This is a genomic window from Desulfovibrio desulfopostgatei, from assembly GCF_053570645.1.
The window spans coordinates 3,205,933-3,320,712 of record NZ_JBRBQS010000002.1 but is presented as its reverse complement, the minus strand read 5'-3'; the positions used below and the strand labels follow the sequence as shown (position 1 = coordinate 3,320,712).

The 114,780-nt window shown below is 57.5% G+C and carries 95 protein-coding genes (2 of these 95 cut by a window edge); 40 read left to right on the top strand and 55 right to left on the bottom strand.

Annotated elements, in window-relative coordinates:
* From ACUZ9Q_RS14410 to ACUZ9Q_RS14400, 3 genes are all read left to right on the top strand, one after another.
* Positions 1-4,350 carry the 3' portion of a response regulator gene (locus ACUZ9Q_RS14410; RefSeq protein WP_449248096.1) on the top strand. It extends 546 nt beyond the left edge of the window, so the window shows 4,350 of its 4,896 coding nt (coding positions 547-4,896); its start codon lies off the left edge, out of view; it ends in the stop codon at positions 4,348-4,350.
* 58 nt (positions 4,351-4,408) lie between these two features.
* Positions 4,409-4,831, top strand: a complete 423-nt coding sequence (locus ACUZ9Q_RS14405; RefSeq protein WP_192113163.1) for a universal stress protein — start codon at positions 4,409-4,411, stop codon at positions 4,829-4,831.
* Between the two features lie 141 nt (positions 4,832-4,972).
* Positions 4,973-6,388 carry a phospholipase D-like domain-containing protein gene (locus tag ACUZ9Q_RS14400; RefSeq protein ID WP_215647521.1) on the top strand — a complete coding sequence of 472 codons (1,416 nt, stop codon included), beginning with the start codon at positions 4,973-4,975 and terminating at the stop codon, positions 6,386-6,388.
* Between the two features lie 241 nt (positions 6,389-6,629).
* Here the strand turns inward: ACUZ9Q_RS14400 and ACUZ9Q_RS14395 are convergent, their stop codons facing one another.
* The 11 genes from ACUZ9Q_RS14395 to ACUZ9Q_RS14345 form a co-directional block, all read right to left on the bottom strand.
* Positions 6,630-7,337: a cytidylyltransferase domain-containing protein gene (locus ACUZ9Q_RS14395; protein ID WP_225530015.1), complete on the bottom strand. Its 708-nt coding sequence runs from the start codon at positions 7,335-7,337 to the stop codon at positions 6,630-6,632.
* 1 nt (position 7,338) lies between these two features.
* A complete protein-coding gene (locus ACUZ9Q_RS14390) occupies positions 7,339-9,027 on the bottom strand; it encodes a cytidine 5'-phosphate N-acetylneuraminic acid synthetase (RefSeq protein ID WP_192113160.1) in 1,689 nt (562 codons plus the stop codon).
* A 94-nt stretch (positions 9,028-9,121) separates the two neighbouring features.
* Positions 9,122-10,309, bottom strand: coding sequence for a DegT/DnrJ/EryC1/StrS family aminotransferase (locus tag ACUZ9Q_RS14385; RefSeq protein WP_192113159.1), 1,188 nt, complete (start codon positions 10,307-10,309; stop codon positions 9,122-9,124).
* A 96-nt stretch (positions 10,310-10,405) separates the two neighbouring features.
* Positions 10,406-11,485, bottom strand: a complete 1,080-nt coding sequence (locus ACUZ9Q_RS14380) for an iron-containing alcohol dehydrogenase family protein (RefSeq protein WP_411329959.1) — start codon at positions 11,483-11,485, stop codon at positions 10,406-10,408.
* Between the two features lie 140 nt (positions 11,486-11,625).
* Complete coding sequence (locus ACUZ9Q_RS14375) at positions 11,626-12,066, bottom strand: DUF805 domain-containing protein (protein WP_449248095.1); 441 nt, start codon at positions 12,064-12,066, stop codon at positions 11,626-11,628.
* 24 nt (positions 12,067-12,090) lie between these two features.
* Positions 12,091-12,948, bottom strand: coding sequence for a bifunctional methylenetetrahydrofolate dehydrogenase/methenyltetrahydrofolate cyclohydrolase FolD (gene folD, locus ACUZ9Q_RS14370; protein ID WP_449248094.1), 858 nt, complete (start codon positions 12,946-12,948; stop codon positions 12,091-12,093).
* A 189-nt stretch (positions 12,949-13,137) separates the two neighbouring features.
* Positions 13,138-14,439 carry a phosphopyruvate hydratase gene (eno, locus tag ACUZ9Q_RS14365; protein ID WP_192113155.1) on the bottom strand — a complete coding sequence of 434 codons (1,302 nt, stop codon included), beginning with the start codon at positions 14,437-14,439 and terminating at the stop codon, positions 13,138-13,140.
* A gap of 132 nt (positions 14,440-14,571) precedes the next feature.
* Positions 14,572-15,366 (bottom strand): type III pantothenate kinase, encoded by a 795-nt coding sequence (locus tag ACUZ9Q_RS14360; protein ID WP_022659053.1) that lies wholly within the window; start codon positions 15,364-15,366, stop codon positions 14,572-14,574.
* Between the two features lie 256 nt (positions 15,367-15,622).
* Entirely contained in the window at positions 15,623-17,452 is a 1,830-nt protein-coding gene (gene glmS / locus ACUZ9Q_RS14355) for a glutamine--fructose-6-phosphate transaminase (isomerizing) (protein WP_449248093.1), read from the bottom strand.
* 221 nt (positions 17,453-17,673) lie between these two features.
* Positions 17,674-19,593 (bottom strand): SurA N-terminal domain-containing protein, encoded by a 1,920-nt coding sequence (locus tag ACUZ9Q_RS14350; protein ID WP_449248092.1) that lies wholly within the window; start codon positions 19,591-19,593, stop codon positions 17,674-17,676.
* Between the two features lie 139 nt (positions 19,594-19,732).
* Positions 19,733-21,370, bottom strand: a complete 1,638-nt coding sequence (locus ACUZ9Q_RS14345; RefSeq protein WP_192113151.1) for a sigma-54-dependent Fis family transcriptional regulator — start codon at positions 21,368-21,370, stop codon at positions 19,733-19,735.
* A 333-nt stretch (positions 21,371-21,703) separates the two neighbouring features.
* Between ACUZ9Q_RS14345 and ACUZ9Q_RS14340 the strand changes: the two genes are divergently transcribed.
* The 7 genes from ACUZ9Q_RS14340 (at position 21,704) to ACUZ9Q_RS14310 (ending at position 28,144) form a co-directional block, all read left to right on the top strand.
* On the top strand, positions 21,704-21,988 hold the full coding sequence (locus ACUZ9Q_RS14340; protein WP_192113150.1) for a UxaA family hydrolase: 285 nt from the start codon (positions 21,704-21,706) through the stop codon (positions 21,986-21,988).
* 4 nt (positions 21,989-21,992) lie between these two features.
* Positions 21,993-23,153: a UxaA family hydrolase gene (locus ACUZ9Q_RS14335; RefSeq protein ID WP_022659048.1), complete on the top strand. Its 1,161-nt coding sequence runs from the start codon at positions 21,993-21,995 to the stop codon at positions 23,151-23,153.
* An 89-nt stretch (positions 23,154-23,242) separates the two neighbouring features.
* Positions 23,243-24,205, top strand: coding sequence for a tripartite tricarboxylate transporter substrate binding protein (locus ACUZ9Q_RS14330; RefSeq protein ID WP_449248091.1), 963 nt, complete (start codon positions 23,243-23,245; stop codon positions 24,203-24,205).
* Positions 24,206-24,259: 54 nt separating this feature from the next.
* Positions 24,260-25,813, top strand: a complete 1,554-nt coding sequence (locus ACUZ9Q_RS14325; protein WP_227118179.1) for a tripartite tricarboxylate transporter permease — start codon at positions 24,260-24,262, stop codon at positions 25,811-25,813.
* Entirely contained in the window at positions 25,761-26,264 is a 504-nt protein-coding gene (locus tag ACUZ9Q_RS14320) for a tripartite tricarboxylate transporter TctB family protein (protein ID WP_225530014.1), read from the top strand. The genes ACUZ9Q_RS14325 and ACUZ9Q_RS14320 overlap by 53 nt, the downstream gene beginning before the upstream one ends.
* Positions 26,265-26,330: 66 nt before the next feature.
* Positions 26,331-27,422, top strand: a complete 1,092-nt coding sequence (locus ACUZ9Q_RS14315; protein WP_449248090.1) for a mandelate racemase/muconate lactonizing enzyme family protein — start codon at positions 26,331-26,333, stop codon at positions 27,420-27,422.
* Between the two features lie 50 nt (positions 27,423-27,472).
* Entirely contained in the window at positions 27,473-28,144 is a 672-nt protein-coding gene (locus tag ACUZ9Q_RS14310) for an RraA family protein (RefSeq protein ID WP_449248089.1), read from the top strand.
* Between the two features lie 157 nt (positions 28,145-28,301).
* Here the strand turns inward: ACUZ9Q_RS14310 and ACUZ9Q_RS14305 are convergent, their stop codons facing one another.
* From ACUZ9Q_RS14305 to ACUZ9Q_RS14295, 3 genes are all read right to left on the bottom strand, one after another.
* Positions 28,302-29,798: a sigma-54-dependent transcriptional regulator gene (locus tag ACUZ9Q_RS14305; protein WP_192113145.1), complete on the bottom strand. Its 1,497-nt coding sequence runs from the start codon at positions 29,796-29,798 to the stop codon at positions 28,302-28,304.
* A gap of 237 nt (positions 29,799-30,035) precedes the next feature.
* Entirely contained in the window at positions 30,036-30,260 is a 225-nt protein-coding gene (locus ACUZ9Q_RS14300; RefSeq protein ID WP_027180870.1) for a hypothetical protein, read from the bottom strand.
* A gap of 96 nt (positions 30,261-30,356) precedes the next feature.
* Positions 30,357-31,853: a M23 family metallopeptidase gene (locus tag ACUZ9Q_RS14295; RefSeq protein WP_449248088.1), complete on the bottom strand. Its 1,497-nt coding sequence runs from the start codon at positions 31,851-31,853 to the stop codon at positions 30,357-30,359.
* A 371-nt stretch (positions 31,854-32,224) separates the two neighbouring features.
* On the opposite strand from ACUZ9Q_RS14295, the gene ACUZ9Q_RS14290 reads away from it, so the two are divergent.
* The 12 genes from ACUZ9Q_RS14290 (at position 32,225) to ACUZ9Q_RS14235 (ending at position 49,350) form a co-directional block, all read left to right on the top strand.
* Entirely contained in the window at positions 32,225-33,562 is a 1,338-nt protein-coding gene (locus tag ACUZ9Q_RS14290) for a DnaA/Hda family protein (protein ID WP_300553703.1), read from the top strand.
* A gap of 150 nt (positions 33,563-33,712) precedes the next feature.
* Complete coding sequence (dnaN, locus tag ACUZ9Q_RS14285; protein ID WP_192113142.1) at positions 33,713-34,867, top strand: DNA polymerase III subunit beta; 1,155 nt, start codon at positions 33,713-33,715, stop codon at positions 34,865-34,867.
* Positions 34,867-37,272, top strand: a complete 2,406-nt coding sequence (gene gyrB / locus ACUZ9Q_RS14280; protein ID WP_227118187.1) for a DNA topoisomerase (ATP-hydrolyzing) subunit B — start codon at positions 34,867-34,869, stop codon at positions 37,270-37,272. Before dnaN ends, gyrB begins: the two co-directional genes overlap by 1 nt.
* A 214-nt stretch (positions 37,273-37,486) precedes the next feature.
* Positions 37,487-40,033, top strand: coding sequence for a DNA gyrase subunit A (gene gyrA, locus ACUZ9Q_RS14275; protein WP_192113231.1), 2,547 nt, complete (start codon positions 37,487-37,489; stop codon positions 40,031-40,033).
* Between the two features lie 9 nt (positions 40,034-40,042).
* Positions 40,043-40,855 (top strand): tetratricopeptide repeat protein, encoded by an 813-nt coding sequence (locus tag ACUZ9Q_RS14270; protein WP_022659035.1) that lies wholly within the window; start codon positions 40,043-40,045, stop codon positions 40,853-40,855.
* A 5-nt stretch (positions 40,856-40,860) separates the two neighbouring features.
* The gene (purF, locus tag ACUZ9Q_RS14265; RefSeq protein WP_192113140.1) at positions 40,861-42,264 is read left to right on the top strand and encodes an amidophosphoribosyltransferase; all 1,404 of its coding nucleotides are present in this window, start codon (positions 40,861-40,863) and stop codon (positions 42,262-42,264) included.
* 57 nt (positions 42,265-42,321) lie between these two features.
* Positions 42,322-43,578, top strand: coding sequence for a histidine--tRNA ligase (gene hisS / locus ACUZ9Q_RS14260; protein WP_449248087.1), 1,257 nt, complete (start codon positions 42,322-42,324; stop codon positions 43,576-43,578).
* Positions 43,571-45,445, top strand: coding sequence for an aspartate--tRNA ligase (gene aspS, locus ACUZ9Q_RS14255; protein WP_192113138.1), 1,875 nt, complete (start codon positions 43,571-43,573; stop codon positions 45,443-45,445). The genes hisS and aspS overlap by 8 nt, the downstream gene beginning before the upstream one ends.
* A gap of 15 nt (positions 45,446-45,460) precedes the next feature.
* Positions 45,461-45,979, top strand: a complete 519-nt coding sequence (def, locus tag ACUZ9Q_RS14250) for a peptide deformylase (RefSeq protein ID WP_449248086.1) — start codon at positions 45,461-45,463, stop codon at positions 45,977-45,979.
* Positions 45,952-46,965, top strand: coding sequence for a methionyl-tRNA formyltransferase (gene fmt / locus ACUZ9Q_RS14245; RefSeq protein ID WP_449248085.1), 1,014 nt, complete (start codon positions 45,952-45,954; stop codon positions 46,963-46,965). Before def ends, fmt begins: the two co-directional genes overlap by 28 nt.
* A 167-nt stretch (positions 46,966-47,132) precedes the next feature.
* Entirely contained in the window at positions 47,133-47,951 is an 819-nt protein-coding gene (locus tag ACUZ9Q_RS14240) for a DUF116 domain-containing protein (protein ID WP_449248084.1), read from the top strand.
* A 1-nt stretch (position 47,952) separates the two neighbouring features.
* Positions 47,953-49,350 carry a transcription antitermination factor NusB gene (locus ACUZ9Q_RS14235; protein ID WP_449248083.1) on the top strand — a complete coding sequence of 466 codons (1,398 nt, stop codon included), beginning with the start codon at positions 47,953-47,955 and terminating at the stop codon, positions 49,348-49,350.
* 97 nt (positions 49,351-49,447) lie between these two features.
* Here the strand turns inward: ACUZ9Q_RS14235 and ACUZ9Q_RS14230 are convergent, their stop codons facing one another.
* On the bottom strand, positions 49,448-50,392 hold the full coding sequence (locus ACUZ9Q_RS14230; RefSeq protein ID WP_449248082.1) for a ParB/RepB/Spo0J family partition protein: 945 nt from the start codon (positions 50,390-50,392) through the stop codon (positions 49,448-49,450).
* A gap of 394 nt (positions 50,393-50,786) precedes the next feature.
* Here ACUZ9Q_RS14230 and ACUZ9Q_RS14225 point away from each other — a divergent pair, with 394 nt between their 5' ends.
* Positions 50,787-51,191 (top strand): hypothetical protein, encoded by a 405-nt coding sequence (locus ACUZ9Q_RS14225; protein WP_215647504.1) that lies wholly within the window; start codon positions 50,787-50,789, stop codon positions 51,189-51,191.
* 6 nt (positions 51,192-51,197) lie between these two features.
* Here ACUZ9Q_RS14225 and ACUZ9Q_RS14220 read toward each other — a convergent pair whose 3' ends face one another.
* Complete coding sequence (locus tag ACUZ9Q_RS14220; RefSeq protein ID WP_022659024.1) at positions 51,198-51,986, bottom strand: ParA family protein; 789 nt, start codon at positions 51,984-51,986, stop codon at positions 51,198-51,200.
* 305 nt (positions 51,987-52,291) lie between these two features.
* Here ACUZ9Q_RS14220 and ACUZ9Q_RS14215 point away from each other — a divergent pair, with 305 nt between their 5' ends.
* The 3 genes from ACUZ9Q_RS14215 to ACUZ9Q_RS14205 all read left to right on the top strand — a co-directional run bounded on the left by ACUZ9Q_RS14215 (position 52,292) and on the right by ACUZ9Q_RS14205 (position 53,984).
* Positions 52,292-52,681: a response regulator gene (locus ACUZ9Q_RS14215; protein WP_192113131.1), complete on the top strand. Its 390-nt coding sequence runs from the start codon at positions 52,292-52,294 to the stop codon at positions 52,679-52,681.
* 97 nt (positions 52,682-52,778) lie between these two features.
* Positions 52,779-53,516 carry a DsbA family protein gene (locus tag ACUZ9Q_RS14210; protein ID WP_449248081.1) on the top strand — a complete coding sequence of 246 codons (738 nt, stop codon included), beginning with the start codon at positions 52,779-52,781 and terminating at the stop codon, positions 53,514-53,516.
* A gap of 3 nt (positions 53,517-53,519) precedes the next feature.
* Positions 53,520-53,984, top strand: a complete 465-nt coding sequence (locus ACUZ9Q_RS14205; RefSeq protein WP_297145533.1) for a GNAT family N-acetyltransferase — start codon at positions 53,520-53,522, stop codon at positions 53,982-53,984.
* Between the two features lie 187 nt (positions 53,985-54,171).
* Here the strand turns inward: ACUZ9Q_RS14205 and ACUZ9Q_RS14200 are convergent, their stop codons facing one another.
* The 4 genes from ACUZ9Q_RS14200 to ACUZ9Q_RS14185 all read right to left on the bottom strand — a co-directional run bounded on the left by ACUZ9Q_RS14200 (position 54,172) and on the right by ACUZ9Q_RS14185 (position 57,820).
* Entirely contained in the window at positions 54,172-54,756 is a 585-nt protein-coding gene (locus ACUZ9Q_RS14200) for a MerR family transcriptional regulator (RefSeq protein WP_192113128.1), read from the bottom strand.
* A gap of 248 nt (positions 54,757-55,004) precedes the next feature.
* Positions 55,005-55,343 carry a C40 family peptidase gene (locus ACUZ9Q_RS14195; RefSeq protein ID WP_225530012.1) on the bottom strand — a complete coding sequence of 113 codons (339 nt, stop codon included), beginning with the start codon at positions 55,341-55,343 and terminating at the stop codon, positions 55,005-55,007.
* A 433-nt stretch (positions 55,344-55,776) separates the two neighbouring features.
* Positions 55,777-57,360: an ammonia-forming cytochrome c nitrite reductase subunit c552 gene (locus ACUZ9Q_RS14190; protein WP_449248080.1), complete on the bottom strand. Its 1,584-nt coding sequence runs from the start codon at positions 57,358-57,360 to the stop codon at positions 55,777-55,779.
* Positions 57,353-57,820, bottom strand: coding sequence for a cytochrome c3 family protein (locus ACUZ9Q_RS14185; RefSeq protein ID WP_215647502.1), 468 nt, complete (start codon positions 57,818-57,820; stop codon positions 57,353-57,355). The genes ACUZ9Q_RS14190 and ACUZ9Q_RS14185 overlap by 8 nt, the downstream gene beginning before the upstream one ends.
* A gap of 222 nt (positions 57,821-58,042) precedes the next feature.
* On the opposite strand from ACUZ9Q_RS14185, the gene ACUZ9Q_RS14180 reads away from it, so the two are divergent.
* From ACUZ9Q_RS14180 to ACUZ9Q_RS14165, 4 genes are all read left to right on the top strand, one after another.
* Positions 58,043-58,291 carry a hypothetical protein gene (locus ACUZ9Q_RS14180; RefSeq protein ID WP_449248079.1) on the top strand — a complete coding sequence of 83 codons (249 nt, stop codon included), beginning with the start codon at positions 58,043-58,045 and terminating at the stop codon, positions 58,289-58,291.
* 21 nt (positions 58,292-58,312) lie between these two features.
* On the top strand, positions 58,313-60,397 hold the full coding sequence (locus ACUZ9Q_RS14175) for an ATP-binding protein (protein WP_449248078.1): 2,085 nt from the start codon (positions 58,313-58,315) through the stop codon (positions 60,395-60,397).
* A 97-nt stretch (positions 60,398-60,494) separates the two neighbouring features.
* Positions 60,495-61,934, top strand: a complete 1,440-nt coding sequence (locus ACUZ9Q_RS14170) for a sigma-54-dependent transcriptional regulator (RefSeq protein ID WP_192113123.1) — start codon at positions 60,495-60,497, stop codon at positions 61,932-61,934.
* Positions 61,935-62,063: 129 nt separating this feature from the next.
* The gene (locus ACUZ9Q_RS14165; protein ID WP_027180864.1) at positions 62,064-62,321 is read left to right on the top strand and encodes a hypothetical protein; all 258 of its coding nucleotides are present in this window, start codon (positions 62,064-62,066) and stop codon (positions 62,319-62,321) included.
* A gap of 267 nt (positions 62,322-62,588) precedes the next feature.
* Here the strand turns inward: ACUZ9Q_RS14165 and ACUZ9Q_RS14160 are convergent, their stop codons facing one another.
* The 4 genes from ACUZ9Q_RS14160 to ACUZ9Q_RS14145 all read right to left on the bottom strand — a co-directional run bounded on the left by ACUZ9Q_RS14160 (position 62,589) and on the right by ACUZ9Q_RS14145 (position 70,190).
* The gene (locus ACUZ9Q_RS14160) at positions 62,589-65,900 is read right to left on the bottom strand and encodes a UvrD-helicase domain-containing protein (protein WP_449248077.1); all 3,312 of its coding nucleotides are present in this window, start codon (positions 65,898-65,900) and stop codon (positions 62,589-62,591) included.
* 54 nt (positions 65,901-65,954) lie between these two features.
* Positions 65,955-66,809 (bottom strand): tRNA1(Val) (adenine(37)-N6)-methyltransferase, encoded by an 855-nt coding sequence (locus ACUZ9Q_RS14155; RefSeq protein WP_449248076.1) that lies wholly within the window; start codon positions 66,807-66,809, stop codon positions 65,955-65,957.
* 121 nt (positions 66,810-66,930) lie between these two features.
* On the bottom strand, positions 66,931-69,177 hold the full coding sequence (locus tag ACUZ9Q_RS14150) for a peptidase U32 family protein (RefSeq protein WP_227118797.1): 2,247 nt from the start codon (positions 69,175-69,177) through the stop codon (positions 66,931-66,933).
* Positions 69,174-70,190 (bottom strand): NAD-dependent epimerase, encoded by a 1,017-nt coding sequence (locus tag ACUZ9Q_RS14145; protein WP_192113119.1) that lies wholly within the window; start codon positions 70,188-70,190, stop codon positions 69,174-69,176. The genes ACUZ9Q_RS14150 and ACUZ9Q_RS14145 overlap by 4 nt, the downstream gene beginning before the upstream one ends.
* A gap of 147 nt (positions 70,191-70,337) precedes the next feature.
* Here ACUZ9Q_RS14145 and ACUZ9Q_RS14140 point away from each other — a divergent pair, with 147 nt between their 5' ends.
* Positions 70,338-71,351: a hypothetical protein gene (locus tag ACUZ9Q_RS14140; protein WP_449248075.1), complete on the top strand. Its 1,014-nt coding sequence runs from the start codon at positions 70,338-70,340 to the stop codon at positions 71,349-71,351.
* Positions 71,352-71,396: 45 nt separating this feature from the next.
* Positions 71,397-71,771 (top strand): winged helix-turn-helix transcriptional regulator, encoded by a 375-nt coding sequence (locus ACUZ9Q_RS14135; RefSeq protein ID WP_215647497.1) that lies wholly within the window; start codon positions 71,397-71,399, stop codon positions 71,769-71,771.
* 39 nt (positions 71,772-71,810) lie between these two features.
* Here ACUZ9Q_RS14135 and ACUZ9Q_RS14130 read toward each other — a convergent pair whose 3' ends face one another.
* From ACUZ9Q_RS14130 to ACUZ9Q_RS14045, 18 genes are all read right to left on the bottom strand, one after another.
* Positions 71,811-72,008 carry a tautomerase family protein gene (locus ACUZ9Q_RS14130; protein WP_227118795.1) on the bottom strand — a complete coding sequence of 66 codons (198 nt, stop codon included), beginning with the start codon at positions 72,006-72,008 and terminating at the stop codon, positions 71,811-71,813.
* 305 nt (positions 72,009-72,313) lie between these two features.
* A complete protein-coding gene (locus tag ACUZ9Q_RS14125) occupies positions 72,314-73,006 on the bottom strand; it encodes a precorrin-8X methylmutase (RefSeq protein WP_215647496.1) in 693 nt (230 codons plus the stop codon).
* Between the two features lie 7 nt (positions 73,007-73,013).
* The gene (locus ACUZ9Q_RS14120; RefSeq protein ID WP_449248074.1) at positions 73,014-74,666 is read right to left on the bottom strand and encodes a cobyrinate a,c-diamide synthase; all 1,653 of its coding nucleotides are present in this window, start codon (positions 74,664-74,666) and stop codon (positions 73,014-73,016) included.
* A gap of 49 nt (positions 74,667-74,715) precedes the next feature.
* The gene (locus ACUZ9Q_RS14115) at positions 74,716-74,952 is read right to left on the bottom strand and encodes a hypothetical protein (RefSeq protein ID WP_022659006.1); all 237 of its coding nucleotides are present in this window, start codon (positions 74,950-74,952) and stop codon (positions 74,716-74,718) included.
* Positions 74,953-74,962: 10 nt separating this feature from the next.
* Positions 74,963-76,033, bottom strand: coding sequence for an endolytic transglycosylase MltG (gene mltG, locus ACUZ9Q_RS14110; protein WP_192113114.1), 1,071 nt, complete (start codon positions 76,031-76,033; stop codon positions 74,963-74,965).
* Entirely contained in the window at positions 76,030-76,467 is a 438-nt protein-coding gene (gene ruvX / locus ACUZ9Q_RS14105; RefSeq protein ID WP_022659004.1) for a Holliday junction resolvase RuvX, read from the bottom strand. Before ruvX ends, mltG begins: the two co-directional genes overlap by 4 nt.
* An 80-nt stretch (positions 76,468-76,547) precedes the next feature.
* A complete protein-coding gene (locus ACUZ9Q_RS14100; RefSeq protein ID WP_022659003.1) occupies positions 76,548-77,222 on the bottom strand; it encodes a site-2 protease family protein in 675 nt (224 codons plus the stop codon).
* A gap of 43 nt (positions 77,223-77,265) precedes the next feature.
* Entirely contained in the window at positions 77,266-77,574 is a 309-nt protein-coding gene (locus tag ACUZ9Q_RS14095) for a hypothetical protein (RefSeq protein WP_449248073.1), read from the bottom strand.
* A gap of 9 nt (positions 77,575-77,583) precedes the next feature.
* Positions 77,584-78,024: a C-GCAxxG-C-C family protein gene (locus ACUZ9Q_RS14090; protein WP_192113112.1), complete on the bottom strand. Its 441-nt coding sequence runs from the start codon at positions 78,022-78,024 to the stop codon at positions 77,584-77,586.
* A gap of 9 nt (positions 78,025-78,033) precedes the next feature.
* Positions 78,034-79,014, bottom strand: a complete 981-nt coding sequence (locus tag ACUZ9Q_RS14085; protein ID WP_192113111.1) for a hypothetical protein — start codon at positions 79,012-79,014, stop codon at positions 78,034-78,036.
* Between the two features lie 103 nt (positions 79,015-79,117).
* Entirely contained in the window at positions 79,118-79,588 is a 471-nt protein-coding gene (rnhA, locus tag ACUZ9Q_RS14080; RefSeq protein WP_192113110.1) for a ribonuclease HI, read from the bottom strand.
* Positions 79,589-79,800: 212 nt separating this feature from the next.
* Complete coding sequence (locus ACUZ9Q_RS14075) at positions 79,801-81,036, bottom strand: M20 family metallo-hydrolase (RefSeq protein ID WP_449248072.1); 1,236 nt, start codon at positions 81,034-81,036, stop codon at positions 79,801-79,803.
* A gap of 93 nt (positions 81,037-81,129) precedes the next feature.
* Positions 81,130-82,122 carry a ketol-acid reductoisomerase gene (gene ilvC / locus ACUZ9Q_RS14070; RefSeq protein WP_233483461.1) on the bottom strand — a complete coding sequence of 331 codons (993 nt, stop codon included), beginning with the start codon at positions 82,120-82,122 and terminating at the stop codon, positions 81,130-81,132.
* 28 nt (positions 82,123-82,150) lie between these two features.
* Positions 82,151-82,921 (bottom strand): (S)-ureidoglycine aminohydrolase, encoded by a 771-nt coding sequence (gene allE, locus ACUZ9Q_RS14065; protein ID WP_308585582.1) that lies wholly within the window; start codon positions 82,919-82,921, stop codon positions 82,151-82,153.
* 120 nt (positions 82,922-83,041) lie between these two features.
* Entirely contained in the window at positions 83,042-83,770 is a 729-nt protein-coding gene (locus ACUZ9Q_RS14060) for an amino acid ABC transporter ATP-binding protein (RefSeq protein WP_449248071.1), read from the bottom strand.
* The gene (locus ACUZ9Q_RS14055) at positions 83,751-84,407 is read right to left on the bottom strand and encodes an amino acid ABC transporter permease (RefSeq protein ID WP_192113105.1); all 657 of its coding nucleotides are present in this window, start codon (positions 84,405-84,407) and stop codon (positions 83,751-83,753) included. Before ACUZ9Q_RS14055 ends, ACUZ9Q_RS14060 begins: the two co-directional genes overlap by 20 nt.
* Positions 84,404-85,072, bottom strand: coding sequence for an amino acid ABC transporter permease (locus tag ACUZ9Q_RS14050; RefSeq protein WP_215647489.1), 669 nt, complete (start codon positions 85,070-85,072; stop codon positions 84,404-84,406). Before ACUZ9Q_RS14050 ends, ACUZ9Q_RS14055 begins: the two co-directional genes overlap by 4 nt.
* Positions 85,073-85,269: 197 nt before the next feature.
* Positions 85,270-86,073, bottom strand: coding sequence for a transporter substrate-binding domain-containing protein (locus ACUZ9Q_RS14045; protein WP_225530008.1), 804 nt, complete (start codon positions 86,071-86,073; stop codon positions 85,270-85,272).
* 151 nt (positions 86,074-86,224) lie between these two features.
* Here ACUZ9Q_RS14045 and ACUZ9Q_RS14040 point away from each other — a divergent pair, with 151 nt between their 5' ends.
* Positions 86,225-86,962 (top strand): FadR/GntR family transcriptional regulator, encoded by a 738-nt coding sequence (locus ACUZ9Q_RS14040; RefSeq protein WP_276571479.1) that lies wholly within the window; start codon positions 86,225-86,227, stop codon positions 86,960-86,962.
* A 133-nt stretch (positions 86,963-87,095) separates the two neighbouring features.
* On the opposite strand, the gene ACUZ9Q_RS14035 is transcribed toward ACUZ9Q_RS14040, so the two are convergent.
* From ACUZ9Q_RS14035 to ACUZ9Q_RS14025, 3 genes are all read right to left on the bottom strand, one after another.
* Positions 87,096-88,838, bottom strand: coding sequence for a HAMP domain-containing methyl-accepting chemotaxis protein (locus tag ACUZ9Q_RS14035; protein ID WP_449248070.1), 1,743 nt, complete (start codon positions 88,836-88,838; stop codon positions 87,096-87,098).
* 526 nt (positions 88,839-89,364) lie between these two features.
* The gene (gene ahcY / locus ACUZ9Q_RS14030) at positions 89,365-90,786 is read right to left on the bottom strand and encodes an adenosylhomocysteinase (RefSeq protein ID WP_227118788.1); all 1,422 of its coding nucleotides are present in this window, start codon (positions 90,784-90,786) and stop codon (positions 89,365-89,367) included.
* A gap of 71 nt (positions 90,787-90,857) precedes the next feature.
* The gene (locus tag ACUZ9Q_RS14025; protein WP_192113100.1) at positions 90,858-91,781 is read right to left on the bottom strand and encodes an ArsR/SmtB family transcription factor; all 924 of its coding nucleotides are present in this window, start codon (positions 91,779-91,781) and stop codon (positions 90,858-90,860) included.
* Positions 91,782-91,940: 159 nt separating this feature from the next.
* Here ACUZ9Q_RS14025 and ACUZ9Q_RS14020 point away from each other — a divergent pair, with 159 nt between their 5' ends.
* Both ACUZ9Q_RS14020 and ACUZ9Q_RS14015 read left to right on the top strand, forming a co-directional pair.
* Positions 91,941-92,453: a DUF721 domain-containing protein gene (locus ACUZ9Q_RS14020; protein WP_192113099.1), complete on the top strand. Its 513-nt coding sequence runs from the start codon at positions 91,941-91,943 to the stop codon at positions 92,451-92,453.
* A gap of 350 nt (positions 92,454-92,803) precedes the next feature.
* Positions 92,804-93,181: a hypothetical protein gene (locus ACUZ9Q_RS14015; RefSeq protein WP_022658986.1), complete on the top strand. Its 378-nt coding sequence runs from the start codon at positions 92,804-92,806 to the stop codon at positions 93,179-93,181.
* 257 nt (positions 93,182-93,438) lie between these two features.
* Here ACUZ9Q_RS14015 and ACUZ9Q_RS14010 read toward each other — a convergent pair whose 3' ends face one another.
* The 3 genes from ACUZ9Q_RS14010 to ACUZ9Q_RS14000 are packed head-to-tail and all read right to left on the bottom strand — an operon-like array spanning position 93,439 to position 96,377.
* Positions 93,439-94,734: a TRAP transporter large permease gene (locus tag ACUZ9Q_RS14010; RefSeq protein WP_252209450.1), complete on the bottom strand. Its 1,296-nt coding sequence runs from the start codon at positions 94,732-94,734 to the stop codon at positions 93,439-93,441.
* 11 nt (positions 94,735-94,745) lie between these two features.
* A complete protein-coding gene (locus ACUZ9Q_RS14005) occupies positions 94,746-95,228 on the bottom strand; it encodes a TRAP transporter small permease (protein ID WP_225530006.1) in 483 nt (160 codons plus the stop codon).
* Between the two features lie 54 nt (positions 95,229-95,282).
* Positions 95,283-96,377, bottom strand: coding sequence for a DctP family TRAP transporter solute-binding subunit (locus tag ACUZ9Q_RS14000; RefSeq protein WP_449248069.1), 1,095 nt, complete (start codon positions 96,375-96,377; stop codon positions 95,283-95,285).
* 431 nt (positions 96,378-96,808) lie between these two features.
* On the opposite strand from ACUZ9Q_RS14000, the gene ACUZ9Q_RS13995 reads away from it, so the two are divergent.
* The 3 genes from ACUZ9Q_RS13995 to ACUZ9Q_RS13985 all read left to right on the top strand — a co-directional run bounded on the left by ACUZ9Q_RS13995 (position 96,809) and on the right by ACUZ9Q_RS13985 (position 98,552).
* Entirely contained in the window at positions 96,809-97,213 is a 405-nt protein-coding gene (locus ACUZ9Q_RS13995; RefSeq protein WP_449248068.1) for a thioesterase family protein, read from the top strand.
* A gap of 101 nt (positions 97,214-97,314) precedes the next feature.
* On the top strand, positions 97,315-97,857 hold the full coding sequence (locus ACUZ9Q_RS13990) for an NADPH-dependent FMN reductase (RefSeq protein ID WP_192113095.1): 543 nt from the start codon (positions 97,315-97,317) through the stop codon (positions 97,855-97,857).
* Between the two features lie 80 nt (positions 97,858-97,937).
* On the top strand, positions 97,938-98,552 hold the full coding sequence (locus ACUZ9Q_RS13985; protein WP_192113094.1) for a YkgJ family cysteine cluster protein: 615 nt from the start codon (positions 97,938-97,940) through the stop codon (positions 98,550-98,552).
* 63 nt (positions 98,553-98,615) lie between these two features.
* On the opposite strand, the gene ACUZ9Q_RS13980 is transcribed toward ACUZ9Q_RS13985, so the two are convergent.
* Together ACUZ9Q_RS13980 and ACUZ9Q_RS13975 are read right to left on the bottom strand one after the other, a co-directional pair.
* Positions 98,616-100,760 (bottom strand): hypothetical protein, encoded by a 2,145-nt coding sequence (locus ACUZ9Q_RS13980; RefSeq protein WP_449248066.1) that lies wholly within the window; start codon positions 100,758-100,760, stop codon positions 98,616-98,618.
* Positions 100,761-100,895: 135 nt separating this feature from the next.
* Entirely contained in the window at positions 100,896-104,447 is a 3,552-nt protein-coding gene (locus ACUZ9Q_RS13975) for an FAD-binding and (Fe-S)-binding domain-containing protein (RefSeq protein WP_233483449.1), read from the bottom strand.
* 451 nt (positions 104,448-104,898) lie between these two features.
* Between ACUZ9Q_RS13975 and ACUZ9Q_RS13970 the strand changes: the two genes are divergently transcribed.
* Positions 104,899-105,789: a hypothetical protein gene (locus ACUZ9Q_RS13970; protein ID WP_215647482.1), complete on the top strand. Its 891-nt coding sequence runs from the start codon at positions 104,899-104,901 to the stop codon at positions 105,787-105,789.
* Between the two features lie 235 nt (positions 105,790-106,024).
* Here the strand turns inward: ACUZ9Q_RS13970 and cydB are convergent, their stop codons facing one another.
* Together cydB and ACUZ9Q_RS13960 are read right to left on the bottom strand one after the other, a co-directional pair.
* Positions 106,025-107,050 carry a cytochrome d ubiquinol oxidase subunit II gene (gene cydB / locus ACUZ9Q_RS13965; RefSeq protein WP_449248064.1) on the bottom strand — a complete coding sequence of 342 codons (1,026 nt, stop codon included), beginning with the start codon at positions 107,048-107,050 and terminating at the stop codon, positions 106,025-106,027.
* A gap of 2 nt (positions 107,051-107,052) precedes the next feature.
* Positions 107,053-108,369 carry a cytochrome ubiquinol oxidase subunit I gene (locus ACUZ9Q_RS13960; RefSeq protein WP_449248063.1) on the bottom strand — a complete coding sequence of 439 codons (1,317 nt, stop codon included), beginning with the start codon at positions 108,367-108,369 and terminating at the stop codon, positions 107,053-107,055.
* A 310-nt stretch (positions 108,370-108,679) separates the two neighbouring features.
* Between ACUZ9Q_RS13960 and htpG the strand changes: the two genes are divergently transcribed.
* A complete protein-coding gene (gene htpG, locus ACUZ9Q_RS13955; protein ID WP_449248062.1) occupies positions 108,680-110,656 on the top strand; it encodes a molecular chaperone HtpG in 1,977 nt (658 codons plus the stop codon).
* A 108-nt stretch (positions 110,657-110,764) separates the two neighbouring features.
* On the opposite strand, the gene ACUZ9Q_RS13950 is transcribed toward htpG, so the two are convergent.
* The 3 genes from ACUZ9Q_RS13950 to ACUZ9Q_RS13940 all read right to left on the bottom strand — a co-directional run.
* Positions 110,765-111,475 carry an OmpA/MotB family protein gene (locus ACUZ9Q_RS13950; protein ID WP_192113087.1) on the bottom strand — a complete coding sequence of 237 codons (711 nt, stop codon included), beginning with the start codon at positions 111,473-111,475 and terminating at the stop codon, positions 110,765-110,767.
* A gap of 170 nt (positions 111,476-111,645) precedes the next feature.
* Entirely contained in the window at positions 111,646-112,494 is an 849-nt protein-coding gene (gene motA, locus ACUZ9Q_RS13945) for a flagellar motor stator protein MotA (protein ID WP_192113086.1), read from the bottom strand.
* A 275-nt stretch (positions 112,495-112,769) separates the two neighbouring features.
* Positions 112,770-114,780, bottom strand: the 3' portion of a protein-coding gene (locus ACUZ9Q_RS13940) for an AsmA family protein (RefSeq protein WP_449248061.1). The gene runs 32 nt beyond the window's last position; 2,011 of the gene's 2,043 nt are visible here — the last part of the coding sequence; its start codon lies beyond the right edge, outside the window — the gene reads right to left on this strand; it ends in the stop codon at positions 112,770-112,772.

Below are 114,780 nucleotides of genomic sequence, written 5' to 3'. Positions count from 1 at the left end.
GCAGCCTCCAACTGGGGTAGCCTTGCGGGCACTGCCGCCTTGCTGGCTCTTGCCGTGGTCATGCTGCTGTGCCTTTTGCGCGGGCTCTCCGAAAGGGGCCAATGGCGCATCTGGACAGCGCTTTACGTGGGTGTTGCACTGGCGCAGGGCATATTTGGCATGCCAGCCTACGGCTCCGGCAGCATAACCCTTAATCAGGCTCTGGCGGTTCTCGCGCCTGGTCTGGCGCTTATGCTTCTGCCCCACGTTGGCCGTCATCTTATGCGCACGAGGGGCCGCTCGCCCCTGCTGGACGCCCAGTTTATATTGCTTTCCCTGCCGGGCGCGGCTCTGGCCCTGCTGCCGCTCCTTCCCGGTTTTAGCTGGAGCATTCGTTTTCTTTCCCTCTGGCCTGCCTGCACGGTGATCTTTACCCTGAGCGCCCTTGGCGGGGCCATCATGGGCCTTGGCGGCGCACGGCGTTTTCTTTTGGGCTGTCTTGTGCCGCCCCTGTTTGTGACTGCGGGCGTCATGGGGCTTGATTACGGCTACGCCGCAAATCTGCTGGCCTCTGCTCCCCTGTGGGGCACGGCCCTGAGCGCCCTGCTCATTGCCGGAACAGGCCTGCCGCGTGACGCTGCCCAGGCCGAAGAGGGCAAGAAAGCCACAAAGCGCGAATCCGCAGCGGCGGACAAACGAAACTCCGCCGCGCTGGATGCGGCGCTGATCAGTTCCAGCCTTGGCGCCGGGCCCAATGATGGCCCCATCAGCCTTGACACTCCGCTGGACGACCCCAATCTGCGTCTCTTGCCTCCCTCTGCCGTTACAGGCAAAACCGCCGCTGACTTTTCCGCCCTGCCGGTGGATATTTCTGACAATTCCGATCTGGAACCAGTTGCAGCGCCTGCCAGAAACCAGAAAAAGTCAGCCTCCGCCGTTGACCCAGGCATGTGGGAGAACCTGCTGCGCCCGCCGCTGGATCGCCTCATGCGCGAGGGCGCGGCTCTCGGCCATTGCTCCCTGCCCCCTGCGGTGCGACAGTATGCTGAAAACATGCTTGGCGCTGCTGGCGATCTTGCCAGAATTATTGACAACCCCGGCAAGGAGCTGGACCAGACCAGCGTGGGCGAACAGCGCACGGCCTTCAACCTGCAGCACCTTGTGCGCGAGGCGCACGATGCCGTGACCACTGCCGCCGAGAACTCGGGCATCGGTCTTGCGTGGTACATGCCCCCCCTGCTGGGACACATGTATGAAGGGCAGGCCAAAGCCCTGCGCGAAACCCTCGGCCTGCTGCTTGAAAGCGCCGTGCGGGCCACCACAAGAGGCGCTGTGCACCTTTCTGTACGCCGAGTGCCCGAAACCGCCGATCCGGGGCATCTGCTGTTTACCGTGACCGACACCGGGGCGGGCATCCCGCCGCGCGACAGATCTTCGCTGGCGCTCACCCGCGCATGGGAACTGGCCGGTTCCAACAGCGGGTACCTCAATGTGGAATGCGGCCCGCAGGGAACATCCATTGCCTTTACCCTGCGCCTGAAGCCGCTGGAGAACGAAACTGGAACAGAAGCTACGCCGGAACCACAACGCGCGCCCACCATTACCGTGGTGGCCGAAAGCGCCGTTGACCGTCAGGCGCTGGCCCACATGATAACCACCCTCGGCTGCAACAGCACCCAGGCCCGCAGCATGCGCGAAGCGCTGGAATGCAATCGCGAGGCCCCCGCTCTCATGCTCGTGGCCCAGTACCCCCACGACGGCCCCGCAGAGGCGGACGCTCTGGGCCGCTTTGAAGCCGAAGCCCTCAAAGTCGGGCTGCCCGTATTCAAGGCCCTTGCCGTCACCAAGGACAATACCCGCTGGGATGAGCTGGCAGACACGGGTTACACCCACGCCCTGCTCGAACCTGTGGATGCGGAGGCCTTTGCCGCTACCCTGCGCGAAGTACTGGACGAAGCCGGATTTACAGACCACGGACCGGTTGTGTCAGCAGTGTCGGCCCCTGACCCTGCGGCAGAAGAAAGTGCCCCAGTGCCGCCCGCAGAGGATATTCCCCTGCCCGTTCACGAGGTCGGCTCGCCCGAACCCGAGAACATATCCGTCGATGCTGCCACCAGCATCCAGGCGCAGGAGCAGAACCAGCTACCCGACCTTTTCGGCCACGATGCTTCCTTGCAGAATGCCCTGCCGGGTACTGGCGCATCCATGGATTCTCAACCGTTGACGCTGCTGTCGTCCACGCAATCACTGAATTTTGGCACCGCCGACCAGTCTGGCATGCTCCTGCCCATGATGGAAGATTCCCCTCAGGCAGAAGAAGATGCGCCCATTGAACTGACGGATCTTTTGCCGCCCGAGAACTCTGCGCAGGATGCCGGGCAGGCGCTTGCCGCCATGCCGGACACTCCAGAAATTTCCATGGAGGAACCTGCCGCCGTTATTCCCGCTCCTGCCGATGTTGCCCCTGCTGGTGCGGCCCCGGTCGAAAAAGAAGCATCCCCGGTAGAAGGACTGACCGCACCTGAGCAGGCTGAACCGCTGGATATTTTGCCGGATGCGGCCCAGCCGGAGCCTTTGGGTATGCAGGACGATGCAGAACCTTTGCCGGAAGAGCAGCCAGAAATTATTGCGCAGATTTTGCCTGAGCCATCGGCACAAAAACCGCAGGAAGCTGACTCTGCAAGCCCGCAGCAGGAACCCTCGCAGGCCGCGAACAACACTGACGCTGAATTTATGGCCTCGGCTGGCCTTGAAGGCCCGCAGTGGGCGGCAGAAGCCCCCGCTGCCCCGCAGACGAGCGAGCCTGAGCCTGAACCAGCACGGAAATCCGAAGCGGAGGACGCGGCAGCGCAACAAGAGAACCCCGCCTCTGCACCAGTGGAACAGGCGGAACTCGTCACAGGTACGCCCGCAGTTACACCTGTTCCAGAAGCAACGGAGCAAATGTCTGCCCCGGCGGACAAGACGCCTGAGGCCCTCGAGACTCTCGACTGGCCCGAGCCGGAACAGCATTCCGACCCAACCCCTGCTGCTAGGGAAACAGTTACCCCGGCAGAATTTCTCGAGGCCTCCCTGCCTTCGGATCCAGATATGCCCGAACCAGCAGAGCAGCCCGCAGAACAACCCGCCGCCGAAAGCGCCGACCCTCTCAAGGCCATGACAGGCAGGGCTGGAGAAGCCACGCTGTCTCCTGTCAACAACGCAGCCTTTGATGTTCCCGCGCCTGCTGGCAAGGGCGCATGGGATACATACAGCCTTCAGGATGAATGGGTGGGTGAACCCATGCCCATTGGCACCCCCATCAAAACAGCCAGCCCTGCGTCCCAGTCTGCGCCCCGGCCAGCGCAAGGCTTTGGGCAAGGCTTTGGGCAAGGCCTGCCCCAGACGCCCGCACGGGAAGCCCTGTCTGCCACCGCGCCCACTCCTCCGCTTGCTGCGCCCGCCAGAGAAGAAAAAAGCTATGTCAGCCCCAGTCTCGCGCACCCCGGGGAATGGGTGGGCGAACCCATGCCCATGACCAAGCCCGCCAGGCAGGATGAGGCCTCCGGTACGGTCGACCAGAGTTCCAAGCAGGATTCCGGTCAGGCTGACGATGAAAGACATTCCCGTCAGGTTGAAATGCCGCGCACCGCAACGGGGCGGCTCATTCTCAAACTGCTGGGCAGCGCTGGCGACCGCCCCCTTGGGGCTGACAACGAACCTCTGCCTGGCGGCAAGCCCGATCTCATGGCGGATCTGGCGGCCATGCCACGTCAGGATGATGTGCAGGCCGAGTCCCCTGCACTTGCTGGCACGCCCCGCGCAGGGTCATCTGCCGGAGTTGCGGAACCTCAGCGTTCCGCCGCCCACCTCAAGGGCAAGGCAACTGGCAATTCCATTATGAATTTCATTGCAGGCGCCGCAGAAGCCCTGCGCCATAACGGGCATGACAACGCCCAGCATGCGCCTCAAGGCAGTCACTCCGGTGAAACAGCACCTGCACAGGCCCCTGAGGCAGTGATCCATCGTGCGGCCCCTGCGGAGCAAAGAACCGTGGAGCCACAGCCCACCGTATTTGCGCCGCAGGCTCCTGTGCAGCCCATAGCCCCGCGTGAAACGGATCAAACAATCCCGCAGCTTGTGGCGCGGCTTGATGCCGCCATGGACGATGCCCAACAGGGCTTCAAAAACCGGCGCTGCGCGGTGGTGGGTGATGCGGCCAACCGCATTGCCACGGAATCTGACGCCTTTGGCTTCCGCGTGCTGGCCCGTATGGCCCGTTGCGTGGAGCGCGCCGCCAAGGCCAATGACATGAACGCTCTACGCGACCTGCTGCCCGAGCTGGCCGTGGCGGTTGAACGCAACCGCATCGGCCTGACACCGCGCCGCTGATCGGCCACGTTCCTCAGGCGCAACCAGCATTGCAATAACCTTTGACCCAAGGGAAGCCATGTACAAGACCATTCTTATTCCTGTGAGCGGCAAAAACGGCCTGGACCGTGCCAAGTCTGCCCTGAATCACGCCAAAAACCTTGCCTGCGGCGATATTGTCCTCCTGCACATTTTTGAGCCGCTGCCCCAGATCGTGGGCGGCGAGGCCCACGCCGAACTTCTGGCGGAGCAGAAGGCCAAGGGACAGACCCTGCTGAACACTGTAGCTGCGGAAATGGAAAAACCCGCCGGGTCTGTTCGCTGCCGCGTGGAAGAAGGCACCACGGCTGAAACCATCATTCGCGTGGCGCATGAGGAAAATGCCGATCTTATCATCATGTTCACTGACGGACGCGACGGGCTGCAAGACATGCTGCTCGGCTCCATCACAGAGCGTGTGCTGCGCAATACCGACACGCCGCTGCTGGCCATACGCCGCTAGGCGCCGCGCCATCTGTGCTGGCTGAGGCGGCGCAATAGTTTGTAAAGGCTGGTATCTAACCCGCCCTGTACGCAGACGCCGCGCCGCCCGGCCTTTAACCGCGCGCACCCACTGCTGACGCGCTCTCACTGTGGGAAAACAATGCTGCTATTTTTTGAAACACTGGGCCTTATTGTCGCCCACATACTTTCGTGGGTTGCTGTCTGCCATGCCCTGCTGACCAAACACGACCCCCGCGCGGCCCTTGGCTGGACTGTCACGGCCCTGTTTCTGCCTGTTGTAGGCCCCATCCTGTATGCCTGTTTTGGCATCAGCAGAGCAGAAAGCAGGGCCAGCCGCATCATGCGGCGGCAGCAGCCTCTGGAGCCGGATTACGCCCATCCGCCCTTTTCCAAGGTTCCCCCGGAAAATATCCCTGACAGCATAGCCCGTATGGAACACATCGGGCGTGTACTCACCGAGCAGCACCTGAGCACCGGCAATGCCGTCACCCCGTTGCGCAATGGTGATCAGGCCTACCCGGCCATGCTTGCTGCCATAGACAATGCCAAGGACCACGTTTTTCTCTGCACCTATATTTTCAACGCAGGCCAGGTTGCAACGGCCTTTGGCGAGGCCCTGGCCCGCGCTGCGGAGCGCGGCGTGGACGCCCGCCTGCTGGTGGACGGCATCGGCATGCTCTATTCCGTGCGCAAGCCGTGGAAAAAGCTTGCCCAACGCGGAGTGCGCGTGGCCCTGTTCATGCCGCCGCGCCTGTTTCCGCCCAATTTCAGCATCAACCTGCGCAACCACCGCAAAATGCTGGTGTGCGACACAGTGGCCTTTACCGGCGGCATGAACATAGCGGACGACAACATCGCCGCAGGCAAGACCAAGTATGTGCAGGACATGCACTTTCAGTGCGAAGGCCCCATTGTGGACCAGTTGCGCCGCGCATTTCTGCTCAACTGGGGGTTCTGCACCAACAACTACACGCCCCTGCCACCAGCCACTACCCTGCCGCGCGGCGAAAGCCGCTGCCGCATCATCATGGACGGCCCCGGCTCAGAGGCGGACATTCTCAACGACATCTACTGCGCCGTCATCAATGCGGCCCGCCGCTCCGTGCGCATCATGACGCCCTACTTTCTACCCTCGCACGGGCTTGTCTCCGCGCTGCGTTCCGCCGGTCAACGCGGTGTGGACGTGCGCGTTGTGCTGCCTGAAAAAAACAATCTGTTCTACGTGCACTGGGCGCAATACCGCCTGCTGCCCACCCTGCTGGAAGCAGGCGTGCGCGTATGGTACCAGCAGCCCCCCTTTGCTCACACCAAGCTGCTGGCCGTGGACGGCTACTATTCACAGATAGGTTCGGCCAATCTGGACGCCCGCAGCTTGCGTCTGAACTTTGAGCTGAACATGGAAGTGTTCAACCCGGATGTGCACGACCAGATTACCGCCCACATCGACAGGGCTATCATCACGGGACGCGAAATCACCAGGGATTACCTTGCAGCCCTGTCCTTGCCCGTCAAGCTGCGCAATGCCGCCTGCTGGATATTTTCGCCATATCTGTAATCACCACGCAAAAAGCCCCCAAGGAGTCTCCCAGCCCATATTACGGGCCAAAAAACACCTTGGGGGCTTGAGCATGCATCCCTGAACCAAACTAGGGGTTGTTTCTCAATAAAAAATTTTGCGCCGAGTACAAGGAAAACAGTGTTTTTTACGACAGGAGACTACGCTTTCTGTCCATGACTGGAGTAAAAAATGCTGGATGGCGCAGTGACTGGCCAAAAGAATTATTGGGAAAAGGCCCCTAGCCAAACACGCGCACAATGTCCCTTGCGTCCATGTCGGGGTGGATGGGCTTGAGCGCCAGACGGCAGAAGTCGTCAGACCTGTCCATATCCAGCTTGAGTTCGGGGCGGCGCAGCCAGTCTTCTTCCGGATCAAACGTGCCTATTTTAAAGCTGGCGGCATTGTCCCATATGTAGTTGAGACAGTGCTCGCGCTGCGAGGTCTGGGCGGCCTTGGCGTCCAGTTCTTCCAGCAGATCGCGTGAAAGGATTTCCGCACCAAGGCCGTCTGGCCAGAGGTTGTTGCGCGGAATATGGTTATAGGCATAGTCCCAGCCGCCCTGATCGTAAAAATCCACCAGCCGGTCAATGGCCCCGGCCCAGATGAGCGGATTATCGGCGCACACACGTACCACACGCCCGGCATCCGCCGTGCGGGCCGCCAGACAGAAACGCGCCAGCACATCGTCCTCCGAACCGGCAACGCAGGGCACGCCGCGCCTTTGCAGATGCTCCATGAGTACACGGTCAAGGGGCGTATCCGGCACGGCCACCATGATGCCGTCAAGCTTTGCCGCCTGCGCCAGCCGCCGCGTTACCCAGTCTATAACGGGCACATCGCGCAGACAGAGCAGCGATTTCATGGGGAGCCGCGTGGAGCCGAGGCGGGCCTGAACAATGGCTATAACCTTGCCGGTCTTGCGCATGGGTGTTCCTTTGTGGAGCATGTTACGCTTGCTGCGGTTCTGCGGGAGCGGCATTTTCCGCCGCCTGAGGGGCGGCTGCGCCTTCCTGCAGGATATTCTGCATGAGGGCTACAACGCGCCCCTTGTTGGCCGTAAAATTAAGGGCGTTCTGGCGATCCCAAAAACGTTTGCGCCGGGGATTCTTGAGCATGGCCAGAAAAACATTGCGAATCTTGGCATCGCTGACCCTGTCCATAATGCCCACAAAGGCAAAGCCGTTGCGTGGGCGGGCAAAGGTGTGGCGCGCCTCGCGCTCGTGGTGGGCCAGCACCATTGAAGGAATCCGCATGTGAGCCAGCTCGTACACCGTGCGCCCTGCGGAGCAGATGGCGAGGTCGGCCCCTTCCATCATGCGGCTCATGACGTTGGTGGCCCAGGTAAATTCCACCAGCGGGTTATCCAGCCGTGCCAGATGCGCCTCCATGGCGTCCTTGTGGGCATAGCCCGGCCCCGCCACAAGGCGGATGCGGATGCCGTAGGCCCGGCAGATGGGTTCGATAATGTCCAGTACCCGGCGCGAGCAGTCGTTGAGATCCGTGCCGCCAAAGGTGATGAGCACTGTTCTGAGTTCAGGGCGGAAGGGATTGCGCGCCGCACCCAGAAACTCATCGCGCAGGCAAAAATAATCCGGCCCGTAGCGCAGGCGCTCGTTGCTGTCCCTGTCTTCGTACAGGGCGTTGACCACCAGCCGCGCCCAGTCCGCGCCGGGGCCTTCATCCTCAAAATTGACGCAGCGCACGCCAGCCGTGGTCAGGCGCGCCATATAGGCCGCCGTGGTGTTCAGAATATCGTTGACCACCAGGTCGGGCCGCATGCGCAGCACAGTGTCTGCCAGCTCCTCGTTGCCCTGGCGCACGATCTTGTAGTCTTTGCGGGCAATGCTTTCCACCGCCAGCTCGCTCTCGCGCGTGCAGACAAAGCTGATCTTGTGATTGGTGATCTCGTGCGCCAGCATCAGCGCGCGGAACACATGCCCCATGCCGATGGCGGGCCAGCCAGCCACCACAAAGACCACATGCCGCCGCTGCAAAAGGTGCTCGCAGATCCACCAATCCTGATAGCCCTGAATTTCAATGGCCCTGTCGTTGAGAAAATACGGCACTATCTTGCCGCGCCCAAGCGTGTGGCCGTTGGCCTTGTCCAGCAGTGAAAGCCGCAAAATGATCAGCGCGCGGCTTTCCACCACCAGCATTTTTTCGCTGTCGTGCCCGGCGTCTTCGTCCAGCAGGCTCTCAAGCCCTTCGCCCTGCACATTCCAGATGCGCTGGCGCATGCTTTTGACCGTCACCAGACTATCGGCCTGCGCCTCGCGAAAGCGCTTCCAGGCGTCTTCCACATCCACCCATGTGAGCAGAGGGCAGGAGGCGCGCAAAATCATGCAATGCTCGTATTCCCGCGCAAGCTCTGTCAGCAGGCCGCGCATTTCGGTAACAATATCAAGGCTGGTGAACCGCAGATCCTTGTTCCAGTGGTGCCGCACGCCCGCGCGTTCGCAGATGAGCGCGATCTCCTGACTGTCGGTCAGCACAACAATATCATCGCCGGGCAAGACGCCGCGCGCGGTATTGACGGCCCGTTCCACAAGCGTAACCCCGGCCAGTTTTTTAACAAGCTGGTCAGGAATGACGGCATTTTTCTTGATGGCAGGTATGACGATGCAGCGTTCTTTCACGTGTGTTCTCGGCTGTGCGGAAGGAGCAGGGCGCAGTGAGCAAACCCCGGACAACATCGTGAAACCGATGCCGTCCGGGGCAATACAGACCGCGTTAGCGCAGGCTGGCCAGAACCTCGCGGGTGGAAGCCAGCATGTAGTCAAATTCCTCATCCGTCAGCCAGTGCTGGAAGGGGAAGGAAATCATGGCGTCAAAGAAGGTGTCGGCATTGGGGCAGTCGGCCTTGCCCATGCCCAGACGGCGGTAGTAATCGTAGCGGTCCAGCGGAATATACTGCACCACGCACTTCACGCCTTTTTCATTGAACATGGCGCGTATAAAGCGGTCGCGGGCTTCGGTGCCCGTGGTCATGCGCGCGGCCAGCAGGTGATAGTTGTGGCGGCGCGAATCCTCGCGGTGGAACTCCAGCTCGGGAAAATCCGCCAGCGCATCAATGAAGCGCAGTGCGCGGGCGCGCTTTTCGTCATTGATGGCGTCGATACGCTCAAGCAGCTTTGCCCCAAGCGCGCATTCCACTTCGCCAAGGCAATAGTTGTTGGGCTGCAGGGGTTCCCCGTCCAGCATGGGCAGATCAACGTTGCCCATGGCGGGCTTCCAGTAGTCGGGCCGTTCAAAATCATAGCCGCAATGCCCGTTGTGGCGCAGGGTTGGCACCAGGGCCGCCAGCTTGGGATCGCGCACATAGAGCATGCCGCCCTCACCAAGGGTGGTGAGGTTCTTGTGCGAATGGAAGGAGAAAACGGCCATGTCGCCAAAACTGCCAGCCTTTTTGCCATTCAGCTCGGAGCCGATGGACTGGGCCGCATCTTCGATGAGGATAAGCCCGCGCTCTTTGCACAGGGCGGCAATGCCTACCATGTCTGCCACATAACCGTACAGATGCACCACCACAACGGCCTTGGTGCGGGGCGTAATGGCTTTTTCGATGCTTTCGGCTGTAACGACCCGGGTAAGAAGGTCAACGTCAGCCCAGGCCATTGTGGCGCCCTTTTTGATGTAGGGGTAGGCAGAGGCCGTAAAGGTATGCGAAGGCATGACCACTTCATCGCCGGGCTTGAAGCGGCACAGTTGGGCCGAAAGCTCCAGAGCCGAAACGCCGTTCATGGTCACAAAGCAGCTGCCCTGGGCAACGCCTTGATAGCTGGCAAACTTGCTTTCAAAATCACGCATGTGCACGCCCTGGGTGAGCGTGTCGGCATTGCGCATGACATCAACAACTACGGCGATTTCTTCTTCCGTGTAGCGGATGGCGCGGCCACTGAAATTCACTTTAAGGTCCATGAGGACTCCTTGTGGCAAATGCGCCGCCGGAAGGCCCGACGGCGCACAATATGCGGTTATCACTGCAAGCGGAGGCGCTGGTTGCGCCGTGCGTGGCTACATGCGCTTGAAGCGCTCGATAACGTTTTCCTTGGTGAGTATCTTTTTGAAATCCGGGCCAAGGCGGTTGGAAAGGGGCTTTTCGTGCACAATGCTGGCGCCGTAAAGGGCATCGTACTGCGCATCGGTAAGGCCCTGGCAGATGCCCTTGGGCAGGTCGATGCCCTGGCGTTCCATCATGGCCATAAAGTCTTTGTATTCATTGGGGTAGATGTCTTCCAGCACGGTGAGGGCATGGCAGTTGGCAATGCCGTGGTGCATGTGCAGCACCATGCTGAGACCAGCGGAAAGGGGATGCACCACGCCCACGAAACCGGCGGCCATGCCGCCCAGGAAGGAGGCGATCATGAGCTTTTCGCGGTTTTCATCGCTCATCATGTCGCTGGAAAGGTAGACCTGCTTGCTGAGGTCAATGGCCTTTTCAGCCAGGGAATCCACCACCACGTTGCGGTAAGAGCCGGTGATGCTCTCAAAGCAGTGCATGTAGGTGTCGATACCCGTGTAGAAATACTGGTTGCGCGGCACGCTGGCGGTCAGGTCAGGGTCGAGCAGCACCTGTTCAAACATGGTGTAGTCGCTGTTCATGCCCAGCTTGATGTTCTTTTCCTCGTTGCAGATGATACCAGTGCGCGAGGTTTCGGAACCCGTACCGGAAAGGGTGGGAACGGCGATTTTGTAGGGAGCGGGGTTCTTGACCAGTTCCCATCCCTGATAGTTTTCGGCCTTGCCGGGGTTGTTCAGCAGGTTGCCCACGCACTTGCAGGTATCAAGAACGCAGCCGCCGCCAAAAGCCAGCAGGGCGCAAGGGGCCGTGCCGTTAAGGAAGGCCTTCACCTTGTCGGTGTAGCCGTCAATGCTGTCAGTGGTGGGCTCGTTGGTGGTGTCCACATAGACCACCATGTCCTTGCTTTCCACGGGCAGCTTGGCAATGAGATCCTTGCCTTCAAAAAAATGGTCAATAAAGAACACGGCAGGGCCGTTCACCGCGGCGCGGCGCGCGCCGATCAGATCGCCAAGCTGGGCAAGGCTGCCCGAACCAATCATATAGTAACCGACATTCTTTGCGTTGCGAAACATAGTTGCCCTCTCAATATGGCAGATGATGACCGGGCCATACGCTATAGCCGAACGTCTGGCAAGATGGCCTGCAATGGGCCATTGGCGCGGATTTTCGCCTGTTGTCGCCGAAGGGCGGCACAACCATGCTATGTTGGCCCTCAGACCCCGCTGTCGTCAAGTGGATCAGGGCCAAAACGGTTGGGTCCGGAGGTTCCTTTAAGCGCATATACGACCATCAGCCCGATGCTCGCAATGCCCACGGCCAGGGGCGCCATAATATACAGCCACTCGGCATCAGTCACCAGGCCGATCAGGCCAGGCAGCATCAAGACCGCAGGCAGTGCCTGCCACCAGCCGGAAAGGTCGCGGTCGTGCAGCCTGCGCGTTGACACGCTCACCGTTGGCAGCAGCAGCCACAGGGCCTGCACGGCACTGATGATGGAAGCCAGCGCTGGCGCAATAGCGCCCACAATGGCCACTGCAATATTGATCAGCAGCGTGAACAGGCAGAACCACCAGAATTCGGAGCGCGAGGCCCGGCCCTTAAAGCTGCAATACTTCTTGGTCAGGCAGATTTTTACGGCATCCCTGAATTCCATGCGCTCTCCCTCCAGCGGGCAAGATCAGGCCCGGTGCTGCCGCCATGACTGCACGGTATTGCCCAGCAGCATGGCAATGGTCATGGGGCCAACGCCGCCGGGCACAGGCGTAATGGCATGCGCCTTGGGGCTTACGCTGGCAAAGTCAGCATCGCCGCACAGACCTTCGGGAGTGCGGTTGATGCCCACGTCAATGACCACCGCGCCCTGGCGCACCATGTCGCCCGTGATGCAGCGGGGCCTGCCCATGGCAAGAAACAGAAAATCGGCCTGACGGCACTGCTCGGCAAGATCGGGCGTGCGCGAATGGCATACGGTCACCGTGGCATCGCCAAAACGGCCAGAACGGGCCAGCAGCATGGCCAGCGGTTTGCCCACAATGTTGGAGCGGCCCACAACCACGGCTTTCTTACCACTGGTGGGCAGGTCGTAGCGGCGCAGCAGCTCCATGACCCCGGCGGGCGTGCAGGAGACAAAACCCGGCAAGCCCAGCGAAAGACGGCCCACACTCACAGGGTGGAAACCGTCCACGTCCTTTTCCGGATCAATGGCCAGCAGGCATTCCTGCGCGTCCAGGCCCTTGGGCAGTGGCAGTTGCAGCAAGATGCCGTCCACAGCGGGATTGGCGTTGCACTCGGCAATGAGCCGCAGCAGATCCTGCTGGCTGGTGGTGGCGGGCAAATGGTGCGGAAAGGAAACAATACCGGCTTCGGCGCAGGCGCGTTCCTTGTTGCGCACATAGACCTGCGAGGCAGGGTCTTCGCCCACAAGGATAACTGCAAGGCCCGGCGCACGATGGCCCTCGGCACGTGCGGCGGCCACTTCCGCGCCAAGTTCCGCCCGGATGTCGGCGGCGGTTTTTTTGCCGTCAATCAAGATCATGTCAAACTCCAAAAAATAAGATAGCCGCCGCAAACAGGGCGACCGCCGCGCCCGGCCGGTGCGACGGTCGCTGGTGGTACCCGCGCCCTTCCAATATGGTTGCGCGCGGGTTGGAGGTCCATACGCGATCAGCTTGTGAAAAGCCCGCAGACCCTGCCGTAGCGCGGCCTGACCTGCGGGCGGAGAAACCTAGTCTTCGTCTTCTGCCTGGAGATAGTATTCGGCCATGATGGGGCCGAAGAAGTCCGCATCATCGTCCAGCTCTTCTTCAATGCGCAGCAACTGGTTGTACTTGGCCATGCGTTCGGAGCGGCAAAGTGAACCGGTCTTGATCTGCCCGGCGTTGACGCCCACGGCGAGGTCGGCAATGAAGCTGTCCTCGGTTTCGCCGGAGCGGTGCGAAACAACGGTGCTGTACGAAGCTTCCTTGGCCATTTCGATGGTGTCCAGGGTTTCCGTAACCGTGCCGATCTGGTTGAGCTTGATAAGGATGGAGTTACCCACGCCCTGATCAATGCCCTCGGCCAGAATGCCGGGGTTGGTCACGAACACGTCGTCGCCCACCAGCTGGATGTGGTCGCCCAGAGAGGCGGTCAGCATGCCCCAGCCGTCCCAATCGCTTTCGGCCATGCCGTCTTCGATGGAGATGAGGGGGTACTTCTGGGTGAATTCGGCCAGCCAGTCGCTCATTTCGGCATTGTTGAAGGTCTTGCCTTCACCGCCAAGCACATATTTGCCGTCCTTATAAAATTCGCTGGCCGCGGCGTCGATGGCCAGAGCCACTTCGGAACCGGGGTTGTAACCCGCTTCTTCAATGGCCTTGATGATGTAGGTAAAGGCTTCATCATGGTTCTTCAGGTTGGGGGCAAAGCCGCCTTCGTCGCCCACGCTGGTCACGTGGCCGTCCTTCTTGAGGATTGCCTGAAGGGTGTGGAAAATCTCCGCGCCAATACGCAGGGAATCACGGAAGGTCATGGCCCCCACGGGCATGATCATGAATTCCTGAATATCCAGATTGTTGGGAGCATGCGCGCCGCCGTTGATGATGTTCATCATGGGCACGGGCAGCACCTTGGCGTTGATGCCGCCAAGATACTTGTAGAGCGGCAGGCCAAGAAATTCGGAAGCCACGCGCGCGCAGGCCATGGAAACGCCCAGCATGGCGTTGGCGCCAAGGCGGGATTTGTTGTCAGTGCCGTCAAGATCGATAAGGGTGTTGTCGATCTGCACCTGACGCAGCACGTCCATGCCGACAATGGCTTCGGCGATTTCGCCGTTGACGTTGTCAACGGCCTTGGTCACGCCCTTGCCGCCAAAACGGCTCTTGTCGCCATCACGCATTTCCAGGGCTTCGCGGCTGCCCGTGGAGGCCCCGGAGGGCACTGCTGCGCGGGCACTGTGACCGGATTCCAGCGTCACTTCCACTTCAACAGTGGGGTTGCCGCGCGAATCGAGAATCTCACGGCCATAAACAGAAGCAATGCTGCTCATTGTCTACTCCTTTTGCCCTGGCGGGCTTGTTTACGAAAATGCTTGCCACGGGCAAAGGCCGGTGGTCTGCGGATCATGTCGATCAGAAAATTTGTCAGTGAGCCGCCTGACAGGCGGGCTGGATTCATGGCGCTATTCGTCAGTGCCGGGTTCTTCGTAGTGCAGCCTGCGCAGGCCCTCGAGCAGGAGCATGGGCAGCACCTGATCAAACACGTTGCTGACTCGGGCGATGGAAGAGGCAAAGCCCCCTGTGCCAAGCACCTTGACCGGGCCGGACATCTGCCTCTTGAGGCGCTGTGTGAGGCCCTCGACCATACAGGCAAAGCCAAAAACAAGACCGTGCTGGATGCTGGTGGTGGTATTGCGGCCCGGCGTAGGCTCGTTGGCGCGCACGTCAAGGTTGACCCTCGGCAGCTTGGCGGCCTCGCGCGAAAGCGCGGTCAGGGCCGTGCGCGGGCCGGGGAATATCAGGCCGCCCATGTAGGCATCGCCGCTCACGCAGTCAATGGTCACTGCCGTGCCAAAATCGACAATAAGCAGAGAAGGTGTTTCCGGATACATACGGCGTGCAGCGTAGGCCCCCACCAGCCTGTCCGCGCCCACTTCCGCGGGGCGTTCATAGCGGTTTTCAAGCGGAACGGGCAGTTCCTTGCCCACGCGCTGCAAGGGGCAGCCCACATAGCGGGCCACAGCCTCACGCAGCAGTGGGTCAAAACCGGGCGCCACAGAAGACGCAACGCAGGCCTTGAGTTGCGCTGGCGCAACGCCCGCATGCTGCAAAAGAGTGAGAAGGGTAAGACCAAAATTGTCCGCCGACTGGGCGGTATCGGTGCGCAGGGTGTACGAGGTCAGCACATGACGCTCGTTGCCCAGCCCAATCTTGATGGATGTATTGCCTATGTCGAAAAGCAGAATCTCGGGCTGCATGTGCGCCTCCGCAAAGGCCTGAAAGGTTACAGAGCCGGATTATGCCCAATTTGCCCGCACTAGGCAAGCCGCACAGAATCAGGGCATTAGGCGGCAATTGCCTGCCGGATATGACTGAATCGAATATCAGACACCGGACAGGCCGGACAACAGATGCACCACAGCAAGCCCCGCGCCTGCCGGCGGATATATTTGCACGACAGGCGCGGGGCAACTGTTTTTCCGGCGACGCAGTTCCCGCCGGGGGCTGATATGTCTATTCCACCGTTACGCTCTTGGCCAGGTTGCGGGGTTGGTCCACATCCTTGCCGAGGTAGTCGGCAGTTTCATAGCTGAAAAGCTGGAGCGCAGGCAGAGCCATAAAGCCCGCCAGAGGAGCGGGCAGGGAAGGGATAACCCAGGTATCTTCCGCGCCAAGGTCAAAGCCTTCGTTGGTCAGGGCGATAACCTTGCCCTGCCGGGCCTGCACCTCGACCATATTGGACTTCACCTTGGGCAACAGGACATCATCCAGCGCCAGGGCAAAAGTGGGGAACGAGGGGTCAATCAGGGCAATGGGGCCGTGCTTCATTTCGCCAGCCGCGTAGCCTTCCGCATGGATGTACGAAAGTTCCTTGAGCTTCAGCGCGCCTTCCAGAGCCAGGGAGTAGCAATGACCGCGCCCAAGATAGAAGAAGTTGCGGGCCTGGGCGTACTTGCGCGAAAGCTCGCGCGCCTTTTCGTGCATGGCGGGCAGCGAGGCGTCCAGCAGCGCGGGCAGGTTTTCCAGCATGTGGATTATCTTGCGCCTTTCGTCCGCAGACATGGTGCCGTTGCGCTTGCTCCAGTACAGGGCCATGAGGGCCAGCATGAGCATCTGGCTGCACATGGCCTTGGTGGAGGCCACGCTGATTTCAGGCCCGGCCTGGGTGTAGAGCACGGCGGAGGCATCACGTGCAATGGACGAGCCCACCACGTTGCACAGGCCAAGCACGGTCACGCCCTTTTCCTTGGCAATGCGCAGGGCTGCCAGAGTATCGGCGGTTTCGCCGCTCTGGCTGATGACGAGCACCATGTCGTCCTTGTCCAGCAGCAGGGTGTCCCGGTAGCGGAACTCGGAGGCGATTTCCACCTGCACGGGCACATGCGCCCAATGCTCCAGCAGATGCCGCCCCCACAGGCCGGAATGGTAAGACGTGCCGCAGGCCACGATGTGCAGGCGGCGCGGCACAGGCAGGCTGTCCAGCTCCGCAAGGCGCACATCGCTGTGGTCGCCTTCAATGCGGCCAGTGAGGCCATCGGTGATAACGCGGGGCTGCTCAAAAATTTCCTTGAGCATAAAGTGACGGTAGCCGCCCTTTTGCGCGGCCTGCATGTCCCACTGGATGGTCTGCGGCTCGGGCTGCACCGGGCTCAGATCCTTAAGGCGCATGATGGCGTAGTCAGAAGCAGTGGCGCGCACCAGCTCGCCGTCTTCGAGAAACACCACCTGACGCGTGTAGGGCAGAAAGGCCGGGATGTCGGACGCCACAAAGTTTTCGCCCGTGCCTTGACCAAAGATAAGCGGAGCAGACATGCGCGCGGCGTAGATGACGCCGGGCTCGTTTTTGTCCATAAGGCAGACCGCGTATGCGCCGTGCGCTTCGCGCAGGGCGGCGGCAAAAGCGTGCAACAGGTCAGGCTCGGTCTTGCGGCATTCGGCTATGAGGTTCACCAGCACTTCGGTGTCTGTCTCGGAGCTGAACGTATAGCCCCTGCCCGTCAGGTCAGCCTTGATTTCCTGATAATTTTCAATGATGCCGTTGTGCACAATGGCGAGCGTGCCATCGTTGGAACGGTGGGGGTGGGCGTTGCGCTCGGCGGGCACGCCGTGGGTGGCCCAACGGGTGTGGCCCATGGCGCTCGTGGGGGTGGTCACGCCTTCTTCGTGGGCGAGCTTTTCTTCCAGCGCGGCCAGCTTGCCGGTGGCGCGCACCACATGCAGATCGCCCTGACGGGCAAAAGCCACGCCCGCAGAATCGTACCCACGGTATTCCAGACGGCGCAAGCCCTCAACTACAACGGGTACCGCAGGCCTGTGACCCGCATAACCGATAATGCCGCACATAGAGTGCCTCCTTTTATCGCCGGGCAAGGCCCGTTCACAGACCACTCGGTCGACCTGTGAGAAATAGGTAGGTATGTCGTTTTGTAAATATCCCTGCCGCCAGAACGGAGAGGGTTGGGGGGAAATATGCAAGGCCGGAACCGCAATACGCGGTTCCGGTCGAGAGTTCAATGTGTCTGTCGCCTGCGCGCCGGGGGCGCTGGGCCATCGGCAGGGCAGAGCTACATGTTCTTTCTGTCCACAATATCCATGTTGTGCACTTCAACCTTGGCGGTCGAAAGCAGGCGCTGCATGAAAGTTTCATACATGCCCTGAAGGCGCTCGCGCTCCACGGCGTTGACCATGATGTCCTTGATCATGTCCCACTCTGCGGGATCGGGAGGCTGCACAGCTCCAACATGCACGAGTACGGCGCCCTGACCGTCCTTGGGGCTGTTGACGGCAAAAGCCGCAGGCAGCCACTGGCCCACCTTGGCATGGAACAGGGCCGCGGCAAGTTCGGGGTCTGCCCCAAAATCTGCCAGACTTCCGCTACGATCCATGGGATTAGCGGTCTTGATGCCCATGCCCGTCTTAACCGTGGGATTGATGGGGCCGTCCGCAAGGTTCTTGCGGCGCTCCGCTGCCGCACGCATGGCTTCGGCAAGGGCCTTTTCGCCCTGCAAACGGGCAAAAATTTTATCTTTCACAGCTTCAAGCGGCGCGGTGGATGCGGGCTCAGCCTTGAGCACACGGGCCACCACATAGGCATCACCAGCTTCAAGCGCCCTGTCCACCGGCGAATTGGCCGGGGTCTTTTCAAGACTCGCGGCGGCTTCGGCGTTGATGCCCATCTTTTGCTGCAGCTCCTGTGCAGAGGCCATGCCCGTTTGCTGGGCTTCCAGCCCCAGGGCTTGCGCGCTTTTTTCAAGCGGCTTGCCGAGGATGTTGTCTTCAATGAGGTTATCAAGGACATCGCGCAGTTTGTCCGCGCCCTGTTCTTTGGCAATGGCCTTGCGCACGTCGGCGGCAACGCTGGCAAAGGGCTGCGTGTCTCCGCCCTTCTTTTCCTCCACCTTGATGATGTGCAGGCCAAACTGGCTGCGCACAGGCGCGGAAACCTTGCCGGGTTCAAGGGCAAAGGCAGTGTCTTCAAAAGGCTTGACCGTGGTGCCGCGCTTGATCCAGCCAAGCTCGCCGCCGGGGCCGGCAGCATTGGGGCCGTTGTGGGCATTGGCCACATCGGCAAAGCTTTTGCCGCTTTTGAGTTCTTTTTCAATGGCCGCAGCAGATTCCTGGGCCTTCTTTACGTCCGCCTCGGCGGCGTCTTCGGCCAGCGGCACAAGAATGTGCGCGGCCTTGACCTCTTCCTGCTGGTTGAAGCGAGCGAGATTGGCATCGTACCACTTGCGGGCGTCAACCTCGCTGATGGCTTCGGGCTTGACCAGATTTTCTGGCGAAATACGAATATATGCCACGTCCACCTTGGGAGGAATGGCAAATTCAGCCTTGTGGCTGTCGTAATAGGCGGTTACTTCCGCATCCGAAGGCTTGGCGTTTGCCATGAAATCGGCAGCAGGAATAAAGATGTAGTCAGGCACCCGCTGTTCACGCAGGAAGTTGTAGCGGTTCTGGGCTTCGGCAGGGTCATGCCATGCTGCGGCAGTGACAAGGGCAAAGAGCTTCTGCCGCAGCAGGTCTTCGCTCATGTCATGCTCGTACTGCGCGGGCGAAATGCGCTGCATTTCCAAAACCCGCTTGTAGGCCTGAGGGTCAAACTGCCCTTTGGCATTCTGAAAAGCCGGAATCTGCCCCACGGCAATGCGCAGCTCGAGCGGCGTCACGGTAATGCCCGCGCTGGCAGCTTCCTGACGCACGAGAGTCTGGCTGACCAGATCGCGCAGCACCTGACGGCCAAGCCCCTGACGAACCTGCTCGCGCGTTGCGCCGGGGTTGTTGCGCATCACGGATTCTTCCGCATTGCGATAGGCGAGTTCAAAATCACGCACAGTAATGGGCTCGCCGTTAACCATGGCGACCACATTGCCCGCGCCCCGGTCTTTCATACTGCCCACGCCCCAGAAAACAAAGACAAGGATAATGAGGCCAAAAGCCAGTTTGACGCCAAGAGACTGCGAATTGGAACGGATATACTCAAGCATGCTTACTCCGAGATGCGGTATTTCCCAAAAGATAGGGAGGCATCATAAGCGCAAACTGTGGGAAACTCAACAACAGGAACAGTACGAAAGAAAATAGCCACCTATCGACTTGCGGCACCGCGAGCGGGAGCAAAAAACGCTACCTGTCCATACCCAACTTGCGCATCCTGTGTTGCAGGGTAGAGCGCGGCACGCCCAGCAGCACCGCTGCTCCTCGCGGCCCCGAAATTCGCCCGCCGGACTGGCGCAACGCCCGTTCGATATGGGCACGCTCATTTTCTTCAAGTGTGGGGAGGCGCTCCGGGGCTGTCGCCTGCACGCTGCCTGGGCCGCCAGATACCGGGGCAGCAACGCTCCCAGAAATTCCGCCCGCCTCAGAAACGGCTGACTCGCAAGGCTGTTTCTCAGCAGATTCAGGTTCCCACTGGTGCAGGGCCTCCAAAACAAAATCCTCCGTGACCGCCGAATCCAGCGAATGAAGCAGCATACGGCTCACCACATTGCGCAGTTCACGGATATTGCCGGGCCATGAATGCCCGTGCAGGGCCTGCACCACGGAACGGCTCAGCCGGGGAGGGCGTATCTCGTACTCCTTGGAGAACTGATGAATAAAGTGGTCCACAAACAGGGGAATATCGCTTTTGCGCTCCCGTAGCGAAGGCATACGCACAACCACTGAACCGAGCCTGTAATACAGATCCCGCCGCAGTCGCCCCTCGGCCATGGCTGCTGCCAGATCAATATTGGTGGCTGAAATTACGCGGATGTCCACGCCCGTGGATTCAGCCTCGCCCACGCGCTCAAAGGAATTTTCTTCCATGACCAGCAGCAGTTTGCTCTGCATTTCCGGCGCAAGTTCGCCAATTTCATCCAGAAACAGGGTCCCGTGCTGGGCCAGTTCAATACGGCCAATACGCTTGGCTGTGGCCCCGGTAAAAGCACCCTTTGCATAGCCGAACATTTCGCTTTCAAAAAGCGTGGGGGCGATAGAAGGGCAGTTGACCTTTACGAAGTTTTCTTCCCTTCGCGGGCTGTGACGATGCAGCCAACGCGCCAGCATGCTTTTACCCGTGCCTGTTTCTCCGGTGATAAGCACGGGAATGTTCAACTTTGCAACTTTGCGCACCACAGCCATTGTGCGCACCATGGGCGGCGTCTCGAGCAGCTTGCTTTCAAGCAGAATACTGCTTGAGTCATCCTGCATTCTGCCGGAATGCTCCGTCACTGGCCTGACCTTTGCCATGCGTTCCTCAGCCAGGACTGCGAACAGAAAAGCCGTGAGCACTGGCGTAAGCTCAATAAGAAAATTCAGAATCTCAACAATATTATCAGGCTGTTTTACAAAGGAGACGTGCAGCGTGCCAATGACCTCGCGGTTGATGATCAGGGGCAGGGCAATAGTTGCGTTAAGGCCCACTGACGAGAGCGGCATGGGGCCATCGCCCAGATTATGCACAGAAAGGTCATTAATAACCACAGGTTTGCGCGAGGATATGGCAAGCCCAGCAACCGTGTTGCGCGCTATGCGCGTATTTGAAAGCGATTCTACCACGGTTCCGTCCGCAGCGGTGAACAGGTTCAGAAATTCCCGTTCTGCGTCATAGAGATTAATACAAAATCTGTCATAGTGAAAAAGTTCACGAAGTTGTTTGGATAAAATCTGAAAGAAAGCGTTCCTGTCGATTTTTCCGGCCACAATGCGCGCCAGATGGTGAACAACCTGTCCGACAGTGAGAGAGGGGCTGCTCAGCCCCTTAGGGGTAATTTTATATTTCATTCTGTCCGCCTGTATTTGGGTAATTTTATGCCCAAATATAATCATTTTTACCAATAAATCAATGTATTCACTGGTTATTCAATCAAGTTTGTGAAAATAAGTCCATCATTCTCATGAGATATCTGGCAGCATACTTTTTGGCACACCAATTGCTCTATATCTTGCAGCAAGGCTTAAAGGCAGAAAATATTATTGGTATTTATGTGTGGATATACAATACTCCACAGATGCAAACTAATAATTTTGCAAAATGTACTCTTGTTTTGCTCATACTGCCATTAAGTTTTTGCTTCAAAAAACTTTTTTATAGCAATGTTATTAAAGGAGAGCGGTATGGTAACCCATTTTGTGGTTCACGAACCCGGCGATAGCGTCGGCGTTATCGTTGTCGAAGGGGTGAAGAAAGGCGACAAGCTCAATGGCTGGGTCATGGACGGCAACCAGAGCATCGACTTTGAAACGCTGAACGACATTCCGATCGGCCACAAGATTGCCCTTAAGGATATGGCTGTGGGCGACACCGTCATCAAGTACGGCACTGACATTGGCAAGGTTGTGCAGCCCATCAAGCGTGGCGAGCACCTGCATGTCCACAACGTCAAAACCAAAAGGTGGTGATCTGATGCAACAGACATTTATGGCCTATCGCCGCGAAAATGGCCGCGTGGGCATCCGTAACCACGTTATCATTCTGCCCCTGGACGATCTTTCCAACGCCGCTTGCGAAGCGGTAGCCAACAACGTCAAGGGCACCCTGGCTCTTCCCCACGCTTATGGCCGCCTTCAGTTCGGCGAAGACCTTGACCTGCATTTCCGCACGCTGATCGGCGTGGGCTCCAACCCCAACGTTGCCGCCGTTATCGTTATCGGCATTGAGCCCCAGTGGACCAAGCGCGTGGTAGACGGTATCGCCAAGACCGGCAAGCCCGTTGAAGGATTTGCCATCGAACAGCACGGCGACCTTGAAACCATTTGCAGCGCCTCCCGCAAGGCCAAGGAATTCATGCACTTCGCCACCGAATTGCAACGCACCGAATGCAAGGTAAACGAGTTGTGGGTTTCCACCAAGTGCGGTGAATCCGACACCACCTCCGGTATTGCCGCCAACCCCACCGTTGGCAACGCTTTTGACAAACTGTGGGAAAAGGGCGCCACCACCCTCTTTGGTGAAACCACTGAGATCACCGGCGGCGAACATCTGGTTATGGAACGTTGCGCCAACGATGAGGTCCGGGCCAAGTTCAAGGGCTTTTTTGACCGCTACGCCAAGGTTGTGGACGACCACAAAACAGACGATCTCAGCGACTCCCAGCCCACCAAGGGCAACATTGAAGGCGGCCTGACCACCATTGAAGAAAAAGCCCTGGGCAATGTGCAGAAAATTGGCCGCAAAGCCCCTGTTATCGGCTGCCTCGACAAGGCTGAAATGCCCACCGGCCCCGGCTTGTGGTTCATGGATTCTTCTTCCGCCGCTGCTGAAATGGTTACGCTCTGCGCGGCCTCCGGTTTTGTGGTGCACTTTTTCCCCACGGGCCAGGGCAACATCATCGGCAATCCCATTCTGCCGGTGATTAAACTTTCGGCCAACCCCCGTACCGTGCGCACCATGAGCGAGCACATCGATGTTGACGTTTCCGGTATTCTGCGCCGCGAAATCAACCTTGATGCCGCTGGCGACAAGCTGCTTGAAATGATGTTCCGCACCTGCAATGGACGCAATACATCCGCTGAAGTTCTGGGACACAGAGAATTCATTATGACCCGTTTGTACGAAAGCGCCTAAGTTGCGTTATGTATCCTGGGAAAGTTGCTTTCCCAGGATACTTTCCTCCCCAAAAAAGGAATGATACTGCTTTCGAAAAGGAGGCCTAGATGAAGTTCAAAGCCATTTTACCTTGCCTTTTCTTCGCCCTCTCCCTCATTTCAATGGCTGCCCATCCGGTTGCCGCCGCGTACCCAGACAAACCCGTCAGCATGATCATTGCTTTTACCGCAGGTGGCTCCAGTGATGTTCAAGCACGCATCATGCAAAAGTACTGGGATAAATATGTCAAAGAACCCTGGGTGTTTGTGTATAAACCCGGCGCTGGCGGCATTATCGGCTTTACGGAAATAGCCAAGGCAAACCCTGATGGCTACACCATCGGCGGCCTTAACGTCCCGCATCTCGTACTTCAATCCCTTGCACAGCGCGCCTCTTTCAATGCAGACAGCTTTGAATACATTGCCCAGGTGGTCAACGACCCACAGTGCATCGCCGTGCTTAAGTCAAGTAAGTTCAAGTCGTTCAAGGATATTATTGATGCCGCAAAGGCTTCTCCCAATGCAGTCAGGGTTGGGCTTGTCGGCCCGCTGAGCGGCCATCATCTGATGTTTCTGGAGTTCAACAAACTCTTCCCTGATGTGAAGCTGAGCCGTGTTTTTTATAAAGGAGCCGCTGATCAGAACGCGGCCCTGCTTGGCGGCGAAGTTGATCTGATTTTTGGCAATATCAACGATGTCATGCGCTCCATTGACGAATTTAATGTGCTCAATGTTGCGGCAGAAAAGCGCAATGACTTTTTGCCCGATGTGCCGACCCTGCGTGAACAAAACGTGAATCTTGTTTCTGACATACGGCGCATTTTTGCTGCCCCCAAGGGCACCCCCGCGGACAAAATGGCGTTTTTGCGGGAAACTTTTAAGAAAATCTGCAACGATCCCGGATATCTGGCGGACATGAAAAAAGCCGGCCAACCTGCGGAGTACCTGGATGGAGCTGCCACAGCAGCCTACATCCGATCTGTCGAGGAAAAAGACAAAGCTCTGCTCTCAGAAGCCGGCCTACTCAAATAGATTTTTTGGACAGGATGGGCAGCAGACTGGCCATCCTGTCCCCAGGAGCCACATATGACCGAGTTTATCGTTCCATCGCTTCTGAACCTCATTGATCCCCTGAATATCTTCCTTATGGTTGTCGGCCTCACAGGCGGCATAGTCATTGGCGCCCTGCCGGGTCTTTCGGCTACCATGGGTGTTGCCCTGATGGTCCCCGCGACCTTTGCCATGAATCCTACCTCGGGTCTTGTCATGCTCGGCGCCATTTATGTAGGCGCCATTTACGGCGGTTCCAACTCGGCGGTGCTCATCTGCACACCAGGTACGCCTTCTTCTGTTGCCACAACTTTTGACGGCTGGCCGCTTACGCAACACGGCGAAGCGGACAAAGCCCTGTATACCTCGCTGCTTTCCTCTGCGTTTGGCGGCATTGTAGGTGTATTCTTCCTTTTGTTCCTTGCTGGCGCTCTGGCTCGATTTGCCCTGCAATTCGGCGGGCCGGAAAATTTCTGGCTGTGTCTTTTTGGTTTGAGCACCATTGCCGTTATGAGCCCCGGAAACATGGGCAAGGGTATTGTTTCTGGCGCGATAGGGCTGCTTATCTCCACCATTGGCATTGATCCCAATGCTGGCGTACCCAGGTTCACATTTGGTTCTTACGGCCTGGTTCAGGGTGTTTCCGTCATCCCGTGCATGATTGGCCTTTTTTCGTTCTCGCAAGTGCTTTATCTGATTGGTACTGATAAAACATTTGTGGCTGACTACAATCCCCGCAAGGGCACGTTTGGAAAAACAGCCTCATACCTCGCCCGCCGATGCAAAAAAATTCTGCTGCGCTCGTCGCTTATTGGCACATGGGTGGGAATGCTGCCCGGAGCAGGCGGAGAAATTGCCTCCATCATCGCATACAATGAGAGCAAACGATGGGCCAAAGATCCTTCCATTTACGGCAAGGGATGCATAGAGGGTGTTGCCGCGTCTGAAAGCGCCAACAATGCGGTCATCGGTGGTTCTCTTATCCCCATGCTGACCTTGGGGATTCCCGGCAGCGCCGTTGCAGCCGTGATTCTTGGGGCGCTTATGGCGCATGGCATCCAGCCTGGATTCAAGATTTTTTCTGCCACAGGCGATCTGGCCTACACATTCATATTTTCGCAGTTTGCCGTAAATCTGCTCATGATTCCCATTGGCTTTGTTCTGTGCCGCTGCATGGCAAAACTGCTGACGCTGAGGCTGACCTTTGTGGCCATTGGCATTGTGGTTCTGTCATATATTGGCGCTTATGCCATTTCCAACAGCATAATCGACATATGGGTTGTTATGGTGTTCGGTTTTGTGGGCTTTTTTGGCGGCAAGCTTGGCATGGACACCGGGGCAATGGCCCTGGGCGTTATTCTGGGGCCCATGATTGAAGAAAACCTTGGCAAGTGCCTTGATCTTGCCCACTCCGTGCCGGGCGGCCTCCCTGCCATCATGCTCAACAGCACCATCAGCAAGGTGCTTGTGCTTGCGTTGGCGCTTTCATTGGCCACCCCGTATCTGCTGCACCTGAAAAAACTGCGTATGCAGGAAAATGAAGCAAAATGTCGCTGTCAGGATGAACGCCCGGAGAATGCCAATGTGTAAAAGCAATCAAGATATCCTGTGCGGACTGTGTTTTCTGGCAATCAGCGCCGCTTTCGCCGTGCAGATGCAAGAGCTGGAAGACGTGACGCGCGTCTTTCCTGCGGCGCTTCTTACGGTGATCGCGCTTGGCGGGGTGTGGTTTGTCGGTAAGGGGATATACCTGAAACGGCGTGACAATACTTCTTGTGAAACCGAAGCCGTTGCCTGGAAAAAGGTAGCAATAATTGCCGCAATAGCGTTGATTTACGCGGTGTTGTTATCAATCCTTGGCTTCTTTGTCAGCACGGCTGCCTTTATTTTTTGCACGTCCATGATTCTGGGCGACAAAAACAAAGGTATTGGGCATCTGGCCAAAGTCAGCACGCTGTATTCCCTGATATTTTGCCTCTTGATCTGGCTCAGCTTTGTGAAACTGCTCAATGTACCCACGCCCACAGGCATGTTTTTTTAGAAACATGCCTGAATAGAACATCGGCAAGTTTGTTGTGATTCACTGCATTACATGGAGATGTGTGGGATGAAAATTACTGATGTGCAGGCTATACCTTTGCGCATTCCGCAAAAAATAAAGGCTTCAAAATCTGAAAAATGTTTTAACACTGAAAGCGACGGCCATGTACTGGTAAAAATTCACACGGATGAAGGAATAACCGGAATTGGCGAAGCCTGGCGGCTCACGCCATGCGCCGTGGCAAAATTCATCGTTGAAGCTCTCAAACCCCGGTTGATGGGCGCTGACCCTACATGCATCGATGCCTTGTGGCAAAAAATGTACATCGCCACCTTCAGATACGGGCGCAAAGGGATGGTACTGAACGCCATCAGCGGCGTTGAAATCGCCCTGTGGGACATCCTGGGAAAAATGAGCGGCCTCCCGGTCTACAAATTACTCGGGGGCGCGCACCACAGTTCCATTCGTGGATACGCCAGCCTCCCTCCATACCCGACGCCGGAAGAAGCAGCGGAAGACGCCGCGGCCCAGGCCGGAGACGGCTATCATATGGTCAAATTGCACCAGCGGGATGTGGCATCTGTGGCGGCAACGAGAAAAGCCATTGGCGGCAACGTTGAACTTGCGCTGGATGTCAACGGCTGCTGGAGCAGGCGGGAAGCGGTGACCATGGCGCAGCGCATGGAAAAATATTCCCTCCGCTGGCTTGAAGAGCCCGTCAGCCCCATGGATGATTATGATGGTCTGAGCTTCATACGCGAACACAGCAACATCAGCATTGCCGCAGGCGAAAATGAATACACCCACTATGGCTTCAAAACCCTGATTGAAAAAAACGCCGTTGATATTTTACAGCCCGACGTTATCAAGGCCGGAGGATTGTCCTGCTGCCGCAAAATTCTGGGCATGGCAGAAGCCTGGAATATTCCCCTGATAACCCACTCGTTCTATTACGGCGCAGGTGTGGCGGCCACAGCCCATTTTGTCATGGCAAACCCCTTTGGCAACGAAATGGAAATCTGCACCACCCCCATTGAAGAAAGCTTCATCAGCCCGGATTTCCGGCCTGTCCACGGCAAAATAACAGTTTCTGACGCGCCGGGGCTGGGCATAGACGTGAATGAGGATGTTGTTAAGCATTACCGTATAGACATTTGATCAACCCCGCTTGGCAAAGGTGGGCAAGCATTCAGCGCAGGGGACAAAACATGCGGTATGCCATCAACTGTCAGATTGACCGCCTTTCGTCTGAAATTATACGCCAGTATGCTGATCTGGCAGTTGCGGATATCTGCGATGCTCTGGGCCGCAACGCCGCCCTGCCATCAGCACTCAAGCCCTTTAACAACAACCGCATTCTGGGTACAGCCTATACCGTCAATCTGCCAGCAAGTGAAAATCTGCTGCTCTACTATGCTGTAGACAACGCCAGGCCCGGCGACGTGCTGGTAATATCCTGCGCGGGCTATACGGAAAGAGCCGTAGCTGGTGAAATTGTAGCGGCACTTGGCAAGGCGCGCGGTCTGGCAGGCTTTGTCATTGATGGAGCCGTGCGTGATGCCGAAGCCCTGCGGCAGACGGATTTTCCCGTCTACGCGCGGGCGGTGTCGCCCAACGGGCCATACAAGGACGCCTGTGGCGAAATCAACATACCTGTCAGCATGGGCAACGTGGTTATTCAGCCCGGTGATCTGATCATGGCGGATGCGGACGGCATTGTGTCCATCCGTCGGCAGGAGGCAGCTTCTGTGGCGGAACAGGCCCGCAAAATTACGGAAGCTGGTTTAAAAAAGCTGCAATCAATTGAAAAACACGGTTCAATGGACATGACATGGCTTTATGACAAACTCGCCAAAAGCTGCTGCGACATCCACAGCTAGTGCCCTTCATGGTGGGTGGTTGCGGGGGAGGGGTAGCCTTGCAAAAGGCCCTCCGCGCGCCCACTTCAGAATTGAGGCGAGAACCAGAGCACGTAACGCAAAACGCCCGCATCTGCGGGCGTTTTTATATATGTCAGAAAAAATTATCCGTGCAATATCAGTCGATGGGGTGCCCGGCAGCGCGGTATTCGTTCAGCTTGTTGCGCAGCGTGCGCACTGAAATACCCAGAAGATCGGCGGCCTGCGTACGGTTGCCGGAGGTTACCTCCAGACCCTTGAGAATCATGATGCGCTCCATCTCGTGCAAGGGGATCACTGCGCCCTGCATGCGGTTCTCTCCAGCCGGTACGCCCGGTGCCGGGGCATATTCACCCGAGCGTGGTGCGTCAACATCCTGAACAGCCGCAGAAGCGGCCAATGCGTTGGCATGGGCTTCTTCCACCAGAGCAGCCGACTGGGGAGCTTCTTCTTCAAACAGCGGCCAGTCTTCATTCTCAAGCAGAAAATGGCAAGGCTCAACAGGTCGGCCATTAGCCAGCAGCACTGCGCGTTCCATCAGATTTTGCAGTTCGCGCACATTGCCGGGAAAATCATACTGCTGCAACCAGGCAATTGCGCTTTCAGAAAGGGGGGCGGCAGGCAACTGGTATTCACGCGTATACATGCCTATGAAAAACCTGGCCAGTTCCAGCACGTCATCCCCGCGCTCGCGCAACGAAGGCAGCCGCAGAGGAATAACGTTCAGCCGAAAATACAAGTCCTGACGGAACTTGCCCTCTTTTACCCAGCCTTCAAGATCACGGTTGGTAGTGGCAAGCACGCGCACATCAACCTTGATGGTCTCGGTGCCGCCCACGCGGTCGATCTCGCCCTCCTGAAGCACACGGAGGAGCTTTGCCTGCAGGGCCAGATCCATTTCAGAAATTTCATCAAGCAGGAGGGTGCCGCCATCGGCAAGTTCAAACTTGCCAGGCTTGCGGGCAATGGCGCCAGTGAACGCGCCTTTCTCGTGCCCAAAAAGCTCGCTCTCAAGCAGGTGTTCCGGCAGGGCGGCGCAGTTCACGGCCACAAAGGGCTGCTCCGCGCGCTTGCTCATGGCATGCAGGTAGCGGGCAAACATTTCCTTACCAGTCCCCGATTCACCGGTAATCAGCACTGTAGCGCGCGATCCGGCAACCTGGCGGGCCAGTTGCAGCACACGGGCAATGGCCGGATGCTCACCCACAATACGCGGGCCGGAACCTTCGTGACGGGTCTTGTGTCCGCCAAGGGTGGACACAGCCGGAACCGGGGCAGCCTTGCGCTTCTGGCCTGCCACAGCAGCCACACGGTCCACATCCAGCGGCTCAAGCCAGTAGTCCCGCGCGCCCAGGCCCATGAGCCTCTCGGCCTCTTCAGGGCTGCCTTTGTCCGTAATAATTATGACCGGGGGAAAATTGGGGTCTTCCGCGCCAACTGCAAGCAGATCTTCCACACGAAAACCCGGCAACGCGGGGCGTGAAAAAATCACGTCCGGCCCGGATTTTTTTATAAAAACGGAAGCGCCCTTGAGATTTTCTGCAATGCCAAGCTCATAGCCCGCATTTCGCAACGCTGGAAAGACGGCAGTGACTGCCTGAGCGGGGGTAAGAAAAAGAAGACGGCGCGATGACATGAGAATTTTTGTATCGTTTCGCGCTTCACAATGCAACCGCCAAGGCCCAAAACAGGCCATGTTCAGTTACTTGCAGCAAAAAAGGAGGAAAACAGTGTAACTTTCAGCCAGATTTGGCAGTTGCTTGGGCAAAGGCCTGCCTTGAAATATCAGCATGGAAGTGGTCAATATGTTATATTTTTTATATAATATATTGAATAATTAACAAAAAATTCGCATCTTCGTGACAAACGACACTCAGGCCCAACCGCTGGCAATAACGCCAATCCCCACCATGTTGGAGGCGGCGAGCCGCCACTGGGTCTGCATGAAGGATTTGGCGCTTTCTTCCGCAAGCAGGGCTTCCGCAGCCGCCGTGGAATCGTTGATAATGGAGGGGTAGTACGTAATGGAGTCCGGATTGCCGGGAGAACCCGGCAGCACGATAACAGAAAGCCCGGATGCTGGGTCGTAGTATGTCATAAAGCCCCCCTGGGCGGAAAGTCCGCCTCAATGCCGCACATCCGTCTGCGAGATGTGGCGTGCCTGTCGGAAAAAACTTTACGAGCTTAACATAAACTAGTTTCTATGTTTCTTTTTGCGCTTTTCTGTCTTGTGTTCCGGCTCAGATGATTTTTCAGGCTGCGGCAGATCCACCTTGTCGACCACAATGCTGTCCACAGTATATTCGGGAAAAGTTTTTTCTCCCTTAAGCGCTGCCAGTTCCACAGCCATAACTTTTTCAAAGGCGCTCATGGCGCTCTTGCTGACCGGTTCGCCTCTGGGGTTAATGGCCTTGGCGGGATTTACGAATTTACCATTCTGCCGCAGCCTGAAATCAAGATGCGGCCCAGTGGCAAGGCCCGTCATGCCCACAAAACCAATAACCTGGCCCTGACGCACCTTCTGCCCGCTTTGCAGGCCCCGGGCATAGCCGGACAAATGCGCGTACAAAGACTCCAACCCACCGCCATGACGCACAATAACCTGGTTACCATAGCCGCCAGCCCAGCCACGTTGCGTAACAACACCTTCACCCACAGCCTTGACTGGCGTACCCGTGGGAGCGGCATAGTCCACACCTTCATGTGGTCTGCTATATCCCAATATGGGATGGAGCCGGTTTTTTGTAAAGCGCGAGGTCACGCGCGTGAATGCCAGGGGAGCCTGCAGCAGTGATTTGCGGACGTTTTCGCCCTTGCTGTTATAATAGCTGGCGGCCTTGTTTCCTTCGCGGAACAGGTAGGCCTCAAAGGTTTTACCCTTGTTGGTGAAATGCGCGGCCAGAATACGCCCATAGCCCTTGTATTCGCCCTCCCGGTAGCGTTTTTCAACCAGCACCGAAAAAGAATCGCCTTCCTGCAGATCACGGATAAAGTTGATTTCCGAACCAAAAAGCTCTGCCAGCTTAAGGGCCATTTGCGGGCTTTCCCCGGCATCGGCCACTGCCTGAAAAAGATTGTCGTCAATAGTGGCGCTCATGGTGGTGAGCAGGGTGACATATTCAATGGCCTCCACCCGGGCCACGGGCTGTTCCATGCCCTCCACCACCAAACGGCGGCGGCTGTCTATTTCGTATTCAAAACGCTTTACCTTGCCCGTGGCGGCATCGGTCACAACCACGTAGGGCTGGCCATCGCGAAAAGCCCGCATGGAAAACACACGGCGCGCGGCGCTTATATAATCCTGCACGGCCTGGCTGTCTGCCCCGGCAAGAATCTTGATGACAGTATCACCTTTCTCAACCGTGCCCTTGACCACTTCTTCGCCAGGGCCGGCAGATTCTTCATCTGGATTTGCAGCGTCCGGCGCAGCGGATTGCGTCAGGTCTGTTCCGGTATTTCCGTCACCTTCAGCAATATTTGCCTGAGAGGCGGCTTCTGCCCCCTGGGCTTTGGTAACATTGGCAGGGTTCTCCCCGCCGTCGGCAGACGCTGCCTGATCAGTAGAAGACTGCCCGCCCGCAACGGGGATGTCAGCCTGTAACGGATCGAACGGAAGCCAACCCTTTTCCCAGGCAAACAAACCTGCAAAAAGCAGAAACAGGGCCGCAACCAGTATCCAGCGAATCTTCATGTGCAAAAACATTGCAAACGTATACCTGCCGTGGTGTTCCTTGTCCAGCCGCCTTAACAGGCATTGAGGTTTTGCACAGATTTTAACAGGTAATGCAATATATTATAAAAACTGTATCCATGCCGTTGACCCATATAATCGATCCTCCCTGTTTTTCACCGCCGGACGGGGAGCCTGGAGGCCATTGGATATGGCGGCACTTGTTTCATATTAAGCTTTATGGTATGCATGCTCTTTGTTCCTTCATGGCGAGAACCGCGCCAAATCCGGCAAACAAGGCCTGTGGGCCCTGCCTGAAATGCTGGCATGTCTTGGCGCAATACCCCGGAAGGAACAGTTATCCACAGGCCTATGGACAGGCCACATACGCTATGCTGAAAAACGAGTTGCGGGACATACTGGCACAGCAAAAAGCCAACGACAGGGGAGACTGGCTGGAATCCCTTACCCTGCGTCATGAAGGCGATACACTAACCGTCGGCTTTCCCCACTTTTATTTTGCCGCGTGGTTCAACCAGCAAAAGCGCGATCTTTTTGAACAGGCGCTTTCCTGCCGCTTTGCCGACAAAAAGCTTCCGCAAATAGTATACGAGCAGCCCGCCCTGGGGCACGCGCAAACATGGTCGCTCCCGCATGTGGAGCAAAAAACTGCCGATCAGAACAAGCAAAATTTTATGGTGCGCACGGATACCCCCGCAGCGCCCAGAATTGAAAACGATGCCTTCACAGCATTTATTGCCAATGCAAAAAATGCCTTTCCCCTGGCTGCCGCCAAGGAGATTGCAGAAAGACGCGCCGATGTGGCCTACAATCCCTTTCTGCTCTGTGGGCACAGCGGCACAGGCAAAAGCCATATTTTGCGATCCATGGCAGCCACCCTGGCAGAAGGGCATACAGGTAGCCGCGTAATTATTGCTGCGGCTGCGCGCTTTTGCGCAGACAATCCGGCATGGGTGCGCAGGCCGGAAATTTTCTGGCAACAGTGTGATGTTCTGCTGCTGGATGATATTCAGGATCTTGCCGGGCAGCCGGCATGGCAACGTAAACTGGTATCCTGCATGGATGCCTGCCCACGCAGCATCGGGCAGGACGGCAAGCCCGGGCAGATGGTCTTTGCCTGCACGGGTCAGCCGCAGGCTCTCAAGGCTCTGGACGAACGTTTGCGTTCGCGCCTTGAAAGCGGGCTTGTGGTAGAACTCATGGAGCCTGATCTTGATGTGCGAATGCGCTATCTCCAGGCCATGAGCAAAGAACGGCACATGAATCTCACGCGGGAACAGCTGCTGTTCATTGCGCAGCGCTGTTCGCAGTTTCGTCTGTTGCAGGGGCTGTTGCTCAAGGTGGCGGCCTTTTGTTCCGTTACAGGGTGCGAATTGTCGCAGGCAGACCTTGAAAACATTGTGCGCACGGGCGTGGCCGACAAAACACCAGGTTGTCTGGAAATTCTTGGCGTAGTGGCCCGGGCCATGAATCTGCGGCCCGAAGACGTGCTTGGCGGCAAACGCCGGCCAGACCTCGTGCTGGCGCGGCAGGTTTCCATGTATATATGCAGGCGCAAGCTGGGTCTTTCCTACCCGGAACTCGGCCGGGCCTTTGGCGGAAAAGACCATAGTACTGTCATATATGCTATTAAAAAAATTAAGAAAATTCTAGTTAGTGACAAAGCGCTCCAACAACTAGTGACAGAACTGGAGCTCAAGGCACAATAGCAGCCCGCCAACCGGGCGAAAATACGGGAAAATGTTCCCGGTGTTTCTTTGGACGGTGTTGGGATGTTCACTTGATTTTTCAATAATAAAAGCAAGTTATCTGTCTTAAGAACATAGACACAGACGACTATAATAGTAAGGAAAAAACATATGAAACTTACTGTAAACAAAGAGCAGATCATCGAAGGCCTCTTGAAGGCAGCTGCCATCATTCCTGCCAAGGCAGGGGCGCAGTATCTGCGCTCCATCTGGCTTAAGGCTGAAGAAGGCAGCCTTTCAGTCATGTCCACTGACGCCAACATTGAATTTACCGGGCGCTATCCTGCCGAAGTGGCCGCGCCTGGCCTTATAGGCGTTCAGGGCAGAGCCTTTGTGGATCTTGTACGTCAGTTGCCCACGGGTGTTCTGCACCTCACCCTTGATGAAGCTTCTGGCAATCTGCTTTTGGAACAGGGACGTCGCACCTACAAGCTGCCTGTGAGCGGAGCGGAGTGGTTTCAGAATTTTTCTGCCTTTCCTGCTGAAAACGCCGTCACCTGGTCTGGCGACTTTTTGCAGGACATTCTGGACAAGGTGGGCTTTTGCATCAGCGACGACGACGCCATGGACGCCATTGCCTGCCTGTGCATGAAGCCGCGCGGTAACGGACGCATCGATGTGTGCGGTCTCAATGGCCACCAGTTTGCCCTTGTTTCCTTTACCCATGACGAGCTGGCCGAGCGCCTGCCCGAAGGGGGCATGCTGATCCAGAAAAAATACCTGGCGGACATTAAAAAATGGCTTGGCGTGGATGAAATTGAACTGAACATCACCGACAAGCGCCTGTATCTGCGCAGCCTGGATGGCGCTGAAACGCTCAGCCTGCCCCGCGCCGCCCACGAATACCCTGATTACAACATCTTCATGAGCAAGCTTGCCAGCGAAGACATGCACCCCATGACTCTTGCCCGCAAGGAAGCCATCGAAGCGCTTGGTCGTATTCTCATTTTTAATACCGAGAGCGACCGCTGCACCTACATGGATCTTTCTGCCGGGGAAGCCCTGCTTTCCGCCCAGGGGCAGGATGTGGGCTCGGCCAATGAAAGCCTTGAAGTTGCTTATAATGGCGATATAAAACGCATTGCCTTCCCCACGCGCAACCTGCTTGACGTGCTGGGACACTTTGTTTCTGCAAAGATCGACATGATGCTTACCGGCTCTGAAGGCCCCTGCGGTATCCGCGGCGCCGATGATGCCGATTATACGGTTATCATCATGCCCATGAAGGTTTCTGAAACGACCTACTATAGCGAGGAAGACGTTTAATGGCTCCTGAAACCGGCAACGGCGGGTACAACGCCTCTTCCATTACCATTCTGGAAGGCCTTTCGGCTGTGCGCAAGCGCCCGGCCATGTACATAGGCTCTACAGACGCGCGCGGCCTGCACCATCTGGTGTACGAGGTAGTGGACAACTCCATTGACGAAGCCATGGCCGGCTTCTGTTCGCGGGTCACTGTTATTCTGCATGCTGACAACAGCGTGACTGTTCGCGATGACGGGCGCGGTATCCCTGTGGATATCCATCCCAAGGAAGGCGTGCCCGCCGTGCAGGTGGTCATGACCAAGCTGCATGCTGGCGGCAAGTTTGACAACTCGAGCTACAAGGTTTCGGGCGGGCTGCACGGCGTGGGTGTTTCCTGCGTCAACGCCCTTTCTGAAGAGCTTACAGTAACTGTGCGCCGCAATGGCAAACGCTATCGCCAGCACTACGCCCGTGGCGTACCGCAGGACGAACTGGCGGTTATCAGCGAGGGCTTCGTTGAAGGGCACGGCACCACCGTTCGCTTCAAACCTGACGAAGAGATTTTTGAAGTTCTCGAGTTTTCATATGAAACATTGAAGAAGCGCTTTGAAGAGCTGGCCTATCTTAACAAGGGCCTGACAATCGAATGCATCGACGAGCGCATCGGCGAAACCCATGTGTTCCATGCCGAGGGCGGCATCCGCCAGTTTGTGGGCGACCTCAACTCCGGCGAGCAGGGCATTCACCCCATTATCTTTGGTGAAGGCATTGTTGATAATGTTACCGTGGATTTTGCCTTGCAGTATAATGCTGGCTACAAGGAAAATATTTTCACCTTTGCCAACAACATTCGCACCAAGGAAGGCGGCACCCACCTTGTGGGTTTCCGTACTGCGCTCACGCGCGCCATCAACGGCTACATCAAAGGCCAGGCCGACCTGGTCAAAAAGATGAAGAACACCTCGCTGTCTGGTGATGATGTGCGCGAGGGCCTTACCGCCGTTATCAGCGTCAAGCTGCCCCAGCCCCAGTTTGAAGGGCAGACCAAGACCAAGCTTGGCAACAGTGAGATTGCCGGTCTGGTTGCCGGTGTGGTGTATGATCGCCTGAATGTGTATTTTGAGGAAAATCCCAAGGATATCCGCCTCATTATCGACAAGGCCGTGGACGCCTCGCGGGCGCGGGACGCAGCCCGCCGCGCCAAGGAGCTTGTCCGCCGCAAGGGCGCGCTTTCCGACAACTCGCTGCCCGGCAAACTTGCCGACTGCCAGAGCAAGGATCCCATTGAATCCGAACTGTTCATCGTGGAAGGTGATTCGGCAGGCGGCTCTGCAAAGCAGGGGCGTAATCCCAAAAACCAGGCTATTTTGCCCTTGCGCGGCAAAATCCTGAACACGGAACGCACCCGCTTTGACAAAATGCTTGCCAACAAGGAAGTTAAGGCGCTCATCACCGCCATGGGCGCTGGCATCGGCGAGGAAGACACCGACCTCGACAAGCTGCGCTACCATAAAATCATCATCATGACAGACGCCGACGTGGACGGAGCGCATATCCGCACCCTGCTGCTGACCTTTTTCTTCAGGCAGTATCAGGAAATGGTGGAGCGCGGCTTTGTCTACATCGCCCAGCCGCCTTTGTACCGTGTGCACAACTCGCGCATGGAAAAGTTCATCAAGGACGACCCCGCGCTCAACGAATTTCTGCTCACCCGCGTGAGCGAAGACGTGACCGTGGTGGCCTCCAACGGCAAGGAATTCCGAGGCAAGGAGCTCATCAGCCTCATGGAACACATTGAAAAGGCCGAAGGCCGCGTGAACGATGCCGAAATGTCCGGCACCCCGCGTGACCTCTTCATGGCCCTTGTGACCCATGAAAAGCAGATTGACGCTCATAACCTTGAAAATCAGGACAGCGAGCTCACCGAATGGCTCAACAGTCACGGTTACATGCTCACCCTTGAGCGGGAAAAGAGCGAAGACGAGGAAGAGCGCCTGTTTGCCGTGTTTGAAAATACCGGCGGGCACCACACCCGCAGGGGCATGGAGTTTTTCTCCTCCCGTCTTTACAAGCAGGGTTGGCAGCTCTTTGACGAACTGCGCCAGCAGTGCGGCTCTTTTGCCTTTACCCTGCGCAAAAAAGACGGCGAAGTTGCCGCAGAAGACCTGTTTACGCTCATGCGCATGGTGCTTGATGAAGCCCGCAAGGGCATCAATATCCAGCGCTACAAGGGTCTTGGTGAAATGAACCCCGACCAGCTCTGGGTGACCACCATGAACCCGGAAAATCGCGTGCTTCTGCAAGTTTCGGTGGAAGATGCCAACGAAGCTTCTGACGCCTTTGTGGAACTTATGGGCGACCGGGTGGAACCGCGCCGCGATTTTATCGAGCGCAACGCCCTAGCCGTACAGGATCTGGATATTTAAAAGGAGAATCTGTGTGGGGCTGTCCGTGCCGGACAGTTCCACACGCTTTCCTGTGAATATATCAATAGCGTGAAGCGAAAAGCCGGATTTTTAACAAGGTTTTTCGCCGCATGACACGTAAAATGGGGATGCAGCAGGGCTCAGGCCCTTTGTATTCAGGAAGGCTTGCCCTTCCAGCCCCCAAATAACAGCAGCGAGGCCCGCAGTGGCAGATATGCAGCAGCCGCAGATCAGCATTGAAACAGAACTCCGCAAATCGTATCTGGAGTATTCCCTTTCGGTCATTATAGGGCGCGCCATCCCGGATGCGCGCGATGGCCTTAAGCCGGTTCACAGGCGTATTCTTTTTGCGCAGTACGAACTTGCCAACAACTACAACCGTCCGCACAAAAAATCCGCGCGTATCGTCGGTGACGTTATCGGTAAATATCACCCGCATGGCGACTCTGCCGTGTACGACGCACTGGTGCGTATGGCGCAGGAATTTTCCATGCGCGATCCCCTGGTGGACGGGCAGGGCAACTTCGGCTCCATTGATGGTGATGCCGCTGCTGCCATGCGTTATACCGAAGTGCGTATGTCCAAGCTTGCCCAGGAGTTTTTGAACGACCTGGACAAGAACACCGTGGATTTTCGCCCCAACTACGACAACACCCTTCAGGAACCGACGGTCATGCCGAGCAAGGTTCCCAACCTGCTGCTCAACGGCAGCTCGGGTATTGCCGTGGGTATGGCCACCAATATTCCGCCCCACAACCTGGGTGAACTGTGCGATGCCCTGCAACTGCTGCTGGATAACCCGCAGTGCAGCATCGATGAGCTCATGGATTATGTGAAAGGGCCGGACTTCCCCACCAGGGGTTTTGTCTACGCGGGCAAAGGCCTGTACGATGCCTACCACACCGGGCGCGGCACGGTTAAGGTGCGTGGGCGCATTGAAATTGAAGACCGCAAAAAGGGCGCGCAGAGCATAGTTATCCGCGAGATTCCCTTTGGGCTCAACAAAAGCTCTCTGGTGGAAAAAATCGCGGCTCTGGTCAATGACCGCAAGATTGACGGCATCACCGACCTGCGCGATGAATCCGACCGCAAGGGCATACGCATTGTTATTGACCTCAAGCGCGGCACCATCCCCGACATTGTGGTCAACGCCCTGTACAAGTTCACGCCGCTGGAAACGAGCTTCGGCATCAACATGCTGGCCGTGGTGGACAACCGCCCGCAACTGCTGAACCTTAAGACGGCGCTTTCCTGCTTTGTGGATCACAGGCGTGAGGTGGTCATCCGCCGCACGCGTTACGATCTGGAAAAAGCCGAAGCCCGCGCGCATATTCTGGAAGGCTTGCGCATCGCCATCGACAATATCGATGAAGTGGTGGCCCTTATCCGCGCTTCCGCCAATCCGGAAGAAGCCCGTAATGCCCTGATGGAGCGTTTTGCGCTTTCTGAAGTGCAGGCCAAGGCAATTCTTGAAATGCGGTTGCAGCGCCTGACGGGTCTCCAGCGCGAAGAGCTGATGAACGAATACAAGGATCTGCTGCAGAAGATCGAATTCTACCGTTCCATTCTGGAAAATGCCGAAGTGCTGCGCAGCGAACTCAAGCGTGAGATTGCCGAAATCCGCGATAATTTCGCCACGCCCCGCCGTACGGAAGTGCTGCGCGAAGCCCTGACCGACATTGATATTGAAGATCTCATCCCTGACGAAGAAGTGGTCATCACGCTGTCGCGCCGTGGCTACATGAAGCGTACCGGGCTTGAGAATTATCAGCAACAGAAACGCGGCGGCAAGGGCATTGCGGCTCTGCACACCTCGGATGACGACTACGTGCAGGAATTTTTGTCCACTACCAATCACCAGTATCTGTGCCTCTTCACCAACAAGGGGCGCATGCACCAGCTCAAGGTGCATCAGGTGCCGGAGGGCAGCCGCACGGCCAAGGGCGTGCATATCAACAACCTGTTGCCGCTTGAAGAAAACGAGTGGGTTACGACAGTTCTCGCCCTGCGCGAATTTGCCGAAGACAAATTCTTCCTGTTCATTACCAAGAGGGGCATGATCAAGCGTTCTTCCGCCTCGTTGTACGCCAAGTGCCGCAAGACAGGCCTCATGGCCGTGGGCCTGCGTGAGGATGATGAACTTGTGGTGGTACGCCCCATCCGCGACAACAACCACATTGTTCTGGCCACGGCGGACGGTTTCTCCATCCGCTTTGCCTGCAACGATGTGCGTCCCATGGGCCGCGTGGCCACGGGCGTCAAGGGCATTGCCCTGCGCAGGCAGGATTTTGTGGTGGCGGCGGTTATCGTCAAGGATATCGACCAGACCACCGAAATCATGTCCATTTCCGCCAATGGGTATGGCAAGCGCACCAGCGTTGATCTCTACCGCCTGCAATCGCGCGGCGGCAAGGGCATCATTAACTTCAAGGTGACGGCCAAGACCGGGCCTGTGATTGGCGCAATGCCTGTGCGCGACAACGATGGTCTTATCCTGCTGACCTCTTCCAACAAGATCGTGCGCATCGGCGTTGACGATGTGCGCAGCAAGGGCCGCGCCACCATGGGCGTTATGCTCGTGCGCCTTGATGAAGGCGGTCATGTGGTGGGCTTTGACCGTGTGGACGAAGGCGGGCAGACCGGCAGGGACGCCAGCGCCGAAATGGACGATGACGATTTGACCGATGTCGCTTCTGCGACTGTTGTTGCCGAGTCCGAAGGGCTTGCTGACGACAGTGCTGACGATGACGGTGAAGAATAACCATAGCTGATGAAAATATTGCGGCGGGTTTGCGGCAAGGGTTTGACCCTGTGTCTGTGCCTGGTTTTTGCTGGCTTTTTGTGCGCTTGCAAAGACCAGAGCATGGTGGGCGATGACCTTTCCGCAGCCCGCACCGCAGTTTCTTTGCGCGACTGGTCCCTTGCCGAAAGGCTGCTTGAGCGTTATCTGCGTGAGGCACGGGATGCTGACCTTCGTTGGGAAGCGTGGCAGCAGTTGCTGGTGGTGCTCAATGCCGCCGGGCAGGAACCTCGCGCCACCCTTGAATGCCTTGAAACCATGCTGGCGGAATTTGCAGACAATGACGCCAGAAGCGCTGTTATTTTGCGGCGTATGGGCGAGGTAAACGAAGGTTTGCGGCGTTATGGCCGTGCCGCGGACGCCTGGAATGCTTATATAGGTCTTGCAGGCCTGTCGGCGGAGCAAACTGTGGATGGTTACCGCAGGCTGGCGGCCATGCAGTTTAACCTGCGCAGGTTTGACGCAGGCGAAGATACCTTGCAGCAGTGTCTTGCTCTGCCCATGGCGGATCATGACAAAATAATGTGCATGTACGACCTTGCTGACCAGAACATGGCAAGGGAACGCTGGCAGGATGTGGCTGACCTTTGTCAACAGATACTGGACAGCGATCCGGACAAGATTCTGCGTGGTCTGGCGGGCTATTTGCTGGCTGATGCCCTTGAACAGCTCGGCAAGGGAAAAGAAGCCCTGAAAAACTTTGAACTGGCCCGCGACGATTATCCCAATCCGTCGGTCATTGATAATCGCATTGCGCATCTGCGCAAAAAACTGAAGAAGTAAGGCCTATGATCAAGCACGAATGCGGCGTATTCGGCATTTATGACCACGAGGAAGCGGCTCGTCTGGCTTATTTCGGTTTGTATGCACAGCAGCATCGCGGCCAGGAAAGCGCGGGCATAGTTACCTTTGACACCGACGGCGTACACGAACACAAGGGCATGGGCCTTGTGCCCGATGTTTTTTCAGAGGGGCACCTCAAGGCTCTGACAGGCAGAACGGCCATAGGCCATGTGCGCTATTCCACCACCGGGCGTTCCTCCAGCAGCAATGCCCAGCCATTTCTTGCCCATTTCAAGGGGCGGGATGTGGTGCTTGCGCACAACGGCAATCTGGTCAATGCCGCGCAGCTGCGCGAAGACCTCGAGAACGAGGGCGCCATATTTTCTACCAGCAATGACACGGAAGTGTTCATGCATCTGCTGGTGCGCGCGCTCAGGCACAACGATCTGCCCGGCGCAGTCAAGGAAACCTGCGCCCGGGTTCGCGGCGCGTACTGTCTGCTGGTCATGGTAGACGGCGTTATGGTGGCGGTGCGCGACCCCCACGGCTTCCATCCTCTGGCTTTTGGCCGTATGAACGGCAGCCCCGTGTTCGCCTCCGAAACATGCGCCTTTGATCTGCTTGAGGCCGATTTTGAACGTTCTGTGAAACCGGGCGAGATGATTATTGTAGACGGCAACAGCGTGCGCAGCGATCACCTTATGGGGCCGCTGCCCGAGAAGCCCCGCCAGTGTATTTTTGAGCTGGTCTATTTTGCCCGGCCTGACTCATATATTTTTGACGAGCAGGTTTATCTGTGCCGCAAAAAAATGGGCTGGAATCTGGCTGATGAATCTGCGCCGGAAGTGGACTACGTGATGCCCTTTCCGGATTCGGGCATTTATCCCGCACTTGGCTTTGCCCAACGCTCCGGCCTGCCCTATGAGCATGCCATGATCCGCAACCATTATGTGGGGCGTACCTTTATCCAGCCTTCGCAGAGCATGCGCAGCTTTGGGGTGAGGGTTAAGATCAACCCTGTGCGCGAAATGATTGACGGCAAGCGCATCTGCATCATTGATGACAGCATTGTGCGCGGCACCACCATGATGACGCGCGTCAAAAAGCTGAGGGAGCTGGGCGCAAAAGAGGTGCACATCCGCATTTCCAGCCCGCCGGTCAAGTTTCCCTGCTTTTATGGCATAGACTTTTCTTCACGCGGGGAGCTTATTGCAGCTCAGCACAATCTGGCGGAAATTACCCGCAAGCTGGATGTGGATTCTTTGCATTATCTCAGCATCGCAGGCTTGCTGGGTTCTGTGAGCAAGCCGCAGCATTATTGCATGGCCTGCTTCACTGGCGAATATCCCGTGCCCTGTGACGACTGCGCCGGAAAATTCAGCCTTGAATCCCCTTGCGCCAGCAGGTAGACCATTTCTTTCGCGCCGCCTTGCACGTCAGGGCAGCCAGTTTTTTATGAGGAAGCCATGAGTATTGCACGTATCAAGGGTTTTGCGGATATGTTTCCGCCGGACAGCGACCAGTTCACGCGTATTGAAAATACCGCGCGCCAGGTTTTTGGACGCTACGGTTTTGTGGAACTGCGTACGCCGCTGCTGGAATTTACGGAGCTTTTTTGCCGTTCCATCGGTGAGGAAACCGATGTGGTGCAAAAGGAAATGTATACTTTTCCTGACCGCAAAGGCCGTTCGCTTACCTTGCGGCCTGAAGCCACGGCTGGTGTTATGCGCGCCTATATCGAGAGCGGGCTGACCAACCGCGAACCTGTGAGCCGGCTGTTCACCACTGGCCCCATGTTCCGTTATGAACGCCCGCAGAAGGGCCGCATGCGCCAGTTCCACCAGATCAACTGCGAGTGCCTTGGCAGCCACAGCCCCATGGCTGATGCAGAACTGGTCAGCATGCTGCTGCGCTTTTTGTCAGACCTAGGCCTTACGGATTTGACGCTCAAGATCAATTCCCTTGGCTGTTCGGAATGCCGCCCCAAGTTCAAGGCGGCCTTGCTCGAATACCTTACCGGAGTTGACAAGGACGCCCTTTGCCCGGACTGCGCCCGCAGGGTGGAAACTAACCCCTTGCGCGTGCTTGACTGCAAGCAGCCCGGCTGCCGCGCCATTACGGACAATGCCCCCAAACTTATTGATTACAATTGCCCTGAATGCCGCGCCCACTTTGATACGGTGCTGGAACTGCTGCAAGGTCAGGGACTATCCTTTGAGCTTGATCACAGGCTTGTGCGCGGTCTTGACTACTATTGCCGCACTACTTTTGAGGTGGTAAGCGGCAGCATTGGCGCGCAGGCGGCTGTGGCCGGCGGCGGCAGGTATGACGGCCTTGTGAAGAGCCTTGGCGGGCCTGATGTTCCGGGCGTTGGCTTTGCCTGCGGCATGGAACGCCTTGCCCTCATGATGGGCGAGGGCAGTGGCCAGGCAGCCGATTTTTATCTGGTTGCCATGGACGCCCAGAGCCGCGCTCAGGGCTGGCAGCTTGCCCAGAAGCTGCGCGACGCCGGGCTGACTGGCGAGATGAATTTCAGTGAAGGCGGCTTTAAAAGCCTTATGCGTCAGGCTGGAAAGTCCGGCGCTGGGCATTGTCTGATTATTGGCCCTGATGAAGCCGCTCAGGGCACAGTGGTCGTTAAGAACCTTGAAAGCGGCGAGCAGTGCTCTGTGCCGCAGTCAGGCGTACTCCAATTCTTGCAAACGGGAACCAACAATGACTGAACAGATGCAGACGCAGGACGCGCAGCAGGATGTGCAGCGCGAACACCAGAAATTTGTCACTGAGCTTGGTGACTGGCAGCGCAGCCATTCCTGCGGTCAGTTGACCATTACCAATGATGGTGAAGATGTTTGCCTGATGGGTTGGGTGCAGTACCGCCGCGACCACGGCGGCCTGATTTTTGTCGACCTGCGCGACCGTGACGGCCTCACGCAGGTTGTTTTCAGCCCGGATATTGCTCCTGCTGCGCACGAGAACGCGCATATTCTGCGTTCGGAATATGTGCTTGCGGTCAAGGGCAAGGTGCGTCCTCGCCCCGAAGGCATGGTCAACGCCAATATGGTCACTGGCCAGATTGAAATCGTGGCTCACGAGTGGAAGCTGCTCAACACCTCCAAAACGCCGCCCTTCGCCATTGAAGACCGTAGTGATGCCGGCGAGAACCTGCGCCTTACCTGGCGTTATCTTGATCTGCGCCGTCCGCGCATGCAGGCCAATCTGCGTTTGCGCCACAAGGTTTCGCAGGCCGCCCGCTGTTTTCTGGACGACAACGGCTTTACGGAAGTGGAAACCCCGGTGCTTACCAAGTCCACCCCTGAAGGGGCCCGCGACTTTCTGGTTCCCAGCCGTTTGAATAATGGTGAATTTTACGCTTTGCCGCAGTCGCCCCAGCTGTTCAAACAGCTGCTGATGGTTGCCGGTATGGAGCGTTACTTCCAGATCGTGCGCTGCTTCCGCGACGAAGACCTGCGTGCCGACCGTCAGCCCGAGTTCACCCAGGTTGACCTTGAAATGAGCTTTGCGGATGAAGAACAGGTCATGGGCATCGCAGAAGGCCTCATGGCCCGCGTGTTCAAGGACGTGATGGGCAAGGATCTGACTCTTCCCTTCCCTCGCATGCCCTGGGACGAAGCCATGGCCCGTTATGGCGTGGACAAGCCCGACACCCGTTTTGGCCTTGAGCTTGTGGATATCACGAATATTGTGCGTGGCTCCGGCTTCAAGCTTTTTGCCACTGCGCAGCTGGTCAAGGGTATGAAGGTTCCTGGCGGCGAATCCATGACCCGCAAGGAAATTGATGCCTTTACCGAATTTGTCAAAATCTATGGCGCTCAGGGTCTGGCCTGGATCAAGATCAAGGCCGACGAATGGCAGTCGCCCATCGCCAAGTTCCTTTCGGACGAAGAACGCAAGGGCATTGCAGAAGCGCTTGATCTTCAGGTCGGCGACATTGTCTTTTTCCAGGCGGGCGAGGCTTCCATGGTCAACGCCGCCCTTGGCAACCTGCGTGTGCATCTTGCCAACCACTTGAAGCTGATTCCTGAAAACAGCTTCAACTTCCTGTGGGTTACGGACTTTCCGCTGTACGAATACGACGAGGAAGCCAAGCGTTATGTGGCCTGCCACCATCCCTTCACCTCGCCCGCGCCCGGCCATATGGAACTGATGGTTACTGACCCGGCCAAGGCGCGCGCCCGCGCCTATGATATGGTGCTCAATGGCTGCGAAGTGGGCGGCGGTTCCATCCGCATCCACTCCGGTGAAGTGCAGCGCCGTATGTTTGAAGCTCTTGGCTTTACGCCAGAGCAGGCCGAAGAGCAGTTCGGCTTCCTCATTCAGGCGCTTGATCTTGGTGCGCCGCCGCATGGCGGTTTGGCTTTTGGCCTTGACCGTCTGGTTATGCTGCTTTCTGGTTCGTCCAGCATCCGTGATGTCATTGCCTTCCCCAAGACGCAGAAGGCAACCTGCCTCATGACCAACGCGCCTTCCCCGGTGTCTTCGCGTCAGTTGCGGGATCTCGGTCTGCGCTTGCGTGAAGTGCCCGGCGCAGAGCAGAAAAAGGACGGCGCTACAGCCGACAAAGCGTAGGAGGCAGACGTCTGCATGATTCTTGATATTGTCACCTATCCTGAACCCAGGCTCAAAGAGGTTTGCGAACCTGTTGCCGAGGTGACGGACGACATTCGCCAGCTTGCTGCCGACATGCTTGAAACCATGTACGCTGCCCCTGGTGTTGGCCTTGCTGCGCCGCAGGTCGGGCGCAATATCCGTATGCTTGTGATGGATCCGGCCATGAAGGACGAGGAAAAGCAGCCCAGGGTGCTGATTAACCCTGTGTTGACCCTCTCCGGCGAGGAAGTTCTGAGCGAACAGGAGGGCTGCCTTTCTGTTCCCATGAACTACAGGGCCGACGTTAAGCGCATGAGCAACGTGCACCTGCATGCAACGGATCTGGACGGCAATATCATTGATGAAGATCTGGAAGAATTCCCGGCCATCATTATCCAGCATGAATATGACCATCTGGACGGCATACTGTTTATCGACAAGATCAGCCGCCTGCGCCGCACCCTGTACGACAGCAAGGTGAAAAAATGGCTCAAACGAAAAAGTGCCGTATAGTCTTTATGGGAACGCCCGAGTTTGCCGCCGCCAGCCTGAAAAGGCTGGCGGCCTGGCCTCGTGGCGAAATAGTGGCGGTATACACCCAGCCGGACAGACCAGCAGGGCGCGGCCACAAACTTGCTGAATCTCCTGTAAAAAAGCTCGCCTTGCAACTTGGCCTGCCCGTCATGCAGCCTGCCAGCCTGAAGGGTGCAGAAGCCCAGGCGGAGCTGACGGCTTTCAAACCAGACCTGCTGGCTGTGGCGGCCTATGGCCTCATTTTGCCGGACGCTGTCCTTGCCATGCCCACGCTTGATACCATCAACGTGCATGCTTCGCTTTTGCCTGGCCTGCGTGGTGCTGCCCCTATTCAGCGGGCAGTGATGGAAGGCTGGCATCCTGACGCCCGAGCTGGCATTTCCATTATGCGCATTGTGCGCAAGCTCGATGCGGGGCCGGTTTTCGCCACCGATGGCCTGCCCATCGGTGAGCATACGGCCGGTTCCCTGCACGATGCCCTTGCAGGAATTGGCGCAGAACTGCTTGTGCGCGTTTTTGATGATATTCTTGATGGCAAGGCACAGGCTGTGGATCAGGACGATGCTCTCGCCACCTACGCTCCTAAAATTTCCAAGGAAGACGGCTTTATCGACTGGTCGCTTCCTGTCGTGCAGGTACATGCGCGGGTGCGGGGTGTTACCCCGTGGCCAGGTGCGCGTGCTGTGCTTGAAACTGTTGATTCCGATGGCAAGCAACGCGACCCCCTTTCGCTCATTCTTGCTCCTGGCAGGGTGGGGCAATCTGCACAAGGCCATGTTCCGGGTACATTGCGGATCGATGCTGAGGGGTTGAGCATTGCCTGCGCTGATTGCTGGTATGTGCTGTCTACGGTCAAGCCTCAAGGGAAAAAAGAGATGTCCGTGCGTGATCTGCTCAACGGAGTGTTGCGCGGGTTGCCAAGGGGTGTTTGCGGTCTGGCAAGAGCTCCTGAACCAGGGGAGTAATGTCTTTTTTCCGCAATGGGTATTTTTAATGAGGCTCTTTTGAGCCTCGTTTTTTCTTTTTTTGACCTATGCATCATGTTGCGTGCTTGCGCTTTTCATAAGGGCAGTTTTGTGCGATTTTTAGGCTCAAGGCTATTTTTGCTTCTGACTCATCAAACCGAGGTCACATGTTTCGTAAGTCGCCCTTTTCTTTGCCGCCAGAGCAGTATGGTGGTGCGCGAAAGCGCGTTTTTATCGGGCTCATGCTGGCCTCGTGCCTTCTGCTGTGCCTCGGGGTTGCGTTTTTTCTTATTTTGCCGTGGGTTGGTTTTTTTTCTACGCAACACTGGCTGCCTACACTGAGCATAGGTTTTGGTTTTGTTGTTATCATCGGCTTGTTATGGCTCTGCATTATTCTTATATTTCATATTTATACGGGTAAATCTCTTCCTGGTGTAGACAGTGTGCGGCATGTCACCATCCGTCTGTTTTTTCCACTTATGGAATTGCTTGCAAAGGCAGTTGGTATTGACAGAGGAAGAGTGCGGCGCAGCTTTATCAAGGTGAACAACGAACTGGTGCTTGCCAGTGGCTGTACGGCGCAGCCGCAGGAGCTTTTGCTGCTTTTACCGCATTGCGTTCAGCAGGCCTTGTGCCCCCAGCGGCTTGTTCATAACCCGGACAACTGTCAGCGTTGCGGCAAATGCCCGGTTGGTGAGTTACTTGCTTTGAGGGACAAATATGGCGTGCGGCTTGCCATTGCCACGGGCGGCACCATTGCCCGCCGCATTGTGGTGCAAACGCGCCCGCGCTGCATTATTGCTGTTGCTTGCGAACGTGACCTTACATCCGGCATTCAGGACAGTTATCCTTTGCCAGTTTTTGGCGTTCTCAACCAGAGGCCGCATGGGCCGTGCGTTGATACGCTTGTGCCTATGAAGGCGCTGGAAGACGCCATACGGATTTTTCTTGGCCTTTCTCAACCCTTGCATCAGGGCAGGGCATAATATGGCTAAAATTCGCGTTGCCCAATCTGGCACTGCTGCTGCGCCATTGCCTGGGAAAATTCGCAAGCTTTCCCCCACGGCACGTCACTGCGCGCTGTGGGCCTTATTGTTGGTTGATTCCGGCATGACAGCCCAGCAGGCGCTTGCAACGGCATTCTCCAGCGCTTCATCTGTGGCTTGCAGCGCAGAATCTTCAGGACTTGCCCCGGTTGAGCGCAATCTGTGCTCAGAGCTTGTATACGGATACTTGCGAACGGAACTTCGCATTGCGTTTATTTTGTCCAGAGTGATGCCGCGCCCCCAATCTTTGCCGCGCCCTCTTCTGCATGTGCTGGGCCTTGCGGTATATGGTCTGCTTTTTCAGGACAAGGTGCCGGATCATGCCGCTGTTTTTAGCGCTGTAGAGACTGCACAGGCCTTGTACGGTCAAGGGTTGGCCCGTGTAGCCAACGGGGCCTTGCGTTCAGTACAGCGCCTTGCAGAAGCCCCCATGCATGAGGATTTTTATCTGCCGAAGGGCGCGGAAGCCGGATGCGCTGAGCACATGGCGCTTTTCTATTCTTTACCGCTGTGGATCATGGGGCACTGGTACAAGCACTACGGGCGCGATGCCGCCTTGCAGCTTGCCCGCCGGTCGTTTGATCGACCCTGGAGTGCAGTGCGCGTAAATGCACAGTATTCCGCTGCCATGTCATTGCGAGAGGCACTGCTTGCCAGTGGAGGCGAAGCGGTAGGGCAGTGGGGGATTGCTTTTGCGCCGGGTGCACAGCCGTCTGCTGTTTGTGGTCAGTCCTTGCACGACTTGCACCGCGAAGGCGCGCTTTCGTATCAATCCGCAGGTTCGCAGCTTGTTCTTGAAGAGCTTGGCCTCTATGGTTGGGAAAAACCCGTTTGGGATGTCTGCGCTGGTTTTGGCGGCAAGACTGTTGCCCTGCTTGAGCGGGGGATTGTGGTTCCTTTAGCCACAGACCGCAGCATGCAGCGCCTTGCGGGCTTGCCGGGGCAGTGCTCGCGGCTGGGACTTGGCTGTCCGTCTGTTGCCCTAACCGATGCAGTCAAACCACCCCTTGAACATTGGGATGGTCATATGCTTGTGGATGCTCCCTGTTCCGGGCTTGGCGTGCTTGCCCGCAGGCCTGATATCCGCCATAGGCCCCCACACGAGGGCAATAGCCATGAGGGATTGCAGCAATCCATATTGTTCAGTCTTGCGGCAAAGATGCGGCCGGGATGCCAGATGGCCTATATTACCTGTACGCTGCGGCCCAATGAGAATGAAAAGCAGATTGAGCACCTTGTGCGCGAATCAGATGGTCTGCAGGTGCTCAGGCAGTGGCAGACTCCACATGAGCACCCCTGGCTTGAGGGCATGTATGGCGCTTTGCTACGTAAGGTTTGATCCCTTTAAAAAAAGATAAGCGCAATGCGGAATGTTCCGGTTGCGCTTATCTTTGGATTGGCAGGGTATCTGTTCTGCTCGTGTATTTTCCCGCTGCTTATCCGGCGGGATTTTCTGTAGAATCTTCTTCTGCTTCCGGCAGGGTCACACCCAGTTTTTGCAAAAGCTGTTCAAGTTCTTCGCGGCTGCCGTATGCAAACGCAATGCGGCCGCTGTTTTCATCGCCGCTTACCTGCGTTTTGCAGCCAATGCTGGAGCAAAGATTCATTTGCAACGTCTTGAATTGCGGGCTTTTCTTTCTGGGGGCTTTGGCGCGAGGTTGCGGAGTCGTGTCCTCCTGTTCCCATGGCAGGGCGTTGTGCCCACGCCAGAAGGCGGCTGCGTCTTCTGCTTCGCGCACGGTCAGTTTGTGGCTCAGGATGCGCTGGCGCAACGCTTCGGAAGCAATGGGCGCATCAATGCCCAGCAGGCAGCGCGCGTGCCCCGCGCTGAGCAATCCGGCCTGAATGTCGGCCCGTGCAGTTGCGCTCAGTTGCAGCAAACGCAATGCGTTGGCGATTGCTGGGCGGCTTTTGCCAAGTCGACTTGCCAGTTCCTCCTGCGTTAGCTCCAGGGCATCCCGCAAGGCCTGGAGGGCTTCGGCTTCTTCAATGGGGTTGAGGTCTTCGCGCTGCAAGTTTTCAATAAGAGCAGCAGCCATGACCTCTTTATCGCTCAACTGGCGCACATAAACGGGTACTTCTTTGAGACCTGCCAGTTGCGCTGCCCGCCAGCGGCGCTCGCCCGCAACAATCTGGTAGGTATTTTCGCTGCCCAGCGGACGTACCAGCAGCGGCTGGATAATCCCCTGCGATTTGATGGAATCGGCCAGTTCCCGCAATGCGGCATCGTCAAAGTGCCTGCGCGGCTGATTGGGGTTGGGGTGCAAGGCCGTAATCGGCATCAGGTTAACAGCGCTCTCCTGCCCTTGCGGTTCCTGCTTTGGCGCGGTTCCGCCAAACAGTGCGTCAAGCCCTCTGCCCAATCCCTTGCTGCTGCTCATTTTTATTCCTCCAGCATAAGCTGTGGTTGCGGCAATACAACCATTGTTCCGGACCCCAGTGGTGCAGGTCCGTTGTCATTGCGGATTGCCGTTTCGACAAACCGCTTGTGTGATTGCCTTCATTCAAAATTTGTATGTGCTGAACTTTTGCTGCACGTTGCGGGGGCTTTTTAAGGGGCGCAACCTTGTTGCGCAAAACACCTGCACTTCGTTGCAGTCTCCTTGACATTTGCCCTTGGGGCGCGGCACCTTATGCGCTATTGTTTTCTGGCAGAAATCTGCCTGGCTGTTTTTGTTGCGCAATGGGCAGTATTTTGCTCTTGCGCGAGGCGTATCTTTTTTGCTCCAAAGTTCGACTTTGGTTTGGCCCCGCTTTTTACTTCAAGGACTCGTCATGCAGGATAACCCGCAGCTTCAGTATATCACCGATATCAAGGGCAATATTTCTTCTGTGATCATTCCCTGGCCCCTCTGGGAAAAAATGGAGCCCAAGGTTCGCAGCATTTTGGCAGCCGACGCAAAGCCGCAAGAACTCGAACAGACCGCCGGCCCGCTGGAAAGTTTTGAAGAGCTTATGAAGTTTTGGGATTTCAAATATCCCTACAGCCCTTCAGTTACCTGCCCCCACTGTGCTGCCAGCACCGAGGATTGGCGCAATGATCCCCAACGTCCGTTTATTCTGACTAATGCGAATATTGGCGGCCTGCTTGTTTTTCATTGCCGTGCATGCGGAACCACAATTCGGCAGAAGCATTTTCACAAGCACGTTGCGGTAGAGCACTCCACCCCAAAAGAATAAGCGTCCCTATTGCAGAACCGTATTTTTTTTGCTTGGCCTGCGCAGCACGATTTCTTTGGCCAAACCAAGGTATGCTTCCGCTCCCTTTGATTTAATATCATAGTGGATGATGGATTTGCCGTGGCTGGGCGCTTCAGAAAGGCGTACGTTGCGGGGAATAACTGTTTCAAACAGGTGCTCGGGGAAGCAGCGGCGCACTTCGTTTTTAACTTCGCGAGTCAGGCGATTGCGCGTGTCATACATGGTCAGCACCACACCCAGCAGAGAAAGATCTGGGTTGAGTCTTTTTTTTACCTGCTCATAGGTTTGCAGCAGCTTGACGATGCCTTCAAGTGCAAAAAATTCGCATTGCAGGGGAATGAGCAGTTCGCGTGACGCGCAGAGGGCATTGAGCGTCAAAAGCCCCAGAGAAGGAGGGCAGTCGAGGATAATATACTCATAGTCGTTGCGCACGCTTTTGAGGCATTCGTCCAAAAAAAATTCGCGGGCCATTTTGTCCACCAGTTCCAGTTCAACTGCCACCAGATTGGTGCTAGCGGGCAGAATATCCAAAAATGGCGATCGACTTTTGGCTATATTTTCTTTCAACTTTTCTGGTTCATAAAAGGTGTTGTACAGGTCGCCGTGCAGGTCTTCCTGGTGCAGACCTATGCCGCTGGTGCTGTTTGCCTGTGGATCGCAATCAACGAGCAGAACTTTTTTTTCCATGACTGCAAGAGCAGCGGAAAGGTTGATGGCAGTGGTGGTTTTGCCCACTCCGCCTTTTTGATTCGCGATGGAAATAATGCGCGCCATTGAGGCCTCCCAGTCATTTTGACTGATTTTAGAGGAACTGCTGCTTCAACCATCAGGCGATCCTGTCAGGAGCAGATACGTCAACGAGCATGAAATTTCTGGCTTTGCCGCCATTTCATGGTTCACTTGAAGGGAAAAACTTCGTGTTTCACATGAAACATGAGGGCGACACTGAAAGCTGCAATGGGTTGTTTGTAAAAGAGAGAATTGAGAGCGTCAAGGCTTAAAGCATATTGAGCAACAAAACTTGCTCCGTAAAGCTAAAGCGCGTAAAAAAATGGCACAATCTCTTGGCTGGAGAAAGTATGGAACTAGCAAAAGTGCTGTTGGTTGATGACGAATCAGATGTAACGCGAATACTCTCCAAGCGCCTTGGTCGCCGAGGGTATGAGTGCCAATCCGCTGCTAACGGGCAACAGGCCGTGGATGCCATGGAGCAGTTCCCCTTTGGCATTGTAATTATGGATGTAAAAATGCCGGTTATGGATGGCATGTCCGCCTTGCAGATTATTCATTCCCGATGGCCTAAAACTCAGGTGATCTTGCTTTCTGGCCATGCAGACATGCAGCTCGCTGTTCAGGCCATGAGTGAGGGGGCATTTGGTTATCTGATGAAGCCTGTTGACATTGATGAGCTGCTCTTTAAAATTGAAGATGCCGCTACCCAGATTCGCCTTGAGGCGGAGCAGGGGTAAGCGAGAGCGCAGAAAATAAGGATAGTGTATGCTTAGTAAAAAATTGATGGCGTCCTTTATATTGGCCTCTAGCATGGCTGCTGGGATTGTGCCCGGCATGAGCGCCGTTGCAAATGCTGTGGAAGTCACGGAAGAAAATCTGCCAAAACTGCTTGAAAAGCTGTTCCGTGAGCGGCCAGAACTGGTCATGGATGTGCTGCGCAGACAAAGCGAATCTGTACTTGATATCGCACAGCAGGGGTCAAATCTGCGCCGTCAGCACAGCCTTGAGGCCCAGTGGGCGCAGGATATGAAAGTGGCCAAAACGGTTAAAACAGAGGGCCGCCCGGTCATGGGATCACCCAAGGCCAAGGTGCGCATTGTGGCTTTTTCTGATTTTACCTGCCACTTCTGCCAGCAGGCCTCCAAAACTGTGGACGTGATTTTGCAGGAATACGGCAAAGACGTGAGCCTTGTTTTCAAAAACATGCCTTTGGACGACAAAGGGCCAGCCAACATTGCCTCAGCATATTTTGTAGCCATATCCCAGCAGAGTGAAGAAAAGGCCTGGCAGTTCTACAAGGCTCTGTTTGCAGACAGGGACAAGCTGATTGCCGAGGGTGAAACCTTTTTGAAAAAGACTGCCGAAGGCCTTGGCGTGGACATGAAGCGCCTTGCCAAGGATGTACACAGCAAAAAGGTTACAGACATCATTGCCGAAGATCAGATGGATGCCCAAAAGCTCGGCATTGAAGGGACTCCGTATTTTCTTGTGAACAACCTTGTGGTTCGCGGAGCTCTGCCGCTTGATCTCTTTAAGAGCGCTATTGATATGGCGCTGAAAAACAGCAAGTAGCACATGACAATCCTGCCAGTTACAGAATCCGACTTGCCGCAAATACTGGCCTTGCAAAAGGCCGCATTTGAAAGCGAAGCTAGGCTGGTAGAAAATTGGGATATTCCGCCTCTCACGCAAACGCTTGAAGAGCTGGTGGAGGAATGGCGCGTTGGCGTCGTGCTCAAGGCATTGGACGGGCAGACGCTGGCAGGAACGGTCAGGGCGCACCATGCAGAAGGTACAGCCCACATTGGCCGCCTTGCGGTACTGCCGCAATGGCAGGGCAGGGGATACGGTTCAGCCTTAATGACGGCAATTTTGTCCGCAATAAAGGCCGCTCGGTATGAACTCTTCACCAGCGCAAAAAGTGACCGCAACTTGCGGTTATATGAAAAATTTGGTTTTGTTCCGTACAAAAAGGCCCAAACCGCAAACGGGGTTGAACTGGTCTGGCTGGAAAAAATCAGCAAGCTCGGTGGTGAGTGATACGCCTCAGCGTGCTGTTCTGGCGGAGTATATCCGCAGAGTAGACAGGCGGAGCGGCATGTCAATCTGTCGCGTTGCGGTGCGGCAAAAGCGCAACCAGCTCCTGATTTCGATGTGTCTGGAAACGTAAAAATGACCATGAGAAAGGCCGCGCAATTGCGCGGCCTTTCTGCTTGCTTTGGCAAAATTATTCTGACTGTCCTGAACCACCGCGATTGCGGATAACCTTGGTCATCCATGAGCGCAACTGATCAAGATCGGCTTGTTGCGTTTTTTCGGACGAATCAAGCAAAACACGCAAGTTTGCAACCTCCTGGCGCAACTGTCCAACCTCTGGCGTATTGCTGCCGCCTGGGGCAGGGAGGCGCTGCACAACAAGTTGCAGCAAATGGGCAATCCCCTCAATGGCGTTTGTCTGGCGCTCCAGAATCTGAAGCGCGGCGGAAGGGAAAAAGTCATTGCCCGAAGGAACTTCAGCAAGGGCTGTGGAAGAATCAGCATCTGCAACAGCAACGGCATTTCGCGGAAAGCGCGCGTTGAGCGCATCTTCAACCGCCGCTGCCGTGCGGGATTTTTGCATCTGTTCAAGCACCGCCGCAATGACATCCAGCGTTTCTCGGCGATAACGGCGTCTGCGGCCATCGCCAACACTGGGGATAAAATGGGCAAACCGTTTGCAGTAATAGCGGGTGGTGGATTCAGGCAAGGAAAAATGGCGCGAAATATCCGCAATACTCAACAGGCTTTCAGCAACTACAGCCTTGCGAGCCATGTCTCCTCCCGCGTCGGGCAAAGGACGCCTGAAAAACGCTACGAGGCGCGTCACCCGGCAATTTGAATCGGATAAAAGGAGTGGGCAGAAACAGAAATCAGCAACAAAGTGATTCCGATGTAATTCTTTTTGAAATACTCCAAACAAAATTTAATAGCAAGTCAGCAAACAGAAAAGGCGGTACAGACTGAGCCGTTACCGCCAATAAAATAAACAATTGCGTGATTACGCGGTGGCGCTGCTGCTGATCAGTACACAACCCGCCTTACCGCGATAAGTTTGTTGCGCCAGTATGGCACATCAAGGCTTTCAACCCTCACATTTTCGCCGCGTCTGGGGCTGTGGATAAAGGAATTGCCGCCAGCATATATGCCAGTATGCAGCCCCCTCGGGCCGGAGCTGGTGCGGAAAACAAGGATGTCTCCCTGCCGGGCAGATGAAAGCGGTACCTGCTGCCCTGTGTGGGCCTGATCGGATGTTATACGCGGCACTTTTACGCCGTTCTGATTATATGCCCACCAGATCAAACCGGAGCAGTCAAAGCCCTTTTGCGGTGAGGCTCCGCCAGGTCTGTATTTTTTGCCCATTTGCGTATAGGCCGTTTTAACAACCTTGCGCGCGGATTCAGGTGCTGGCCCGCTATCGGGCGCGGATCTGAAAGCTCCGCAGCCTGTCAGAAGTACGGCGCATGCCAAGAGCAGCGCAAAATTGCGCCATCTTCGCCAAGTGCTTGAGTGTATTGCTGCTTCCATGCTGCAACCTACTGTGTTTGCAAACAATTTTGCAAAAGTCAAAAAAATAACACATATGTGCTGCATAGGATTATGCAATTTGTGTGCCTGATAGGCAGGCAACGAGGATTATTTTTGGCAGGAAAAAATAATGATGGGGTAACAAGCTGCAATAACATAAGTATTCATAATTTGAGAGATCAAAACAGCAAGGCCCCTGAAGAGGGGCCTTGCTGTTTTGAAGGTTATGCAGTGCAGCGTAACCGCGTGGCCTGCATGCAACTACGGGCTACTGGGCAGGCTTTGCCTCAGAAGTGATCCTTGTCTGATTGTCCCAAACCTGATCAGCTTTTGGCAAAGTGGGCAGCAGCTTGGTCCAGGGGTTCTTCTTGAGGAATTCGGGGTCCTGCTGGAGCTTGCGGCTCATTTCCAGAATGGGCGGCACAGTTTCCTTGATATCCTTGGAAAGCGCTTCAGCGATGCCAAAATCCGTAGCCTTGGTGGCAAGATCAACGGCCTTCTGGCTGCATTCCATAGAGGTCATGAGCGTATCAAGTGTCTTGTCGGGGTTGTGGAAACCAACGCTGTTTTCCGCAGAAACGTAATCCCAGAACAACTGGCCCTTGCGCACCATTTCGCGCGCTTCGGTCATCAGGGCGTCGTAATCGGCTGCGCGCTTGCCTTCGTAGGCATTGGCAAGACGAACAGCTTCATGCGCCTTAACCGAGATTTCCTGCGCTTTCAGCAGCTGTTCAAAGGCCTTCTTCTGGGTGTATTCCACGCGACCGCGCAGGTAGTCAGCAGTTTTGTCGGCGTGGCACTGACGGCAAGCGCGCAGTTCTGGATCCTTAAGGGGCGAGGTCATCCAGTGACTGGAAACCTTTTTGCCGCCTTCACGCATGTAGGGCATGTGGCAGTCGGCGCAGGCAACTCCGGCAGCGCCATGGGGGCCGTCCTGGAACATTTCATAGTCAGGATGCTGCATCTTGATCATGCCGACCTTGGAGGCCGCGTGCGTCCAGTCAACAAAAGGCCCGGGCTTGCCATCGGCGCTCTTGGGGCCGTGCCCCTTGTAGTACTGGTACATGTCTTCGGGGTTAAAGCCGTTGTCCCAGGGGAACACAGGCTTGGCGGCGGGGCCGTTGTCCTTGTGGGTGAAGTAGTATTCCACATGGCACTGGGCGCATACAAGGCTGCGCTTCTGGTTGCGCGAAAGCTTGGCCCAGTCTTGCCCGCTGCGCTTCAACCAGTCTTTGAGCGGCTCGGAGTAGGGGCGCAGTTCCATGGTCACTGGATCGTGGCAGTTGGCGCAACCAATGGTTTCATCCATCTCGTTGATTTTGTCTTTGCTGCGGAATTCATTGACGTCTTTTGACCAGAAGGCATCGCCGTACTGCTTGACCCACTCCATCATCTTGGGGGTTTTGCAGTTCCAGCAGGTGGCGGGCAGGCCGCCCTTGCCGTCAGCGGCAAAGCGGTTGATACGGTCAATATTGAGAAAATCTTCAACGGCGTAGGTGTGACCGCGCGCTTCATTGTATTCGTACATGAAGTGATAACCCAGCCACAGATTTTTGAGATAGGGCTGGGCGTGTTTGAAGCCCTTGGGCAAAGGATTGACATTGTCGTTCTTGTGATAGGGTATGGAACCCTTGTACTCGGTCATGACCGAGGATTCGTTGTTCTTCATGTACGAGGCGTACTGCTGCGGAAAATCTTTCTGGAAAGCAGAAATACGGGTTTCACTTTCAGGAATGGAAGTTTTGTACTTTGGGGGCTTAAGGTCAGTGGAAACATCCTGACAGCCCGCAAGCAAAGCTATGCCAAGCAGGGCCGCCACTCCCAGGGCCTTGTGTATGTTGCTCTTAGTCATTGGCTACCGTCCTTGTGCTTATAGGCATCATGCGCATGTGGGCCATCCCCTTGTGGCAATCCACGCAGTAGGGTTTGGCGTCCATGCTGGCCACATTGACATTGGTCTGGCTATGGCAGGCCATGCAGTTGGCATTGACCACATCCTTGGTGCGAACACTCAAAGGACGCGGAATGTCGTGGCCTGAAACATTGCCGATAACGTCGCGCAAGCCTTCCTGGGCCTTGAACGGCAGCTTGGCCAGCAGATTATGCGGGGCATGGCACTCATTGCAGGAAAGTTTGGCGTGTGATCCCATTTTCTGGGTCACGGCGGCTTCCTGCATTATGTGACAACTGGCGCAAAAAGGTCGCTGGTCAGTTGTCGTCATGGCGTACGCAAGCACACCCAAAAGCACCATTCCCGCCGCAACGCCGCCCAACAGCACCTTAAGCCATGGTCCATTGCGGGGTGTTCCCATAGAGCCTCCTTAACTCGCTCCTTGTGTGCCGCCCCCATGGCGGCATCCCGGTTAAGAAAACAAAAAACGTACCAAAATCAGCAAATAAAATAAAAAAATAATTAGTAGATAAATAAGATAATTGCATGAAATCGAAAGAAAAAGAGTGATTTCGGTCACAGAAAAATTCAGAAAAAAAAGACAGATTCAGAAATAAATGACAACACCACCGGAAGGGTGAGCATGCTGCGTGAATCAGTTGTAAAGTCGAAAAAGATGCCGTGGCTGGTACTTGTTGCCAGTTTGGCCTGGCTTGGTTTTACCGGCTTTCTTTACAGCCAGGCAGTGCAGGTCAATGCTGAGCATAGCCTTGAGTTGGAGCATACACGACTTTCAACCATGGCGCAGCAGTTAATGGATGCAAGAAACTGGAATGCTGCACACGGCGGCGTATATGTTGAAAAAAGTGATTACGGTCAGCCAAACCCCTAGTTGCCAGAATCGGAACGCACAGTGACCACGCAGGATGGGCGCACCCTGGTGCTGGTCAACCCGGCGTACATGAGCCGCCAGTTGGCAGAGCGCAGCTCGCGCGAAGGGGTGACCATCAGCGTGATAAGCAGCGCGCCCCTACGGCCGGAAAACATGGCGGATGTGTGGGAAAAATCAGCGCTTGCCCGCTGTGCGGAAGAAACCCCTGAAGTGTTTTCAGCTCCACAACAGGGTAATGGTCAAAGCCTGCGCCTGCTGAGCGTGCTTATGGCCCAGCAAAGCTGTTTGCGGTGCCATACAAACAAAAAAGTGGGAGAAGTGCTCGGCGGCATCAGCGTGAGTCAGGACGCAAGCTCATTTCATAAAGGGCTGGAAAGGCAGCGTTACAACATGCGCCTGCTGTATGGGCTGCTTGCAGTCACGGGCGTGCTCGCCATCGGCGGCCTGACCTTCAACCTCACGCACCGGCGCTGGCTGGCGGAAGAAGCCAGCCGCATGAAAAGCTCGTTTATGGGGCACCTCAGCCACGATATGCGCACACCGTTGACGGCCATTGTGGGAATGAGCGAACTGGCGCAGCGCACAGACCTGCCTGAAAAAGAACGAAAAAAAGCCTTGGGCTATCTTGCACAAGCCGCAGAGGCACTACGGGAAATGGTGGGTGACATAACCAACCACGCTGCGCTGGAGCAGGGAACTCCCACGCTTGAAGCCGCGCCTTTTGATCTGCGGGAGAGCCTTGCAAGCTGTGTCAGCCTGTACAGGCCCATTGCCGACAGCAAGGGGATTTCACTGACGCTCGGGATAGACGAAAATTTACCGCAATACGCGGTGGGCGACAGCTTTCGGCTGCGGCAGGCTCTGGGCAACATTGTCAGCAATGCCGTCAAATTTACCGAGGCTGGTTCTGTTGGCGTTTATGCTACTGCCCTCGAAAGCACCAGTGAACATCTGAAGCTGGCAATTTCCGTCACGGATACTGGCCCCGGCATGTCGCAGGAAGATCAGGCCATAGTGTTTGAGAGTTTTCAGCGAGGGCGCGATACAGCGCGCACACCGGGAACAGGCCTCGGCCTGAATATTGCCCGCACTCTTGCACGGCTCATGGGCGGGGATGTGGAGCTGGTTTCCCGTCCAGGGCAAGGGGCCTGTTTTACGCTTTACGTGTTGCTTTCGCGGTGTTTGCAACCCGTACAAGCCAGCCGTCGGGAGAACGCGGGCACATCAGATGCGGCCAAGTCAGAGCAGCCGTGTTGCGCAAAGCAGTTGCTGGCGCACAAAAAGGTATTGGTTGCGGAAGACACCGCGTCCATTGCCTATGCCATGCAGCAGATGTTGCGAGGCATGGGGGCAGAGCCCGTGGTGGCTGAAACCGGTGAAAAGGCGCTGGAACTGCTGCAGTATCCTCACCTGGGGCATTGGGATTTGCTTGTGCTCGACAGCCGTTTGCCCGGCATTGATGGACTGGATGTGCTGCGAGCTTTGCGGAATGGCGATACATTGTCCCCGGCAAAAACCCTCGCCGTTGTCTATACAGCGACAACAAGCGACTCTTTTTTGAGGAAATGCGAGGAGCTTGGCGCTGATGGCGTATTTTTAAAACCCTTGAGTTTTCAGCAGTTGCGTCATGAGCTGGAAAAACTGGTGACAGCAAAGTCGGCAGATTGCTCCGGCAGGCCAAAAACTTTCACGCAGGAAAAAAGCGCAATGGCAAACATGCCTGAAACCTCCGTGACTGAACATCAATCTGCTGAAATACAATGCAAAACTGATATCTGGAACCGCAATGCAGCCCTTGAAGCGCTGGATGGCGATGAAGACGTGCTGATAAGCCTTGCCAACGTATTGGAACATGAACTTCACGAACGTCTGCAAACCCTGGATGCCGCCATTGCAAGGGGTGATTTTGAGCAGCTGCGGCGCACAGCCCATGCCTGTAAAAATTCGGCAGGCATCATGAAACTTGACCACCTGCGGGCAGTTGCAACAGCAACTGAAGACGCGCAATCAGCAACTATTTCAGAAGAAGCGCAAAAATTACGTACGGCAATGCAGGAAGCAGCGCAGGTGCTCGCCGCAGGTGTGGAACAGGGCAAGACCGCCTAGTGGGCAGAGTGCCAGCAAAAAGGTTTTGGTCTGGCACGTGCGGCAAAGCCCGCAGACAAGAAATCGGCGGAAGCGTGATCTCAGGGGGAACTAGCTGATGGCCAAAGTGCTTGTGGTGGACGATGAAGGACTGATGCGCACAATGGTGCAGGTAGTCTGCAACCGCATGGGGCACGAAACCCTGTTGGCCGCTTCCATTCAGGAGGCGCTGCGCATGGTCAGTGAGCCAGTAGATGTGGTCTTGCTGGACGTATGGCTCCCAGATGGAAACGGGCTTGAATATCAGGCTGATTTTGCACACCTGCCCGGTGCGCCGGATGTGGTGGTCATCACCGGCAACGGCGACGGCGACAATGCCGAGGCCGCCTTGCGCTCCGGAGCATGGGAATTTCTCACCAAGCCCTTGCAGATGCGCGATATTGAGCAGTGTTTGCGGCAGATTCTGCAATTCAGACAAAACCGCACTCCAGTATCAGAAGCTCTGGTTGTGGACAGCGGGCATATCCTTGGCAGCGGCCCCGGCATGAGCCGCGCTCTCAAGCTGTTGGCGCAGGCCGCAAAAAGCGAAGTAAACGTGCTTTTGCTGGGAGAAACCGGCGTAGGCAAGGAACTCTTTGCCAGGGCGCTCTTTCGTAACAGCGCAAGGGCAGCCAGGCCGTTTATAACGGTTGACTGCGCCTCGCTGCCAGAAACTCTGGTGGAAAGCCATTTGTTCGGCCACAGCCGCGGCGCGTTCACCGGTGCGGACAGGGCGCGCGAAGGGTTGCTGCTTGCGGCAGACAAAGGGACGCTGTTTCTGGATGAAGTGGGTGACCTGCCTCAGCCCATGCAGGGGGTCTTTTTGCGAGCCCTGGAACAGCGGCGTTTTCGCCCTGTGGGCGAGGTACGCGAGGTCAGCAGTGATTTCAGGCTGGTGGCCGCCACCAATAAAAATCTGGAGCACATGGCCAAGGAAAACAGCTTCCGGGCAGACCTGCTCTACAGGCTGCAAGGCCTCACCATTGTGATTCCGCCGTTGCGCGAGCGGCTTGATGAAATCCCCGCTTTGGCGCGGCAGGCCATTGCGCGCTTTTGCCTGGGCAGTGATCAGCCGGAAAAAACCCTTTCCAACGAGGCGCTGGATGTGCTGCTGGAGTATGCCTGGCCCGGCAATGTGCGCGAACTGATCCATTGTCTTGAGCGGGCATGCCTCACGGCGGGAAAAAGCGATCTGATCCTGCCTGCGCACCTCCCCACGCGTATGCGCGTGGACTCCGTACGGCGTCGCATGGGGCAGGGGGCCGTGCCGCCGGGCAAAGAGAATGGCGTGTTGCACGGCAGCGACGGCGCGGGGATAACTACCCAGGAAAACGGGTTTTTGGTCAATGACGCGCTTGGGCAAAAACCGCCGAGCCTGCGTGAATGGAAATCGCAGGCTGAAAAAGCCTACGTGCGGCAGGTTTGGGACATGTGCGCGGAAGACGTGCGAAAAGCCTCGGAAGTGGCAGGTATTTCACGTGGACACTGGTATGAACTGATGAAAAAAAACGGCCTGTAACAAGGTCTTCAGGCGTGCGGAGCCGAAGCGCGTCAAAAAAACGCGGCAAAGAGCCAGGGATGCTTGCGTCAGAAAATAAAAGGAGCTATAGGCGAGAAAAACCGGCATTGAAAGGCAATGTTAGAGCTTATGAACAAGAGTCCCATTACTGTCAGAGGTTATGTCGCGGCAGTGCCGCGCTCTGTGGATGCGCGCCAGGCCCGTGTCGCTGTTGTGCAGGATGATGTGGAATACCGCATTGTGCCGCGCGGCGCCGGGGTTGACCTGGATGACGAGGTCAGCGTGCCCGTGGAAGTATCAGGCATCATGGAAGAAGCGGACGGCGTGGTGTACCTCATCGTGCGCGGTTACAAGGTGCTTGAAGACGACTCCTGGCTGGAAGAATAAGCGGCTTTTTTGCGTCACATTGTGGCGCACTCTTGAGCAGTTTTGCCGGGTGTGGCGTTTGTCAGGCCGGACAGCCTGTTGCGCCCTTGTTCCCATGCCCTCAGATCAGGGGCAAGGCTGGTACAATGCTCCTATGTCCAACCTGTAGCCCGTTTGAATGCCTCTCCCCACATCGGATCGAAATCAATTCTGCAAAAGCGCAAGCGCCAATGGCGCTTTTTTTGCGCCCTTGATCCTGCCATCGGTGGCGTAGATCGGGGGAGGGAATCAGAGCAGGCTGATCTGTTTCTGTTCCTTGCGAGTGCGTGTTGCAAGGGTGCTGTGTCGGCAAAATTCGCATATCTGGCTCATGAAGGGCGAGGGCTGCAAATGCAGGGTGCGCCCATAAAGAGAGCGTTGGGCGCAATGGCTGAGAAACAGCGCCCGTGCGGCACGCGTAAGCCCCACGTACAGCAAACGGCGCTCCTCGGCCTCGTCGGCCTCTCTTTGGGTGCTGCTGGTTGCGGCATCCGCGGCAGGGAACAAAAGTTCACGCCGCAAAGGCAAAAGACCGTCTTCAAGCCCCGGTAGAAAAACAGCCTGAAATTCAAGCCCCTTTGAAGCGTGTAAGGTCAGAATCTGCACACTCTCGGCCTTGGCGCGCACAAGCTCGGCCTCCTGAAGCCATGCCAGTTGCTCAAAAAAGCCCGCCCAGTGGCCGCTCTGGTTCCACAGGCGGCACAGTTCGCGCCAGGGGCGGCTGCCGGTAAAGACTTCCCCCGCCCAGGGCTGTTCGGCAAGCCAGGGCAGCATATGCTCCGGAGCAGGCAGGCTCTCTGCCGATGCCCAGTTTTGCGGCAAGGTATCCTGTTGACCCTGATCCTCGGTAGATACATGCGCAAAACCGCAATGAGCGCCTAGCAGGCTCAACAGGTGCGCGCAGGCGGCGTCTTGCCAGAATCCATCCTGTGAGGGCGCGGCGCATGGTATCCCCGCCTGTTCAAGGGCCGCACGCAGGGGGGGAATTTGCGCTTTCAGGCGCACAAGAACCGCAATGTCGCCCGGTGCCAGTGCTCCGGCCAGGCCGTGCAGGTCGTCCCCCTTGTTGTGATCCAGCAAGGTGTGGGCCGTTGCACCCAGCAGATGTCGAACCCGCTCTGCTACCCAGCGGGCCTCGGTGCGCTCATCGGGAGCGGAAAAGAGCCGCAGTTCAGCCGTGAGGGATTGCGCGGCCAGCAATGGGCCGCACTGCCCCTTGTGGTGCAAAAGGCTGCGGGCCATATCCAGTACGCTCTGGCTGGAACGGAAGCTCTGCCCAAGGCGGAAGACGTTCAGCCCCGGCCAGCAGGCGCGCAGACTGGCTTCGCTTTGGCCCGTGACGCCACGGAATCCGTAAATGGCCTGATCCGGGTCGCCAATGCCGAAAAATCCATGCCCATCCGCAGGCAGCAAGGCTCGAACAATGGCAAGCTGCACAGAGGAAAGATCCTGCACTTCATCTACCAGCACGTGCTGCGGACGCTCGTTTTCGGGTAGGGCGCGGGCGTGCTCCAGCCACCAATCCAGAAGGTCGGCGTAATCCACATAGCGCTGCCCCATGTTCTTGCGCGCAGCGTAGTTGGCAGCAGCTCGGGCCAGAGGGCTTTGAGCAGACTCCTGGGCAAGAAGACCGCCCTCACGCGCCAGAGCAAGGGCATCCCAAAGCTTGCGCGCATCACGCTTTTCCAGTTCCGGATTTGCCAGACGGAACAAATTGAGCGCGGCATCCTCGCCAAGCAACAGCGGGGGATTGTCCGCGCTGGCAGCGCGCAGGGCCGCCCAGGCCATGCCGTGCAGCGTGTCGCACTGCGGCAGCGCAGTTTGCGCGCCGCTATCAAAGGCCTTGGACAGTCTTTCCCTCAGTTCATCCGCAGCGCGCCGCGTAAAGGTGACAGCCAGCACCCTGCGCATGTCCGCGCTCTGTTCCGCAAGCCATTGCAGGCGGCCTACCAGCACACGGGTTTTGCCTGCGCCGGGGCCAGCCAGCACCAGCACGGGCGCGGGGCCGGCTGCAAGCGCCGTCTGCTGCTCGTCAGAATAGGCAAAGGCCTGCGCAGATGTGTCAGTTTTAGCTGCGGATTTTACCGCAGAAAAATTGCTTGTGGCTTCTGCGTTGGTATCACTCGCAAGGGGGAGGCTGGCCCGACGCACGCGCACGGATGCGGGCTGTGCGGCAGTTGTCTGCGCATTTGCAAATTCAAGTGGCTCAGCTTTTTTGCGCCCTCGTTTGGCAGGAGCCTTTACACCCGGCAGGGTACCGCGCGCATCGGCCAGTTCCTCCGGGGAGAAAACCCTTACCGTGCCGTATTCGCCGTCATAGCCTCCCTCGCGGTAGACCTGCCCGCGCCGCATGCGGGCCACTGCTTCGCCCAGCGGCTCCCAGTGGGCGCGAATGTCGGCTTCCGGCAGGCGGCAAAGGATATCCAGCTCCGGCCCCAGCTCGCGCAACAGGCTGCTGTAACGCTCCTGCACCCGGCGCGATGCCGGGCCAACGCCAAGTATTTCGCCCACGACTTCAGCCAGCGGAATCAGCGGGCGCACTTCCGGTTCGCGCGGGAGATCCGGCGTGGTTTCCCTGTCCGCCAGTTCCAGCACCCGGTGCAGTACGCCGACTGTGAGCGGCTTGCCGCAGACCGGGCAAATGTTGCCAAGAGCCAGCGACTCTTTAGGCTCCAGCACCACGTTGCAGGCGCGGTGCCCGTCAAGGTGGTATTTGCCTTCATCAGGATAGAATTCCATGGTGCCGAGAAAACGGCAGTCCAGATTGCTCTGGTCTTCCCGCCGGGCAGAGGCGCGCAGGGCAGCAAACATGCCCGTATAGCTGGGGTGGCCCGCAAACAGATTGGCCTCGCGTCCAAGGTTGGCCCCGGAATGCGCGTCCGAATTGGACACAAGAGCGTAGCCGTCAAGCCTGCTGATCAGGCGGTTCATGGCCGGGTCGGACGAAAGGCCCGTTTCCAGCGCAAAAATGTGTTCCGAAAGATCGCCGTAGCAGTCTTCAAGCCTGTCAAAGCCTGACTTGGAGCCGAAAAGCGCAAACCAGGGCGTCCACACATGGGCGGGGATCATCACTGAACCGGGCGCGCATTCTAGCATGATTTCAAGCAGGTCGCGCGAGTCCAACCCCAGGATGGGGCGGCCATCGGCATTAAGGTTGCCGATCTGCGCCAGCCGCAACGAAAGGCGCTCCGCATCTTCCAGAGTAGGCACAAACACAAGGTTGTGCACCTTGCGCACCTTGCCGCCGCGTTTGTAGATGGAGCTGATTTCCGTCTGCAGCAGAAACAGCGGGTCGGCGGATTCCTGCATGCCGGGACCAGCCTTGGAGTCCATAAAATCCAGAGTTTCCGGCTCCACAGCCAGCCTGTACAGTCCCGTAGTTTCGTCCAGCACGAGCTGCTCCGCCAGTTCCGCTCGCCACTGGGGATGTGTAAAATCCCCGGTGCCCAGTACGTTGATACCTTTGCAGCGCGCCCAGGCCGCCAGATGACGAGGATTGAGGGCCTTGCTTGTGGCGCGCGAGAAACGGGAATGGATGTGCAGATCAGCTATAAAATTCATAATTCACCCTGTGGGGATGGAATCTGTGCGGGATTGATCACAGCAAAGCCTGCGTCAGGCCAGCCAGGGGCAGAAGCGCAGCGCCTGTGTAGACCACCGAGGCTCAAGTTTGCCGCCGCCTGTGACCTTGCTGGTTCCTGAGTTGTCATTGGTGGATGCCCCGGTGTGCAGCGTCAGCGGCGTTTCAATCACGGTTTCGTGCGCGGTATTCTTGCGGGCCAGAGCCAGAATCCGCAATGCGGGTTTTGCCCTGTGCGTTCTGACGGGCAGCAGGAGGCGCAGCCCAAGGCCCGCATCGTTCAAGGCAGCGCACAATTGCGGCAAGGCCGGAGCGTCATAGATACAGCAAAAACAGCCCTGATGTCTCAGCAGCGCGGCCGCAGCGCGGCAGAATAGCTGGAGCGCGTATTCCCGGCTTTCCTCGCCCTGTGCGCCACGCAGCGCTCGTTCCCGTATATGGCGGGGCGAGGGCCTCCCGGCTACTCCATAGGGCGGATTTGCCAGAACCAGATCAACCCCCCCGGCGTGGCAGCCGCCTGTTGTGCCTGCCAGCTCTGACAAGCGTTTTCTGTCGGCCAGATCAGCTTCGGCAAAGCGCAGCCTGTCTGTCAAGCCAAGGCGCGCGGCATTGGCCGTGGCGGCCTGCACGAGCGGCCCTTCCCTGTCCAGCCCCAGCCCGGTAATGCCAACGCAACGCAAGGCCAGCCCCAGCAGAGCAGCCCCGCAGCCACAGCCAAGCTCTGCCGCAGTCAGATGCGCCTGACGTGGCGCGGCCAGGCTTTCCACATAGCGAGCGGCAAAGGCAGCCACCAGGAGGGCGTCCGCGCCAAAGCGCAGGCTGCCTTCCGGCTGCTCAAGCCCGCGTGGAAAAAGCTGTCGGGCGTTGTAAAAGTGTTCATCCGTGTGCATTGGGCTTCCTGCGCCGGAAAAAGGACCGCCGTCAGAAACCATGTTCTGTCGGCGGCCCGCAAGTATGTGTCAGGATGCTGCGAATGCGGTCAGCCGCCCGGAGTTAGGGGCGGCACGCCCCTTACAGCAAATCCCCTTCCCAGTTGAACAGGCTCTTGCGCCGCATTTCGGGCACGGAAGCTGGCGGATTTTCCTGCATGTGCGCAAAGAAACCGTATCCCGCCGAGAGCAGTTCCTGCCTTTTGGCGGTGATATCCAGCGGCCAGCCGGGATAAATCCAGATGTTGCCGCCGTACTGCCGCGCCCAGAAGGGTTCGCCCATGGGGCTGAGGAAGGGTTCGTTGGGTTTGACGCCCAGCAGGCCGAAACGGCTGATGCCCACGGGCCAGTAGCCGGAAAGCACGACGCCAAGCGGCAGGGGGCTTTGCGCGGGCAGGGCCAGCATGTCCTCCTGCGCCAGTTCAGGGCTAACAAAAGCGCCCGAAAATCCCATACTGGCAAGTATGCCAAGGGCCGAGGCATTGGCCGCGTTGCAGAAAGGCCCTGCCAGCAGGTCGGCGTTTTCTTCAAGCTGCTCGGGGAACAAGCCGCGCTGCCACGGAGCGTTGCACACAAAATGCCGCGCGCCGTCGCGCCACAGCCGTCCGATGGAGCGGCGGATGGTTTCTTCCTCATCAGGCCATATAACAGGAGGCAGCCACCAGCACATGCGCGGGGCAACCGTGCGCGATAGCTCGGCGCTGCGCGCCGAAAGCCAGAGGGCCTGCAACTGGCTGCGGCCAGTGCGGGTCTCCTTGCCGTGGGGCACGCTTGAGCGCACATACATGTCGGGCCGGGTTTTGGCCTTGATGGGTTTGGGCAGACGCGGGTCGCTTTCCACCGCCTTGCTGGGGCGGGAGGGCATGGCCTCAAGGCGCGCCTGCCAGCTTTTGATGATGCGCATGAGTTCTGGTTCGCGTCGGTCAATAAGAAAGACGGGCGTTCCAGCCTTGGGCGTCTTGTGCTTGGGCAGGCGCATGGTAAGGCTGCCGCCCTTGGGAATACGCCGGGTTACGGGCAAAGTGGCATGCCAGCGCTCGTCTTCTACACCCACTCGCAGGTAATCCTGCGGCAGCAGTTCAAAGAAGGGCTTGAGCGTCACGCCGCCTTCAGGCTCGATGCGAATCTTGCCCGCCAGCAGACCGGAACTGGTCTGACCGTCCGGGGTGGTGGGGATGGTGTGATCCTTCTGCGGCAAAAAGCGCGCGCGCGTGGAGGGCCGCCCCAGGGACATCTGCAAAATTTCTTCGGCAGCCTTGCGGGCCTGCGCATCGCCGGGATTGTCGCGCAGCATGCGGTAGGCCGTGACCACGTGATACACGTAGTGGGGGCCTTTTTTGCGGCCTTCGATCTTCCACGACACAAGGTGGGGGATGTTCAGCAGGGTTTTTGCCAGCACGTCCAGCGAAAGGTCGAGGCAGGAGAACCAGCGGCCGTTGTGCTCCTTGCCGCGCACCTGCCCGCGCGAGGAGGGGCGGCGTGGCGCGTCAAAGGATTCATTTCTGCGGTCGTCCGGCCTGCCGCGTCCGGCCCGTGGGTCACGCCCATCACGCCCGGTGCGGTTTTTGCGGGCAATGTCCATGCGGGACTGTTCCTGGCGCATGCGGTCCTGTTCCTCACGTTCCGCATTGCGCACAAGCGCAATGGCAGCGGGGCCGCCCTGACGGTACACGCGGCGGCAGGGCTGCACGCAGCGGCCCCGCAGGCCGCTTTTGCCGCCCATGTAGCTCGACCAGTAGCAACGGCCAGACACGCAGTAGCACAGCGCGCCGTGCACAAAACATTCAAGGTCAAGGCCTTCGGGGCAGGCCTCGCCCATGGTGCGGATTTCGTCAATGGAAAGCTCGCGCGGCAGGATAACACGGTTGGCGCCGAGTTTTTTGGCCTGCAACAGGCTTTCCGGATGGGTGAGGTTGGCAAGGGTGGAAAGAAAGAGCCCGCCCTCAAAACCAGCCTGACGCGCCAGATCCAGCATTGCCAGATCCTGCACGATAAGCCCGTCGGGCCTGACCTGACGGGCAAGGCGCGCCGCCAGCCGATAGGCCTGAGCCGGTTCGTTGGGTTTGACCAGGGTATTCATGGCCACGTAAACGCGCGCGTTTTCCGCATGGGCAAGGTCTGTCAGGCGTGAAAGTTCCGTCAGGCCAAAGTTTTCTGCCTGCATGCGGGCCGAAAAATGCTTGAGGCCCAGATAGATGGCGTCTGCCCCGGCGGCAAGAGCGGCCAGGAATGAAGGCGCGTCGCCCGCCGGAGCCAGAATTTCGGGCCGGGCGGGCGTGGGGGCGGATATGTTCAGATGATCCGCAGAAGTAGAGAAAGTGTCATTCATATTTTATAATACTCTTTGTACCAGGCCACAAAGCGGGCTATACCCTCGCTGAGAGGCGTGGAAGGGGCAAAGCCGGTGGCGGCGGTGAGGTCGTCAATATTGGCCCAGGTGGATTCAACATCGCCCGGCTGCATGGGCAGAAGCTCCTTGCGGGCCTTCATGCCAAGGGCGTCTTCAAGGGTGCTGATGAAATCGTTGAGTTCCACCGTATTGTTGTTGCCTATGTTGTAGATGCGCCAGGGCGCGGAGCTGCTGGCGGGGTTGGGATTTTCAGGGTCAAAGTCCGGGTCGGGCTGCGGGGCCAAGGGCAGCAGACGCACCACGCCTTCGATGATGTCGTCGATATAGGTAAAGTCGCGGCGCATGCGCCCTTCGTTGAACACCTTGATGGGTTCGCCGCGCACAATGGCGGTGGTGAACAGGTGCAGGGCCATGTCCGGCCTGCCCCATGGGCCGTATACCGTAAAAAAGCGCAATCCCGTGCAGGGAATGCGGAACAGATGGCTGTAGGAATGGGCCATCAGTTCGTTGCTTTTCTTGGTGGCGGCGTACAGGCTGACCGGGTGGTCCACATTATGGTGCACACTGTAGGGCCGTGCCGTGTTCATGCCATACACGGAAGAAGACGAGGCAAAAAGCAGATGCCCCACCTTGTTCTGGCGGCAACCTTCAAGAATATGGCCAAAGCCCAGCAGGTTGGCATTGAGGTACGATTCCGGGTTCTGGAGGCTGTATCGTACGCCAGCCTGCGCCGCAAGGTTGACCACATGGGTAAATCCTTCGCGGGCAAACAGGGCGGCCATTGCCGGGCCATCGGCCATGTCCAGAAGTTCAAAGCGGAAGCGCTGCGCCTCAGGCATGGCGGCAAGTTGGGCCAGACGGTCTTTTTTTAGTTGCACATCGTAATAGTCGTTGCAATTATCAACGCCCACCACGCTGTGCCCATCGGCCAGAAGCCGTTGGGAAAGATGGTATCCAATAAAGCCCGCTGCGCCTGTTACCAGAACATGCATGAGAACCTCCCAGTGTGCATGCAGGCAAAGTAAGCCAGATGCGCGTTCTGGGCAAGAGCGGCGCGCCACGGTGAAATCCTTGTTTCGGGGTATGGGGGCTTGCGGGAAAAAGCGCCGCATCGTATGTTTTGGGGACCGAGGTAACGAATGCAGAAAGCAGAGAATAAAGGATCCGAAACGCAAGGCAAGTCCGCATCTTCTGCGGATAAAGGCCGCCGTCAGGATCGCGCAGCCTGGTACGCTGGCCCGTACAAGGACGCGCTCATATATCTTATGGTCGCCATCTTTTTTGTAGAGATGATTGTTGGCGGCATTTCTTTTTTTTACGGCGTCATGCATGCCGCGCCGGATGTTCCCGGCGGCCCGCCGCTGGCGCGCTTTCCCTGGTTTGGCTGGGCCGTGGCCGCGGTGCTGGCCCCTGTGGGGCTGATGCTCATTGTCCACCTCTCCGGCACCTGGGTTTCGCGCTATCTGGGGCGCGAGGACAGCATACAGGGCGGGCAGGGTTCAGGGCAGACTGCTGACGATGAACAGGTTCCCGAACGGCTGCGCCGTTTCTATGCCATAATCCGCAATGCGCCCACGGTGGTTTTGCTTCTGGGCATCATGCTTCTGGGCGCGGGACTGTTTTTTGTGGACGGGGCCTTCTCTGCCCTGATGCGCCTTGGCGGCGCGCTGACCGAATATATTCCCTGGATTGCGGGCAGTCTGGCCGCTCTTATTGCCGTATGCTATCTGGTGCACCGCTGGTTTGTGTACCGGCATCACCGCATGCAGCAGGAATATGAGTACCGGCGCGAAGTGCTGGAACGCACGGGCATCGTGCTGGTGGACAAGGGCTGCATACCCTTGCCGCAAAACGAGGTGCAGCGTCTGGCTCTTGGTGGTCATGTGGTCGAGGCGCAGGCCTTGCCCCCGGCCCTTGACGCCGAAGCTGCACCGGGTGATGCCGCTGCTGACCGCAATGGAACCGCAGGTCATGATGACGATGTGACCGATGCGGAAATTATCAGCCCCGACACGGCAAATCCGTCTGAAGATACGGCTGACGCAAGCCCTGCGGGCAGCGCAGCCAGCCCCGCAGATGCGTCAAAGCCCGTTGATGCCTCCGTGGATGCTTCCGCAGCAGATGAGGCTGAAAAGCCCCGCAAGCAAGGTTAATTGCAGATATGGCACCATATTGTTCAGCGCTAAAGCGGCGGAAGAATGAGCATACCCACACCAGGTAAACCTGTTCGCGGTTCCCGCAGCGGCGTGCCGCTCATGGCGCTGTTTGACCTGCTGGGCAAGCGGTGGGCCATGGGCGTTATCTGGCAACTGCGCAAGGGCCCGGCCACATTCCGCGCCTTGCAGGAGGCCTGCGAATCCATATCCCCGGCGGTGCTCAACAGCCGTTTGAAAGAACTTCGCGAGGCAAAGCTCGTGTGCACCACCAATGACGGCTATGCCCTGACAGACATGGGCGTGGAGTTGAGCCTCCTTCTGGAGCCATTTGGAGCCTGGGCCATCACCTGGGCTATGGAAGTGGCCCCGGAGGAGGCCGAACGCTGGAGCGAACTGCTCAGCAAAAGGCTCGCGTAGCCGCCTCCCCCAGGGATTCCTGCATAATCGGGCCGCAGACTACTGCTGCGCGGCCTTGATGGCCTTGAGCGTCCGGCCTCCCAGACCGATGGCATCGGTTGCGTATTCCTCAACAAATACCACGAACTTTTCTTGCGGAACGGACGTAGCCGCCACTGCGGCTGCGGTCAGGCCTTCAATCAGGTTCTTCTTCACTTCTTCCGTTGTGCTGTGCATGGCTATGGTGATGACGGGCATGGTTTGCTCCTTGTCGTTTGATCTTGCGGCTTACGCTCCGAGGGTTTGCGAAACTGCAAGCAAGGGTGAGTGTTCTTGCGCGCGCTATGAAATGAATAGCGCGCTATGAAAAAAATAGCAAGAATTGTCCAAGTTCAAACCTGCAAAGATGGCAGCGCGTGCCCGTGTGACTGTCCCCGCCAAGGTTTAGCCGCCAAAAGCTGATGGGCATTCCCTGAACTTGTTCATGTTCAGGGAATGCCCATTTTCAATAACCAGCCAGGATTCAGACTATTGCTGAAAAGAGCCGCTACCCGGTGCTTTATCTAAAGAGCCGCAACCCGAGTGAGGCCGCGCTGCGCAAGAGCAATGTCCGCCAGCGCGTTGATGCAGGCCGCCGCAACGGCGGAGCCGCCCTTGCGGCCCAGCAGGGTAAAGTGGGGCCAGGGGCTTTGCCGCAGAAGTTCCTTTGACTGCGCCGCATTCACAAAACCCACAGGCATACCCACTATGAGGGCAGGCGGCTGCGCGCCTTGCGCAAGCACGTCCAGAAGCCCCAGCAGGGCAGTGGGTGCATTGCCGATGACCACAATGTTGCCGCCCATGTTCTGCGCAATACTCTCCAGCCCGGCGCGGGAGCGTGTGGTGCCCCGGCTGGCGGCAAGCTCCGCAAGACCGGGCAGCGCCATGAGGGGCGTCACCGTTACCCCCAGCGGATCAAGGCGGCGCATGGGCAGGCCAGCGGCGGCCATGCGGGTATCGGTATACACGGTGCAGCCCGCGAGCAGGGCGTTCACGCCAGCTTCAAGGCCTTGGGCGCTCAGCCGCAGGTCGTCCACGATATCCGTATCGCCAAGGGTGTGGACACAGCGGCGGGCCACCTGCCAGAGCGGGCCGCTAAAGGCTCGCGGTTCGGGAATTTCCGCATCTATGATGGCGAAAGAGCGGTTTTCAATCTCGGCGGGCGTGCAGGCCGGGTCAAGGTCAACGCTGGTTTTGTCTGTGGAGTTGTGAACCATAAAATCCTCAAGGGCGTGTGTCTGAAAGGTGGGCGGCGCAAGTGCGCAGCCATGCGCGCCAGAAGCGGCGGGAGCCTTCGGGATAGCAGTGCAGCCATGATCCGGCGACAGATCCGAGGCGGCAGCCTTCATCCCGTAAAAAACGGCCCTGGCTGTCGTAGAGCTTCCACAGGGGACGGCATGGAGAGGGTAAGGGTATTTCTTCTTCCTGCGCGTAGTGAAATTCGTGCCCGCGTACCCACAGGGGCCGGGTTGCAGACTGGTTGAGCGCGGGCCAGTCTGGCGCGGCCTGCGCGGCCCGGTAGCCCAGAGCCGCCTTGCTTGCGCCAAGCGCGCAGTTGCGTGGCAGGAGGCCGCTCATGGCATGGCTTTGCCCTGCAACCTGCACGGATTGCATAAGGTAAATATAGCCCCCGCACTCACCGTACATGGGCATGCCGCGTGCAGCCAGCCCGTGCAGGGCGGCGTGCATGGCCGTGTTGGCCGCGAGCCGGGGGGCATGCAGTTCCGGGTAGCCACCGGGAAAGTACAGGCCAGAACATTCGGCTGGCGGCGCGGCGTCCCGCAGTGGAGAAAAGGCGACAATGCGCGCGCCAAGCTCGTGCAGCACGGCAGGCAGATCCGCATAACAAAAGCTGAAAGCCTCGTCCCATGCCAGGCCCACAACAGGCCTGCGCTTGCGTTGGGGGCGAGGTGGGTGCTGTGTTTGTGCGTCTGAAAGGGGGAAAAATCTGTCTGTCGGCGGCTCATGTGCCTCGGATAATCGCGCTTGCCGGGCAACTTCCGGCACAGATGCGCCGGACTTGTCTGCATCGACTGCCAGCCGTGGCGTCTGCACGCCTGCCAACTTGAGCATGCGGTTCAGGTCGCAGTGCTGCTCAACCCACTGGGTCAGGGCTTGCCTGTCCACCGCAGGCAGGGCCTCGCGCGCTTCCACTAGCCCCAGATGGCGGGAGGGAAATTCCGGCGCGCCCTGACGGGGCAGCAGGCCCAAGAGGGGCACGCCAGCGCTCTTGGTCACGGGTGCCAATGACTGGCGCAGCAGGTCGGCGTGGCGGGCACTGCCAACATGAGTGCACACCATGCCAAGAAAACGGACAGGCAGGCCTCCTGCCCATGCGGGGCGGTGATGCAAAAATCCCTCTGCCAGCGCGGCAATGGACTGCCCCATACCACCTGCGCTGAGCACCAGCAGCACGGGCAGACCCAGCAGGGAGGCCAGATGCGCAGTGCTGCCCGCTCCACGGTGCCCTCCGTCATAGAGTCCCATGGCTCCTTCCACCACCAGCAGGTCTGGCTTGGCGGAAGGATTTGTCTCGGCCTTTGCGCCGCCCGCGTCCTCATGCTGGGAAAGGCCTGTGGACATGCGTTCAAAAACGCGTCCCAACCCTCTGGGGATGCGTCCTGCGGGTAGCGGGTGTTCGGCAGGGGACGGCGCGGTTTCCCGGCACATCCATGTGTCCAGATTAGCTGCGGGCTGGCCTGTCAGCGCCGCATGAAAGGCCGCATCAATATAATCCGGCCCGGTCTTGGCAGCGCGTGCCATGAGCCCGCGAGCGTGAAGGGCGCAGAGCAGGGACAGGGTAAAGGTCGTTTTGCCCGCATTACTGCCCGTGCCGCCTATGACAAGGCCGGGTATGCTCGGCTGCGGCTTGGGCATGCTTGCGCTCCGTAGGGTGTCGGCAGGGATTGCCTTGCGCCAGGCGCTGTCAGCGTTGCCGCAGGGCCTCGGCAATGATGGCTGCGTCTGCCTCTGGCCGGGCTTTGAGTTGCAGCTCGGGGTTGCCGCCGGAGCAGGCAAAACCTTCTGGCCCCAGTTCCACAAAACCGGCGGAAACAACGCGGCTGTAGGGCAACTGTTCGCGCATGTCGCTGTGGTCTACGCGGCGCGGAAAGATGAAAGGCACTTCCTGACCAGAAAAGTCTTCAACGATGAGGTACTTCACAGGGGCCTCCTCAGCGCGCGTCGGGCGCGGCGGGCTTGGCATTGCGGCGGTTTTGCAGATACTGCCGCACGGCCTTGTTGTGGTCATTGAGGTTGGTGGAAAAAACATGCTCGCCACCATCAAATTTCGCCACAAAGTACAGATAGTTGTGCGCCTCGGGGCGGACGGCTGCGGCAAGGGCCGCTGCGCCGAACGAGCAGATGGGGCCTGGCGTCAGGCCGGGGCGCTGATAGGTGTTGTAAAGGTTGTTGGGATCGTCCAGATCGCGGCGGCGCAGGTTGCCGTCAAAGTTGGGGCCAAGGCCGTAAATCACTGTGGGGTCGGCCTGGAGCAGCATGCCCTTGTTAATGCGGTTCTGGTAGACCCCGGCAACGCGGGCGCGTTCTGCGTCTATGCCTGTTTCCTTTTCCACAATGGAAGCAAGGATAACCCAAGTTTTGAGCTGTTCGGTCTGGCTCGGCCCCGGTTTTTTGCCATCGGGCCACACGCTGGCGGTCTTGCGCCAGAAGTTGTCCACCATGCGCCCGGCAACGGCCTTGGCCTGCGCCAGATCGACAACGTCATTCTTTTTGAGCAGATACGTATCCGGCATCAAAAAACCCTCAGCCGTGGCAAAGGGGATGCCGTAATGACGCAGAAAGTCCGGGTCGGTCACGACCTTGCGAAAGTCGTCAAAAACCACAAGCCCGGCTTCTTCCAGCACCTTGCCCGTCTGCCACCATGTGAGGCCTTCCGGCACGGTGACGCGGTACAGCACGGGGTGCCCGTTGACCAGTTCGTCCAGCACCTTTTCCGGCAGCCAGCCTGTATTGAGAGCGAATCTGCCAGCCTGGAGGCGGTTCTCCCATTTTTTATAGCGGGCCAGCAGGTCAAGCTTGCGGGCGTCGGTCACAATCCCCTGCTTGGCCAGCCCTGCGCTTACCTGCGCCAGACGCGCCCCGGCGGGTACGTCAAAAAAAACATCGCGGCCAGGGGTTTCCGGTGCGGTGGTGAGGAAGGTGTGAGCCTCGTAAGCCACCCATCCTCCGCCTGCGAGGGCCAGCAAAAGCAGCAGGCCCAGCGCGCGCAACAGTGTTTTCATGCGGGTCTCCGGTCTTGGGGCGCAAGCGAAAGAAAGGAAGAAAGAATGCGCACAGCGGCCTGCTGGTCAAGCACTGCCTTGCGTTTGCGCATTTTCAGGCCGGCCTCGCGCAGGTCGGCCCAGGCTTCTTCGGAACTCAGCGCCTCAATCATAAAGAAAAAAGGCAGCGGCACCCGGCGCTTGAGGCGTTCGGTTACGTTGCGTATCTGGCGCGTGGTCATGGTTTCTTCCCCATCAAGGGTCAGGGGCAAACCTACCACCACCGCTTCTGCCCCGGCCTCGGCAATGCGCTCGGCAAGGGCGGCCAGAAAGGCCTTGCGGTCGGTGAAATCCTCAAGCCGCAAGGTAGCCAGCGGAAAGGCCAGCCGGCCCTCAGGGTCGGATGCGGCAAGGCCCGTGCGGGCCAGACCGTAATCAACGGCAACGAATTTCACTGCAAGCCTCGTTGTGCGCGGCGCGTTTGCCAGCGGGTGCGGCCATACCTAAGAAAATGCCTTCTCAAAGGCAAGGTTGCCTAAATGATGCCCAGCAGCGACAGCAGGCCAAGGGCGCTGCCGCTGACCAGCGGCCCAAGCACAAGCCCAAGCGCCCCGGTGAACAGCAACAACAAAAGAATGACAAATCCGTAACGCTCCACACTCAGGTAACGATATGCGGCGTTTGGAGGCAGAAAATAGGCTACAACCTTGCTGCCGTCCAGCGGAGGAATAGGCATCAGATTGAGCCAGCCCAGCCCGAAATTAATGATTACGCCGGTCTGGATGGTCTTGAGCGCAAAGACGTAACTTGTGCTGTCCATCCATTGTTGCGGCGGAAAAATATGCAGCACCGCCCACAGCAAAAGGCCAAAAAGCCCTGCCAGCAGGAAGTTTGTGAGCGGCCCGGCAAGAGCCACCAGCATCATGTCTTTTGCGGGATTGCGGAAGTAGCGGGGATTGAACGGAACAGGCTTGGCCCAACCAAAAACAAAGCTTCCGGAAAGGCTGGTGAGCACAAAGGCCAGCAGTCCCATGGGGTCAATGTGCGGCAGGGGGTTCAGGGTCAGCCGCCCCATGTATTTGGCGGTGGGGTCGCCGCAGCGGTAGGCCACCCATCCGTGGGCCACTTCATGCAGAATGATGCCCAGAAGAGCGGGTACAGCGGCTACTGCCAGGGTGCTCAGCACCTGGGAAAGGTCTAGGTTCAGCATATGTTGCGGGTACCATTTTCCTCTTGGCGCGGCAAGGTCGGGTCTAGCCCGAAGAGGCTACCTTGCGCACCAGCAGATCGTCGTTGGGCCAGATGTGGCGGTCAGGCGTAAGCAGCTGGCCGTTGCGGGCCACAAGGGCTGTTTCCTCGGCAAGGCCAAGTGCTGCAAGCAGCTGGCGCGAGGTCTTGGGCCGGGGCAGGGAAAGGTATTTTTCTTCCGGCTGCACCAGTACGGTTACGCGGGCTCCCGTGTGTTCCGGCTTGACTACCTGAACATGAGCGGCGTGCGCGGCGTGCGCGGCTGCGGCCTCGGTTGCCTGGGCATCGGTAGCCGGGGTGGCGGTGTCAGTCATGCAATACTCCTAGAGGTATTCTTCGAGCAGCGCGCAGGTGTGGCAAACCAGCGGCGCACAGGTTTTGATGAAAAGATTGTTCTGTTTGACAGCGGCCATGCCCTCGGGCGTGGTAATGTCATGGCCCAGAACTCCCCGGCATTGCAAGCTGCCGTGAGCCTTGGCAAAAGCCCCGGTAAAGGCATCGCGCCGGGCGTAAAAGGCGTCCTTTTGCGGGCGCGAACAAGGGCCGCTTGGGCCATGCAGCATGCCCAGCACCATGAGCGAGCCGGAAACACAGCCGCACACTTCAGCCTTGCCCATGCCGGAGCCGAAGGCCGAGGCAATGCGCAGGGCTGTTTCTTCCGTCAGGCCAAGCCTGTCGGCAAAGTGAGCCAGCACCTGCTGGGCGCAGATAATACCCATGTTGAAGTCTTCTTGCACTTCTTCAAGTTCAGGAAGGGTGCTCATGTTTTGTCCTTATGTGCAGAAGTAGTAAACGAGGGTCACAACAGTCATACTGGCGGCCCGCAGCCCCTGATTGGCGAGGATAAGCCGCAGGGCCAGCGCCGGGCGGAAAAAGCCCGCATAGGATGGCAACTGGTGGCGTATGGCCCGCATGGGTGTGGAAAGGATATTGCCCACCATGAGGGCCAGCACCACATCCCGCGGCGAAAGCCCGCCAGTTTGCAGCACACTGCCCGCAGCGCCGAGAGCCGCGCCAAGCTCCGCCGCAAGATGCAGCACAATTATGCCCATGGCCTGCGGCTTCAAAAATGAGAGCCAGCCCATGTGATCGGCGAGCCATGCCTCTGCCAGCGCAAAATAGCCATAGCGCTGCATGCAGAACATAAGCACGTAAATGGGTGCCGTGAAGTACACCAGTTTGGGAAGACGCCGCAAAAAGCGCCGCCAGGCCTTGTTCAGGGCATCGCGCCAGGAGGTGCCCGCCTGCTTGATGTTCTGGCAGGCAATACAGCCCGGCGGAGGCGGCGGCAGCAGCCAGCGTGAAAGCACAACGGTAAAGCCCGTGCGCCCAGCGGCGGCAATAAATGTAAGCCCCACGTATACAAGAGCAGGAGTGCCCAGTACCGGCCATGTGAGCAGAAAAATGGTGGGCGTGTGCACAAGATAGGCTGGCAGGCTGTTGAACAGGTTTGCCAGCATAAGTTCGTTGCTCGAAAGCTCGCCCAGATTGTGGCTATCTGAAAGCAGGCCGTTGGCGGCGGCGGGGGACACAAAGGCCAGCGAAAAACTCGCGCCCGCAACTTCGCGCAGATGGGCGGCCTGGGCCAGAGGCGCGGCAAGCCGGGCAAGATGGCGCGTCCAGCGCAGGGCCTCCAGCAGGTTTGCCACAAGCAACCCCACCGCCAGCCCCAGCAGCAGACGCAGCAAAGGCCAGCCAAGGGAATGCCAGAGGCTTGCGAGTGTGAGTGCGGTATCAGGGGAAGTTGCTGTCATGCTGGTGGGGTTGGCACTGCCGGAAGCTGAAATGCGGAGCAGTCAAGTAGTTGTGCGCCCCTGCGGGTACGCCCGCAAGGGCAAAAACGAGGATTTGCCGTGGCTAGGGATTATAGCCCGTGTCTGGGGGCAGATCCCTGCGGCCAGCTTCCGCACGGGCCAGAACGTCGCAACGTTCGTTTTCAGGGTGCCCGGCATGGCCTTTCAGCCAGCGCATGCGCACCTTGTGGGTGGAAAGCAGGGGAAGCAGGCGCTTCCATAGATCCACATTGAGGGCGGGTTTTTTGTCGCTCTTGATCCAGCCCTTTTTCTGCCAGCCCCAGACCCAACGCTTTTCAATGCTGTCGCACACGTATTTTGAGTCGGAGTAGAGCTCGACTTCGCAGGGGCTTTGCAACTGGCTGAGGGCTTCCACAACCGCCAGGATTTCCATGCGGTTGTTGGTGGTCAGCTTGTAGCCTCCGGCAAATTCCTTGCGGTAGTCCTGATCATCAAGTTTGAGTACGGCGGCCCAGCCGCCGGGGCCGGGATTGCCCAGACATGAGCCGTCAGTATGAATGGTCACTTTCTGCATTGTAGTCCTTTACGCGGGTTCCTGCCGAAGCTGTTCGGCGAGCGGCAAGCATACACGGCAAAGCCTTGCTGGGCAATGCGCCTCTTGGGCAGGGGGAGGTCGTTTCCATCCTGGCAGAAATATCCCTGGATGACTTGCGGCAGAAATGAAGATGTGAGGGCACAGGGGAGGCGCGGCCCCTCCCCCATATAATTTTTTGGTTTAAAATTGCTCTAGCCGGGTTCGTTACCCGCGAGCATCAGGCAGTGCAGTAGCACGTCCGCGCCTGCCGCGCAGTCTTCCCACGAGGTGTTTTCCACCTCGGCATGGCTGCGCCCGCCCATGCTTGGCACAAATATCATGGCACCCGGCGCAACCTGGGCAATATAGATCATGTCGTGCGATGCTCCGGAGACCATGTCCAGGCAGGGCAGGCCAAGACTGGACGATGCCTCTCGCACCATCCCGCGCAGGCGTTGGTCAAAGGGCACGCGCGAAACCTGCCAGATGCGTTTGGGCCTTACCTCACACCCCGCCAGTTGCGCGGCTTCGGCCAGCGCGGCCTCAATGCGTTGGCACACGTCATCCGTGGCGGCTTCGTCCCAGCCGCGCACATCGATGGTGAACTGCACATCCCCGGCAATGACGTTGCGCGAGTTGGGCGAAGCGTGCACTTCGCCCACAGTGGCCACCACCTGACCGGAGTCGCGGGCAATCTCAAAAATGCGCGCTGCCATGAGCGAAAAGGCGTATATGGCATCGTGCCTGCTGGTCATGGGGGTTGGCCCGGCATGGTTGGGCACGCCCTGCACGCGCACATTATACCAGCGCAGGCACACAATGCCTTGTGGTATGCCGATGGGGATGCTTTTTTCTTCCAGCACAGGCCCTTGCTCTATGTGCAGCTCAAAGGCCGCATGCACTGGGCGGGGAAAATAACTGGAATCCCCCTGGAAGCCGATGCGTGCAAGCTCCCCGCCAAGGGTAAGGCCTTGCTGGTCTTTGAGGGCGTACATATCTTGTTGCGCCAGCTTGCCAGCCCATACTCCGGAGCCGGAGCAGCCGGGGGTGAAGCGGGAACCTTCCTCGTTGGTCCAGTCGGCCACCACCAGATCGCGCAGCAGGGTCACGCCCGCATCGCGCAGGGCGCTCACAACCTCCACGCCAGCCACAACGCCCAGCATGCCGTCAAAGCGCCCGCCAAGCGGCTGGGAATCGCCGTGAGAGCCTGTCATCACCGGGGGCAGGGTTCTGTCCTTGCCCGGCAGCACGGCAAAGATATTGCCCATGCCGTCCACATGGATTTCACAGTCCAGCTCCTTCAGCCATGCATTGAGTTGCTGCCGGGCGTCTTTGTCTGCATCGGACAGGGCAAGCCGGGTGACGCCGCCGCCCGCTGTTGCCCCGAATGCAGATATTGCTTCCATGCGGTTTTGCAGCCGCGCTTTGTCTACACGCACAGATTTCATGCCTTCTCCCTTGGTTCTGGCTCTATTCATTCGGCGGGGGCACGGGCTGACAGCCCGTGCCCGCAGGCACATCCCGCCAGCGGCGGAAAAAGCCTATGACATGCCGAATTTGTCGCGGAACAGCTTGCCTGTGCGCTCCATGTCCGAATCGGCCCAGGTGCGGCGCATGCGGTTGAGGGTGGGCATGCCCAGATTGAATTCATTCAGCCAGTTACGGGCAAAGATGCCTTTTTCCGTTTCTTCAAAAATCTGCTGGATGGCGTCTTCGTTGATGACGCGCGGGCCGGATGTGCGCACGGCAAATTCACAGGTGCGGCTGGCCCGCCGCGTGAGGTATTCTTCCACGCCCACCTCATCGATATCGTCAATGATGGAGCGGATGGAGCGCACGGCCTTGGCATAGGCGAAGGAAGCCGGATAGCCGTTATCAGTCATGACCTTGTAGATGGAGCGCATGAGCTGGATGGCCCCGCCGTAGAGCACCTGTTCTTCAAAATTGTCGCCCTCGGTTTCGTGCTGGAACGAGAGCTTGATGGTGCCCACGCGGGTGCTGCCCACGCCTTTGGCAATGGCAAGAGCAGTGGCGGCGGCATGGCCGCTGACGTCCTGATCAACGGCCACCGCGCCGTAGATGCCCGAACCTTCCTTGAACTTGCGGCGCACCACCGGGCCGGGGCCGTTGGGCACAAACAGGATGACATCCACGTCCTTGGGCGGTTTGATGGTGCCGTAGAGGATGGCAAAACCGTGCGCAAAGCTGAGGGTCTGGCCGGGGCGCAGGTGGGCGTGGATGGAAGAATAGTACACGGCGGGCTGGGCCGGGTCTTGCAGCAGAATATGAACGATATCCGCTTGTTTGACGGCTTCCTCTATGTCGTACACGGCAAAGCCGTCGGCCTCGGCGTCCTTCCAGCTATTGTGCACGGTTCTGTCGCCAACGCCCACAATCACGTTGATGCCGCTGTCGCGCAGGCTTTTGCCCTGTGCCTTGCCCTGGCTGCCGTAACCGATGATGGCAATGGTCTTGCCGTGCAGCACGGAAATATCAACGTCTTCGTCCCTGTAAATTTCACCAAACTGTGACATGGTATATCCTTGTTGAAAAAGCGGGAGGCTAGAGGGCCACGTCGCGGTTGCAGTCTTTGGAGTAGATGTAGGTGAGCCGTCCCCTGCCAGTGGCGTACACTGCCTGCGGGGTATAGGGGCCAAAGAAAATGAAGTCTTCCTTCTGCACCTGAATCCACTCGGACCCGAGCAGATAGATGCCCTCGCCTTCCAGCATATAGGCCCCGTGCTCCTGCACATGGGTTTCCACAAATGGATGGCAGCCCGCGGGGTCAAAGCTGAGGGTGTGCATGTTCATGTCAAAGCCCAGGTGGGTGGGCAGCAGATCGCGGATAAACACGTTGGCCATGTCTTCGTAGATACGCTCTTCCATTGTTGCGGTATTGCCGAATACTGCTTCGGCCTCGTGGCCGGGCAGGGCGATGTAGCGCTGCTTGTAGAGCAGGAAGCGCACCGGGGCATTGGTGGTGTTGGTAAACTCAAGGCCTTTGCCCGCGGGTGCAAACACGTAGCCGCCGGGGGCCAGAGCGTGCTTTTGCCCGCAGGTGGCTGCGGTCAGCGCGCCAGAGCCGTCCATGACATATAAAAAGGCCTCCACGCCCGGCTCCTGCGCAAAGGGGGCGACCGTGCCCCCGCCGGGCAGGGCTGTGCCCACATACTGCACAAAACTCGCACCCAGTTTTGGGGAGGCAATGATGGACATGTTGCAGCCCTCAATGCCGGGTATGACGTTGCGCACCCGACCTTCCGGCGGAATGACCGCATATTCGCCGGGCCGGATGACCGCCCGTGTTTTCAGCAAACCCTCTGGATAAGCCATGTTTCCTCCTCGAGCAGATTTAGTTTTGTTTGCCCAGACCGGGCACAGCGCGCCGGTCTCCGCAACGGGCGTTCGCATGGGCGGACGCCGGAGCAATTTTCGATAAATTGCCCATAGTGCTCAGTTCACCGTCTGGATGAACGAAGCCAGTTCCGGAGTGCCGGGCTTGGCAAAAAGCGCCTTGGGGGCCCCGGCCTCGTGAACCTTACCCTGGTGCATGAACACCAGTTTGTTGCCTACTTCGCGCGCAAAGCGCATTTCGTGCGTGACCATGATCAGGGTCATGCCTTCCGCCGCAAGCTTGCGCACAACCTCAAGCACCTCGCCCACCAGCTCGGGATCAAGGGCGGAGGTTATTTCATCGCACAGCAACATCTTGGGGCGCATGGCAAGCGCGCGGGCAATAGCCACCCGCTGCTGCTGCCCGCCGGACAACTGATCGGGAAAGGCGTTGAACTTGTCGGCAAGGCCCACCCGCGCGAGCATTTCTGCGGCAAGCTCCCGCACTTCGGCTTCCGGTTCATTTTTGACAATGCGCGGGGCCAGCATGACGTTTTCCCCCGCCGTAAGGTGGGGAAAGAGGTTGAACTGCTGAAAGACCATGCCCACCTTGAGCCGGAGAGGGCGCAAGTCGTTTTCCAGCCCCCGGACGCGGTCGCCGTCAATCTTCACAAAACCCGCATCAAAGGTTTCCAGCCCGTTGAGAATGCGCAGAAACGTGCTCTTGCCAGACCCGCTGCGGCCAATGACGGCCACAACGTCGCCTTCTTCCACCGTGAGGTTGACCCCGCGCAGAACCTTGGTTTCACCGAACTGCTTGTGCAGCTCATCAACGACGACCAGCGACATGGAGCCTCCTTTCGATGCGACGGGCAAAGGCCGACAGCGGATAGCACATGAGAAAATAACCCGCAGCCACAAGGCCGTAGACCAGCAGCGGCCTGAAGGTTGCGTTGGCGATCATGGTTCCGGTTTTGGTTATTTCCACAAGGCCGATGATCGAGGCTACGGCTGTTCCTTTGACGACCTGTACTGAAAAGCCCACAGTCGGGGGGATGGCTATGCGCAAGGCCTGGGGCAGAATGACGTGACGCAGCTGCTCGTAACGGTTCATGGCAAGGCACGCCGATGCCTCCCATTGACCCTTGGGCAGCGCCTCAACGCATCCGCGCCAGATTTCAGCAAGGTACGCGCTGGTAAAGAACGTAAGGCCCAGCGTAGCGGCGGCCAGGGGCGAAATATCCACGCCAAACAGGGCCAGTCCGAAAAAGATAAGAAAAAACTGCATAAGCAGCGGCGTATCCTGAAAAAACTCAATATACATCATGGCCAGGGCACGCAGCTGGGCCTTGGGCGAAATGCGCACAAAAAGCACAATAAGGCCCATGACGCCGCCAAGCGCGAAAGCGATGACAGACAGAACGATTGTCCAGCCAGCGCCCGTAAGCAGATGGCGCACCATGTCCCAGATAGAGAAGCTGATCATGCACGCCCCCTGCGGATATAGTGCTTGCCAAAGGCATGCAGGCTCTTGCGCACGGCGATGGCCAGGGCAAGGTACATGAGCGTGCTGGCGAGGTAGACCTCAAAGGCGCGGAACGTGCGGCTCTGGATCAGGTTGGCCTCAAAGGTCAGCTCCTCGGCGGCGATCTGCGAACATACCGAAGACCCCAACATGACAATGACAATCTGGCTGCACAGGGCGGGCCACACGGTTTTGAGCGCCGGGCGCAGGATCACGTGGCGCAGGCACTGCCAACGGCTCATGGCCAGGGAGTCTGCGGCTTCAATCAGGCCCTTGGGCACAGCCGCCACGCCAGCCCGGACGATCTCGGTCGAGTATGCGCCAAGGTTGACGACCATTGCCAGCACGGAGGCTTCCCATCCGTTCAGCCGCACCCCAAGGGCGGGCAGGCCGAAGTATATGAAGTACAACTGCACAATAAAGGGCGTGTTGCGGACGCATTCCACATAGGCGGTAAAAAACGAGTGCAAAAAAGGTAACCGCCACTCGCGCGAAACCGCTCCCAAAATGCCCACGGCAAGGCCCACCGTGGCGCTGACCGCCGTGAGGGCCAGCGTCAGTGCCGCCCCCTGAACCAGCAATGGCCAGTTTGCCGCAATGGGCTCGAAGGTAAACTGATAGGCCATGGCTGTTCCCCTAACTGGAGGTCGCTCTCTGGCGACCGCCTCCATACGTCCTGGCTGCTGCGGCAAATCCTCTATTTTGCAGTCTTGCGTGGTTGCCGCATCCGAATCTTGCCGCTATAACCTTGTGGTCTTACCGGTAAAGAGTTGGTAAGCACGGTGTTCCTCTCTACCCTTTTTGGCAACTAGGCAGAAAAATTTTAAAAATCCTTCGGCAGAGAGGTGTGCAGCCATGTTTGCGCAATGGCTTCAAGCTGCCCGTCCTTCTTGGCCTGGGTGATAATGTCGTCCACTGCCTTTTGCAGTTCCGGCTGGTTTTTGTTCAGCCCGATGTAGCAGGGCGAGTTTTTGATGAGGAATTTGACTTCCAGCTTTTTGGCAGGATTTTGTCCGTTGATGGAAGCCGCCACAACGTTGCCTGTGGCAACCATCTGCACCTGGCCGGAAAGGTAGGCGGCGATGGTCGAGCTGTTGTCCTCAAACCGGCGGATTTCTGTGGAAGCGGGCGCAATCTTGGTCAGTTCCATGTCCTCAACAGCGCCACGGGTCACCGCAATGGTCTTGCCCGCCAGTTCTTCTGCCGTGGCGACATTGAGATCCGCGGGGCCAAAGACGCCATTAAAGAAAGGCGCGTAGGCCGCTGAAAAGTCTATGGCTTTCTCGCGCTCGGCGTTTTTGCCCAGTGAGGAAATGACCAGATCAACCTTGCCTGTGGTAAGGTAAGGAATGCGGTTTGTGCTGGTAACCGGCACAAGCTTCACCTTGACGCCCAGGCTTTTTGCAATAAGCCGGGCAGTATCAATGTCGTAACCCACAGGCTGCATATCTGCGCCCACAGAACCAAATGGGGGGAAGTCCTGTGGAACAGCAATGGAGATAACTCCTGACTTTTTTATTGTTTCAAGCGTGTTATCCGTTTGCTGAGCGTAAAGGGATTGCGGCAGGGCTGCGGTCAGCAGCATGACGGCCAGGATGAAGCCAAGGCGGCTGAAAAAAAATTGCATGACGTCCCCCGAAGAAAGTGTTTGAGTAACCCGGAATTATCCACGTTTTGGTAAAATTCTGGTAAGACCGGTAAAAAATGATTGCTCTGTTTCTACAAATTTGTCAACATGGGTTGGCGAAAAATGTCACTTCTACAAATTGGTGGAAACTATGTGCCCTAAATTACAGGAAAATTTAGATAAAACAACAAAATTGTGGAAATCTAGCTCTGAAGAAGCTGCTGAAAGAATTTTATCAATGATTTTAGATAATAACTGGCAAGAAGGGCATAAATTGCCCCCACAGCGCGCGCTTGCAGAAACCCTGGGGGTCAGTCGACCCACGGTACGAGAGGCTCTGGTTATTCTGGAGACCATGGGCAAGGTGAACATTCAGCCCGGCAAGGGGGTGTTTCTGGTGACCCGCGCTCAGGAAGGACTGCCTGCGGCTCCTGTCACGCGGTTTGACCGGTCATTTATTGCGGGTAAAGAAACGCAGATTTTTCAGTTCAGGCATGCCATAGAACCGGCCATTGCCGCCCTTGTGGCCCTGAACGCCACGCAGGCCCAGATTGACGACATGGCAGCAATGCTCGACGACATGAAGCAGGCCAGCGTTCGCGGTGACGTGCAGCATTTTGCCCAACTGGATTTCGCTTTTCATACCCAGATGATTGAAGCGGCCAACAACCCTTTTTTCATTGAGGCCATGCGGCCATTTTTTGATCTGTTTTCAGAAAGCCAGCGGCTGCCCTTTTCCAATCAGGAAGGGCTGGTGAACACCATGCGCGAGCATGCGGCGCTGCTGGAGCATTTGCGGTCGCGGAACTCGCACGGAGCGCGTTTGGCTATGGAAGAGCATGTTGTTGCCACTGCCGCCAGAGCCGGGGTGCGTATTTCTTCTTGGTGAGGGAGCGGTCGAGCCTGGGGCGGCGCAGCCGAGGTAATGGAAAATATATGGGAGCGGCGTACCCCAAAGGCAGGCTCGAAAAAAAAGCGGCCCTGCACATGCAAGGCCGCCCCGTGACTGCATGCAGCCAGAACTAGGAATTCTTGAGTTGGGTTATGATGCGGGACAGGTTCTGGGCCTGAGCCGCCAACTCGGAAACAGCCTTGCTGGCTTCGCCCATTGCCTGTGATGTTTCAGCCGCAATGGTGTTGACGTGCTCCACCGAACGGGCGATCTCTTCAGAGGAAGCGGACTGCTCTTCGCTGGCGGTTGCGATGCTGCGCACCTGATCAGCGGTCTGCTCCGCAAGGCTGAGAATTTCCGCAAGTGCGGCGCCGCATTTTTCGGCAAGGTCCGCGGCAAGGTTTACCTTGCCCACTGCCTGATCCATGCGCCGCACGCCTTCTTTGGAACTTTCCTGAATGGCCTGAATGGCCTTGCCCACATCCTGGGTGGAGGACATGGTCTTTTCTGCCAGTTTGCGCACTTCGTCTGCCACAACGGCAAAGCCACGGCCCGCCTCACCAGCGCGCGCTGCTTCAATGGCCGCGTTCAGGGCCAGCAGGTTTGTCTGGTCGGCGATGTCCGAGATAACGGTCATAATTTCGTTAATGGCCTGTGCGTGGACAGAAAGGGTGTCCATGTTGGTTTTGAGGCCTATTGTTTCTGCCTGAACCTCGTCCATGGCTCGCCGGCACTTTGTGGTTACATCATCGCCTTCCTTGGCCTTGCCCTGAGTGGAAGCGGACAAGTTTGCCCCGGCTCCGGCGTTCTTGGCAACCTCAATAACGGTGGCGTTCATTTCTTCCACAGCCGTAGCTGTGTCCGCAATGCGGTGGGCCTGCTGCTCTGCGCCGTGCGAAGACTGCTCGATCTGGGCAGAAAGTTCTTCAGAGGCAGATGCGATGACGTTGACCACGCCTTCAAGCTGGGTGGCGGCGTCAAGCAGACCTTCCTTGCGGGCTGTTTCTGCCCGCGCGGTGGCTTCTTCTGCCACAATCTGGGCCTTGCGGGCCTGTTCTGCCGCTTCCTGAGCCTTGCGGGATTCTTCCTTGGCGTGGTCAATGTGGCCCTTGAGGGCCGCCACCATGGCTACAATGGATTCGTACACGCCAGCCTTGGGGCTGCCATCGTCAATGTTGTAGTCGCCGTCCACAACCCGCAGGGCAATAGTGTTCAGTTCGCCGGGGTCTTTGCCCAGCTGCTTGTGGGTGCCGCGCAGAATGACAACCGCAGTGGCTGTTCCTGCCAGAATAGAGGCCACCAGCAGGCAGATAACCAAAAGTTTTGCCGAGGCATACAAGTCGTCGCAGCCTTTGCTGGCGGCCAGGCTACCTTCCGTATTTATGCGGACAAGTTCAGTCAGGCAGGTGCTGCACTTTTCAAAAACAGCGCGTGTTTCACCCCGGGTGAGGCTTCGCGCTTCATCCATTTGTCCTTGATCTGCAAGGCGAACAATTTGTTTGGAAGTATCCAGATAGCTCTGCCATTCGCGCAGAAACGCCTCATAAACCTTTCTTTCTTCAGGCGAAGCAATGAGGGCCGCATACTTGGATTTATTCGTTTCAATACTCTTCAAATAAGCGTCCATGCGGGTCTGGTAGTGCGCCCTGTCCTGCGCTTCAGGACTGTTGGCAAGCTGTACCTGCGCCAGCCTAAAGCCAGTCATGTCTATATTGAGATTCAAGGCGTATCGTGTGGATGGAAGCCAGTTCTGATTGATGTCTGTTGAGCCGTCATTGATTTTTGACATCTGCACAAGGCTAAAAAGTCCAAGGGCAACAGTCAGAACCATTAAAAAACCTGCCATCAGGGATAACTTGACACTCAACTTCATGATGCTTCTCCACTATAGTCTTATTGGTTAGTAGTGCTCGGTGTTGTGGTTTATATGAAATAAGAAACTTAATTATAACGCTTGTTGTTGGAATCATGAAATCAATTCCATGATTTAAGATCTATCGGAACTATTTTTGTTTAGTATAGATATACAGAAAATGGATACGAGAATAAAAAAATGAATAATAAAGAAATATTCGTCTTGAATAAGAAGAAGGAATAGATTTAGGCGATTTTATTATATAAAAATAATATGATCATGGTTAATTTTAAGATGTTGCAGTGTAAAAAATATTTTTTGGTTCAAAAAAAATGTACAATATAGTAACTAAAAAAAGTGTATTTAAATTGCCATAAAATATATCATTGAACTAAGAATTGTTTAAAGTTTACAGCCTGCTTGGATAAACAGGAAATAAAACCAAATTTAAAGTATAATTATGTTGTATTATTTATGCGCGAGCGCGAGGACAAAAAAAGCCGGAGCAATGCCCCGGCTTTTTCAGTAATATCCGCTGAACTGATTAGTAGCGGTAATGGCTGGGCTTGTACGGCCCTTCAACCTTCACGCCGATGTACTCGGCCTGCTCGGGGGTAAGCGTGGTAAGCTTGACGCCAAGGCGGGCAAGGTGCAGACGGGCCACTTCTTCGTCCAGTTCCTTGGGAAGGGTGTAAACCTTGTTTTCCAGCGGCTCGGAGGCAAGCTTGAGCTGGGCAAGGGTCTGGTTGGTGAAGCTGTTGGACATGACAAAGCTGGCGTGCCCAGTGGCGCAGCCAAGGTTAACCAGACGGCCCTCGGCCAGTACAATGATGCTGCGGCCGGACTTGAGCGTCCACTTGTCCACCTGCGGCTTGATGTTCAGGCAGGTGATGCCGGGGGTGTTTTCCAGGTAGGACATTTCTATTTCGCTGTCGAAGTGGCCGATGTTGCACACAATGGCCTCGTCCTTCATGGCTTCCATATGGGCGCCGGTGATGACATGGTAGTTGCCGGTGCAGGTCACATAGATATCGCCCTGGGGAAGGGCGTTTTCAACCGTGGTGACTTCAAAGCCTTCCATAGCGGCCTGAAGGGCGCAGATGGGGTCGATTTCCGTCACCAGCACGCGCGCGCCAAAGCCGCGCATGGACTGGGCGCAACCCTTGCCCACATCGCCGTAGCCCACGACCACAACCACCTTGCCTGCCACCATGATGTCGGTGGCGCGCTTGATGCCGTCAGCCAGGGATTCGCGGCAGCCGTACAGGTTGTCGAACTTGGACTTGGTGACCGAGTCGTTGACGTTGATGGCCGGGAACAGCAAGGTTCCGGCGGCTTCGAGCTGGTAGAGGCGGTGAACGCCGGTGGTGGTTTCTTCCGAAACGCCCTTTACCTTGGCGGCAACCTTGTGCCAGTGCTGCGGGTCTTCCTTGAGGCGCAGCTTGAGGCGGTCAAGAATGCACTGAAATTCCTTGTTGTCGGTCTTCTGGTCAAGGATGGAGGGGTCGTTTTCCGCCTCAAAGCCCTTGTGGATCAGCAGGGTGGCGTCGCCGCCGTCGTCCACGATAAGGTCGGGTCCGCTGCCGTCAGGCCAGGTAAGGGCCATTTCCGTGCACCACCAGTAGTCTTCAAGGGTTTCGCCCTTCCAGGCAAAGACCTTGGCCATGCCGCTTTCCGCAATGGCGGCGGCGGCGTGATCCTGGGTGGAAAAGATGTTGCACGAAGCCCAGCGGATGTCTGCGCCAAGGGCGTGCAGGGTCTTGATGAGCATGGCCGTCTGAATGGTCATGTGCAGGGAGCCGGTGACCTTGAGGCCCTTGAGGGGCCGGGTGGGACCGTATTTTTTGATGCATTCCATGAGGCCGGGCGTTTCGCGCTCGGAAAGCTGCATTTCTTTTTTGCCAAAGTCAGCCAAAGATATGTCGGCCACTTTGTAGTCAAGGGTCAGGTCAAGAGGCTTAATCATTGTTTTCTCCTATCCGCAATTTTGTTGTTGTCGGTAAAATTTGGGGAAATATGGGCCGCTGGGCCAGGTTGTCAGCGGGCTTCGGCGCTGAGCAGAAGCATGGTCATGTTTCTGTTCACCTGCATGTGCTTGCAGTGCAAAACCGCAAAGCCAGCCGCAGCCAGATCAAGGCCAAGCTGCTGCTCGTCAAAGCCAAGCCAGCGGTCGCCGTAGCGGGAGCGCATTGTCTCATCGGCATGGCGTTGAAAATCGGCCACAAAGAACCTGCCTCCCACCGCCATGATGCGCCGGATCTCGCGCAGGCCTTCAGCCGGGTCAGAAAGATGGTGCAGCACAAGGTTGATGCAGGCAAAATCCGCCTCGTGGTCGCGCAGCGGCAGGTGGCTCAGTTCGCCAATACGCAGTGAAACGCGGCCCTCGGCCAGGTCCTCCGGCGTAAAGCGGCGGCGGCAGATTTCAAGCATGCGGGCGGAGCCGTCCACCCCAATGACCCCTTGCGCCTTTGGCAGCATGCGCGCAAGCACCGCGCCCGTGCCGCAGCCGAGGTCTACAGCGGTGCCGCATCCGTCAGGCATGGCATCGCAAACTGCCTCGGCCAGATCAAAGCTGCCAAGAACCTCGCGGTTCAACTCGTCCCAGTCTTCCGCAATGGCGTTAAAGAACTGGCGGGTTTTAAGCGCGCGTTCTTCAAGAATCTGGGCGGCCATATTGAGGTCTGCCCGCATGGCGGCATCCGGGTGGACAAAGGGGGTGATGGCGCGCAAAAAATCAAGCTCCTCGCCTGCACGAGGTGTGGCATAAAAAACCCACAGGCCATCACGGCGCGAGGTGAGCAGCCCGGCCTCGGTAAGAATTTTGAGGTGTCGCGAAACACGCGATTGCCCCATATCAAGGATACTGACCAGCTCGTTGACCGAGAGTTCGTAATGCAGCAGAATATGAACCAGCCGCAGGCGGGTTTCGTCCGACAGAGCTTTGAAAAATAAAAGTGCCATTATCTGTCCAGGTTCAGTAAATCAAATTTGATTGATGTAAGTATCAATATATCAGCATATAGTCAATATGTTCAAAACAGGCATAGCCAGAAGCCCCCGCCCAGCAACACCCGAATCCCAGCCAGGATCAGGGTTGCCGCCTGTTTTCGAGGAAGGATAATGGCCGTATTCCGCAAACGACAGAAAGACTCTCAGCCCGTGCACGCCATGGAGGTCATGGCCTCCGTGATGGCGGGGCTCGGCGCGGCCCCCGGCCAGGGAGAAACGCGAGCGCGGTTACAACAGCTCTGGCTCAACTGGGGCATGGTCATGGGGCCTGAGCTTGCGCCTTTGGCGCGGCCCATGGGGCATCATCGGGATGTTCTGCTCATAGGGGCAGAGGATGCCATGCTGGCGCAGGAGCTGCACCTTATGGCAGGCGAAATGCTGGAGAGGGTCAATGCCTTTATGGAACAGCCCTTTTTCAGCGCCATAAAGGTCAACCTGCTCATGGGCAAGGCAGGGCTGGACAAGGCCGCAACGCGGAAAACGGCAAATAAGGATAAGCCCGCGCCCCGGTTACGGGCACCAGAGCCTCTGTGCGCTGATGGCGTGTATCTGGAGGCAATGGATCCTGCATCGCCAGTGGCGCGTGCCTATGCGCGCTTTACTCGGCAGCGGCGCACACGCTGAAGAGCCAACGGTCAGACCCGGCAGAGCCGCAACCGCAATGCGTGTTGGGAATAACGAGTGCTCCGGGCAGAAAAAACTACCTGTGAGTGCCCTTGTCTTCCCCCTCCGGTTTTGTTCATGACAGGTACGGTTTTCCATTTTCTTTAGGGTAAACCGCAAAAGAAAACATATCTTTTTTAAGTATATATATTGGTGTGTTATAAATTTTAATTGCACTTTGTGCATGCGATTTTGTTGTTCGCTTGCTGCGCTTTATTGACAATGCTTCTGGTGCGGTGCTAGTTTTCCCCAACGTTAACTGGGGATTTTTGTGGCCATTGGTTGATGGTCTGAGCCTGCGGAGGGAATGAATGGACGTGCAGAAAACCATGGAAGACATTTGCCTGAAACAGGACAACGGCTGCGACTTTGCTTTTTGCGGTCGTCTTTTTTCGGAATGTTCCTGGTATGACGAATCGCTTGGCACACTTACTCGCCAAAAGCTGTATGTGACTGAAAGCAATGAACAGATCTATTACATTGTTCGTTCCAGCGGTCAGGAGCGCAGCCGTCACGCCTACAAGCTGTTCATGCGCGGCGATGTGTGCGTGATCCATAACGGCGTGACAGAAATGGCCCTCCAGTTCGACATGCTCATGCTGGCAGTGCGTGGCCTGTGCGGCCTTGATTCTGGCGCGACCCCTTCGCTCTCCATGGTTGAAGAGATGCTCAAGGCAGCCAATGCCTGATCTTTCCATATAGCCGCAGTCACCGCGTACGCGTTGGCGGCAGCAACCTCCACATGAAACGGCCCTCTTTGCGAGGGCTTTTTCATTTTCTACTTTCCAGATGCCTTGGCCCACACCCTGAGAGTGACCGCAGTATCCATAAACGTATGCTGCGGAAGGTTTAGCAAGGTCTTGTCCGGTCTTTGCTGGGCTGAAGCCTGGCGGCTCCGATTGGTGCCCGACCCCAAATTTTGGACGGGGCCGGGCACCTTGCGTCATCAATACAGGCCCAGCAGCTTGGGCATAAAGGTGGAGAGTTCCGGGAATGCGGTTATGACAGCCAGAGCCAGCAGGGCAGCGCCAATGAGCGGCAGGGCTGCTTTGCTGATCTGCTCCATGGTCAGGCCGCTGATCTTGGCCCCAACGTACAGGTTCACCGCAACAGGCGGCGTAACCTGACCCACGGCAAGGTTGGTGGTCATCATGATGCCGAACCACACAGGATCCCATTGAAAATGCGTCATAATGGGCAGCATGAAGGGCAAAAAGACGTAGTAGATGGAAATGGCGTCCAGCAACATGCCCGCAAGCAGCAGGATGATGTTGATCATGAACAGGACAATCCAGGGATTTGCTGAAACGCCCAGCAGAACGCCTGAACATTTTTCTACAAGCCCCACGGTTGATCCCACCCAGGAGTACAGGCCTGCGCAGGTAACCACAATCATGACAACGGCCGTGGCCTTGACGGTCTCCGTGAGAATTTCAACCATCACCGAAAGGCTGTTGATAGTGCGGTAAATAAAGATGCCCACAAAGAGGCCGTAGAAGATGGCAACCGCAGCGGCCTCGGTGGGGGTAAACACGCCGCCGTAAATCCCGCCCAGAATAACTACCGGGGTCATGATGCCCCAAAAGGCCTCGCGCAGCGCCTTGCTGACAGGTTGTTGCCGCTCCTTGCCTTTGTACCCGTGCTTGCGGGATATAAGCAGCACCGCGCCCATAATGAATATGGCAACCACAACACCGGGGATAAAACCAGCCGCAAAGAGCGCAGGCACAGAAACATCCGCAACACCGCCATAAACGATAAAGGCAATGCTTGGCGGGATGACGATGGCGAGCCCGGAGGTAACGGAAACCGTTGCGGTGGCAAAGGCTTTATCGTAGCCAGCCTTGGCCATGCCGGGAATAAGAATAAGACCCAGCGCAGCAACTGTTGCAGGGCCGGAGCCGCTCACCGCGCCCCAGAAGGTGGCAACCGCAACCGTGGCGACTGCCAGCCCGCCTGTCATGGAGCCGACCAGCGCTTCCATAAGCGCCACGATGCGGGCGGCAATGCCCGCGCGCTCCATTATGTAGCCCGCCAGAATAAAGAAGGGGATGGCCAGCAGGGGAAACTTGGCTATTCCTGCAAAAAAATTGTAGGAAAGCATGTTGAGCCCCATATCCCACTTCCACACCACAGCGAGGGCGGAAAAGCCCAGCGCCAGGGCAATGGGCACCCGCAGCAACAGGGGGATGATAAAAAGCGCCAGCAGCCAGAATGCGGGATCGTGTAACAGGGAATCCATAGTCCCGCCTCCTAAAAGTTGTTGGCGCGCTGGTCTTCAACAGCCCTTTGCGCAATGCGGAAAATGATCAGCAGGGAAAACGCGGGCGTGGCGATGGTGTACCACCACACCGGAATCCCCAAAGCTTCGGAAGTTGCCTCGAGGTCGATTTCGTCCAGCACTTCGGTGAGCCCTGTCCAGAACAGAGCGCCAAAAAAGCATACCGCCAGCAGCACGGAGCCCCAGTAGCATACGCGGCGAAAACGCCGGGGCAGGGCATCGTACAGGGCGGTCATGCCCAGGTGTCCGCCTTCGCGGAATGCCCGGGCTGTTCCCAGCATGGTTATCCAGACAAAAAAATTGATGGTCAGTTCTTCTGTCCAGGCAAAAGAAAAAGAGGTGCAGTAGCGCACTACCACGTTGATAAAAGCAATGGCCGCCATAGCAGCCAGCATGAACGATCCCAGGTAGTCCTCAAACCGTCTGTCCAGCAAACTCCACATGTTCTTGCCCATCCCTGAAAAAGCCCCCTCCTGAGCCGCTGGCTGCAAAAGGGGGCTGTTGTAATGCTATTTCGCAGCAGCCATGTCCTGTTCTGCCGCCTTGACAAGATCGGGGCCGATCTTGGCCGTCCAGTCATCGCGCACGGCCTGTGTGGCCTTGAAGAACTGCGCTGTCTGTTCCGGCGTAAGGCGCGTTACCGTCATGCCATGTTGCTCAAGGCAGGCATAAGGATCGGTAATTTCCGGGAGCTTGCCGATTTTTTCAAGGTAGGCCTTGGACTGTCCGTCATCCATGCCGAGGCGGGAGAGCGCCTTGCCGTACAGCTCCATTTCCTTGGCGCAGGCCAGCAGAATCTGCTGGTCTTCAGGCGAAAAGCTCTTCCAAACGCCGGGGTTTGCGCCCAGCATCAGCGGGTCAATGACGTAGTGCCAATCGCAGAGGAATTTGTGATAGTCCCATATTTTCAAGGGAATGTTGATGCCGTTGGTGGGATTTTCCTGCCCGTCCACAACGCCTTGCTGAAAGCCCGTGGTGGCTTCGGCCCAGTTCATGTTGACCGGGTTTGCGCCCAGGGCGCGAAACGTATCAATAAAGATCGGGCTGCCCACCACGCGAACTTTCAGGCCCTGCATATCTTCAGGCTTGGTAATGGGGCCTTTGCTGGTGGTCATTTCGCGATAGCCGTTTTCTCCCCAGCCGAGAATTTTGACGCCCTTGCTTTCAACGGCGGCGATCAGCATTGCACCAGACTTGCCGGAGGTAACGGCGTCTATGGCCTTGTAGCGGTCTGGCTGCACAGCCATGAAAAAGGGCAGAGCTGTAAGGTTCAGTTCCTTGATCTGCGGCGACCAGTTGATGGGCGATGCCAGGGCAAAGTCAATTGCGCCGTTGCGCAGCATGAGAAATTCGGAAGTCTGCTTGCCTGCCAGCAACTGGCTGGAGGGGTAGACCTTGATGTTGATACGCCCGTTGGTGCGCTCATGCACCAGTTCCGCAAAGCGGGCCGCCGTGAGGCCCCACCCGGATGTTGCGCCTGGCACCACGCTGAGTTTGTACTCCGCCTTGTAGGCCGCCGCCTGTTGCGGCAATGCGGTCAACACGCCGCCCGCCAGCAGGCAGACGAACACAACGCCCCATGTCCAACGCAAAAAGCCCTTCATAAAAACGGACTCCTCATCAAAAAGGTGAACGAAAAGGCCTTGCTCGCAAAGAATTGCGGGCAAAGATCAAGAATGCCGCGCCGGTTGGAGCGCGGCGGCATTATCTTGAAAACGAGATCCTTAAGGCAGCCTTGTGGGCCGATGGACGCCGGCAGGTGTTGCAGCGGGGCTTGTGGCCGGGCGTTGCCGCTGCAATGTACCCTCGGTAAAAAAAGATCACGTGCAAGGTTTTGGTAATGATGCCAGACTTATGCCTGGGGGTCGAGATTTTTTTAAGCGGCAGCATCATGCTTGGTCGGCATAGTTACGGTGTGCGGCAAGCGTGTTGAAAGCGGGCAGCAAGTCATTTATCATCCACAAAGAATGAAAATACGCATGCTAGTTGCCGCGAGCGCATGGCATGCACAATGTTAAAAGCCAGCGAGGCAGGCATGAGCAATACGATTACGCCCGGCATGAACGGCACGTCAGAAACCACTGTTACCGAGGCCATGCTGGCAAGCACGGTGGGCAGCGGCAAGGTCAGCGTGTTTTCCACGGCCATGATGGTGGCCTGGATGGAAGGCACCGCCGTGGATGTGGTGCAGCCATACCTGGAAGAAGGGCAGACGACTGTAGGAACCGGCATCAGCGTCAGCCATGTGGCAGCGACGCCGCAGGGTATGAAAGTGCGTTTTACTGCGGAAGTAACCGCAGTTTCCCCCAATGGCAAAGGCCTGAGTTTCAAGGTGGCTGCCTATGATGAAACCGGGCTGATCGGCGATGGCACCCACGAGCGCGTGATTGTGAACAAAGATAAATTTGAGAGCAGAACCAGGGACAAGGCAAAAGCCTGACAAACGACCCTCCCTGCGGGATTTCGGCGGCACTGGCATATGGGCTTTTGCCTAAAAACACAGTAAACTACTCGTGTCTATGCAACCCTTAAGGAGTAGTTATGGGCAACCTTACCTTTGTCGGCATATCGGGCAGTCTGCGCAAGGCTTCGCGCAACACCGGGCTTTTGCGGTGCTGCGCAGCGCATCTTCCTCAGAACGTAAGCCTTGAAATTGCAGATATTTCCGCTTTGCCGTTTTACAATGCGGATATTGAAAAACCCGCTGTGGTGCAGCGCCTCATTGATCAGGTGAGCGCGGCGGACGGGCTGGTTCTGGCCTGCCCCGAATACAACTATTCTCTTGCTCCCGCGCTGAAAAACGCGCTGGACTGGCTCTCGCGCGAACCCGACCTCGCGCCCCTTACAGGCAAAACCGCCTGCATCGTGGGCGCTGGCGGCGGCATGGGCACATCGCGGGCGCAATACCATCTGCGCCAGGTATGCGTGTATCTGAATCTGCACGTGCTGAACAAGCCTGAGCTTTTTTCCAACGCTTTCACGCCTGCCTTTGCTGATAACGGCGATGTGCAGGATGAAGGCCTTGCAAGTCAGGCAACGGCCCTCATGCAGGCCATGACCGACTGGACGCTACGGCTGAAGTAGGCTCTATCTGCCAGCCCCGTAGAAAGGTCCTGCCTCGGCAGTGGTTTTCTGCGGGGCTGCGCGTTGATGCGGAGTGGAAGATGGCTGCCTGTCAGGTAAAAAACGCACAGCGCTTGAGGTACCAGAGTCACCGGTTTGAGCGCATGCCGGGCATGAGTCTGCTGCTGGACGCGTTTGCCCTGGTGGATTGCAGCGTGGCGGAGTCCATCGCGCTCCAGGGGGAGCCGCCAGCCTGCGGGCCGGGGTGCTGCTATTGCTGTATCCAGCCCATCCCGGCGACTCCACTGGAAATTCTGGCCTTGCGCCTTTTTGCAGAACTGGAGCTTCCACCCTCCAGGCGGGATGCTCTCAAAGCAACCTTTGCGCTGTTCCACGGAGAGCGGGCAACTCTTGGGGACGCCTGCCCTTTCCTGCTGGAGAAATGCTGCGGCGCTTATCCTGTGCGCCCGATGGCGTGCAGGCGCTATGTTGTTTTCGGCCAGCCATGCAGTGCGGGCGAGGACGCCACCCAGACCCGGCCTGCTGATGTGCTGCATCCGCGTCAGGCTACCATGCAGGCTGCCTTGCGGCTCACATTGCCCTGGTACAGGGAGCGCTATTCCCTGCCGGAACACATTACTGCGGAAGAAACACAGGCTTTCTTTCGCGGTGTCACCACGGTCTTGCAGGCCGTGCCTTGGGCAAACTACGCCTGATCAAGCCGATGCAATCTGACCGCCAGCCACGCCAGCCCAAACTCGTCAACCAGCTCAGGCTGGTCAGGGTTTTGACAAGTCAAGCCGGAGCATGGGGCCATTGTTCAGGCTCACAAAAAGGCCCAGCGGGGCATTGACTGCCTGACTCACGGGCACTGCCAGATATTCGCCGACTTTCCAGCCTTCAGCCGTGAAGTGGATTTGTTCGCCTGCCAGCGCGGTCAGTATTTGCTGGTAGACGGTGCCTCCGGCGGTGCTGTTTGCAACTATCTGTCGTTCCAGAATATGGGATGCCGCAAACCGTTGCAGAAATACGGGCATAAGCCTGCGCCAGTCAGTTTTGTTGAGCCGCAAAACCGCAATGCGTTCAATCTTTGAAATATCCTGCCCGTGAAGCACCAGCCACAGATCGCTGAACGTGGTGGTAGCTGCCGTGGGCTGCGCGTTTGTCGGAGCGCCATTGGCGCGCACCAGCCACGCAGCGTCAATTCCCGCATCATGCAAGGCCTGCGGCAAGCCAAGCGTTACGGGCTGTTGCGCGGCCATGCCCGCAGGCGCTTCCAGCGCCGTCACCGCTGCGGAGGCCGCGGGCGGCGCGCTGTATACGCCGCCAAGGCCCAGCATCCAGGCTGCCCAGAGGTTGGGCCATGTTTCTGGTTGCGCGGGCAAAGCCTCACCCATTTGCACAGGAAAGACCGTCGCCGGAATACTGCGCTGCACCACAGGCAGGGGCAAATTCTTGTCTATGGCTCGCTTGCGCGCGCCGGGCCGGTATATTTCGCCAAGCAGGCCGAATCGCGGCGGCGCATCCTTTGGCTGGGCGGCATCGCCCATGGCTTGCAGAGTGTCGTAGCGCTCCTGCAATTGCATCCCAAGGTGGAGCATGCCGCCGTTGGCGGCATTGGCTGTGGTGTTGCGCCAATTGGAGCTGCTGGCAAGCATAAGCAGCAGAGGAATGAGCAGCGCAACCATGAGTGCCCGCTGAGGTAGCCGCGCCAAGGAACGTTCCACCGCAGGAAAGGCGTTCAGCAAGCCCCAGAGGGCAAAGCCGCAGGCATAGGCTGAAAAAATGGTCAGGCCTGCTGGCAGTTTGCCAGTGGAGCTGATGGTCACATCGCTGAGGGCATGCAGCACGGTAAGCAGGGCTGACAGCCCCAGATACGCGGCTATGGCCAAAACTGCCATCAGCAAGCCGGAACGCGCAGTCCCCTTGCTCACGATGGAGCATTGCCCGCGCATGCCCCGCAACACAAGCACCAGCAGGAGAACAGCCCACGGCCACAGGCCGTCAAAAAACCAAAAGGCCACCTGCCGCCATTCGTCAAAAGCTGCGGCAAGCTGGCGCAGCTGTACGTCCGTGCCAATATGGCGGGCAGCCCTGCGCACCTGATTGCCCGGAGCAAGAAAGGAAAACAGCAAAGCTCCGAAAACCCATAGCCACAGAACGCCCATATGGCGCAGGCGGGTGCGGGCGTTTTGCGTGACATCGGGTTCCGTCTCCCTGCTTGCAAAGCGATCCGCAAGGGCCAACAGCACAGCAACCGTGCATGCCGCCAAAGCCGCCAGCGCCGAATGTTCAAACACACCCACGGTCAGTACACCCACAATGATGGCCTGACGCCGCGCCTTGCGGGCCTCGGCTGTCGGAGCGGCCCACAGGCGGCAGAGCATCCACAGAAAGACAAGGGTCATGGCCTGCAAAAGGCCCATGGTGAGCACATCTGTCAGCAGGTAAAAGTTGGGCAGGCTCTGATGACCGGCAAGCACCACCAGCACGCCCAGCAATCCGCAAAAAGCGGCCGCGCCGCGCTGGACGCTTACCACCCGCGCAAGGCCGAACAGGCCAAGGCCGAACTGCGCCGCAACGCCCGCGCAAACAAGCCCGTAAAGGGGGCGGATTTCCCCGGCCTTGCCAAGAAAAACCGCCAGAAAGTGGTAGGTGTAGCGCCCGCTCCAGGTTAGCCATTCGCGGGCAACTTCATACAGCCCACCGGGCAGATCAAAGGGGAACATGGCTCTGGTGACTTCATCAAAGTCATCCCCGCGCGGGAACAGAAAGCCAAAGGCATAGGCAAAGGGCAGCAGCAGCGCCACCAGCGCCACCCACCAGCACCAGCCGGGGGCAGGCAAGGTGAAATGATGCGCCTGAAGCTCATGGGCCGGGGATTTACCGCTGTGTGCGGGGCAGGAATCGGCAGGGTGCGCCATATGCTGACAGACCTTGTGTTTGCGCGGGAGGCCCCGTATCCGGAACCCCCCGCGCTGTATTTTGGGAATGTATGCTGGCCTCGCCAGAGGCAAGAGGCCGAGCCTGCATGTGCAGGCCGCCTTATGATAAGGCTGTTATTTTACGTCAATAACGCGCACTTCGCCGCGCACATCGTTGACTTTTTTGCGGAAGGTCTGGCGGCGGTCTTCGCCGTCCACCTGCCCGGCCAGCCATTCAACCACGTGCATGACAGGGCGTTTGTCGCGCATGTTGATGAGGCAGCGGCCAATACCGATCTTGCACGAGGGGCAGCCCACAATCACGGGGCCGTCGTTGCCCTGCTCAAAAGCCTCGCCAAGGCGCAACTGCTTGCGCGAACGCAGCAGGTTGTAGATATCGGGCGAGGTCATGGCCCCCATGCCCGATTCGCCGCAGCAGCCGGGGTTGAGCGTAATCTTGGCGCCGCTGAAGTCGCCCAGCGCCTTGATAATCTGTTTTTGTCCCTTGATCTTGTGCACATCGGCCCATTCGCAGTGACACGCGCCGTGGTACAGAACCTTTGAGCCTTCCGGCAGGGGAGCCTTGAGCTTGTCCTTGTCCAGCAGGGGCAGGGTAAGCTGCCCCACATCACGCAGGGTCAACTGCGGGAACTGCGTTTCCATGTGCAGGCGCTCAAGGCCGTCACGGCACGAGCCGCAGGCTGTGACCAGATGCTTGCAGTCAAAGCCCTGCTTGGCAAGATTGCGCAGCATGGAGGCCAGATACTGCCGGTTCTGGGCCATGTTGTCTTCAAAGGCCGTATCCATGCCCGCAGCCAGCAAGGGGAAGCCGCAGCACATGTGCCGGGGCGGCACGGCTACGGCAAAGCCGGCCTTGAGCAGAAGCATGATGGAAGAAACACCGATGCGGTCATAGAACAGCGCGCCGCCGCAACCGGGGAAGTACAAGACGCAGGGCATGCCCGGCGTTGGCTCGGCAGGCGCAAAAATGGAACCTCTGTGCAGCTTGAGGGTTTCATACAGATTCGTGTAGCCCATCTTGGGGCCGCGGCCGGAAAAGAGCGGGCTCTTCAGGCGGCGTTTCCACATATCTGGCACGAAACCGAGAAACTTGTTCTGCATCTTTTGTCCAAGGGAGGCCATTTTGGCCGCCTTGGGCACACGGTGCTGTATATCGCGCGAGAGCCATTCAAGGGCATGCCCCTTGATGGGGTGCCCGCCAGCGCCTTCGTGTTCCAGCAGGGCGCGCAGGGTGAGGGCCACCTCACCCGAGGGAATCTTGACCGGGCAGTTGGCCATGCAGCGGCCACAGGCGGTGCAATGCTCCACAATATCGCGCAGGGCCTTGTGCAGGCTTTCCTCAATGCGGCCCTTGTTGACCTGGCTGTAGTATACAGCCTCCAGCAGCATGCCCAGCACCATGTTCTTGTTGCGGGGGTGGTACTGCATGGAGCGCTCGGGATAGCACATGGAACAGACCTGCTTGCACTTGCCGCAACGCGTGCAGACCTGAATGGAGGTGAGCAGGCTGATGAGCTTTTCCTTGTCGGGCAGGCCGCTTTCACGAATATCGCGGATCAGGCGGTTGAACGAGAAGGTAAAGGGGCGCACCGGCAGTTCGCGGAAAACCAGCTTGGCCGGGTTCATCACATCGCGGGGATCCACGCGCTCCTTGAAAGCGCGCAGGGCGTCCATCTTGTCTTTGCCGAAAAAGGCGATCTTGGTGATGCCGATGCCGTGCTCGCCCGAAACCTCGCCGCCCATTTCCTGGCACTCGGCCATGATGCGGGCTGCGGTTTCTTCCGCTTCTTCAAGCATGTGAGCATCGTTGGAGTTCACGGGGATGTTCACATGACAGTTGCCGTCGCCCGCGTGCATATGGCTGGCAACCACAATGCGGCTGGCATCCATGTATTCCCTGATCTTGTCGATCTTTTTGGCAAGATGGGGGTATTTTTCCTTGAGCTTGGCAAGAAAGTCTTCTGCGCGGGCGGCCAGTTCCATATCCGAAATTTCGGTGGCGGCAACATCGCCCGAGGCAGCCTTGGAGGCCTGCGAAAACTCGCGGTTAAAGTCTTTATCTTCCATGGGGAAGCCCGGCAGACGACCCACTTCCTGCAATGCGTAACGGTAGGAGGCCGCCGTGCATTCCAGGTTGATCTGCTCGAGGAACAGCGCAAAGTCGGGGATGCGGTCCATGGGGATGACCACGTCCTCGTTCATCTTGAAGCCGGAGGTGCGCTTGGCGATGGCCGAGAGCCTGTGGCGGTCTTCCCAGAAGCGCTCGCCTTCCTTTTCATCAGCGGCAACGATGATGTCCACGTTGTCCTGCTGTTCCACAACGCTCACGATGTCGCCCACGCACTTGTCGAGCAGGTAGGGATCGTCGCCATCCACCTGCAGGATGATGACCGAAATGGGCGAGCCCTCGTATTTTTCGGACTTGCGCTTATATTCAATGGCCTGCACGTACTTGGCGTTGAACTCTTCCATGGCCGACAGGTGGGCGTAGTCGCCTTCCTGCCGGATGCGGTTGCGCAGGGCCACCAGTTCTCGTACCACCACGGCGGCGGGGTGCATGGAGCGCCCAAAGAATTCAAGCACCATGACGCGGCTGTACTTGGGCTTGGGGTGAACGATAAAGCAGGCTTCGGTAATGATGCCGTCCACGCCTTCTTTCTGCATGCCCGGCAGGCCGCCCAAAACCTTGTTGGTCACGTCCTTGCCAAGGCCCGGCAGGCGTATTTCGTCGCCGCGCAGATGTACCACGTTGCGCACGCCGCCGCTCACGTCCTTGACCACAAAGACGGCGGTTTCGTCAGGCAGGATCTTGTGGCGGGGGTGGTTTTCACGCTCAACGGTGATGATTTCACCCGTGGGCGTGACCATGCGCCACCACAGCAGGTTGTCCAGCGTGGTGCCGTACTCAAAGGCGCTGGGGCCGCCCGCGTTTTCAGAAATGTTGCCGCCGATGGTCGATGCCTGCTTGGAAGCCGGATCAACGGAAAACAGCGCGCCCTCGGTATCCACGGCGTTGATGACGGCCTGGGTGATGGCCCCGGCCTGACAGGTGACTGTCATGGCTTCAAGGTCAACAGGCCCGATGCGCGTCAGCCGGGTAAGACTGACAATAACCGTGCGCTTGCGCGCGGGTACAGCGCCGCCGGTCATACCGGAGCCGCCGCCACGCGGAATGAGCGCAAACTTCATGTCGTTGGCGAGCTTTACAAGCTCGGCCACCTGCTCGGTATTGTCAGGCTCAACCACCAGCAGGGGCAGTTCCATGCGCAGGTCAGTGGCGTCTGTTGCCGATTCCACCATGGCGGCGGGATTGGTCAGAATGCATTCATCGGGCAAAACGCCGTGCAGGGCGTCCACCAGTTTGGCGCGGAAGGCGGTTTCGGCCTCGTGGGCCGACCAGAACATGGTCAGGCCTTCGCTGATGGCCGTGGCGTAATAGTGCGCCAGGGAGACCGATTCCTTGTCATAGCTTTCGCGCACGCTGGTGCGCACGGTTTCCGCATTGATAAAGGGGTTGTAGGCCACCAGAAAAAGTTCTTCGGCTATGGCGATGGCCAGGTTGCGCACAGATTCGGGCCATTCTGCAAAGTCATCAATATTGATGCGCAGAATCCTGTTCACCACATAGTCGGGAGAAATGGAGATATGCGGACCCTTGTGGGGCATGACGTTCTACCTCGTAAAGCTCGATGAAGCTCTTGCGGCGTTGCCGCCGGTCAAATCCGTGAAGACAGGCGGGGCATGCTCAATCCACCCCCTGTTTTCCCGCGCATTGGCGAGTCGCCCAATAGCCGACCATGCCGAACCGATGCCCGTAGTGATGCGGGGTCGGGCGGCATGGCAGTTTGGAAAAAACTCGCGCTCTCGGCAGGCCGCAGGCCGCCGACACTGTTCAAACCCATCGGGCAAGCCGAAGGTCTGCAACGCGGGGGAAGCCTTTTCTCTACGTTCTATATTGATGGATGGCAAGTGCGCAGGGCATTGGCTCAGGCATGCCTCCCATGATTCCGTCTGTCATAACAGGATTAGTAGTCTTTGACATTTGGCAAGCTGTAGATATCCTTCTGCCAGACGGGGTTTCTTTAGATCTCCGGGTACTCATCTATGGAGCTATCGCATGTTTATTTTTAAATTACAGCCAATTACGGATGTCTTTGACTGGCTGCACTCAGCCTGGGAGCGTGCAGCCACCCAGCGCCGCGTGGCCCTTTGCATCCTCTGGGTATATCTGCTCGCCCTGCTTGGGGTGGAACTCAAGCGCATGGGCATTCTGCCTCCGTGGCTGGCCGCGATTACGCCGCACAGCCATTTTTACGCCATCCATCTGGCCTTTACCCTGATTCTGGTGCTTGAGGTCATGAGCCTGATTCTGGCGATCCCAAGTTCCCTTTCGCAATCCATGGGCAAGCAGTTTGAGATACTTACCCTTATTTTGCTGCGCAATGCCTTTAAAGAACTGGCGCATTTGCCGGAGCCGGTCAGCGTGGTTAACGACCTGCTGCCGGTTATCAGCATAGCGGTTTCCGGTGCCGGTGCCTTGTGCGTGTATCTGTGCCTTGGCCTGTACAAACGCATCGCACGGCAACACCTGCATTTTATCGCCACAGCCGATCTGCGCATGCGCTACGTCATGAGCAAAAAAATGCTGGCCTTGGCCCTGTTTGTAATATTTCTGTTCATCGGTTCCCGCGATTTTATGCACTTTGTGAAAACCGGCGAAGACCTCAAATTTTTTGAAACTCTCTACACGGTGCTGATTTTTGCAGATATCGCCATGGTGCTCATCGCACAGCGGTACATGCCTGCCTTCCATGCGGTGTTCCGCAATTCGGGCTTTGTCATAGGCACCTTGCTCATGCGGCTGGCCCTTTCCGCAAGCCCCTTGTGGAGTCCTGCCATCGGTCTTTTCGCCGCGCTGTTTGTGCTGGCCGTGACCTGGGGCACCAATTATTTCACGCCCCTCCGGCATCAGGGCTACTGTGTGCGTGAGGTGGAATCCACCGATTAGAGCCTGTTTACAGGGAAAGCCTGCACGGCGAAGCTAATTCACCGTGCAGGCTTTTTCATGGCGCAGAGTTGTTCTGGTCGCCTTGCAGCGCTGGACAGCGCAGGCAGTCATAACTGGCAACGTCCGCACTCCCGTGGTCAAATTGACTCCAAAGCTGCCCTGCTGGCTTTAAATGAAAACACCCCGCATCAGACGATGCGGGGTGTTGCTTTTGGAAGGGGAGAACAGCCTGGGTTTAGTAGGCGTGCTCGTCCTTGAGATCCTCGTGCGTCACAGGGGCGGAGAAGGTCTTGTACAGCCAGAACTGGTACGCAAGCACGATGGGCACCATGACCAGAGCCACGCCCAGCATGATCTTGAGCGTCAGTTGGCTGGAAGCGCCGTTAAAGGCGGTGACCGTGGCGGCAGGATCAATGGAAGATATGATCATGCCGGGGAACATGCCCGCAACGCCAAAGAAGGTAACGCCAAGAATGAACACGGCGCTGCACGCCCAGGCCAGCCACAGCTTGCCCGCACCCAGCATGACGCGCGCGCCCACAAGGCCCGCCAGCGCCAGCAAGGGCAGAACAAACAGAACAGGCATGGCCAGAAAGTTTGCATACAGCTTGGTGTACATGGCGGTGAGAACCAGAAAGACCACCAGCAGCAACAGCATGACAGGCCACAGGAAGGTGGCCGATGCCGCTGCGCGGGTTTGCAGGCTGCCTGTGCTCTTGATGGCCAGCCACAGGGAGCCGTGCAGCAGGAACATGCACAAAAAGAACACGCCGCCCGCAAGGCCGTAAATGTTCAGCAGGCCAAGCAGGTTGCCGTGGTATACGCCCTTGACGTCAATGGGAATACCCATGAACAGGTTGGCGAAAGCCACGCCCAGCAGCACGCAGGGGATCAGGTTGGCAAGAAAATGCACACCGTCCCACAGGGCGCGCCAGCTGTCGTGTTCCACCTTGTTGCGGAACTCGAAGGAAACAGCCCTGAAAATAAGGGCGAACAGCAGCAGAAGCAGCGGGGCGTACAGTGCGCTGAACATGACCGCATAGGCCTTGGGAAAAGCCGCAAAGGTCACGCCGCCAGCGGAAATAAGCCACACTTCGTTGCCGTCCCAGAAGGGACCGGCAGCATTGTACATGATGCGGCGCTCAGACTCGTTTTTGCCCAAAAAGGGCAGCAACGCGCCAAGGCCAAGATCAAAACCGTCCAGAATAAAGTACACGGCCCACAACAATGCCCACAGCACAAACCAGATGGTTTCCAACATGGCTATACCTCCTGGGCGTCAGGGCCCTTGATGGCGTATTTACGCAGCAAGTAAATGTCCAGAAGGCCAAGCAGGGAATACACCACTATGAACGCACCCAGCGAAATGGCGACATTCTCGGCTGGAACTGGCGAAACCGCGTCGGAAGTGCGCATGAGACCATAAACAATCCAGGGTTGGCGGCCAATTTCGGCCACTGCCCAACCCAGCATGATGGCAACGTAGGGCAGGGGGATGTTCCATACCAGCGCCTTGAGCAGCAGGGGGCAGGGTTCGTCCTTCTTGCGTTGCAAAAAAGCGCCTACGGCCAGCAGCACAAAGATGCCAGCCATGGCAATCATGCCACGGAAGCTCAGGAAGGTAGGCATAACCGGGGGGCGGTCTTCCTTGGCAAAGTCCTTGAGGCCCTTCACTTCGGCGTTGGTATCGCCGTAGGCAATCCAGCTCAGCAGACCGGGAATGCCGATGGCCTGAACCTTGTTGCCTTCATTGGCTTCGTCAGGCCATGCCAGCAGATAAAAGGGCACGTTGCCCCCGGTTTCCCAGTGGGATTCCAGCGCAGCCAGCTTGGCAGGCTGAACCTGGGCCACAGTCTTGCCCTGCTGGTCGCCCGAAAGGCCCAGCAACAAAACAAGAATCAGGGTGAAAGGCGCGGCCATCTTGAAAGAGGCCCTGAAAAAGTCCACCTGGCTCTTGCGCAGCAAATGCCAGGCCGAAACGCCCAGCACAAAAAAGCCGCCCAGCGCCCACGATGCAAGCACCGTATGCGCGTACATGCCCCAGGCGTAGCCATTGGTTACCACCTGCCAGAAGTTGGCAAGCTCTGCACGGCCAACTGTCTCATTGATGGTATAGCCCACCGGGTGCTGCATAAAGCCGTTGGCAAGAATGATCCACAGGGCGGAAAGGTTGCCCGCAAATGCCACAATGTAAATTGAGGCAAGATGCATTTTTTTGCCAACGCGGTTCCAGCCGAAGTGCCACACTGCAAGGAACGTGGATTCCAGAAAAAAGGCCACCGTGGCTTCAATAGCCAGCAGGGAGCCGAAAATATCGCCCACGTATTCCGAGTAGCGGGACCAGTTGGTACCGAACTGGAACTCAAGCGTGATGCCTGTCACCACGCCCAGGGTAAAGTTGATGAGAAAAAGTTTTCCCCAAAATTTGGCTTGTTTTTTCCAGAATTCGTCACCGGTACGCACATAGCGGGTTTCCATCCAGGCGAGAATGACGGAAAGACCGAGCGTAAGCGGCACGAATATGAAATGGAAAAAAACGGCCACAGCGAATTGCAAACGCGAAAGCATTACAACGTCCATGTAGGCCCTCCTTGAATATCCTTCAGGCGAGATAGCTTTTTTCCCATCAAATGGCAAGTAGTTACGAATATCATTTTGCCCGTATGAGTATGAATCCTGCGGGCTTGATGTTTTATCCCCCTTTTATATGAAATATTGGATTGGAATGTCTGCGCGTGCCTGCCAGCCTGTTTTACAGGGTGCCGGACGCGCGAATTTCCCTGCGTTGCCAACTGCCGCGCGGAAAAATGCCGTAAAATTTGGCAAATCCCCCTTGAAATTTCAGTGGGGGATATTATTTTCAACTATATCTTTTTTCAGGAGGTTTGTCATGGCAGAGGCTGGTAAGAATTCCCGCCAATTCCGCGCTGAGGTGCGCAAAGTCCTGCATATCCTCACCAATTCGCTCTATACAAATCGCGAAATTTTTTTGAGGGAACTTGTTTCCAACGCCTCGGACGCGTTGGATAAATTGCGCTATCGTATGAACAGGGGCGAAAGCCCGCGTCTTGCTGATATCCCCCTTGAAATCCGCATCAGCCTGGACAAGGACGCCAAGGTTCTGACCATTGCAGATACCGGCGTTGGCATGACAGCAGAAGAACTGGCTGAAAACCTTGGCACCATTGCCAGATCCGGCTCCGAGCAGTTTTTGGCCGATATTGCGGCTGAAAATGCCGCCAACGGCAGCGATGCGGCAAAGGCCGAAGCCGGGGAGGAGGGCGAAACCTCCGGTCCTGCGGATGCCGCCAACATAATCGGCCGTTTTGGCGTGGGCTTTTATTCTGTCTTTATGGTGGCCAGCAAGGTGGAAGTTACTTCGCGTCCGGCTTTTGGCGATGATGCAGAAGCCAGCGTGTGGGTCAGCGACGGGCTTGGCACCTTTACCGTTGAGCCCGCAACCGGGGATGAGCCCGCGCGCGGTACTGTCATCAAGGCATGGCTCAAGGACGATGCCGCCGAATTTGCAGAGAAGTTCCGCGTTGAGTCGGTTATCCGCAAGCACTCGGCCTTTGTTCCCTTTCCTGTCCTCGTGGACGGCGAGCGGGTCAACACCCAGCCTGCGCTGTGGCGCGAGCCAAAGTTTTCGGTCACCAAGGAACAGTACGATTCCTTTTACAAAGCCCTGACCTATGACGCTAAGGAGCCGCTGGACACCCTGCATCTTTCTGTGGATGCGCCTGTGCAGTTTAATGCACTCCTGTTCACGCCCGATTCGGCGCAGGATTTTTTTGGTGCTGACCGCGAATTTTGGGGGCTTGATCTTTATGCCCGCCGCGTGCTCATCCAGCACCGCAACAAAGAACTGGTGCCTGAATATCTGGCCTTCCTCAAAGGCGTGGTCGACACGGAAGACCTGCCCCTGAACATCTCGCGCGAGACGCTTCAGGAAAACGTGGTGCTGCGCAAGATCAATCAGGTGCTGGTCAAGCAGACCTTGGGCCATCTTGAAAAGCTGGCAAAGGACGATGCGGAAAAATACAGCCGCTTCTGGAAGCTGCACGGCAAGGTTTTCAAGCTGGGTTACCACGATTATGCCAACCGCGAACGCATCAGCGCCTTGCTGCGTTTCAATTCCTCGTCCCTTGCGGATGCGGATGCGCTCACCAGCCTTGATGAATACATGGCCCGCGCTCCAGAAGGGCAAAAGACCATCTGGTATGTGGCAGCGCCCAACCGTGAGGCCGCCCGCCTCAATCCGCACATGGAGCGCTTCCGCTGCAAGGGCATTGAAGTGCTGTGGCTGTACGAGCCTGTGGACGAATTTGTCATGGACGGCCTTGCCAAGTACAAGGACTGGGAATTCAAGTCGGTGGAAACAGCGGCGGATGACGCCCTGAAAGACTTTTCCGACAAGGAACAGCCGGAACACGAAGCCGCCGCGCCGCTCTCTGACGACGATTCGGCAAGTTTTGACGCCCTGCTTGGCAAGATGAAGGAAATCCTGGGCGACAAAGTGACGGACGTGCGTGTTTCTCACCGTCTGGCAGACAGCCCCGCAGTGCTGGTTTCGCCCGATGGCGGTCTGTCGTCCTCCATGGAAAAACTGCTCAAGGTCATGCAGAAGGATGATTCCATCCCTGTGAAGGTGCTGGAGGTCAACCGCGATCATCTGCTGCTGCGCAGCATGTTGCGCATGTTCAAGGCAGACGCGGACGACAGGATTCTGGCCGACATGACTGGCTGCCTGTTTGACGCCAGCCTGCTGCTGGACGGTTACCTCAAGGATCCTCAGGCATTGGCGGCCCGCACGGGCAAGCTGCTTGAAGAGGCTGCCGCCTGGTATACGGAAGTACGTAAGATATAGCTCTGGCCGTGATGCCGCAAAAGCATCCCCGTCAGTGAAACAGAGAAACGGCCCTTGTGAATTTTCACAGGGGCCGTTTCATTTGCAATTTGCTGGCAGAAAAGCGGACTAGTACACCACGCTGTATGACATGACCTCTGGCCGATGGAAGAAAAATTCCACCCGCCGGTTCATGGCGCGGCTCTGTTCGTCAATGCCCGGCTTGAGGGGGCGCGTATCGCCGTAGCTCACAGCACGCATGCGCGTGGGCTTGATGCCCTTATCGGCGAGATAATGCACCATGGCTGATGCACGCGCGCCGGAAAGCTCCCACGCGGAGGCATATGGCGGTCTGGCCTCGGTGGAGTCAGCGTGCCCGCGCACCACAAGGTAAAGATTGTATTCGTTCATGAGTTTCAGCACCGCTTCCAGCACCTTGGTGCCTTCGGGCAGCAGGTCAACGCTGCCGGGCCGAAACATAACGTCCGAATTGACGCGCAACTGCACGCCCACGTCATCCGCGCTGATGCCCGAGGAGTTTTGCGGCACGGCATCTGCCATGAGCATCTGCTTGATTTTTTGCGCAATGGCGTAGTGCGACTTTTCAACCTCGTTGATTTTGAGGTCGCGCGCATCAATTTTATCCGTGTTCTGGATGAACGGATTATTTGATATGGGGGATGTGGAGCTGGAGTCGAAATTGCGCTCGCCGCTGAAGTACGCTGCAAGACCCGCCTTGGTGTCGGGCGGCACCATGCTGAGGATCCACAACAGAAGGAAGAAGGCCATCATGGCCGTAACAAAGTCGGCATACGCCACTTTCCATGCGCCGCCGCCCATAGGCTTTCTCCTTCGTAGTAATCTGCGCCGGGCCTTACGCTTTTGCTGACGGCATAAAGATCAGCCGTCCGCGCCCTTGATGTGCAAACCATAGCAGGTTTTTACAGAAGGGCAAAATATCTGCGCCTGCACTCCCCGGTTAGGGGGGCAGCCAGCCCGTTTGCCCCGGCCTAGCCGCTCTTGAGCCGTTCTTCCATTTCTGCAAAAGAAGGTCGGAAGGGGTAGGGTATGGCCCTGCGCCCATATTCCACGGCGATCAGCGGAGTTGATCCGCGAATGGCGGCAGCTACGGCTTCCTTGATGGCGTTAAAATAAAAATGTTCTTCGGCCACGTAGTTTTCAAGCTTTGCGCCCATGGGGCCAAAGAGGCCATAACAGGCAAGAATACCAAAAAACGTGCCGACAAGCGCTGCCGCGATGTAGTGGCCAAGAACTTCCGGCGGTTCGTTGATCTTGCCCATGGCCAAAACCACGCCCAGCACGCAGGCCACAATACCCATGCCCGGCAGCGATTCGGCCATGTGCGACACGGCGTGGGCGGGCAATATGCCTTCTTCGCGCATGGTCTCGATATCCACATCCATGAGGCTGTCGATATCTGCGGGGTCGCCGGTGGTCAGGTACACGCGCAGCGTGTCGCCCACAAAGTTCACCAGCACGGTATCTTTGGAAATATTGGGATACTTGCTGAAAATTGGGCTGGATTCGGGCTTTTCAACGTCGCTTTCAATACTGATCACGCCCTCGCGGTGCATTTTGGAAAAGAGCGCATACAGCAGGGCAAGGGTCTCAAGGTAATGATTTTTGCTGGAACCAGGATCGGCAAACAGGTGCTTGAGGCTTTTGACAACCAAGCCAAAGGTGTACTTGGTCTGCGAACCAAAAAAAGCCCCAAGGCCGCAACCCAAAATAATGATGAACTCGGCGGGCTGAAAAAGAACGCCCCAGTCGCCGTGAGCCATGGTGTAGCCCGTGCCGACTGAAGCCGCAACAATGACCAGTCCTATAAGTAAGTACATACTGCCGCCTGTTCGCTCTATGCCTTACTGGGCAAAGAAACCCCGTAAAGCTCGTGTGTTGCCTGGCTGGCGAAATTTTGACTACTCCGCTCACCAATCGCGCCTTTACAGCGCGTTCAGGCCTTCTTTAATGCTTAACGCCCGTGATGCTAATAGCTTTAGCCCATGACGCCGAAAAGGCAAGCCCCAGGCAAAATACCTTAACCCGTGAACCAGAGCTGTTTGCCTTGCCATTGGCCTTCGCTCGTATCTTTGTCCAGCCGTCGCCATGCCTGTTAGCGGCCCAGAATGCCGCGAACCAGCCCTTCCGCGCCCTTTGCCGCGTCCTTGGTGGTGCTTCCGGCTTCCTTGCCCGTTTTCAGCAATGCTCCGGGCAGATTTTTTGCCATATCAAGGGCAAAACGCGGGTCAACACCATACGAAATGTCACTCAAAGGCCCCTTGGCCGTCACAGGAATCGTCAGCCCCATGGTTTTGATGTCCAGGGCTGCGTCCAGGTACTGTTTGGGCAGACTAATGCGCGCCTTGCCCGCAGCGTTGAGAGTGGCGGAGGTAACGGTGATGGGACTTGCGTTGATTTCGCCATCGCGGGCGGTAAAGGGAGCACGGGCCAGATCAAAGCGGTCGGGCAGCGGCCCTGCCTTGCCGGTGAGCGAAGGGATGCTCTTGGAAAGCTCTGCCATGGCCGGAACATGCAGGCGGCGTATCTCAAGCTGCCCCCGTCCGCCAAGAGTCTGGCGAATATCGTTGGCGTCCGCGCACTTCATGGTCATATCCGCATCCAGCGCGGCCTGCCCGTCGGCCAGTCGGCCCTTGCCAAGGGCAACCAGCAGCGGGCCAAGCTCCACATCGGCGGCTTGCGCCTTGAGAGCGCAAGTTTCAGTCGCCATATCCATGTTGCCGGTGGACTTGATAAGCCCGCCGCTGCCAAGGCTGGCCGTTAAGGAAGTCAGGGCGTAGCGTCCTTTTTCTCCTTTGATGGCCAGCGCAATGTCTTTTATCTGCAATCCGCTCTTGGTAATGCCAGCCACTTTGGCGCGGATGTCCAGCCCCGGCATGCGCCGTGCCGCTTCCGCATCCGGCTTGGCTCGCTTGCCGTTGGACGATGCTCCGTCGTGGCCCGCAGGCCTGGTTTCCGTTGCATTTTTGCCGGATTCTGCCGGGGGCAAATAGGGATCAAGATTGAGCATGCCGGTCTGCACGTCCGCAGTCACAAGCATGGGAGCGTTTTCGGGCAGATCAAGGCGCAGGCCTCCGCGCAGGGAAAGATCGTCAAGTTGCAAAAGCATCTGGCTGAGATTCAGGGCATTGGCGGTATAGCGCACCATTGTTCTGAAGCGCAGATCGTCCTTGGCAGCGGGAGTCGCCAGTTTATGGCCTGCCAGCGCAGCAAGTTTGTGGGGCGAGCCTTCCATTTCAAGAGCGCCGTTGAACGCCAGGGGGGCCAGCCCGCCTTCGCCGGATGCGCTCACCCGCGCCTGGGGCGTATTGAGCAAGGCCTTGCTCAACTGGAGGTGCAGATCGCTCAGCCGCAGCGACCCCTCACAGGTGAACTGCAACGGCCCGGCTTCCTTGGGCAGCGCTCCGGTGAGCGGTGTGACAGTCAGCGCAGTCTGCCGGAAAAGCAGCTGAGGCGGCGCGTAGCGCAGGCGGGAAGAAAATGCCAGCGTACCCGAGATGTTGTTTGCGCCAGATTTGGCGGCGGGGGCAGCAGGTTCGGCGGTGCTGTCGCCAAAAATAAAGGCAAAGTCGCACTGCACCACGGCTTCTTGCCCGGTGCGCAGATTTTCTACAGAAAAGTTTACATCATCAACGCGCAGTGTTTTACCATTTGCGGTTGTGTAGGTCACAATACCCTGGCGCAGTACAAGACGTTTCAGCTCAATGGGAAGGGCTGGCGGGGTTGCAGCGGCTGGTTTGGTTTCAACGGCGGGTTTTTCCGCATCCGGCTTGGCAGCGGCAACGGCCTTGCCTTCGCGGACTTCAATCACGGGGCTGTTCAGCCGTACTTCACGCACGACAACATTGCCCGTAAGCAGGGGGCTCAGCTCCAGTTGGGCCATGCCGCTTTTGACGGAGATGACCACGCCCTGCCCATCGCCGGCGCTGCCCCAGTGCGCCTGTCCAAAATTGACGCCGGGGGGGAAAAAGGAAATTCCGGGCGGGCTGTCAAACGTTAAAGGTTGCCCAGTGGCTTTGGCCGTGGCATCGGCTATCTGCCGCACCACAAAACCAGCGTCAACCCTGCTGAGCAGGACAGCCGCCGCCACTGCCAGAACCGTGGCG

Excerpts from the sequence above, each read along its gene's own strand:
- ACUZ9Q_RS14185 (WP_215647502.1), bottom strand. The coding sequence starts at position 57,820 with ATGGGAACACCCCGCAATGGACCATGGCTTAAGGTGCTGTTGGGCGGC.
- ACUZ9Q_RS14155 (WP_449248076.1), bottom strand. The coding sequence starts at position 66,809 with ATGCACACGGATGAACACTTTTACAACGCCCGACAGCTTTTTCCACGC.
- ACUZ9Q_RS14375 (WP_449248095.1), bottom strand. The coding sequence starts at position 12,066 with ATGGAATTCAGGGATGCCGTAAAAATCTGCCTGACCAAGAAGTATTGC.
- htpG (WP_449248062.1), top strand. The coding sequence starts at position 108,680 with ATGGCAGAGGCTGGTAAGAATTCCCGCCAATTCCGCGCTGAGGTGCGC.
- ACUZ9Q_RS14135 (WP_215647497.1), top strand. The coding sequence starts at position 71,397 with ATGAGCATACCCACACCAGGTAAACCTGTTCGCGGTTCCCGCAGCGGC.
- dnaN (WP_192113142.1), top strand. The coding sequence starts at position 33,713 with ATGAAACTTACTGTAAACAAAGAGCAGATCATCGAAGGCCTCTTGAAG.
- ACUZ9Q_RS14075 (WP_449248072.1), bottom strand. The coding sequence starts at position 81,036 with ATGAAATCTGTGCGTGTAGACAAAGCGCGGCTGCAAAACCGCATGGAA.
- ACUZ9Q_RS13970 (WP_215647482.1), top strand. The coding sequence starts at position 104,899 with ATGTTTATTTTTAAATTACAGCCAATTACGGATGTCTTTGACTGGCTG.
- ilvC (WP_233483461.1), bottom strand. The coding sequence starts at position 82,122 with ATGTCACAGTTTGGTGAAATTTACAGGGACGAAGACGTTGATATTTCC.
- ACUZ9Q_RS14195 (WP_225530012.1), bottom strand. The coding sequence starts at position 55,343 with ATGGGCAAAAAATACAGACCTGGCGGAGCCTCACCGCAAAAGGGCTTT.
- motA (WP_192113086.1), bottom strand. The coding sequence starts at position 112,494 with ATGTACTTACTTATAGGACTGGTCATTGTTGCGGCTTCAGTCGGCACG.
- ACUZ9Q_RS14095 (WP_449248073.1), bottom strand. The coding sequence starts at position 77,574 with ATGACTGACACCGCCACCCCGGCTACCGATGCCCAGGCAACCGAGGCC.
- ACUZ9Q_RS14100 (WP_022659003.1), bottom strand. The coding sequence starts at position 77,222 with ATGCTGAACCTAGACCTTTCCCAGGTGCTGAGCACCCTGGCAGTAGCC.
- ACUZ9Q_RS14395 (WP_225530015.1), bottom strand. The coding sequence starts at position 7,337 with ATGCTCCACAAAGGAACACCCATGCGCAAGACCGGCAAGGTTATAGCC.
- ACUZ9Q_RS14335 (WP_022659048.1), top strand. The coding sequence starts at position 21,993 with ATGCAACAGACATTTATGGCCTATCGCCGCGAAAATGGCCGCGTGGGC.
- ACUZ9Q_RS13980 (WP_449248066.1), bottom strand. The coding sequence starts at position 100,760 with ATGGCGCACCCTGCCGATTCCTGCCCCGCACACAGCGGTAAATCCCCG.
- ACUZ9Q_RS14025 (WP_192113100.1), bottom strand. The coding sequence starts at position 91,781 with ATGGCACTTTTATTTTTCAAAGCTCTGTCGGACGAAACCCGCCTGCGG.
- ACUZ9Q_RS13960 (WP_449248063.1), bottom strand. The coding sequence starts at position 108,369 with ATGGACGTTGTAATGCTTTCGCGTTTGCAATTCGCTGTGGCCGTTTTT.
- ACUZ9Q_RS14270 (WP_022659035.1), top strand. The coding sequence starts at position 40,043 with ATGAAAATATTGCGGCGGGTTTGCGGCAAGGGTTTGACCCTGTGTCTG.
- ACUZ9Q_RS14350 (WP_449248092.1), bottom strand. The coding sequence starts at position 19,593 with ATGCTTGAGTATATCCGTTCCAATTCGCAGTCTCTTGGCGTCAAACTG.
- ACUZ9Q_RS14050 (WP_215647489.1), bottom strand. The coding sequence starts at position 85,072 with ATGGCCTATCAGTTTACCTTCGAGCCCATTGCGGCAAACTGGCCATTG.
- ACUZ9Q_RS14140 (WP_449248075.1), top strand. The coding sequence starts at position 70,338 with ATGCAGAAAGCAGAGAATAAAGGATCCGAAACGCAAGGCAAGTCCGCA.
- ahcY (WP_227118788.1), bottom strand. The coding sequence starts at position 90,786 with ATGATTAAGCCTCTTGACCTGACCCTTGACTACAAAGTGGCCGACATA.
- ACUZ9Q_RS14150 (WP_227118797.1), bottom strand. The coding sequence starts at position 69,177 with ATGAATGACACTTTCTCTACTTCTGCGGATCATCTGAACATATCCGCC.
- ACUZ9Q_RS14060 (WP_449248071.1), bottom strand. The coding sequence starts at position 83,770 with ATGTCGCTGGTCGTCGTTGATGAGCTGCACAAGCAGTTCGGTGAAACC.
- ACUZ9Q_RS13975 (WP_233483449.1), bottom strand. The coding sequence starts at position 104,447 with ATGCCCCACAAGGGTCCGCATATCTCCATTTCTCCCGACTATGTGGTG.
- ACUZ9Q_RS14015 (WP_022658986.1), top strand. The coding sequence starts at position 92,804 with ATGGACGTGCAGAAAACCATGGAAGACATTTGCCTGAAACAGGACAAC.
- ACUZ9Q_RS14055 (WP_192113105.1), bottom strand. The coding sequence starts at position 84,407 with ATGATCAGCTTCTCTATCTGGGACATGGTGCGCCATCTGCTTACGGGC.
- ACUZ9Q_RS14005 (WP_225530006.1), bottom strand. The coding sequence starts at position 95,228 with ATGGGCAAGAACATGTGGAGTTTGCTGGACAGACGGTTTGAGGACTAC.
- ACUZ9Q_RS14020 (WP_192113099.1), top strand. The coding sequence starts at position 91,941 with ATGGCCGTATTCCGCAAACGACAGAAAGACTCTCAGCCCGTGCACGCC.
- ACUZ9Q_RS14325 (WP_227118179.1), top strand. The coding sequence starts at position 24,260 with ATGACCGAGTTTATCGTTCCATCGCTTCTGAACCTCATTGATCCCCTG.
- purF (WP_192113140.1), top strand. The coding sequence starts at position 40,861 with ATGATCAAGCACGAATGCGGCGTATTCGGCATTTATGACCACGAGGAA.
- ACUZ9Q_RS14330 (WP_449248091.1), top strand. The coding sequence starts at position 23,243 with ATGAAGTTCAAAGCCATTTTACCTTGCCTTTTCTTCGCCCTCTCCCTC.
- fmt (WP_449248085.1), top strand. The coding sequence starts at position 45,952 with ATGGCTCAAACGAAAAAGTGCCGTATAGTCTTTATGGGAACGCCCGAG.
- ACUZ9Q_RS13990 (WP_192113095.1), top strand. The coding sequence starts at position 97,315 with ATGGGCAACCTTACCTTTGTCGGCATATCGGGCAGTCTGCGCAAGGCT.
- ACUZ9Q_RS14180 (WP_449248079.1), top strand. The coding sequence starts at position 58,043 with ATGCTGCGTGAATCAGTTGTAAAGTCGAAAAAGATGCCGTGGCTGGTA.
- ACUZ9Q_RS14220 (WP_022659024.1), bottom strand. The coding sequence starts at position 51,986 with ATGGCGCGCATTATTTCCATCGCGAATCAAAAAGGCGGAGTGGGCAAA.
- ACUZ9Q_RS14000 (WP_449248069.1), bottom strand. The coding sequence starts at position 96,377 with ATGAAGGGCTTTTTGCGTTGGACATGGGGCGTTGTGTTCGTCTGCCTG.
- ACUZ9Q_RS14125 (WP_215647496.1), bottom strand. The coding sequence starts at position 73,006 with ATGGTTCACAACTCCACAGACAAAACCAGCGTTGACCTTGACCCGGCC.
- ACUZ9Q_RS14385 (WP_192113159.1), bottom strand. The coding sequence starts at position 10,309 with ATGGACCTTAAAGTGAATTTCAGTGGCCGCGCCATCCGCTACACGGAA.
- cydB (WP_449248064.1), bottom strand. The coding sequence starts at position 107,050 with ATGTTGGAAACCATCTGGTTTGTGCTGTGGGCATTGTTGTGGGCCGTG.
- ACUZ9Q_RS13985 (WP_192113094.1), top strand. The coding sequence starts at position 97,938 with ATGGCTGCCTGTCAGGTAAAAAACGCACAGCGCTTGAGGTACCAGAGT.
- ACUZ9Q_RS14345 (WP_192113151.1), bottom strand. The coding sequence starts at position 21,370 with ATGAAATATAAAATTACCCCTAAGGGGCTGAGCAGCCCCTCTCTCACT.
- hisS (WP_449248087.1), top strand. The coding sequence starts at position 42,322 with ATGAGTATTGCACGTATCAAGGGTTTTGCGGATATGTTTCCGCCGGAC.
- ACUZ9Q_RS13995 (WP_449248068.1), top strand. The coding sequence starts at position 96,809 with ATGAGCAATACGATTACGCCCGGCATGAACGGCACGTCAGAAACCACT.
- ACUZ9Q_RS14145 (WP_192113119.1), bottom strand. The coding sequence starts at position 70,190 with ATGCATGTTCTGGTAACAGGCGCAGCGGGCTTTATTGGATACCATCTT.
- ACUZ9Q_RS14085 (WP_192113111.1), bottom strand. The coding sequence starts at position 79,014 with ATGACAGCAACTTCCCCTGATACCGCACTCACACTCGCAAGCCTCTGG.
- ACUZ9Q_RS14040 (WP_276571479.1), top strand. The coding sequence starts at position 86,225 with ATGTGCCCTAAATTACAGGAAAATTTAGATAAAACAACAAAATTGTGG.
- eno (WP_192113155.1), bottom strand. The coding sequence starts at position 14,439 with ATGAGCAGCATTGCTTCTGTTTATGGCCGTGAGATTCTCGATTCGCGC.
- ACUZ9Q_RS14340 (WP_192113150.1), top strand. The coding sequence starts at position 21,704 with ATGGTAACCCATTTTGTGGTTCACGAACCCGGCGATAGCGTCGGCGTT.
- ACUZ9Q_RS14035 (WP_449248070.1), bottom strand. The coding sequence starts at position 88,838 with ATGAAGTTGAGTGTCAAGTTATCCCTGATGGCAGGTTTTTTAATGGTT.
- mltG (WP_192113114.1), bottom strand. The coding sequence starts at position 76,033 with ATGAAAACACTGTTGCGCGCGCTGGGCCTGCTGCTTTTGCTGGCCCTC.
- ACUZ9Q_RS14160 (WP_449248077.1), bottom strand. The coding sequence starts at position 65,900 with ATGAATTTTATAGCTGATCTGCACATCCATTCCCGTTTCTCGCGCGCC.
- aspS (WP_192113138.1), top strand. The coding sequence starts at position 43,571 with ATGACTGAACAGATGCAGACGCAGGACGCGCAGCAGGATGTGCAGCGC.
- ACUZ9Q_RS14200 (WP_192113128.1), bottom strand. The coding sequence starts at position 54,756 with ATGGCTCGCAAGGCTGTAGTTGCTGAAAGCCTGTTGAGTATTGCGGAT.
- ACUZ9Q_RS14120 (WP_449248074.1), bottom strand. The coding sequence starts at position 74,666 with ATGCCCAAGCCGCAGCCGAGCATACCCGGCCTTGTCATAGGCGGCACG.
- ACUZ9Q_RS14310 (WP_449248089.1), top strand. The coding sequence starts at position 27,473 with ATGCGGTATGCCATCAACTGTCAGATTGACCGCCTTTCGTCTGAAATT.
- ACUZ9Q_RS14240 (WP_449248084.1), top strand. The coding sequence starts at position 47,133 with ATGTTTCGTAAGTCGCCCTTTTCTTTGCCGCCAGAGCAGTATGGTGGT.
- gyrB (WP_227118187.1), top strand. The coding sequence starts at position 34,867 with ATGGCTCCTGAAACCGGCAACGGCGGGTACAACGCCTCTTCCATTACC.
- ACUZ9Q_RS14295 (WP_449248088.1), bottom strand. The coding sequence starts at position 31,853 with ATGAAGATTCGCTGGATACTGGTTGCGGCCCTGTTTCTGCTTTTTGCA.
- ACUZ9Q_RS14165 (WP_027180864.1), top strand. The coding sequence starts at position 62,064 with ATGAACAAGAGTCCCATTACTGTCAGAGGTTATGTCGCGGCAGTGCCG.
- ACUZ9Q_RS14045 (WP_225530008.1), bottom strand. The coding sequence starts at position 86,073 with ATGCAATTTTTTTTCAGCCGCCTTGGCTTCATCCTGGCCGTCATGCTG.
- ACUZ9Q_RS14190 (WP_449248080.1), bottom strand. The coding sequence starts at position 57,360 with ATGACTAAGAGCAACATACACAAGGCCCTGGGAGTGGCGGCCCTGCTT.
- ACUZ9Q_RS14010 (WP_252209450.1), bottom strand. The coding sequence starts at position 94,734 with ATGGATTCCCTGTTACACGATCCCGCATTCTGGCTGCTGGCGCTTTTT.
- ACUZ9Q_RS14400 (WP_215647521.1), top strand. The coding sequence starts at position 4,973 with ATGCTGCTATTTTTTGAAACACTGGGCCTTATTGTCGCCCACATACTT.
- ACUZ9Q_RS14130 (WP_227118795.1), bottom strand. The coding sequence starts at position 72,008 with ATGCCCGTCATCACCATAGCCATGCACAGCACAACGGAAGAAGTGAAG.
- ACUZ9Q_RS14170 (WP_192113123.1), top strand. The coding sequence starts at position 60,495 with ATGGCCAAAGTGCTTGTGGTGGACGATGAAGGACTGATGCGCACAATG.
- ACUZ9Q_RS14215 (WP_192113131.1), top strand. The coding sequence starts at position 52,292 with ATGGAACTAGCAAAAGTGCTGTTGGTTGATGACGAATCAGATGTAACG.
- folD (WP_449248094.1), bottom strand. The coding sequence starts at position 12,948 with ATGATCTTGATTGACGGCAAAAAAACCGCCGCCGACATCCGGGCGGAA.
- ACUZ9Q_RS14320 (WP_225530014.1), top strand. The coding sequence starts at position 25,761 with ATGAAGCAAAATGTCGCTGTCAGGATGAACGCCCGGAGAATGCCAATG.
- ACUZ9Q_RS14230 (WP_449248082.1), bottom strand. The coding sequence starts at position 50,392 with ATGAGCAGCAGCAAGGGATTGGGCAGAGGGCTTGACGCACTGTTTGGC.
- ACUZ9Q_RS14210 (WP_449248081.1), top strand. The coding sequence starts at position 52,779 with ATGAGCGCCGTTGCAAATGCTGTGGAAGTCACGGAAGAAAATCTGCCA.
- ACUZ9Q_RS14235 (WP_449248083.1), top strand. The coding sequence starts at position 47,953 with ATGGCTAAAATTCGCGTTGCCCAATCTGGCACTGCTGCTGCGCCATTG.
- ACUZ9Q_RS14305 (WP_192113145.1), bottom strand. The coding sequence starts at position 29,798 with ATGTCATCGCGCCGTCTTCTTTTTCTTACCCCCGCTCAGGCAGTCACT.
- ACUZ9Q_RS14315 (WP_449248090.1), top strand. The coding sequence starts at position 26,331 with ATGAAAATTACTGATGTGCAGGCTATACCTTTGCGCATTCCGCAAAAA.
- ACUZ9Q_RS14090 (WP_192113112.1), bottom strand. The coding sequence starts at position 78,024 with ATGAGCACCCTTCCTGAACTTGAAGAAGTGCAAGAAGACTTCAACATG.
- ACUZ9Q_RS14290 (WP_300553703.1), top strand. The coding sequence starts at position 32,225 with ATGCTGAAAAACGAGTTGCGGGACATACTGGCACAGCAAAAAGCCAAC.
- ACUZ9Q_RS14380 (WP_411329959.1), bottom strand. The coding sequence starts at position 11,485 with ATGTTTCGCAACGCAAAGAATGTCGGTTACTATATGATTGGTTCGGGC.
- gyrA (WP_192113231.1), top strand. The coding sequence starts at position 37,487 with ATGCAGCAGCCGCAGATCAGCATTGAAACAGAACTCCGCAAATCGTAT.
- ACUZ9Q_RS14360 (WP_022659053.1), bottom strand. The coding sequence starts at position 15,366 with ATGCAGCCCGAGATTCTGCTTTTCGACATAGGCAATACATCCATCAAG.
- ACUZ9Q_RS14225 (WP_215647504.1), top strand. The coding sequence starts at position 50,787 with ATGCAGGATAACCCGCAGCTTCAGTATATCACCGATATCAAGGGCAAT.
- glmS (WP_449248093.1), bottom strand. The coding sequence starts at position 17,452 with ATGTGCGGCATTATCGGTTATGCGGGTCACAGGCCTGCGGTACCCGTT.
- def (WP_449248086.1), top strand. The coding sequence starts at position 45,461 with ATGATTCTTGATATTGTCACCTATCCTGAACCCAGGCTCAAAGAGGTT.
- ACUZ9Q_RS14205 (WP_297145533.1), top strand. The coding sequence starts at position 53,520 with ATGACAATCCTGCCAGTTACAGAATCCGACTTGCCGCAAATACTGGCC.
- ACUZ9Q_RS14405 (WP_192113163.1), top strand. The coding sequence starts at position 4,409 with ATGTACAAGACCATTCTTATTCCTGTGAGCGGCAAAAACGGCCTGGAC.
- ACUZ9Q_RS14300 (WP_027180870.1), bottom strand. The coding sequence starts at position 30,260 with ATGACATACTACGACCCAGCATCCGGGCTTTCTGTTATCGTGCTGCCG.
- ACUZ9Q_RS13950 (WP_192113087.1), bottom strand. The coding sequence starts at position 111,475 with ATGGGCGGCGGCGCATGGAAAGTGGCGTATGCCGACTTTGTTACGGCC.
- allE (WP_308585582.1), bottom strand. The coding sequence starts at position 82,921 with ATGGCTTATCCAGAGGGTTTGCTGAAAACACGGGCGGTCATCCGGCCC.
- rnhA (WP_192113110.1), bottom strand. The coding sequence starts at position 79,588 with ATGCAGAAAGTGACCATTCATACTGACGGCTCATGTCTGGGCAATCCC.